The 115,343-nt window shown below is 38.3% G+C and carries 107 protein-coding genes, 2 pseudogenes and 2 CRISPR repeat arrays (1 of these 111 only partly in view); of the genes and pseudogenes, 25 read left to right on the top strand and 84 right to left on the bottom strand.

Annotated elements, in window-relative coordinates; genetic code table 11:
* The 8 genes from nagE to AA980_RS07010 all read right to left on the bottom strand — a co-directional run.
* A protein-coding gene (nagE, locus tag AA980_RS07040) for an N-acetylglucosamine-specific PTS transporter subunit IIBC (RefSeq protein ID WP_024026416.1) crosses the window boundary here: on the bottom strand, positions 1–1,305 show its 5' portion. It extends 141 nt beyond the left edge of the window; 1,305 of the gene's 1,446 nt are visible here — the first part of the coding sequence; its start codon is at positions 1,303–1,305; its stop codon lies off the left edge, out of view.
* A gap of 198 nt (positions 1,306–1,503) precedes the next feature.
* Positions 1,504–1,992, bottom strand: a complete 489-nt coding sequence (locus tag AA980_RS07035; protein WP_024026415.1) for a PTS sugar transporter subunit IIA — start codon at positions 1,990–1,992, stop codon at positions 1,504–1,506.
* A 360-nt stretch (positions 1,993–2,352) separates the two neighbouring features.
* Positions 2,353–2,910, bottom strand: a complete 558-nt coding sequence (locus AA980_RS07030; protein WP_024026414.1) for a hypothetical protein — start codon at positions 2,908–2,910, stop codon at positions 2,353–2,355.
* The gene (locus AA980_RS07025) at positions 2,907–3,545 is read right to left on the bottom strand and encodes an SCO family protein (RefSeq protein ID WP_024026413.1); all 639 of its coding nucleotides are present in this window, start codon (positions 3,543–3,545) and stop codon (positions 2,907–2,909) included. Before AA980_RS07025 ends, AA980_RS07030 begins: the two co-directional genes overlap by 4 nt.
* Before the next feature lie 80 nt (positions 3,546–3,625).
* Positions 3,626–5,302, bottom strand: coding sequence for a cbb3-type cytochrome c oxidase subunit I (locus tag AA980_RS07020; RefSeq protein WP_024026412.1), 1,677 nt, complete (start codon positions 5,300–5,302; stop codon positions 3,626–3,628).
* 14 nt (positions 5,303–5,316) lie between these two features.
* Positions 5,317–5,778, bottom strand: coding sequence for a cytochrome c oxidase subunit II (locus AA980_RS07015; RefSeq protein WP_024026411.1), 462 nt, complete (start codon positions 5,776–5,778; stop codon positions 5,317–5,319).
* A gap of 13 nt (positions 5,779–5,791) precedes the next feature.
* Positions 5,792–5,929 (bottom strand): hypothetical protein, encoded by a 138-nt coding sequence (locus AA980_RS27160; protein ID WP_156351148.1) that lies wholly within the window; start codon positions 5,927–5,929, stop codon positions 5,792–5,794.
* A 275-nt stretch (positions 5,930–6,204) separates the two neighbouring features.
* Positions 6,205–7,509: an MFS transporter gene (locus AA980_RS07010; protein ID WP_024026410.1), complete on the bottom strand. Its 1,305-nt coding sequence runs from the start codon at positions 7,507–7,509 to the stop codon at positions 6,205–6,207.
* Between the two features lie 121 nt (positions 7,510–7,630).
* Between AA980_RS07010 and AA980_RS07005 the strand changes: the two genes are divergently transcribed.
* Positions 7,631–8,851 (top strand): helix-turn-helix domain-containing protein, encoded by a 1,221-nt coding sequence (locus tag AA980_RS07005; protein ID WP_024026409.1) that lies wholly within the window; start codon positions 7,631–7,633, stop codon positions 8,849–8,851.
* Positions 8,852–9,248: 397 nt separating this feature from the next.
* Positions 9,249–10,602: a CRISPR direct-repeat array (repeat unit 32 nt; unit sequence ATTTCAATCCACGCACCCATGTAGGGTGCGAC).
* 168 nt (positions 10,603–10,770) lie between these two features.
* On the opposite strand, the gene cas2 is transcribed toward AA980_RS07005, so the two are convergent.
* From cas2 to AA980_RS06970, 7 genes are read right to left on the bottom strand one after another with little or no spacing between them, the layout of a single operon-like run.
* The gene (gene cas2, locus AA980_RS07000; protein WP_034723049.1) at positions 10,771–11,061 is read right to left on the bottom strand and encodes a CRISPR-associated endonuclease Cas2; all 291 of its coding nucleotides are present in this window, start codon (positions 11,059–11,061) and stop codon (positions 10,771–10,773) included.
* A gap of 9 nt (positions 11,062–11,070) precedes the next feature.
* Positions 11,071–12,102 (bottom strand): type I-C CRISPR-associated endonuclease Cas1c, encoded by a 1,032-nt coding sequence (cas1c, locus tag AA980_RS06995; RefSeq protein WP_024026404.1) that lies wholly within the window; start codon positions 12,100–12,102, stop codon positions 11,071–11,073.
* Positions 12,099–12,758: a CRISPR-associated protein Cas4 gene (gene cas4 / locus AA980_RS06990; RefSeq protein ID WP_034723051.1), complete on the bottom strand. Its 660-nt coding sequence runs from the start codon at positions 12,756–12,758 to the stop codon at positions 12,099–12,101. The genes cas1c and cas4 overlap by 4 nt, the downstream gene beginning before the upstream one ends.
* Positions 12,748–13,611, bottom strand: a complete 864-nt coding sequence (gene cas7c, locus AA980_RS06985; RefSeq protein WP_024026402.1) for a type I-C CRISPR-associated protein Cas7/Csd2 — start codon at positions 13,609–13,611, stop codon at positions 12,748–12,750. The genes cas4 and cas7c overlap by 11 nt, the downstream gene beginning before the upstream one ends.
* Positions 13,612–13,626: 15 nt before the next feature.
* The gene (gene cas8c, locus AA980_RS06980) at positions 13,627–15,516 is read right to left on the bottom strand and encodes a type I-C CRISPR-associated protein Cas8c/Csd1 (protein WP_024026401.1); all 1,890 of its coding nucleotides are present in this window, start codon (positions 15,514–15,516) and stop codon (positions 13,627–13,629) included.
* Between the two features lie 11 nt (positions 15,517–15,527).
* A complete protein-coding gene (gene cas5c / locus AA980_RS06975) occupies positions 15,528–16,232 on the bottom strand; it encodes a type I-C CRISPR-associated protein Cas5c (RefSeq protein WP_024026400.1) in 705 nt (234 codons plus the stop codon).
* 33 nt (positions 16,233–16,265) lie between these two features.
* The gene (locus AA980_RS06970; protein WP_024026399.1) at positions 16,266–18,695 is read right to left on the bottom strand and encodes a CRISPR-associated helicase/endonuclease Cas3; all 2,430 of its coding nucleotides are present in this window, start codon (positions 18,693–18,695) and stop codon (positions 16,266–16,268) included.
* Positions 18,696–19,452: 757 nt separating this feature from the next.
* Positions 19,453–21,334: direct repeats of the CRISPR family, unit length 32 nt; unit sequence ATTTCAATCCACGCACTCACGAGGAGTGCGAC.
* A gap of 767 nt (positions 21,335–22,101) precedes the next feature.
* Here AA980_RS06970 and AA980_RS06965 point away from each other — a divergent pair.
* Positions 22,102–23,010 (top strand): EamA family transporter, encoded by a 909-nt coding sequence (locus tag AA980_RS06965; protein WP_024026342.1) that lies wholly within the window; start codon positions 22,102–22,104, stop codon positions 23,008–23,010.
* Positions 23,011–23,182: 172 nt separating this feature from the next.
* On the opposite strand, the gene AA980_RS06960 is transcribed toward AA980_RS06965, so the two are convergent.
* A complete protein-coding gene (locus AA980_RS06960; RefSeq protein WP_024026341.1) occupies positions 23,183–24,883 on the bottom strand; it encodes a metallophosphoesterase family protein in 1,701 nt (566 codons plus the stop codon).
* 396 nt (positions 24,884–25,279) lie between these two features.
* Here AA980_RS06960 and AA980_RS06955 point away from each other — a divergent pair, with 396 nt between their 5' ends.
* Complete coding sequence (locus AA980_RS06955) at positions 25,280–26,428, top strand: acyl-CoA dehydrogenase family protein (protein WP_024026340.1); 1,149 nt, start codon at positions 25,280–25,282, stop codon at positions 26,426–26,428.
* 267 nt (positions 26,429–26,695) lie between these two features.
* Here AA980_RS06955 and AA980_RS06950 read toward each other — a convergent pair whose 3' ends face one another.
* From AA980_RS06950 to AA980_RS06935, 5 genes are all read right to left on the bottom strand, one after another.
* Positions 26,696–27,424 carry an amino acid ABC transporter ATP-binding protein gene (locus AA980_RS06950; protein WP_024030473.1) on the bottom strand — a complete coding sequence of 243 codons (729 nt, stop codon included), beginning with the start codon at positions 27,422–27,424 and terminating at the stop codon, positions 26,696–26,698.
* Between the two features lie 27 nt (positions 27,425–27,451).
* On the bottom strand, positions 27,452–28,117 hold the full coding sequence (locus tag AA980_RS06945) for an amino acid ABC transporter permease (protein WP_024030474.1): 666 nt from the start codon (positions 28,115–28,117) through the stop codon (positions 27,452–27,454).
* 35 nt (positions 28,118–28,152) lie between these two features.
* The gene (locus tag AA980_RS06940) at positions 28,153–28,932 is read right to left on the bottom strand and encodes a transporter substrate-binding domain-containing protein (protein ID WP_024030475.1); all 780 of its coding nucleotides are present in this window, start codon (positions 28,930–28,932) and stop codon (positions 28,153–28,155) included.
* A 295-nt stretch (positions 28,933–29,227) separates the two neighbouring features.
* Positions 29,228–29,383, bottom strand: a complete 156-nt coding sequence (locus AA980_RS26195; protein WP_024030476.1) for a DUF1540 domain-containing protein — start codon at positions 29,381–29,383, stop codon at positions 29,228–29,230.
* Positions 29,384–29,565: 182 nt separating this feature from the next.
* Positions 29,566–30,321: a class I SAM-dependent methyltransferase gene (locus tag AA980_RS06935; protein WP_024030477.1), complete on the bottom strand. Its 756-nt coding sequence runs from the start codon at positions 30,319–30,321 to the stop codon at positions 29,566–29,568.
* A gap of 218 nt (positions 30,322–30,539) precedes the next feature.
* Between AA980_RS06935 and AA980_RS06930 the strand changes: the two genes are divergently transcribed.
* Positions 30,540–31,100, top strand: a complete 561-nt coding sequence (locus tag AA980_RS06930; protein WP_024030478.1) for a sugar O-acetyltransferase — start codon at positions 30,540–30,542, stop codon at positions 31,098–31,100.
* A gap of 39 nt (positions 31,101–31,139) precedes the next feature.
* Positions 31,140–31,520: a VOC family protein gene (locus AA980_RS06925; protein ID WP_024030479.1), complete on the top strand. Its 381-nt coding sequence runs from the start codon at positions 31,140–31,142 to the stop codon at positions 31,518–31,520.
* A gap of 276 nt (positions 31,521–31,796) precedes the next feature.
* Here the strand turns inward: AA980_RS06925 and AA980_RS06920 are convergent, their stop codons facing one another.
* Positions 31,797–32,906 carry an FtsZ/tubulin family protein gene (locus tag AA980_RS06920; protein ID WP_024030480.1) on the bottom strand — a complete coding sequence of 370 codons (1,110 nt, stop codon included), beginning with the start codon at positions 32,904–32,906 and terminating at the stop codon, positions 31,797–31,799.
* 99 nt (positions 32,907–33,005) lie between these two features.
* Here AA980_RS06920 and AA980_RS06915 point away from each other — a divergent pair, with 99 nt between their 5' ends.
* Positions 33,006–33,449: a hypothetical protein gene (locus AA980_RS06915; RefSeq protein ID WP_024030481.1), complete on the top strand. Its 444-nt coding sequence runs from the start codon at positions 33,006–33,008 to the stop codon at positions 33,447–33,449.
* Between the two features lie 281 nt (positions 33,450–33,730).
* Here the strand turns inward: AA980_RS06915 and AA980_RS06905 are convergent, their stop codons facing one another.
* The 8 genes and pseudogenes from AA980_RS06905 to AA980_RS06875 form a co-directional block, all read right to left on the bottom strand.
* Positions 33,731–34,699 (bottom strand): NAD(P)-dependent alcohol dehydrogenase, encoded by a 969-nt coding sequence (locus AA980_RS06905; protein WP_024030483.1) that lies wholly within the window; start codon positions 34,697–34,699, stop codon positions 33,731–33,733.
* A 334-nt stretch (positions 34,700–35,033) separates the two neighbouring features.
* Positions 35,034–35,405 (bottom strand): MmcQ/YjbR family DNA-binding protein, encoded by a 372-nt coding sequence (locus AA980_RS06900; protein WP_024030484.1) that lies wholly within the window; start codon positions 35,403–35,405, stop codon positions 35,034–35,036.
* Positions 35,406–35,429: 24 nt separating this feature from the next.
* Entirely contained in the window at positions 35,430–35,825 is a 396-nt protein-coding gene (locus tag AA980_RS06895; protein ID WP_024030485.1) for a VOC family protein, read from the bottom strand.
* Between the two features lie 132 nt (positions 35,826–35,957).
* Positions 35,958–36,041: pseudogene (locus AA980_RS26190) on the bottom strand (23S rRNA (pseudouridine(1915)-N(3))-methyltransferase RlmH); the annotation flags it as partial.
* Between the two features lie 10 nt (positions 36,042–36,051).
* Complete coding sequence (locus tag AA980_RS06890; RefSeq protein ID WP_024030486.1) at positions 36,052–36,447, bottom strand: hypothetical protein; 396 nt, start codon at positions 36,445–36,447, stop codon at positions 36,052–36,054.
* A gap of 452 nt (positions 36,448–36,899) precedes the next feature.
* Complete coding sequence (locus tag AA980_RS06885) at positions 36,900–37,271, bottom strand: iron chaperone (RefSeq protein ID WP_024030487.1); 372 nt, start codon at positions 37,269–37,271, stop codon at positions 36,900–36,902.
* 71 nt (positions 37,272–37,342) lie between these two features.
* Complete coding sequence (locus tag AA980_RS06880; RefSeq protein WP_024030488.1) at positions 37,343–37,771, bottom strand: hypothetical protein; 429 nt, start codon at positions 37,769–37,771, stop codon at positions 37,343–37,345.
* Positions 37,768–37,977 (bottom strand): helix-turn-helix transcriptional regulator, encoded by a 210-nt coding sequence (locus tag AA980_RS06875; protein WP_024030489.1) that lies wholly within the window; start codon positions 37,975–37,977, stop codon positions 37,768–37,770. Before AA980_RS06875 ends, AA980_RS06880 begins: the two co-directional genes overlap by 4 nt.
* 204 nt (positions 37,978–38,181) lie before the next feature.
* Between AA980_RS06875 and AA980_RS06870 the strand changes: the two genes are divergently transcribed.
* From AA980_RS06870 to AA980_RS06855, 4 genes are all read left to right on the top strand, one after another.
* Positions 38,182–38,502: a PadR family transcriptional regulator gene (locus tag AA980_RS06870; RefSeq protein ID WP_024030490.1), complete on the top strand. Its 321-nt coding sequence runs from the start codon at positions 38,182–38,184 to the stop codon at positions 38,500–38,502.
* 30 nt (positions 38,503–38,532) lie between these two features.
* On the top strand, positions 38,533–39,294 hold the full coding sequence (locus AA980_RS06865; protein WP_024030491.1) for an HAAS domain-containing protein: 762 nt from the start codon (positions 38,533–38,535) through the stop codon (positions 39,292–39,294).
* Between the two features lie 171 nt (positions 39,295–39,465).
* Positions 39,466–39,801 (top strand): L,D-transpeptidase, encoded by a 336-nt coding sequence (locus tag AA980_RS06860; protein WP_024030492.1) that lies wholly within the window; start codon positions 39,466–39,468, stop codon positions 39,799–39,801.
* Between the two features lie 596 nt (positions 39,802–40,397).
* Positions 40,398–41,228, top strand: a complete 831-nt coding sequence (locus AA980_RS06855; RefSeq protein WP_024028409.1) for a DegV family protein — start codon at positions 40,398–40,400, stop codon at positions 41,226–41,228.
* Positions 41,229–41,396: 168 nt separating this feature from the next.
* Here AA980_RS06855 and mnhG read toward each other — a convergent pair whose 3' ends face one another.
* The 7 genes from mnhG to AA980_RS06820 are packed head-to-tail and all read right to left on the bottom strand — an operon-like array spanning position 41,397 to position 47,192.
* Positions 41,397–41,762: a monovalent cation/H(+) antiporter subunit G gene (gene mnhG, locus AA980_RS06850; protein WP_024028408.1), complete on the bottom strand. Its 366-nt coding sequence runs from the start codon at positions 41,760–41,762 to the stop codon at positions 41,397–41,399.
* Entirely contained in the window at positions 41,740–42,024 is a 285-nt protein-coding gene (locus AA980_RS06845) for a Na(+)/H(+) antiporter subunit F1 (protein ID WP_024028407.1), read from the bottom strand. Before AA980_RS06845 ends, mnhG begins: the two co-directional genes overlap by 23 nt.
* Positions 42,024–42,500, bottom strand: coding sequence for a Na+/H+ antiporter subunit E (locus tag AA980_RS06840; RefSeq protein WP_024028406.1), 477 nt, complete (start codon positions 42,498–42,500; stop codon positions 42,024–42,026). The genes AA980_RS06845 and AA980_RS06840 overlap by 1 nt, the downstream gene beginning before the upstream one ends.
* Before the next feature lie 41 nt (positions 42,501–42,541).
* Positions 42,542–44,032 (bottom strand): Na+/H+ antiporter subunit D, encoded by a 1,491-nt coding sequence (locus AA980_RS06835; RefSeq protein WP_024028405.1) that lies wholly within the window; start codon positions 44,030–44,032, stop codon positions 42,542–42,544.
* The gene (locus AA980_RS06830; protein WP_024028404.1) at positions 44,025–44,363 is read right to left on the bottom strand and encodes a Na(+)/H(+) antiporter subunit C; all 339 of its coding nucleotides are present in this window, start codon (positions 44,361–44,363) and stop codon (positions 44,025–44,027) included. The genes AA980_RS06835 and AA980_RS06830 overlap by 8 nt, the downstream gene beginning before the upstream one ends.
* Complete coding sequence (locus AA980_RS06825) at positions 44,363–44,788, bottom strand: Na(+)/H(+) antiporter subunit B (RefSeq protein WP_024028403.1); 426 nt, start codon at positions 44,786–44,788, stop codon at positions 44,363–44,365. Before AA980_RS06825 ends, AA980_RS06830 begins: the two co-directional genes overlap by 1 nt.
* Positions 44,772–47,192: a Na+/H+ antiporter subunit A gene (locus AA980_RS06820; RefSeq protein ID WP_047771405.1), complete on the bottom strand. Its 2,421-nt coding sequence runs from the start codon at positions 47,190–47,192 to the stop codon at positions 44,772–44,774. Before AA980_RS06820 ends, AA980_RS06825 begins: the two co-directional genes overlap by 17 nt.
* Positions 47,193–47,333: 141 nt before the next feature.
* Between AA980_RS06820 and AA980_RS06815 the strand changes: the two genes are divergently transcribed.
* On the top strand, positions 47,334–48,026 hold the full coding sequence (locus tag AA980_RS06815; RefSeq protein ID WP_024028401.1) for a universal stress protein: 693 nt from the start codon (positions 47,334–47,336) through the stop codon (positions 48,024–48,026).
* Between the two features lie 361 nt (positions 48,027–48,387).
* On the opposite strand, the gene AA980_RS06810 is transcribed toward AA980_RS06815, so the two are convergent.
* The 3 genes from AA980_RS06810 to AA980_RS06800 form a co-directional block, all read right to left on the bottom strand.
* Positions 48,388–51,558: an ATP-binding cassette domain-containing protein gene (locus AA980_RS06810; RefSeq protein WP_024028400.1), complete on the bottom strand. Its 3,171-nt coding sequence runs from the start codon at positions 51,556–51,558 to the stop codon at positions 48,388–48,390.
* Positions 51,559–51,952: 394 nt separating this feature from the next.
* A complete protein-coding gene (locus AA980_RS28230; RefSeq protein ID WP_024028399.1) occupies positions 51,953–52,141 on the bottom strand; it encodes an SRPBCC domain-containing protein in 189 nt (62 codons plus the stop codon).
* 153 nt (positions 52,142–52,294) lie between these two features.
* Entirely contained in the window at positions 52,295–53,386 is a 1,092-nt protein-coding gene (locus tag AA980_RS06800; RefSeq protein ID WP_024028398.1) for an HD-GYP domain-containing protein, read from the bottom strand.
* A 470-nt stretch (positions 53,387–53,856) separates the two neighbouring features.
* On the opposite strand from AA980_RS06800, the gene AA980_RS06795 reads away from it, so the two are divergent.
* Entirely contained in the window at positions 53,857–54,387 is a 531-nt protein-coding gene (locus tag AA980_RS06795; RefSeq protein ID WP_024028397.1) for an HD domain-containing protein, read from the top strand.
* Between the two features lie 133 nt (positions 54,388–54,520).
* On the opposite strand, the gene AA980_RS06790 is transcribed toward AA980_RS06795, so the two are convergent.
* On the bottom strand, positions 54,521–55,483 hold the full coding sequence (locus AA980_RS06790; protein ID WP_024028396.1) for a tRNA dihydrouridine synthase: 963 nt from the start codon (positions 55,481–55,483) through the stop codon (positions 54,521–54,523).
* A 302-nt stretch (positions 55,484–55,785) separates the two neighbouring features.
* On the opposite strand from AA980_RS06790, the gene AA980_RS06785 reads away from it, so the two are divergent.
* On the top strand, positions 55,786–56,526 hold the full coding sequence (locus AA980_RS06785) for a type II toxin-antitoxin system Phd/YefM family antitoxin (RefSeq protein WP_024028395.1): 741 nt from the start codon (positions 55,786–55,788) through the stop codon (positions 56,524–56,526).
* A 120-nt stretch (positions 56,527–56,646) separates the two neighbouring features.
* Here the strand turns inward: AA980_RS06785 and AA980_RS06780 are convergent, their stop codons facing one another.
* Both AA980_RS06780 and AA980_RS06775 read right to left on the bottom strand, forming a co-directional pair.
* Complete coding sequence (locus AA980_RS06780) at positions 56,647–57,126, bottom strand: CBS domain-containing protein (protein ID WP_024028394.1); 480 nt, start codon at positions 57,124–57,126, stop codon at positions 56,647–56,649.
* A gap of 48 nt (positions 57,127–57,174) precedes the next feature.
* Positions 57,175–58,386 (bottom strand): MFS transporter, encoded by a 1,212-nt coding sequence (locus tag AA980_RS06775; RefSeq protein ID WP_024028393.1) that lies wholly within the window; start codon positions 58,384–58,386, stop codon positions 57,175–57,177.
* A gap of 167 nt (positions 58,387–58,553) precedes the next feature.
* Here AA980_RS06775 and AA980_RS06770 point away from each other — a divergent pair, with 167 nt between their 5' ends.
* Positions 58,554–59,426, top strand: coding sequence for a LysR family transcriptional regulator (locus tag AA980_RS06770; protein ID WP_024028392.1), 873 nt, complete (start codon positions 58,554–58,556; stop codon positions 59,424–59,426).
* Positions 59,427–59,623: 197 nt separating this feature from the next.
* Here AA980_RS06770 and AA980_RS06765 read toward each other — a convergent pair whose 3' ends face one another.
* From AA980_RS06765 to AA980_RS06735, 7 genes are all read right to left on the bottom strand, one after another.
* On the bottom strand, positions 59,624–61,912 hold the full coding sequence (locus AA980_RS06765; RefSeq protein ID WP_024028391.1) for an ATP-binding cassette domain-containing protein: 2,289 nt from the start codon (positions 61,910–61,912) through the stop codon (positions 59,624–59,626).
* Positions 61,913–62,541: 629 nt separating this feature from the next.
* On the bottom strand, positions 62,542–63,270 hold the full coding sequence (locus AA980_RS06760) for an amino acid ABC transporter ATP-binding protein (RefSeq protein ID WP_024028390.1): 729 nt from the start codon (positions 63,268–63,270) through the stop codon (positions 62,542–62,544).
* A complete protein-coding gene (locus AA980_RS06755; protein WP_024028389.1) occupies positions 63,267–63,911 on the bottom strand; it encodes an amino acid ABC transporter permease in 645 nt (214 codons plus the stop codon). The genes AA980_RS06760 and AA980_RS06755 overlap by 4 nt, the downstream gene beginning before the upstream one ends.
* Before the next feature lie 57 nt (positions 63,912–63,968).
* A complete protein-coding gene (locus tag AA980_RS06750; RefSeq protein WP_024028388.1) occupies positions 63,969–64,739 on the bottom strand; it encodes a transporter substrate-binding domain-containing protein in 771 nt (256 codons plus the stop codon).
* 429 nt (positions 64,740–65,168) lie between these two features.
* Positions 65,169–66,947 carry a beta-N-acetylhexosaminidase gene (gene nagZ, locus AA980_RS06745; protein WP_024028387.1) on the bottom strand — a complete coding sequence of 593 codons (1,779 nt, stop codon included), beginning with the start codon at positions 66,945–66,947 and terminating at the stop codon, positions 65,169–65,171.
* 75 nt (positions 66,948–67,022) lie between these two features.
* Complete coding sequence (locus tag AA980_RS25705; protein WP_024028386.1) at positions 67,023–68,768, bottom strand: M56 family metallopeptidase; 1,746 nt, start codon at positions 68,766–68,768, stop codon at positions 67,023–67,025.
* Between the two features lie 17 nt (positions 68,769–68,785).
* Entirely contained in the window at positions 68,786–69,166 is a 381-nt protein-coding gene (locus tag AA980_RS06735) for a BlaI/MecI/CopY family transcriptional regulator (protein ID WP_024028385.1), read from the bottom strand.
* A 339-nt stretch (positions 69,167–69,505) separates the two neighbouring features.
* Here AA980_RS06735 and AA980_RS06730 point away from each other — a divergent pair, with 339 nt between their 5' ends.
* Entirely contained in the window at positions 69,506–71,059 is a 1,554-nt protein-coding gene (locus tag AA980_RS06730) for an ABC-F family ATP-binding cassette domain-containing protein (RefSeq protein ID WP_024028384.1), read from the top strand.
* 283 nt (positions 71,060–71,342) lie between these two features.
* On the opposite strand, the gene AA980_RS06725 is transcribed toward AA980_RS06730, so the two are convergent.
* The 4 genes from AA980_RS06725 to AA980_RS06715 form a co-directional block, all read right to left on the bottom strand.
* Positions 71,343–72,092 carry a hypothetical protein gene (locus AA980_RS06725; protein ID WP_024028383.1) on the bottom strand — a complete coding sequence of 250 codons (750 nt, stop codon included), beginning with the start codon at positions 72,090–72,092 and terminating at the stop codon, positions 71,343–71,345.
* A 169-nt stretch (positions 72,093–72,261) separates the two neighbouring features.
* Positions 72,262–72,393 carry a hypothetical protein gene (locus AA980_RS28005; RefSeq protein ID WP_268926640.1) on the bottom strand — a complete coding sequence of 44 codons (132 nt, stop codon included), beginning with the start codon at positions 72,391–72,393 and terminating at the stop codon, positions 72,262–72,264.
* 291 nt (positions 72,394–72,684) lie between these two features.
* Positions 72,685–72,894, bottom strand: a complete 210-nt coding sequence (locus AA980_RS06720) for a hypothetical protein (RefSeq protein WP_024028382.1) — start codon at positions 72,892–72,894, stop codon at positions 72,685–72,687.
* A gap of 305 nt (positions 72,895–73,199) precedes the next feature.
* On the bottom strand, positions 73,200–73,628 hold the full coding sequence (locus AA980_RS06715; RefSeq protein WP_024028381.1) for a hypothetical protein: 429 nt from the start codon (positions 73,626–73,628) through the stop codon (positions 73,200–73,202).
* 614 nt (positions 73,629–74,242) lie between these two features.
* On the opposite strand from AA980_RS06715, the gene AA980_RS06710 reads away from it, so the two are divergent.
* A complete protein-coding gene (locus tag AA980_RS06710; protein ID WP_024028380.1) occupies positions 74,243–74,875 on the top strand; it encodes a LysE family translocator in 633 nt (210 codons plus the stop codon).
* A 320-nt stretch (positions 74,876–75,195) separates the two neighbouring features.
* Here AA980_RS06710 and AA980_RS06705 read toward each other — a convergent pair whose 3' ends face one another.
* The 4 genes from AA980_RS06705 to rpsN form a co-directional block, all read right to left on the bottom strand.
* Positions 75,196–76,389, bottom strand: a complete 1,194-nt coding sequence (locus AA980_RS06705) for a GTP-binding protein (protein WP_024028379.1) — start codon at positions 76,387–76,389, stop codon at positions 75,196–75,198.
* A 32-nt stretch (positions 76,390–76,421) separates the two neighbouring features.
* Positions 76,422–77,597, bottom strand: a complete 1,176-nt coding sequence (locus AA980_RS06700) for an NAD(P)-binding domain-containing protein (RefSeq protein WP_024028378.1) — start codon at positions 77,595–77,597, stop codon at positions 76,422–76,424.
* A 66-nt stretch (positions 77,598–77,663) separates the two neighbouring features.
* A complete protein-coding gene (locus tag AA980_RS06695) occupies positions 77,664–78,035 on the bottom strand; it encodes a hypothetical protein (RefSeq protein ID WP_152681105.1) in 372 nt (123 codons plus the stop codon).
* Between the two features lie 52 nt (positions 78,036–78,087).
* Positions 78,088–78,357, bottom strand: a complete 270-nt coding sequence (rpsN, locus tag AA980_RS06690) for a 30S ribosomal protein S14 (RefSeq protein WP_024028376.1) — start codon at positions 78,355–78,357, stop codon at positions 78,088–78,090.
* Between the two features lie 510 nt (positions 78,358–78,867).
* On the opposite strand from rpsN, the gene AA980_RS06685 reads away from it, so the two are divergent.
* Positions 78,868–79,191, top strand: a complete 324-nt coding sequence (locus AA980_RS06685) for a hypothetical protein (RefSeq protein WP_235815148.1) — start codon at positions 78,868–78,870, stop codon at positions 79,189–79,191.
* Between the two features lie 355 nt (positions 79,192–79,546).
* Complete coding sequence (locus tag AA980_RS06680; protein ID WP_024028374.1) at positions 79,547–80,179, top strand: LysE family translocator; 633 nt, start codon at positions 79,547–79,549, stop codon at positions 80,177–80,179.
* 584 nt (positions 80,180–80,763) lie between these two features.
* On the opposite strand, the gene AA980_RS06675 is transcribed toward AA980_RS06680, so the two are convergent.
* From AA980_RS06675 to AA980_RS06645, 8 genes and pseudogenes are all read right to left on the bottom strand, one after another.
* On the bottom strand, positions 80,764–81,180 hold the full coding sequence (locus AA980_RS06675; protein WP_024028373.1) for a GNAT family N-acetyltransferase: 417 nt from the start codon (positions 81,178–81,180) through the stop codon (positions 80,764–80,766).
* Positions 81,181–81,408: 228 nt separating this feature from the next.
* Positions 81,409–82,251, bottom strand: a complete 843-nt coding sequence (gene xerA / locus AA980_RS06670) for a site-specific tyrosine recombinase/integron integrase (protein ID WP_024028372.1) — start codon at positions 82,249–82,251, stop codon at positions 81,409–81,411.
* A gap of 271 nt (positions 82,252–82,522) precedes the next feature.
* The gene (locus AA980_RS06665) at positions 82,523–83,428 is read right to left on the bottom strand and encodes an NAD(P)/FAD-dependent oxidoreductase (RefSeq protein WP_024028371.1); all 906 of its coding nucleotides are present in this window, start codon (positions 83,426–83,428) and stop codon (positions 82,523–82,525) included.
* 89 nt (positions 83,429–83,517) lie between these two features.
* Positions 83,518–83,919, bottom strand: a complete 402-nt coding sequence (locus AA980_RS06660; RefSeq protein ID WP_024028370.1) for an Rrf2 family transcriptional regulator — start codon at positions 83,917–83,919, stop codon at positions 83,518–83,520.
* Between the two features lie 202 nt (positions 83,920–84,121).
* Positions 84,122–84,787: a VOC family protein gene (locus AA980_RS06655; protein WP_024028369.1), complete on the bottom strand. Its 666-nt coding sequence runs from the start codon at positions 84,785–84,787 to the stop codon at positions 84,122–84,124.
* Between the two features lie 36 nt (positions 84,788–84,823).
* Positions 84,824–84,946: pseudogene (locus AA980_RS26185) on the bottom strand (VOC family protein); the annotation flags it as partial.
* 296 nt (positions 84,947–85,242) lie between these two features.
* A complete protein-coding gene (locus AA980_RS06650; protein ID WP_024028367.1) occupies positions 85,243–85,569 on the bottom strand; it encodes an antibiotic biosynthesis monooxygenase family protein in 327 nt (108 codons plus the stop codon).
* Between the two features lie 181 nt (positions 85,570–85,750).
* Complete coding sequence (locus tag AA980_RS06645; RefSeq protein ID WP_024028366.1) at positions 85,751–86,650, bottom strand: DMT family transporter; 900 nt, start codon at positions 86,648–86,650, stop codon at positions 85,751–85,753.
* 146 nt (positions 86,651–86,796) lie between these two features.
* On the opposite strand from AA980_RS06645, the gene AA980_RS06640 reads away from it, so the two are divergent.
* Positions 86,797–87,489, top strand: a complete 693-nt coding sequence (locus AA980_RS06640; protein ID WP_024028365.1) for an ArsR/SmtB family transcription factor — start codon at positions 86,797–86,799, stop codon at positions 87,487–87,489.
* 318 nt (positions 87,490–87,807) lie between these two features.
* Here AA980_RS06640 and AA980_RS06635 read toward each other — a convergent pair whose 3' ends face one another.
* Positions 87,808–88,197 (bottom strand): VOC family protein, encoded by a 390-nt coding sequence (locus AA980_RS06635; protein ID WP_024028364.1) that lies wholly within the window; start codon positions 88,195–88,197, stop codon positions 87,808–87,810.
* Positions 88,198–88,914: 717 nt separating this feature from the next.
* Positions 88,915–90,285: a 23S rRNA (uracil(1939)-C(5))-methyltransferase RlmD gene (gene rlmD, locus AA980_RS06630; RefSeq protein WP_024028363.1), complete on the bottom strand. Its 1,371-nt coding sequence runs from the start codon at positions 90,283–90,285 to the stop codon at positions 88,915–88,917.
* 166 nt (positions 90,286–90,451) lie between these two features.
* On the opposite strand from rlmD, the gene AA980_RS06625 reads away from it, so the two are divergent.
* On the top strand, positions 90,452–90,799 hold the full coding sequence (locus AA980_RS06625; RefSeq protein ID WP_024028362.1) for a CC/Se motif family (seleno)protein: 348 nt from the start codon (positions 90,452–90,454) through the stop codon (positions 90,797–90,799).
* 205 nt (positions 90,800–91,004) lie between these two features.
* Here AA980_RS06625 and AA980_RS06620 read toward each other — a convergent pair whose 3' ends face one another.
* The 4 genes from AA980_RS06620 to AA980_RS06605 form a co-directional block, all read right to left on the bottom strand.
* Positions 91,005–92,810 (bottom strand): carbon starvation CstA family protein, encoded by a 1,806-nt coding sequence (locus tag AA980_RS06620; RefSeq protein WP_024028361.1) that lies wholly within the window; start codon positions 92,808–92,810, stop codon positions 91,005–91,007.
* Between the two features lie 135 nt (positions 92,811–92,945).
* A complete protein-coding gene (locus AA980_RS06615; protein WP_024028360.1) occupies positions 92,946–93,683 on the bottom strand; it encodes a LytR/AlgR family response regulator transcription factor in 738 nt (245 codons plus the stop codon).
* Positions 93,658–95,442: a sensor histidine kinase gene (locus AA980_RS06610; protein WP_024028359.1), complete on the bottom strand. Its 1,785-nt coding sequence runs from the start codon at positions 95,440–95,442 to the stop codon at positions 93,658–93,660. The genes AA980_RS06615 and AA980_RS06610 overlap by 26 nt, the downstream gene beginning before the upstream one ends.
* A 406-nt stretch (positions 95,443–95,848) precedes the next feature.
* Positions 95,849–96,676 carry a GNAT family N-acetyltransferase gene (locus tag AA980_RS06605; protein ID WP_024028358.1) on the bottom strand — a complete coding sequence of 276 codons (828 nt, stop codon included), beginning with the start codon at positions 96,674–96,676 and terminating at the stop codon, positions 95,849–95,851.
* Between the two features lie 355 nt (positions 96,677–97,031).
* Between AA980_RS06605 and AA980_RS06600 the strand changes: the two genes are divergently transcribed.
* Positions 97,032–98,282, top strand: a complete 1,251-nt coding sequence (locus AA980_RS06600) for an MDR family MFS transporter (RefSeq protein ID WP_024028357.1) — start codon at positions 97,032–97,034, stop codon at positions 98,280–98,282.
* A 61-nt stretch (positions 98,283–98,343) separates the two neighbouring features.
* Here the strand turns inward: AA980_RS06600 and AA980_RS06595 are convergent, their stop codons facing one another.
* Positions 98,344–100,290: a DUF4910 domain-containing protein gene (locus tag AA980_RS06595; RefSeq protein ID WP_024028356.1), complete on the bottom strand. Its 1,947-nt coding sequence runs from the start codon at positions 100,288–100,290 to the stop codon at positions 98,344–98,346.
* Between the two features lie 243 nt (positions 100,291–100,533).
* Here AA980_RS06595 and AA980_RS06590 point away from each other — a divergent pair, with 243 nt between their 5' ends.
* Positions 100,534–100,860: a hypothetical protein gene (locus tag AA980_RS06590; protein WP_024028355.1), complete on the top strand. Its 327-nt coding sequence runs from the start codon at positions 100,534–100,536 to the stop codon at positions 100,858–100,860.
* Between the two features lie 197 nt (positions 100,861–101,057).
* Here AA980_RS06590 and AA980_RS06585 read toward each other — a convergent pair whose 3' ends face one another.
* The 8 genes from AA980_RS06585 to AA980_RS06550 all read right to left on the bottom strand — a co-directional run bounded on the left by AA980_RS06585 (position 101,058) and on the right by AA980_RS06550 (position 109,210).
* Positions 101,058–102,521, bottom strand: a complete 1,464-nt coding sequence (locus AA980_RS06585; protein ID WP_024028353.1) for a nicotinate phosphoribosyltransferase — start codon at positions 102,519–102,521, stop codon at positions 101,058–101,060.
* Between the two features lie 63 nt (positions 102,522–102,584).
* Entirely contained in the window at positions 102,585–103,136 is a 552-nt protein-coding gene (locus AA980_RS06580; RefSeq protein WP_024028352.1) for a cysteine hydrolase family protein, read from the bottom strand.
* A gap of 316 nt (positions 103,137–103,452) precedes the next feature.
* Positions 103,453–104,394: a diacylglycerol kinase gene (locus AA980_RS06575; RefSeq protein WP_024029694.1), complete on the bottom strand. Its 942-nt coding sequence runs from the start codon at positions 104,392–104,394 to the stop codon at positions 103,453–103,455.
* A gap of 217 nt (positions 104,395–104,611) precedes the next feature.
* A complete protein-coding gene (locus AA980_RS06570; RefSeq protein WP_024029693.1) occupies positions 104,612–105,535 on the bottom strand; it encodes a hypothetical protein in 924 nt (307 codons plus the stop codon).
* Between the two features lie 84 nt (positions 105,536–105,619).
* A complete protein-coding gene (locus AA980_RS06565; protein ID WP_024029692.1) occupies positions 105,620–106,705 on the bottom strand; it encodes a hypothetical protein in 1,086 nt (361 codons plus the stop codon).
* Positions 106,702–107,283, bottom strand: coding sequence for an anti-sigma factor (locus AA980_RS06560; protein ID WP_024029691.1), 582 nt, complete (start codon positions 107,281–107,283; stop codon positions 106,702–106,704). Before AA980_RS06560 ends, AA980_RS06565 begins: the two co-directional genes overlap by 4 nt.
* Positions 107,280–107,798 carry an RNA polymerase sigma factor gene (locus AA980_RS06555; protein WP_024029690.1) on the bottom strand — a complete coding sequence of 173 codons (519 nt, stop codon included), beginning with the start codon at positions 107,796–107,798 and terminating at the stop codon, positions 107,280–107,282. The genes AA980_RS06560 and AA980_RS06555 overlap by 4 nt, the downstream gene beginning before the upstream one ends.
* 632 nt (positions 107,799–108,430) lie before the next feature.
* Entirely contained in the window at positions 108,431–109,210 is a 780-nt protein-coding gene (locus AA980_RS06550) for a class I SAM-dependent methyltransferase (RefSeq protein WP_024029689.1), read from the bottom strand.
* Positions 109,211–109,321: 111 nt separating this feature from the next.
* Here AA980_RS06550 and plsY point away from each other — a divergent pair, with 111 nt between their 5' ends.
* Positions 109,322–109,942: a glycerol-3-phosphate 1-O-acyltransferase PlsY gene (gene plsY, locus AA980_RS06545; protein ID WP_024029688.1), complete on the top strand. Its 621-nt coding sequence runs from the start codon at positions 109,322–109,324 to the stop codon at positions 109,940–109,942.
* A gap of 36 nt (positions 109,943–109,978) precedes the next feature.
* On the opposite strand, the gene lplT is transcribed toward plsY, so the two are convergent.
* Both lplT and AA980_RS06535 read right to left on the bottom strand, forming a co-directional pair.
* Positions 109,979–111,205 carry a lysophospholipid transporter LplT gene (gene lplT, locus AA980_RS06540; protein WP_024029687.1) on the bottom strand — a complete coding sequence of 409 codons (1,227 nt, stop codon included), beginning with the start codon at positions 111,203–111,205 and terminating at the stop codon, positions 109,979–109,981.
* A 204-nt stretch (positions 111,206–111,409) separates the two neighbouring features.
* Positions 111,410–111,961 (bottom strand): thioredoxin family protein, encoded by a 552-nt coding sequence (locus tag AA980_RS06535; protein ID WP_024029686.1) that lies wholly within the window; start codon positions 111,959–111,961, stop codon positions 111,410–111,412.
* Between the two features lie 223 nt (positions 111,962–112,184).
* On the opposite strand from AA980_RS06535, the gene putP reads away from it, so the two are divergent.
* Together putP and AA980_RS06525 are read left to right on the top strand one after the other, a co-directional pair.
* On the top strand, positions 112,185–113,678 hold the full coding sequence (gene putP, locus AA980_RS06530) for a sodium/proline symporter PutP (protein WP_024029685.1): 1,494 nt from the start codon (positions 112,185–112,187) through the stop codon (positions 113,676–113,678).
* Positions 113,679–113,849: 171 nt separating this feature from the next.
* Positions 113,850–114,281 carry a VOC family protein gene (locus AA980_RS06525; protein WP_024029684.1) on the top strand — a complete coding sequence of 144 codons (432 nt, stop codon included), beginning with the start codon at positions 113,850–113,852 and terminating at the stop codon, positions 114,279–114,281.
* Between the two features lie 452 nt (positions 114,282–114,733).
* Here AA980_RS06525 and AA980_RS06520 read toward each other — a convergent pair whose 3' ends face one another.
* Positions 114,734–115,279, bottom strand: a complete 546-nt coding sequence (locus AA980_RS06520; RefSeq protein ID WP_024029683.1) for a GNAT family N-acetyltransferase — start codon at positions 115,277–115,279, stop codon at positions 114,734–114,736.
* Positions 115,280–115,343: the final 64 nt, after the last annotated feature.

Raw genomic sequence — 115,343 nt, 5'->3', positions numbered from 1 at the left:
CATGTCTTTTACTTCCATTCTTAGACGTGTGACACAATTGTCAACTGCAGTCACGTTCGCATCGCCGCCTAAGCCTTCGTAAATTTGCGCTGCCATTACAGCAAATTTACTATCGCCTTTAGCAAGAGACACTTCATCATCTTCATCATCTTCCTCACGACCCGGAGTCATTAGGTTGAATTTTGTAATGATGAAGCGGAATAAGAAGTAGTAAATTACGGCAAAGACCAAACCTTGAACAATTAACATATATGGCTGGTTTGCAATTGGAATTTTCAAACTTAAAAACCAGTCGATAAATCCAGCACTAAAACCAAAACCTGCTGTCCAGTGGAACATGGCAGCAATTGCTAAAGAAAGACCTGTTAACACAGCATGAACAAGATAAAGCATTGGAGCAACAAACATAAATGCAAATTCAATTGGTTCTGTTACCCCAGTAAAGAAGGAAGCGAATCCAGCAGCTAGCATTAACGAAGCCACTTGTTTTTTCTTCCTCGTTTTTGCCGTATGAATCATTGCTAATGCAGCCGCTGGCAAGCCAAACATCATAACAGGGAAGAAGCCAGCTTGATACATTCCGGTAACACCTTTTTCCCCTTTACTTGCCCAGAAGTTCTTAATATCATCAATTCCGGCAACATCAAACCAGAACACAGAGTTCAAGGCGTGATGCAGTCCGGTCGGGATTAATAGTCGGTTGAAGAAGCCATAAAGGCCGGCACCGAAAGCCCCTAACTTACTCATTCCTGTACCGAAAGAAACTAAACCGGTAAAAATGGCAGGCCATACAAAGAACAATACGACAGAAGCAACAATCATCGAAACCGCTGTCATTATTGGCACTAAGCGTTTGCCGCTAAAGAAGGCCAAGAAATCTGGTAACTTTACCTGACTAAAGCGGTTGTACATCATTGATGCAACAATACCTGAGAGAATACCAACAAAGGCATTTCCAATTTTGCCAAAAGCAGGGTCAACCTTTGCTACATCAATTCCTTGCAGCATCGCAACTGAATCCTTTGAAAGCAAAGTGGTTACAACTAAGAAGGCAACCAATCCACTAAGTGCGGCGGAGCCGTCCCGTTCTTTTGCCATTCCAAGTGCAACACCGACAGCAAAGAGAATCGGAATATTGTCAATGATGGAACCGCCGGCTTTAATTAAGAATGATGCTACTGGACTATCAGCTCCCCAGCCTGAAGGGTCAATCCAATAACCAATACCCATCAAAATGGCGGCAGCCGGTAATACGGCTACGGGCAGCATCAACGAGCGCCCAAGTCTTTGAAAATACTTCTTCATCTTATTACCTCCAATTAATTTTAATTAAACTACTAAACATCTAAAAATACGACCAATGAAAATAAATGATTTCAGCAAAAATATGACGTATAGCAGCCTTGTGTCAATCTTACTATTTTTTTCAATCACCTCCTTAAGGCAAATTTTTTTAAAAGTGAAGTGCTGCCAGTCGAAAGCAGCCCTTCACTTTTTAGCAGATTATTTTGCCGAAGCAGTGAATAAAACCGTCTTGCCGGCAGTACCTTCCTTTTCCTCGGTGAAAGCATAGTGCTTTTTGCCTTCTTCACTGTTGGTAATCACAACCGGCGTGACCGTGCTTTTGGCGTTTGTACTAATATATTCCCAGTCAACCTCTATTAGTAGCTGTCCGGCTGAAACTTTGTCCCCGTCTTTTACAGCAACATTGAAGCCCTTACCATCCAAAGCAACGGTTTCCAAGCCAACATGAATCAGAATTTCTGTACCGTCGTCGGCACGGAGACCAACTGCATGCTTAGTAGCCGCCACAAGAATAACGGTCCCCTTTACTGGAGAAACAATATCTCCGGCTGATGGAACTACAGCCAGCCCATCTCCCATCATCTTTTGACTGAAAACAGGATCGGGAACCTCCTCGAGCGTAATGATTTTGCCGCTGACTGGTGTGTAAAAATCCACTGGTTCTTTTTTGAAAAAATTAAAGCGCATAACAATTACTCCTTTGTTTTTTGATTATGTTTCCCAAAGATGCTAAAATACAACAAAAAAGGCATGGAGGTACAAATAAACGGATTTAGCATCCATTCATTTTACCACCATGCCTGATCGTATCAGTAACATGTGATCAATATTAAACTGCACAACTTAATCATACCACTAATTCCAAATAAAACAATATGTAAGCGGTGACATTTTTTCAACTATACACCAACGGACGAAAAAAAGAGCGCCGGCTCACCCGCACTCATCAATTATGGAGTTATATTTTTATAAAAACTGACCATATTCATCTGTAAAGGTAACCATAAAGTAGGTAAGCCCAGTCGATTGATTGGGAGTTCTTTTAGTTTATTGATATTTAGTTGGATCCGTAAAGGTGACGTACAACAAATAGATAACCAGGCAGATTGCTGTCGTTAAAAATCCCCAGCCGAGCGTTAATTGATCCATAATGAGGTAATTGTTGCATAATTGCACAGGTGCTTTAATATATAACAATCCCATCCCAAAATACTTAATTGTAAAAATAATGATAACAGCGTTTTTCCCAAACGAACTAAGTTTTTTCCAGCTGTCACGAAGCGGTATTCCTGCTAAAATCGACAAACTGAAAAATTTAAATATCTCCATACTTTGGAAGTTTAAGGCTTCATCCATTGATCGTGGAATCGTCCAAAAAACGATGATGATGAGAAATAATAGAATTCCCGGGATACCATTACCATTCCATTTTTCAAAAAAACGTGGAAAGCGCAGTTGAAAAAGACGAGCCATTAAGAACCCCGCAATAACCAGCAGCGGCATTTGCATATGCATGTGGACAATCATAATCGATTCCAATAAATGGGCAACGGGAGGGAGTGCTAAGAAAATAACCAGCAGGAAGCCGGAAAAGAATTGGTTCATTGTTTACTCCCCCCATCCTTTTTAAGAATGCTGACAAGTTTCTGACCTGCTTCATCAATCTTTTTATAGTCCATGACATCGATGAGCGTGCCTTGTTTGTCCACTAAGTAAAAGGCTGAGTTATGTGCAAAGTTCCCATTTTCATCAGGAATAACAATCACTCCAAATGCATTTAACAATGAATCCAACTCAGCTTGGTTCGAAATCCTTGCCATCCGCCAGGTTTCGCCATCACTATTGAAATAGCCGCGATATTTTTCCAATGTAGCCGGGTCGTCTCTTTTTGCATCAAAGCTTATGCTTAAAAAAACAATATCTTTGCCGATATACTTGTTTGGCAGCAAATCATACACTTTGGACATGTTCATTTCTAATTTAGGGCAAACCGTTGTACAGGATGTATAAAGAAAGGTAATGAATACGTATTTATCCTTAAACTCTGAAATTGAGTATGTTCGTCCTTTGCTATCCTCAAAAGTGACATCGGAGAATTTAGGCTTAATGTCGATTAGTTGATTGACCCTCGCAGTTTCCGCTGTAAAAGCAGTGAATCCATCTGTCCCAAGATAGAACAATATACATCCAAAGATGATAACAAGAAAACTAGCGAATGCCGTATGCCGGTTTTTGATCACGGAGATCACTTCCCAAATCTATTTTTACTTTAAGTAGAAATAGATAGCTCTAAGCAACGAGCTATCTATTTTTCAAAAAATCACCAAGTTTTAAACGGCGGTGATCCTGGTGGTGCGTTAACGATAAATTCTGTAAGCGGGATAACATAAGCCATTCCGACAAAAATCAGCATTATTACAATCCATAGGCCCCAGCGCTCTGTCCAATATGGAGTTTTCGAAGCGCCCTCTTCCTCTTCAGCAATCGGGAATTCTGTCTCTCCTTTTGGTGCAAAGAACATCATATTGATAACAGCGTACACTTGAAGAAGGACACCAATAATTAACAAGGTACCGCCAACAGCTAACAGGAGTAAATATGGGTTCCAGCCTAACGCTGTCGCGTTATCACCATAGGTTGTATAAGAGGTTCTTCTCGGAGAACCAAGTAATCCGACCGTATGCATGGCTCCTGACATAATGACCATACCAACTGTCCAAATAATCGTTTGGATAACACCCAATTTATTGATTGCTGGTGTTAAGACGCGTTTGGATACATACGGAACTAACCAATAACTTATTCCAAAGAATGTCATGACCACTGACATACCTAATGTTAAGTGGAAATGTCCAGCAATCCACATCGTGTTATGAACGACTTGGTTTAATTGGTTCGTGGATTGTACAATACCGCCTGCTCCTGCAGGGATAAAGGCAAGCATTGCAATAAATGGTGCTAGGAAACGAACATCGCCCCAAGGCATTTTTTTGTACCAGCCGACTATTCCTTTTCCGCCATTCTTCCTTGCCGTCCGTTCAAATACTGCAAACATTGCCCATGCTGTCATTAATGATGGGAAACCAATCGCTAAACTCATAAACACGTGCATAAATTTAACGGATTCTGAAATACCTGGGTCAATGATTTGATGGTGGAATCCACCGGTAATGTTCATAATTACTAAGGCAATAATAACAATCCGAGTTAATAGATCGCTCCAGCGTTTTCCGCCGATAATCTTCGGAACAATAACATACCATGCTGAAACGGCTGTTAAATACCAAATGTTAACTAATGTATGGCCAAAGGCCCAAAATAGTGTCCGGGCAACCATTACGTTTATCGTCTTTACCCAACCGAATGACCAAGGAATAATCATTACAATTACTTCGATTGCCACAGGCAGAGAACCGAAGAATAATAGGATAAATACTCCAGTTGCAAAGAATGATAGGATTGGAACATGTTTTCCTTTATTATTTTTTCGCCAATTTGCAACTTGAATAAAGGCTCCGAATGCACACATCCAAACACCCACAACAATTAAGGCTAAACCAATATAGAACCATGGTGAAGCGGCCATTGGCGGATAAAAGGTATACATAACTGATGCGTTACCCATTAAGATAGGGATTACTGCAAAGACAAATCCGACAATTTTCAGCCCAAAACCAATCCAGGCCATCTTTCTTACTTTTGGAAGCAGCCCTCCTAAGGTATGGGAGAGCCCTGCATAAAAATAACCAATCGTAAAGAAAGCCGTTAACACAACAACCAGTAATAAACCATGTGCGGTCAGAACTTGATAATAATTAAGCCATGATGGTAATTCCAGCAGGCCTGCCCGGTTTAATCCTTGCAGTAAGCCTAACAACCCACCAATGAGTAAGGCCATAAAGGCGACAAATAAATAGGTTTTCGTAATTCTGGCATCCTCCGTGCTGATGCCCATCTCTTTATTTGCTTTTTCTTTTAACGTTTTTGGTATTGCCATTTTGTATCCCACCTTTATTTAACCGTAATTGTTGTACTCATCATTTGGTGGCCGGCACCGCAATATTCATTACATAGAACTAAATACGTTCCAGCTTTATCGAATTTCTGGGTAATTTTTTGAATATGCCCTGGTGGTACCATCGCATTTAGGTTTGTTCCGGCAACTTCAAATCCGTGGACAACATCTTTAGAAGTCAGTGTAAAATGGACCGTTGATCCGGCTGGAACTTCAATATTACCTGGATTAAAACTAAACACTTGTAAGGTCATGACCACTTCATATTCTTTGTCACCAATTTTTGTGATACCAGGTTTGTCAAATGATGCTTGTTGATCCACTTTTTGCGGATCAATGATTTCCTTATTACTCGGCGGTGCCATACCTTGGGCAAATGCTTGATAACCAGTGATAAACATAAAGATCATAATCATACCAAAGCTTAACGTCAGCCATATTTTTTCTTCACGATGCATCTTCTTTTCCCCCTTAAACTCTTGCCATATAAAGACCGTATAGCACGAAATACGTTACAAGAATAACTGCCCCAACCACTGTTACGGAAAAAATTGTCCCTTTATAAGATTCTTTATCGGCCTTTTTTCTGCTAACCTTTGAACCTCCCATCGAAACCCCTCCTAAAGTTATTGTTACTCATATGATAATTGGGAATCGTTATCAGTGTAGTGAACTGTATCACTAGTAATTGAGTTTTTATGAAAAGAACTCATTATTTGACGCAAATAAAAAGGAGGTAGAACGCAGGAATAAAACAACAATTGCACTGTTGTTAAGTGGTTTATGTATTATATTGGGATAAGGATAGGAATGAAAAAGGGGGGTCTTTCGGAAGGCAATTGTGACGAATTATTGAACATAAAAAACAAAGAAAGCAACACCGATTAGGCGCTGCCTTTTTTATAAGAATAGTTGAATGACCGGGTTCTCTCTAACTCCGGATGTGCTGCCCTAATAACGGAAGGCCGTGCCAGGACAAGAATAACGACTAAAAATACCCCAGCTGTTATTAGTAGAACCCATTGCGGCGCAAAAACATCGTACAAAAAACCGTAAAGTACCATACCAAGCGGCATCAGTGCCGTTGCCATCGTTTCAAGAATCGAAAAAACACGGCCTTTGTAATCATCGTCGATTTGTTTCTGCATCATTACTTGGATTGGCGTATTCACAATAATCACCAACGCACCAAGAGTAAACATCATGATTACGTAAAAACTAAAAATCCAACCATACGTCATTTTGACCATTAGCGGAACCGCAATTGACCCCATAATGAACCCCATCCCAATAATGCCCCGCTTGGAAACAAGAAACGGAAATTTCACTTCTTTTCTTACGGAGAAAAAGATGGATAAGAGTAGCATTCCCACTGCAAATGCCCCTTGGGTAAAACCAAAATGCTGGGAAACCATTTTTAATTTTTCAATAAGAATGAAGGAATAACCGACCTCAAACGCACCAAAGAGGAAATTTATTAACAGGGAAATCCAGATAATCGCCATTAGCAGCGGTTGCAATTTCAAATAACTAATTCCCGCCTTTATGCTTTGCCACATAGATTCTTTTGGTTCACCTGTGGCGTGTTTTTTTCTGTTTGCAAACAGTTTAAAATTCATCGTTGATTCAAGAATGACAGCAGTAATGGAAGCTGACATATACATGATGAGGAATACAGGCATTGAGACAGCACCGTACAATAGACCCCCTACTGCCGGGCTGGCTATCGCTGCAAAGGAAATAGACATTTGGTTTAATGACATTGCTCGCTGGACTCTTTCTTTATCCACTAGCCCTGTAATCGAGGATGTAAACGTAACCCCGGAAAACATCGACGTAAGGGACAATATACAGGAAGTGGTATAAATCGCCGCGAGTGACAATCCTGATGTGAAACTTACGACCAGTAATACCCCTATAGCCATCGTTGTAGCAATTTGTGCTATAACGACAATCATTTTTCTTGAATACTTATCCGCCATGTACCCGGCGAATGGTGCCGCGAGTGTTCGCGGCAAAATATTGCAAATTAAGTTCACGGCAAAACTGGCCGCTGACCCGGTTGCCTGTAAAATATAAAAACTAATGGCAAAAGCATAGACTTGTGCCCCAAAGGAAGAAATCAGTTTACTAATCGTGAATGTCCAAAGATGATACGTGGCTTTGCGAAGCTTTTGTTGATCATCCAAAAATATCCCCACCCTAAATGTTTAATTTTATTAAACAAATCATACCATTGAACCTCTTCCATTTCAAGGAAAAGTTTAATATAATTAAACTAATTAATTGATTTAGGGATGTGCTTATTAAATGTTAGGTGAACGAATACGTGAAATAAGGAAAAAGAAAAAGATGACACTTGAAGAGCTCGCGGGTGAAGAACTGACAAAAGGAATGCTCAGCCTGATTGAAAATAATAAGGCCAATCCTTCAATGGAAAGCCTAACATACATCGCTAAGCGACTTGATGTCGAGGTAACCGATCTTTTGGAAGAGATTAGTATGCATGAATTGCGGGAGACTCTCGATAAAGCTGAGGAGCTTTTTAATGTTGATGTTGAAAAAATGACTGATAAATATAAGCAGCTTATTCTTTTGATTGAACCCTTCGTCCCAAATCTTACTCAAGGGTATGAATCGGCACGACTATTGGATATTTATAGCCGCAGTCTTTTTCGTGAAAAAATTACAGGCTGGGAGGTACTTTCTAACAAAGCCGCAAAAATGTACGATCAAATGAATTTGACAGCAAAGCGGGCAAGTATTGGCATCTTTTGGGCAATGGTGAAATTTATCGAGCATGACTACTCACAGTCACTTCAGATACTGGTAAGTGAACGGCAAAAGATCGAATCGAACCACGCTTACATCGATCCGATGACACGAGTGGACTTTGACTATCATGAGGCGATTTTGCATTTTGCAGTTGGTGATTCGGAGGCAGCTGCACGTGTGATGGAGGAGGGAATTCATTTTTCCAAAGAGCACCGAATTTTTTATCGCATTGATGATTTGTATAGGCTCGCTGCTGTACACGCGGAAATGACTCACAACAAACATGAGAAAAGCCATTATTTATTAAAATTAAAACAATATGGAGAATTTGCAGATGATCTGCAGTCCATCCTTGCGCATGATCTCTTTCATGTTCTGTCGCTCATTTCAGAGAAGCGGGAATACGTTAATGCAATAGAAATCAGTGACAAGTACTTAGCTAGCCCAACAACACTTGAGATATACTGCCATTTATTCCGTCTTGAAAAGGGAAAAGCTTTGTATTGTCTTAGTCGTTTTCAAGAAGCGATTGATTGTTTAGAAAATGTTTCAATCCCACCTTATATTCATCATCCCATTGATTTATCCTTACTTTATGTTAAGGACTCGTATATCGCACTTAGCCACTTCGAGTTGGGAAACGTGGACACGGCCCTTCAAATCGCTTCAATCGCGGTGGAAAGTTTTAATCCGCTTCCTCCTACGCCGTACAAAGATTTTGCTAAGGAAGCGCAGAAAAAAATCAATGCAAAATAGGAAACTGGTGCCTGGCATCACGAACGGAGCCGCCCGGTTTTCAGCCTAAGTCGGCTTTGCTTTGAGGTACAAACGATTAAACACATACCATATTTCAAGACAATACACTTGGTTTTAGTAATTAGATTCACATTAATTTCGATCCACCCACCCATGTAGGGTGCGACGTTTAAATTCAATTTTTCGAATAAATCTCGAAATATTTCAATCCATGCACCCATTTAGGGTGCGACAAAATTCCGAACTTTTAATGCTGGCTCTTTTGGCATTTCAATCCACGCACCCATGTAGGGTGCGACGGGCATTGGTTTTGGGTTCGTATTGTTGTGCTGATTTCAATCCACGCACCCATTGTAGGGTGCGACGATATTTTCGCTATCGAAATTGAAAAAATAACGATTTCAATCCACGCACCCATGTAGGGTGCGACAAGCTGAACGGAAAAACAGAATTAGCCTTACGATATTTCAATCCACGCACCCATGTAGGGTGCGACAAGGCCCTTTCGAGACTGGATCACTCGCCGCAGAATTTCAATCCACGCACCCATGTAGGGTGCGACGACCATTCTATTAGTAGGGTAGGGTGCAGAATAGTATTTCAATCCACGCACCCATGTAGGGTGCGACCGGGATAATATCCGATATTGTCTTAACTGTGTTTATTTCAATCCACGCACCCATGTAGGGTGCGACCTATTAGGGTAATAACTAGTGGTATACATTGGCATTTCAATCCACGCACCCATGTAGGGTGCGACGGCACTGGGCATTGATGCGACGGTTAGGATTTTAATTTCAATCCACGCACCCATGTAGGGTGCGACTGCGCCATCCGGAATTTCTGTTAATGTTTCTTCGATTTCAATCCACGCACCCATGTAGGGTGCGACACCAATTAGGGGGACATCCGAAAATGACAATCAACATTTCAATCCACGCACCCATGTAGGGTGCGACCGCAGCCGATCATGTATCACTGGGACGAAGCGCTATTTCAATCCACGCACCCATGTAGGGTGCGACCGTACCTGGTCGGAAGGTATTCACTGTGGACACGATTTCAATCCACGCACCCATGTAGGGTGCGACTACATCTATTTGACCGCCGCTTCGCCAACACCTTATTTCAATCCACGCACCCATGTAGGGTGCGACGTCCAATTTCTCGACAATCAAAGCCGAGTCATTATATTTCAATCCACGCACCCATGTAGGGTGCGACGAGTGGATAATGAAAGATGGTGATTTTTGTGATTATTTCAATCCACGCACCCATGTAGGGTGCGACTCTATCAAGCAAAAACAATATGCCTGCGCTGGCTATTTCAATCCACGCACCCATGTAGGGTGCGACATAAAGATATTATTGTTTAGTTGCCCATTATAGAATTTCAATCCACGCACCCATGTAGGGTGCGACGAGCCTTATCAATGATTTCTTGATTATATTTTAAATTTCAATCCACGCACCCATGTAGGGTGCGACCAATAACGAGGACCATTAAAATTAAACCTAATAATTTCAATCCACGCACCCATGTAGGGTGCGACAAACCCTCACCCCGAAGGGCAAGGGCAACTTTCCAATTTCAATCCACGCACCCATGTAGGGTGCGACCCGCCTCCTGGCTGTTCTTCCTTTTTCACACAAATTTCAATCCACGCACCCATGTAGGGTGCGACAGAAAATGTCGTGTTTTTGTCATTCAACATTGGGATTTCAATCCACGCACCCATGTAGGGTGCGACAGCGGATTTTGACCAAAACAACCTAAAAATAGGTAACTTTTGCCCTAAAACACACTATTTTCTTTAAATAAATAAAGAGCACAATATAATTATGCTAAATATTAGTGATTAATCACAGAAAATCAGGTGCGAATCTCCCAGGAAAAACATGTGCACTATACACTCGCACTAAAAAATTAGAGGGCTATCTAAATCGATTGATTCTTTAACCCCAATATGATCTACCTTGGTTTTATAATTATTACCTAGCTGATAAAACCTAAGACTATCTTCATTTTCATCAATAATATCAGCAAGCTTCAATTTTAAAGCTGTAAATTGAGTGGCATCTACATTACATTCAAATACTGAATTTTGGACACGAATGCCATAATTTTGACAGGTCTTTGAAACCTTCCGAAGTCTTGTTTTTCCACCACTACTAACTGTACTTACGTCATACGTAACTAACACTAACAAATATTACACCTACTTCCACAAAAATGGCGGATACTCATCTAGATCATTACGTAAAAACCGTGCCAATAGTAAAGCCTGTGCATGCGGTACTAACCCCCATGGGATTTTTTCGCCTAGATAGGGATGCGTTATCTTTTCTTGCTTTTTTGTTTGCCATGACGCTAAAAATTTCTTTCTTGCGTCATCTGTCATGATTACGGCTCCATTTTCCTTTTTAAGAAAGTCATCTTTATTTACTACTTTTTTATTGATTAAGGACAAGACAAATCTATCTGCATAAGTACCCCGCAACTCCTCCATTACATCTAAAGCCAAAGAAACTCTTCCCGGTCGATCTCGATGTAAAAAACCAACATAGGCATCCAAACCAACACCCTCTAACGCAGATGCCATATCATTTGCTAATAACGTATAAGCAAATGAAAGCATAGCATTAACGTTATCTAACGGGGGTCTCCTTGAACGCACCTTAAAATAGAAATCCTCTTTTTGCTGTAGTATCATTTGATTAAATAATTTATTGTAACTGATGGCAGCTTGTCCTTCTAACCCTCTTAATCTCTCTAAATCCTCACATTTCCTTACCTCAAGAATAATAGAAGATAGGTGTTGCGATACTTCTTTAAATTGAGCCACATCTACACGGAGGGGATAATCTCTTGTCATTCTTTCAATAATCCATTTGTTATTGTAAATTTTCCCCACAATGAAATTACGAGCAACTTTAGCTGACATGAATTCATCATCTGATACGCGATATTGTTTCTTTCTTAGTACTACGTTCCCCCTACTTTGGCCAATCACTCTTGCAAGAAATCGTCCATTCATTGTAAAAAATACTAATGAAATGTTCTTTTCCGCGCAATAACCCATCAGCGCAGGGCTTGCACCAGTATATCCAAAAGAAACCACTGATTCTAAGTTATGAAGTGGTAGCCTGCCCAGCGTTTCCTGATCCTTAAGAAGAACAATATTATCGCCATCTAAGGATAAATAAACATCCGTTTGATTAATAAATAACGTATTCAAAAGTTTCTTCATTCAGCAATCTTCCCATCAATATAACTTTTCACAGTCCGTTTAGTCATCAATTCCGGTAAACAAATATGCTGAAGAGAACAGCTTTTGCAATAGGAGCCAGTTTTTACTTTAGGTGTATACCTACGGTTGTAATAATCATTCATTTCTTCGACGATTGACCTAACTCTCATTTTTATATCTTTAGTTAGTTGTACCTCGACCCTGTGTTTAATTTCGTTATAAAACATATAACCCTTGTTGATTTCACACAGCAGCATTTCTTCTAAACACATCGCTTGTGCTGTTAATTGTAAAATATCCGAATCGTCCTTCTTGGGTTTTCCCCGTTTATATTCAATAGGATAGGCTGCGTATTTCCCTTGAGAACCATTTATTTCCACACCACTATTATCTTGAACAAACTCTACTACATCACATATCCCTGTAATCCTAAGCTCGTTTGACTTTACGGGCATCGCACGAACAATGAGTTTATCTCCTCTTTTTTCTCTAATAAAGGGCTGGTCCGCTTTTTGATGGAGATGTTGTCCTTCAACCGTCCGAACATCTTCTTGCCATTGCTGCTCAATATGAATGAGTGCCCATTGGCGTTTACAAAATTGAAAATGCTGGATGCCCGACAACATCAAATAACTGTCATCTTCGTTATAGTCCATCAATGACATCAACATTTAAACCTTCTAATTCGTTTAAGGTGATAGAATAATCGTCAAATGTTTTTGGTTCATCAACATTATGTTTAATATTAACTAACCGGTGAACTTTAGCAGAAGAATATTGACCTAACTTGGAATTATGTTCCCACCAGTAAACCTTATGCACTTCCAAGCTTCCATCAGGTCTGGCAGCTGAAGTATCGTTTTCAAATAAGGTAACAAGTGCTTGTTTAATCTTTTCTGCATCCTCATTGGTGAATCTAGTCTTTTCTGCAAGCTGTGTGTTAATGCTGCCATAAAAAACATAAACACCAAAATCCACACGGTGTTTCATCCCCATTGTATCTGAACCTTTTTCCTTTCCAGGTTCAGAATTGACACTCTTCGTAATTTGCATACTAGTAATATCAATGGGATGCACGCTTGTTGCTGTATGAATAGATACAGGACCTCTTACCCCAACGGATACACCTGCCCCATTACCTGAACCTTTGAAGGCAAATACCTGGCCAAAACTGCGTACATCAATCCATTGCTCACAGGCAATTCCTGCAAATTCATCGCTGGAGCTATTTTTAGATTTTAATATTTTCTGAAGTGCTAAATTACTCTCAGCTCGTTCTCTTAAACTCTTTAAATCATCTATATTTCTATCATTTGATTGCACAAAAATAGAGTCACCCATATCTTGCAGACGATTTCTAATTTTTCTCTTTATAGCTACATCTGAAATTTCGCCATGTCCATCGTAGTTTTGTCTTGGGCGATTTCCATTCAATGGGTCGCCGTTTGGATTGGCTTTCGTTACGGATAAAATAACAGCAAAATCGATTTTGTGATCCAAAATTGTCATGTTCATTTCCCCCTTTTAATTTGATGCTTCCTCAGTTGCATTATTTTTTTCCTTTTTCTGATATAAATCATGCCGTTGACTATAAAACCCTAACAAATATTTTCCTGATAAAGGTTTATTATTAAAATCATCAACATCAATTCTAGAAGCCACTTCATCAATTAAGCTCGATAAATATCGTGCTTTTGTGCCGAGTCGTGCTTGATAAGGCTGCAAGCTCTCCTGAATCGTTTTCCATGTTCTTGCAGGACTTTTAGAAAAAGAATTCATATATCGTATCGCATTACTGGAACGCGTTTCCTCGGAACCTAAGGCACGTCTTTCCAATACATCGGCAACTGCTAATAAACGGCCGAATAAATAATCTCGGTCATTATTTTCTATATCTAATGCCACATTGTATCCCTCCCGTTTATTGATTAAGGCACAGGTAACGCTGAGTGTTTTTTCCCATTCCCACTTCTCCATTGACACTGGATTTGAGGCACGATGAAAGGCACTTTTAACAATATCTAATGGTATTTTTTTATCATCAACAATACAAGGAAGCATCCGCTCCATTAGCCCTTTAACTACTTTGTCATTCGCTTTTGTTCCATATGCTGCAAAGGCGATATCCTTCGTTGCTGGTACTCCAAAAAATTGGACATGTTCACCTTGATCATTTTTACGATAGCGATGAACCCATACACAGGTTGAATGCCATTTTGCTAGCCTGTCCAGATAAAGTTCCTTGTCCATATTTCGATAATAAAGCACTGCCATACGGCCTGTGGTTGCTGAATCAAGTATCATAATATTGACATTTGATTTAGATGATAAATTATTCTTATAACCTTCTAATGCCTTCGCCACTTCATTGGCAAATTCCTGATTGGTATAAGTTTTTCTTTCCCTTATATCAATTGGTATTGGATTAATTGCAAATGTATCTTCTATTGGATCAGGGATGGAAAGGTAATCATTTCCCCATACCAGGAACACGCGCTGATCAATGGTTTTACCTTGACGATTAATCAGCCATTTGAGTGCATTATGTGCTTTTTGTGACACCTCATAGCTAATACTTGCGACTTCGTTACTTTTATTAAAACGCCCTCTAAAGGTAAAACCACTGGTGTCATTTGCCGAGATTAATTTTGCCTTATCAGCAGCATTCCGTATCTTATTTGCATGCTTGTCAGTACTTGGCTTTTTCTCACCTGTTACAAAGCAAAGATCCTCATCTCCTAGCAAACCTTGGTAATAACGAATGAAAGAATCATATATTTCTTTATCCTTCCATACCTTTTTCAGGATTTTATTTGGCGAATAAACATTAAATCGAATGAATGCGCTTTCTTGGCCACCAGCCACGGCACCAAATATAGCTGGCTTATCACCATAGAGTCCCTCATATTTTTTGTCCCATGTATCGATTAAGTGATTATCTGCATCTACATACAAAATTCCCGCTTCTACTAAATCTTTAATTAATTGTTTCTTATTCACATATTTATAAATACTTATTACTTTGTTGGTGGCAAATGGAGATTTCGCCCATTTTTCTAACTGTTCAAGATAATATGTAAAGGGTGCCTCTCCTTTTATTTTTCCGCCAAATGCAACAAAATCCCCTGCTACATAACTTAATTTATCATGAAGGGGATATGGTGCTATTTTTGCTCCAGCTCTACTAGCCGATCCCTCTGTACATGGGATTAATGTACTAAAATCCAGCTTATCAATGACTCTCGCAGAATGGAATTCACCATCTTCGGTTATTTCCACTTCGATATGAGCATTTTGTGTAGTATGAGAAATAGGCAGCAGGGTAAATTCCTGATCGTTATGTTTTTTTTCAATTTCACCTACACGGTCTAAATTAGATTCATAGGTCTCATATAAATTTAATAACCAGCTCATTTATTCACCTCCTATTCCAATTGCTTAAGCAAATTATCTGCGGATTCCACATTTGTATTATTAAACTGCTTCATTTCCATGTCGGTAATCTTGCGAATTTGCGTACACTGATCAGGTCTAATAAATTTAATAACGCCATCCTTCATCACAGGATTCCATATCCGTACTTCCATTTCGTTTCTTCCTGTTTCGTCCGGATAATTAATTCCGTGAATTATCGTTCCCATATGAATATCGCCATAATTGTCATAAAATCCTTTCCCTCCACCAAAAACACATGGTTCGACATAGGCTTGACATTCTCTAGTGCCAAGAAAAATGTCCCTTCGTCCACCTGCGTTAAGAGAACGTTTCAGGATGTTATGGTGCTTATTCTCGTTTCGATCAAAGGCCATTTCCGGCCGATAGGGGTTAAACATAAAATGAGCTCGCACCTGATAGCGAACATCTTTTAGATAAGTATAGTTGGCAAGCGTATTCCCACCACCGTATTCAATTGGGCGAATCCCCTTTGACTCCATCCGTATTGCGTTCATAACACGGACTTCATCCACTACCATTAACAGTGTTGGCTTCCAGTAGATACTTTCAACTATCCCCTTCAAGGCTTGGTAAGTTGGAATCTGGTAGGATAACTTTTCCCCGCCCATCTTTGTTAAGGGATCGGTGAATAAGGCATAATTTCCATAGACTTCAAATTCAATAGCATTCCTCACAAATATCACCTCCTCTCATTGCTTAATTGGTTTTTAAATCATAAGAGAATCAAATGGACTATCATTTTCAAGATTAAGTCCAAACCTCTTATTATATGCCCCCTCTTTAAGAGCTAATATTTTCCCATCCATAAGGCTTACCAGTCCCTCATTTTCAGCTAAGCGCTCTTTTTCAAATTTAAAAAGATTAATCGTATACTGCTGGGCTTTCTTTAATAATTTTGAAAGGTCTTCAATCGATCCATTACCATTCAAATCAGCAATAATTTCCCTCCCAGCCTCATACGGAACAATCACTGATGTGGTTAAATTATCAATCACATGAAAATGTTCCGCTGCTGTTCTATAACTATTGGCTAAGAATAATGGAAGACTCTTTTTCTCATTATTAATATAATAGGAATCATGATAACTATATTTTGTCTTTGTTGCTGTCAATAATTCGGTCATTTCCTTTTTTAACTTTGGTATAAAATAATTCAAATTCGATTCAAATTCGGTATAGAACTCTTTAAAAAACCTGTCCATTGCTTGGGTTGATAAAATATGCCCCCCGTGATTGGTATTGTCTTTTCTTATATCAACAAGAATTCTTCTTGATATCTGTTTTCCTACTTTAATCTCTTTTAAGTGATTTAGGTTTTCTTCTCCATGATCAATCACATAGACATTTTGAATACTCTTTTCACCGTGTCGATTACATCTGCCTGCAGCTTGAGCAATAGAGTCCAACCCTGCTAGGGAACGAATCACACAATCAAAACTTACATCTACTCCTGCTTCAATCAGTTGCGTGCTAATACAAATGATCTTATTGCCCTCATTAAGCTGAGCCCTTACCTCATCTAGAATCTTATTCCGATGTGCAGCACACATCGATGTGCTTAGATGGTATATTGGAAAGCCATTCTCTTTCTCTAGTAATTGTTCATATAGTTTTTTAACCACAGATTTCGTATTTAAAATGACTAAAACACTTTGAACTTCCTCCATTTTTGCTTCAACAAATTCAGCAAGCTTTTCATTATTAAACACTTCATTAGTTGCTTGATCAATAATTTCCACCCGTTTAAAAGCTTCAATAACATGATCCAGATCTTCAATCATTTCTGCATCCGTATTTATTTCTAGTTTATGTTCGACAAAATCCAGTGCAGGCTGGGTGGCAGTGCAAAGAACAATACTGGAATGAGCATATATTTTTAAAAAGTTTAATGCCTGATTAAATAAGGATACACATGAAATAGGGACCTTTTGGACTTCATCAAAAATAATCACCGACTCACTTAAGTTATGCAGCCTTCTAATATTTCTGCTTCCTTTCGCATAAAACACATTCAAAAATTGCACCATCGTTGTAAATATAATCGGAGAATCCCAATTATCCTTAGCTAGTTTTAGCTTCTGCTGGAGACTCATCTTACCAGATTGACTTTCATCATTATCGTTCACATCTTCTATAACGTTGGAATGATGCTCTAAAATATTTGCTTCATCCATTAATATTTTTCTAACTTCTTCCGCATTTTGCTCAATAATCGTTGTATAGGGGACCACATAAATAATCCGTTTTTTGTTAAATAGTTTGGCGTGTTTTAGTGCATATCGTAAACTTGCTAAAGTTTTCCCACCGCCAGTAGGAATGGATAATGTGTATATTCCTGATGGCTTCTCCGCAAAAAGATCACATTGATCTGACATCTTTGTTCTTAGAAGATTAATAGGAGTATGGGCATTCGGATGTTGATTAAATGAATTAATTTTCGCCGTTAGTCTTTCATAATAGGTATTAAACAAGGCTTCAAAATCTTCTACAGATTCATTGCTCCTATTTTCTTCAAATAATCTTGTATTTGTTCGGTCGGCATCAATTAATGTACTAAAGATAAACTTTGTTAAGAACATCAATTGCTTTTCATTATTCACCGAGGATTCATTAGCTAAAAAGGTCTCCAGTTCTTCAGCAGCCTTACCAACATAATCATAAAAATCCTTTTCGCTCATGACATGTTCAAAAAAGGCTTGCTTTGACCTAGAGAATTCAGCCAATTCCTTATCACGAACTCTACTTAAATAGTTTGATTCTAAGTCTGGATTCAAAAAGTCTTGAAGATACGAATGGTGGGAAATAATAGCATTTCCTACTACTTCGGCTACCAACCCTGTGTTACGAGTAATTTTCGTTGTATGAAAAATTTCATACAATAGTTTCCCACCTGCAGTTGAATGGTCGACGCTTCCCCTTTTGGGTGGTGCATCGGGATTATTTACGGCTTCTATTATGTAATCCCTAAACTCATTGGAATACTTACCTAGATCATGCAGCATCCCGGCAAGACCTGCTAAATGTTTTACACCAAGCTTTTCTCCATAGGATTCCGCTAATTCTTTTACATCTAATAAATGCTCTTCAACAGTTTGGATCTGATTATCACTTTCACGGATGTGAGCAATATAACTCATTTAATCCCTCCTCGTAAAAAAATAGATAGAACAACAGCTAGATTAGATACGGGGAAATTTCAATTTACGCAAAAAGAGCAGAAGCTACCCCTAAAGGTGTTACCTTCTGCTCTACTCGTTGTTTTTCAATTGTGATGTAATCCCTAAAAATCCAATCGACTATATACAATTACACAATAAACAAGACTATAGTACTATTTTGTATTTTATATCTAAAAATGTCAACCACTATCACATTTTTACATATTCTCAACACACTTATACTATTTACGTTTTAAAAAGTAATATAGTATACGCTAAAAATAAATCACCTGTAAGTTCCCCCAACAACTAGAAAACTTACTGCTAATAAAGCCATTGATCCTAAATACTCCCGACCATAAACATCGTTTCAGCAACAGCGTCATACCCGCTGCCATAGAAATAAACTAATTTATACGCTCCGCCTTCTTTGTATCTTGCCGGATTGAGGTTATTTTTTGGATCAAAGGTAAATTAACATGTTCCGTCGGTGACATTCGTATACATCCATCAAATAGAAGCCGTATTCCCTGGATTCTCACCCACTTCATAAAGCCCTATTCAGTCGCCATTTAGGAACTCTAACATTTCAACAACTACATCTACTTTATCATTGATTCCATTTAACATATTTTTTGATAGGGTTATTGCCGGCCCTTGTGATGTTTTCCCCATTACCTTCAAAAAGTTTTCACTTTCTTTATAACTTGGACCTTCATCTCATAAATCGCATTCGATTTCAATCCATGCACTCACGAAGAGTGCGACACGTTTTCATGGATGAAGATATCCCTATCCCAAAAATCTAAATCCACGCACTCACGAGGAGTGCGACCGGCGGCACGGCAAGCGGCTTCGAGCCAATAATGATTTCAATCCACGCACTCACGAGGAGTGCGACTGATGTGACCGAGATCCTTTGAAAGCCAATAATAATTTCAATCCACGCACTCACGAGGAGTGCGACTGAGCACGGTTGGCTGCTTCGAAAAGATCTTGCATTTCAATCCACGCACTCACGAGGAGTGCGACAGACCTTGCGGCTGCCGTTGGTATTAGTCTTAATATTTCAATCCACGCACTCACGAGGAGTGCGACGAATTCAGCTACTCGAATGGACACCATGTTCCGTATTTCAATCCACGCACTCACGAGGAGTGCGACGATGGGCTGTCCAGCAGCGATAAAGCCAAGTACCGATTTCAATCCACGCACTCACGAGGAGTGCGACAAGACCTTGCGGCTGCCGTTGGTATTAGTCTTAATATTTCAATCCACGCACTCACGAGGAGTGCGACGTAGCCGTGCGGTCCTGGGGTTAAAACGAATGATTTCAATCCACGCACTCACGAGGAGTGCGACACTAATCCACTTTTCGCAGTCTTTACCTCACGTATTTCAATCCACGCACTCACGAGGAGTGCGACATTAATGAGAACGGACAAGTTTACTTTACTTTTATTTCAATCCACGCACTCACGAGGAGTGCGACGCCACATAGCGGTGTAGATATTGCGATGCCGGAGGATTTCAATCCACGCACTCACGAGGAGTGCGACATCGATTATACCGGTAATAAAGTTGGTGTAATAATTTCAATCCACGCACTCACGAGGAGTGCGACTCCTACTATCAAAATCAAGTATTTAACGATCGTATTTCAATCCACGCACTCACGAGGAGTGCGACCGTCGCTGTTTAAGGTGTGACCTAAGAGCGCCACCTATTTCAATCCACGCACTCACGAGGAGTGCGACGGCGATGAGTTTTTATTTATCGGCACAGCGAAAATTTCAATCCACGCACTCACGAGGAGTGCGACAGTTTTTCATCCACATCATCAACGGTGAATGGAAATTTCAATCCACGCACTCACGAGGAGTGCGACGGCGGTTTTAGATGGGTATTGAATATCGTGGTGAGATTTCAATCCACGCACTCACGAGGAGTGCGACCGTTTAGCACGATGAGCCGATTCACGCATCATTGCATTTCAATCCACGCACTCACGAGGAGTGCGACTAATTCGCTAACTGCTATTTTGAAGTAAGTTCCATATTTCAATCCACGCACTCACGAGGAGTGCGACCTGACGAAACATTTCTTACAGTTCCACCTTCTATTATTTCAATCCACGCACTCACGAGGAGTGCGACGACCTTCTGCAGCCTGAGATGCCATAAACATTGTTATTTCAATCCACGCACTCACGAGGAGTGCGACGTCCTTTATCGTATGGATACTTGGGCTAGCTTAGATTTCAATCCACGCACTCACGAGGAGTGCGACGTAATTCCTAGCACACGGGCCAATACAGCTGCTTATTTCAATCCACGCACTCACGAGGAGTGCGACTGGACGGACTGGCAGTGGAATCGCAGATGGCGCAGATTTCAATCCACGCACTCACGAGGAGTGCGACTTCCTCAGAGGCAGCCAATTGCGCTTCTTTCGGGATTTCAATCCACGCACTCACGAGGAGTGCGACTTTCCGCCTACCGCCTCCACGATTACCTTCTAAATTTCAATCCACGCACTCACGAGGAGTGCGACTTAATAGAATCCCACACATTACCAACAGCAGAAATTTCAATCCACGCACTCACGAGGAGTGCGACAGCGATTTTTAACCAAAATTACTTAAAAGTAGGTAATTTTTGATCAAAAACACACTATTTTCTTTATTAAAAAAGAACTATATACAAATTATAACAAATTCCATTAATAAAACATTGAAATTCAGGTGCGAAACTCCCAGAAAAAATATGTACACTACACACTCGCACCAAAAAATAAAAGGCTATCTATATGGATAGATTCTTGCATACTAATAAGTTCTACCTAGTTCTTACAAATACTATATTGTTGATAAAATCTAAGACTATCTTCATTTTCATCAAAAAAATCTTTCCCCGAACTTGGGATATCAATTTCCTTAGCTTTTTTAAACATAAAAATAAGCAGAAGTCACCCTTTTTTGGTTATTCTTCCGCTTTTCTTGTTGTATTTGAGTAGGGATCTTTTTCTTAATCTTCAAAAGTAATTCAACTGTTGAATTGTCAAAACATTCAAAATAACATTATAGTACTATAATCGGATTATCTCACAAAAATGTCAATAACGATTGTGTTTTTATCCAGATTCCCCATATTTTTTTCTATTGTAAAAAAGTAGAAGAATCAATTTTTAGTGGTTGTCTAAGGTTCCATTATTAGGAAACGAAAATTTACCTGCTTTTATTCGATCTTCCCCTTTAGATCGTTATCTATCCTGAATATTAGATAGATTTGCCTCAGGCATTGGGTTATAATGATAAAGTTTTGGAATCTAGCATTTCTATTGGCCTCATTACCATTACATAAACTATAAACAAGGAGATATTACGATGTGGTTTGTTTTTTCACTTTTAACAACCCTTGCTTGGGGCGGGGCTGACCTATTTTATAAAAAAGGAACCGATAGCAATGATAAATTCAGCCATCTTAAAATTGTCATCATGGTCGGCTTGGTTATGGGTCTGCACGCAACGGCATATTTGTTCATTAAAGGGCTGGCATTTAACCCTATCGATCTACTAAAATACTTGCCTGTATCGGCCTTTTACATTTTATCGATGACGGTCGGTTATATTGGGTTACGTTATATTGAGCTTTCGATTGCCTCACCCGTGCAAAACTCTTCTGGAGCCATAACGGCTATCCTATTATTTATCTTTTTCCCGCATGAGCTTGGCATTGTTCATATAGCTGGTGTAGCCATAATTACAACAGGTGTGCTTGGCCTGGCCATTTTAGAAAAGAAAGCTGAATCAGCAGCTCTCAAACTCACAAACGTCCAGATTGATAAAAAATATCAAATTGGCTTCCTGGCGATTACCTTTCCGATTATCTACTGTATTCTTGATGGACTTGGAACCTTTGCGGATGGAATATACCTGGATGAGTTGCAACTCATCAGCGAGGATGCTGCCCTAGTTGCATACGAATTTACCTTTTTTATTTGTGCCGTGCTGTCATTCATTTTCCTTAAAGTCATCAAAAAAGAGAAGTTTCAGATTTTCAAAGAACGCGACAAAGGATATGCCGCTATTTTGGAAACAACAGGCCAGTTCTTCTATGTGTTTGCTATGGCAAAGAACGCGATCATCGCTGCACCGCTAATCGCGTCTTATAGCATCTTTTCGATTATCTTATCGAGAATTTTCCTAAAAGAAAAACTGAGCAAACAGCACTATACCGTGATTGTAATAGTCATCTTAGGAATCGCCTTGCTCGGTTTTGCAGATGAACTATAGACCTTAGTGTCCACCCCACGCGGACAAATGTCCACGAGTGGTGCCTGACACCATTAATTGACACCATTAATTCAAAATAAGAAAGGGTAAACTTGCGGTGTTAAAGTTTATCCCTTTTTATTAGCCGAAAAAAGCCCATCTCTAAGAATGAACTTTTTCGTGTTTATTTCGGTTATATTTTGCTCTCCACGGTAAATGTCGTTTCCGCGACAACATCATAGCCGCTGCCATAGAAATATACGAGTTTATACGTTCCGCCTTCTTTGTATCGTGCAGGATAAGAATTATTTTTTGGATCATACGTGACTTTGAATGTACCATCAGTCACTTTTGTGTACATCCACCAAATCGAGGCTACACTTCCTGGATTTTCACTGACTTCATAAAGACCAACCCAGTCCCCATTCGGAACTCTTACATTTTCGACAATCACATCTACTTTATCATCAGTTCCAGTTAATATATGTTTCGAAAGCGTTATTGCTGGACCTTGAGATGTTTTGCCAAGCACTTTCAGTGAGTTGTGACTTTCATTTGCAAAGGCATCGAGAGCAAATACTTCAATTTCATAAAGAGTATTCGATTTTAAACCATTAATCGTTAGTGTTAATGGGTTAGGGATAGGATCCTTATAAAACTCAGAAAAGGCGAGAAATTCCTTCTCAACTTCTCCTGTTTCCATGTTCTTAGCCTTTAGCTTATAATCATGGACAAGCAAATTATCCTTTGCCTGGGTAAGCATGATTGCGAGACCTGCAGCTGCCGTTTTGTCATGAGCGATGGAAATCATCGCATCAGCTGTAAAGTAAGGGGCTTTTTTATCGCGATCGTCCGTGTATTTAAATTTATTTTGCTTAGCAGGGAAGCTGATTTCAAACGGCTCTCCCGTCCAATCATTGTTATGAATATCACGGCGCTTAATCAATACCTTGTTATGGTGTACCTCGACAATCAGCGCCTGATTCAAGATATCTGCTCCCTCCGGTACTTCCCCCTGAATCCTTCCCGTTTCCAGCCATAAATAAGCACCCGTTGAGGTTCCAATCGAGGTGAAATCCTTTTGATGGATGATTCTTGGATCATCTAACGGATAATGGGTATGACCGGAAAAAGAAATGACCTGTGGATAGGGTTTCAAAGTATCATAGAACAGATCTCTATTTTTTTTAAAGCCCCATTCACTTCCATAAATTGTTCCGATGATAGGCTGATGATGGAAAACAAAAATAGGTTTATGCGAGTCTTCAGCTGCCGCCTCTCTGAGATGTTCGGCCAGCCAGCCAATTTGCCGCTCTGAAAACGTACCCTCTGTTACTCCATCCTCCGTCCCAAGGATAATAAAATGATAGCCTTTAATCACTTTATGGTAGTAGATCGATTCCATCCCCGATTTCTCGAGGAATAGGTTTTGAGCATTGGCAACCGATAAGCCATTCCAGTAATCATGATTCCCGATAGCAAACATCGAAACAGCTTGTGTTTGTTTTTTAGAATTATAGACATTGAAAAATTTATCATACTCTACCGTATAGCCGTTATCCGTTAAATCGCCGACTACGACAAAAGCATCTTGTTTAGGAGCAGCCAGATTTAATTGCTCTAATGTCGTGACAAACTTGTCCAACGTTTGATTGTCGCTTGACTTAATATGTACATCACTAATAACCGGAAAAACTAAATCCGGGTTGTTTCCATTGGAATTCAACACCGACGAGCTAGATATGGCACTGACAGGCAAACCCGTTAATGAGTTTACTAGTGTTGCACCCACAGCAGCGCCGACAACCATCGTTGTCTTTTGCAAAAAAGCGCGGCGATTCATTTCCTTAGGATGGTTCGGTTTTACTTCTTCGCCAATAATTTTATCTTTCATTAATCTTGCTCCTTTCTATTCTATGCTGAAAGATATCAAGTCCCTTCAGCAGTTTTAACTAATAGAGCATAACGATGAATTTTATTTCATTTTTTGAACATTTTTATTATAAAACAATTCATATTTTGAATCCATTAAATTATTTATCTTTAATTAATACGATACATATGATTCATTGAGGTATTGTTAAGCTCGGGTAGTAATTATGTAAAAAATTTTAGCGACTATAAGAATCTTCGTGATAAAACATTAATACTACATTTATAGGTAATTGGAATTTTCATAAAAATCTTTTAATTTCTTGACAGTTTGATTGCGCTTCGTTATTATTTCTTCCTATAAAACCTATCGGGATTATAAAATATGATAAACTAACAGGTAACAAGGAGGGAAATCGTGCTTAATTTATTCGTCAAAACAGAAATTCAACAGACATGGTTGCAAAAATTGCGTCAGAAAGAAGACATATTTAAAAGTAAATCGGCGGAAATTGATGAATTGGCATCTTTTCCAAAAGAAAATATTCAGGATTTAGTGGAGATGGGCTATACAAGTATTACCCTACCAGCTGCGTACGGCGGAGACGGTTTAAAAGTCTATGATATGGTCCTCCTTCAAGAAACACTAGCAAGCTTTGATGGAACTACCGCCCTTTCGATTGGCTGGAATCTTGGGGTCGTTGGGGAGGTTTTTGAAAGAAAACTTTGGGAACCTGAGAAATTGAATTTCTTTGCAAAAGAGATTCTTAATGGGGCACTAGTAAACCGCGCCGTAAGTGAAGCACAAACAGGAAGTCCAACTAGAGGCGGACGTCCTGGGACAACGGCTGTCAAGAAAGATGGAGCATGGGTCATAACAGGGCGGAAAACTTTTACAACCATGTCGCCGGTCTTAACGTATTTTCTTACCTCGGCTTGGATTGAAGAAAAGCAAAAGGTGGGCTTCTTTCTCCTCCATAAGGATTTAGAAGGACTAACGATTGATGAGACATGGGATGTGATTTCCATGCGAGGTACAGGAAGCCATGATCTTGTCCTGCAAAATGTCACGGTTGATGAGACACAGCTTGTTGAACTTCCAGAACTGCCGCGCGGTGGTCAGCTAAATGGCTGGATCCTTCATATTCCAGCATGTTATCTTGGTATTGCCCAGGCGGCACGCGATTATGCTGTCCAATTTGCCAATCACCATGCCCCAAATAGTCTAAATGGGCCAATTAGCCAATTACCTAATGTCCAACAGCTGTTAGGGGAAATTGATCTAGAATTAATTCGAGCGAGACATCTTATCTATAGCGTTGCAGCAGCTTATGATGACGAAGGGCGCCGAGATTACCTTGAAAATGAGCTCGGGGTTGTCAAGCACACGGTTACGAATTCGGCGATAACGATAGTTGATAAAGCGATGAGGATTGTCGGGGCAAAAAGTCTTCAACGCACAAATCCCCTACAGCGGTACTACCGCGACGTAAGGGCGGGGCTTCACAATCCACCTATGGATGATATGACGATAAAAAAATTAGCATTGTCTGCAATTAAACAATAAAGCTGTGTTAAAGTACATTGTTGATTTTGAGTACAATGTTGATTGGAGTGGAAGGTGCGAGACTCCTGCGGGAGCAGCGGGACAGGTGAGACCCCGCAGGCGCTTTAGCGCCGAGGAGGCTCACCGCCCGCCCCGCGGAAAGCGAAGCGCCTGGAACGGAAATCAACATTTACTTTTAACACAGCCAACAATATAGAAAAAAATAAAGGGATCAGATGTCCGGCACGGTAATGCTTTAGTGCGCCGGGCATCTGATCCCTTTAATGTCTATTTAAGCATAGTCGCTTTAAGGAATTCTATTGTACGTTCTTCCTTCGGATGATCAAAGAATTCTGATGGTCTATCTTTTTCAACTATTTTGCCATCATCCATGTAAACAATCCAATCGGCAACCTCACGGGCGAAGCCCATTTCATGAGTCACAACCACCATAGTCATTCCTTCATCAGCAAGCTCCTTCATGGTCGCTAACACCTCTCCTACTAGCTCAGGATCAAGGGCTGATGTCGGCTCATCAAAAAGCAGAATATCCGGCTTCATAGCAAGTGATCTTGCAATCGCTACACGCTGTTTTTGCCCACCGGACAATTTGCTCGGATACACATCCGCCTTATCCTCGAGGCCCACCTTTCGAAGGAGCTCCATAGCTTCTTCAGTCGCCTGAGACTTAGAAAGTTTCTTTACTACGGTCGGTGCTTCAATGATATTTTCAAGAACTGTTTTGTGTGGAAAGAGGTTAAAATGTTGAAAGACCATACCCACCGATTGACGGACATGGTTAAGGTTATGGGTATCTGGTGATACCTTTTCCCCACGGATAAAAATCCCCCCATTGTCCTTTTTCTCCAGAAAGTTAAGACATCTTAATAATGTACTTTTACCAGAACCAGAGGCACCGACAAGGCACACAACCTCACTTTCATAGACAGACATATCAATATCCTTTAACACGTGCAATTTCCCAAAAGATTTATTTAAATTTTCTGTTCGAATCATTTCTTGTCCATTCACTTCTTAATCCTCCTATCGATCACTGATTGCTAATTTCTTTTCAAACATGCTCACTGCCATCGTTAACAATGCAACTAATACAAGATAATAAATGGCAACAATCAGCAAGTATGTCATTTCATCAAAATTATTCGATCCTAGCGTCGTAGAAACATTGAACAATTCATTCATAGAAATAAAGGCTGCAAGCGATGAATCCTTTAGACCAATAATAAATTGGTTACCAAGGGGAGGCAGTGCCCTCCTGAAGGCCTGCGGGAGAATAATGCGACGTATCGTGGTGCCTCTAGTCATTCCAAGGGAACGGCCCGCCTCCATTTGCCCTTTATCAACCGATTGAATTGTACCGCGGAAAATTTCTGCAATATAGGCACCGTTATGAAAGGCAAGCGCAAGTGCTGCTGCCCAAAAGTCGGGGATTAGAAATAGCCCGCTAAAGCCAAAATACAGAATGAAAATCTGGACAATAAGCGGCGTTCCACGCACAAGGAATACATAAGCATTTGAAATATATTCAAGTATTTTTACCCTCGAAATTTTTAATAGTGCAAAGAACAATCCAAATATAATCCCAATCAAAATAGAAACTAATGTAAGCTTTAATGTTAGAAACATTGCATCAATGAAAAGTCCCTTACTACTGTTCAATGTATGAAAAAAATGCGAAAAACTAGGCACACTCACGACTTCCTTTCTGTCTGTTAATCAATCTATTATTCTGGTTTTTTCGTTATATCCTCATCGAAATACTTTTTGCTGATTCGGGTAAGTGTGCCATTGTCACGAAGTCTTTGAAGTGCATCATTTATTCGCTTAAGAAGCTCAGGATTGTCCTTTGGAACAACGATCGCCTGCTCACTTCGCTCAATTAGCTCTTGCCCTTCAATTTTAAAACCTTCCTTCTTTGCACTTTTCCCAGTAACAAAATCGGTAATAACAGCATCATGCCGCCCAATGCTAAGCGCTTTTAATGCCGTAATATCACTGTCGTACATTTTAAGATTGCTCGTATATTTTTTGGCAGTATCTGCATAGGTGGACCCTTTCGCTACGGCCACTTCTTTCCCTTTTAAGTCTTCTACTGTTTTAATGTTGCTGTCAGGTCTTGTAAAGATTTGTGGTCCTGAGTAGTAGTACGGGGTGGAAAAAGACACTTGTTTGGCACGAGCGGTGTTGATGGTGTGGCTGGCAACGGCTGCATCTGCCCTGCCTGTTTTGATACCCTCTATCAGCCCTTTGAATTTCATTCTCTTCTGGATTGGTTCAAGCCCCAGTTCCTTTCCGACAGCGTTTCCTACCTCAACATCGAAACCTGTCATCGATAGGTCATCATTCAGATAGCTAAAGGGTTTAAATTCACCAGAAGCTGCAAAAATAAATTTCTCCTTGTCTATCAGCTTGGTTCCATCTGAAAGCTGGTTTTTTTGGACACAGGCAGTCAGCATAATAATCGTAAACAAGCTTAATAGTAAAAATATGTATGATCTTCTCATGCTTGCTCTTTTCTCCTCTCTTTTTAATGCGATACAGTTATATACCCATAACTTATGAGTTTTAATCACATGGGGGAAAAAGCCGTAAACCCAGTATTTTAATGGTTCCTTTTGAAGCTAGACAATTCTCTATATCGAATTTATGTATTCTTGTATAGTGAAAAAAAGCCCTTTTAGGGCTAGTTAATGAATAAAGAGTTACAGGTGTTCTGTAAGTCTTCTATTTTCATATAAATTCAAAACCAACTAAAAATGAAAAATGGGCCCTCAAGTCATTAAACATAATATCCTGGCTTTATTCGCGTTTTTTAAAGGTTTTACAAGCAGTTTCCTCAACATTATCAGCTTCTCTGCTTTTAGAGGCAATCACGTAAATAGAATCAGCAACACATTGGTCACCTTTAGCCCAGTATTCGCAATTTTCTACATTGCACTTCACTTCCAATTTCATGAAATTCCACCTCCCTTAAATGGTTATTTTCAACAATACCCTTTTCAGAGATGGGATAAACATAACCACCCTTCTCCCCTTCATGCACTTCAAAGTGATAAAAAAAAGACCATAAGAAGAGAGTGTCTTCTTACAGTCTTAAATACTCCATAGTGTGCCGGGGGCTGAGCCATTTAAATGTGTTACACTTCTCCCAAATAACTGCGTATGACATTTGGAATGATAATTTTTCCGTTATGGCTGTATTTTTCGAATAAAACAGTAAAGGCAGAAATGAAGGGCTCATACTCCTTTTCGGTCTTTTTCGGAGCATAAGAAGCAGATAAGTACCTGCCCAAAAACCCTGCAAAGTCAAATTCTAGCTCATTGTGAAAACGTCGAAAGTCATAGTTTCCTTTTTTATAAAACTGTTTAAATACGTCCTCGCTTTCTCCAATTCCGCCGCTAAAACCTTTAAAATTAGGGCAATATCTTTGACATATCTCCGCACTTTCCATATTTAAAGCACTTGATCCATCCCGACTATTCCATACGAGGGCAACTTTTGCATTTGGCTTTAATATCCGTTGACATTCCTGTTTAAACTTTTCTTTATCAAACCAGTGAAATGCCTGTGCTGCGGTTACTAAATCCACACTATTATCATCTAAAGTGGTGTGTTCTGCAGCCGCATTCACCGAAATAAAGCGACTATTCCGTTTCAACGCTTTTTCCGCTATAGTTCTCATATCGCCATTGGGTTCCACACCGATGACAGTTAAGCCGCTTTCAAGTAATTGCCGACTTAATATACCAGTACCTGATCCGATATCTGCCACGACATTTCCTGCATTCAAGCTAGTTGCGGTGAGTAAATATTCGATATATTCGTGTGTATAGCCAGGACGATGCTTTGCATACACTTCTGCCTTGTCCGTAAATTTTTCCGTCGATTTCATACGATCACCCTTTCTTTACTAATAATAGAGGGAAATTTTGGCTTTTACTTATCATTATTTTATCAGATATTTTTAACTATTGTTCAGAGAGAAGGAAATAAGTAAAGGGTCACACCCTATATATAAAATGAATGTAATTGAGCTTGAATGAACTTGTATATACAGGTATATTAATAATATGTATCCGTTCTCAAAAACACTCGAAAGTAGGTCATAACATGAAAACTGAAAAAGAAAAAATGCTGGCTGGAGAAATGTATAATCCTGCTGACCCCCTACTATTAAAGGAACGTGAGGAAGCAAGACGTAAAGTTAGGATATATAATCAAACTTTAGAAACTGAAGGAGAAAAGCGGGCAAAATTATTAAAGGAATTACTCGGTTCAACTGGAGAAAACTTTTATATGGAGCCAAATATACGTTTTGATTATGGCTATAACACACACGTAGGAGAAAACTTTTTTGCAAACTTTGACTGTACTATTTTAGATGTTTGTGAAGTGCGATTTGGGGATAATTGTATGCTTGCACCCGGAGTACAAATCTATACGGCAACACATCCACTTAATCCAACAGAACGTAATTCAGGTAAAGAATATGCAAAACCGATTACTATTGGAAACAATGTCTGGATTGGAGGAAGTGCAATAATAAATCCAGGAGTAACGGTAGGAAACAATGCTGTTATCGCATCAGGTGCAGTAGTTACTAAAGACGTACCAGATAATGTAGTGGTTGGTGGAAACCCAGCAAGAATTATTAAACAAATTGAATTATAAAGGAGCGAAAATTTTAGTTCCTACTGGAGTGAATAAGGCATGAATATTGAACATGTAGCCCTTTGGGTCAATGATTTGGAAGTCATGAGAGAGTTTTACGAAACGTATTTTAATGGTAAGTCGAACAATAAGTATCATAATCCAGAAAAGAACTTTGAATCATATTTTCTCACTTTTGATTCTGGAACACGATTAGAGATTATGCGTAAATCAGGAATTGATAAGGAAAAACAGGGTGATATGATAGGCTGGGCACATATTGCAATTTCTTTAGGAAGCAGGGAGTCTGTTAATCAAATGACAGCCAGATTAAAAAATGATGGTTATCGCCTTATAAGCGGTCCTCGTGTTACTGGAGATGGTTATTATGAGAGTGTTATTGAGGACCCAGAAGGAAATCTTATCGAGTTGACTGTATAATACGATGGGTACAGTCGATTTCACTGACAACAATACTTTGATTGAAGTTCTCAACTATAAAAATTTGTGAAACCTTCTATTCAAACTAACAGTTAGTTCTATAAAATAAATATAAGAAATGGCTCACTATGGACTGAGCCATTTCTTATATTTTTTACCAATAGCAGAAGCTACATTTTCGGGTTTTACGATAGGAAACAGCACCCATTATAGAAGATAGTCTCTTCTTACAGTCTTAAATACTTAGTAGTGTGACGGGTCTGACCCTTTAAATGTTTACCTCTGATACTTCGATAACTTCGATGAAATACTTCCTGTCTTTCTTTCCTGCGGTCTAGCCTTCAGGCTGGGCGCCCACGATATTCGCGATTCATATTTTTGGGTATATTCTTTATTTACTAAGTTCTGTAACCGGTCCTTGTTCTTTTCGAGCGATTCCTCAAGTGCCAGCATTCGCCGGGCAGGAAACGGAAGCCCCGCCAAGATCGTGGTTATCGAAGGATCAGATTCCGAGATATAGGTTCCTTCGAACAATTCCAGCGGTTCTCCCACCTTTTCAAAAACCGCAGGGACATTAATGAGCTTAGCCATTTTCTCTGACCCTTGATAGATTAAACCTGCGCGAATGACACCTGTTGATTCCACCGGACAAAAGATCGAGTTCGCCCAGGATTGTTGTATTTTACTAGCAACCTCTGACGTCGTCTTGGCGTCTGTTAATGTGGCTGATGATATAATCGTTACTCCTCTTGTACAGAGGATATTCATCAGGTCTGTTTCATCGAAGTTTCCGTAAACAGAGCTCTTTTTTGTTACTTGGAGCACATCATTAATTGCTTCCATAACTTGATGATTAGAAGAAAGGTAGATTTGATGTTTACTGGATTGCGGGTTCAACTTTCGCATCTGATCATTGTCGACAAGGAACACCGATGAGAGCGAGTCTATTTTCGAAAGCTCCTCGATGCACTCAGCAGCATTGATTCGGTTACCTGCTAACACGTTGCGGTCAGGCACAATTGCAATCGCACCAATGTTGACTCCAGGCAGTTGGTCTAAAAACAGGTCAATTAATAACGGACTCATACCTGATCCGGTACCTCCGTCGGTAGAAAAGGCCACTAGCAAAAGTTTTATATTCTTAAAGGAACGATGGACAAAGTCAATGATCTCGCGATAATTTTCATTTACCGCCCTTAACCCAATTGATCGATCTTGCCCAGCACCATTATACCCTGGGACAAAATGCTTTCTTTCCACCTTTGTGTTCACTAAGCCATCGCGCTGATTCGTGTTGATAAGCGCTGTTTGAAAACCCATGGTTGATGCAATCTCAGCAATATTCCCGCCTGCTTGGCCTACGCCTAAAATCCCAATAGATTTCATCAAATCGCCTCCTTCTCTTTCTAAAATAATACTCATGATTTATAAAATTAGACTTTTTCCTTTATAAATGGCTAAAATTAGTTGGAGAATTGTGGGCTCATGATATTATTACAATTCGATAATGAGGGATTTATTTTGGGAAAGAAAAAGAAAACAAAGAGTAAAAAGAAGCAATTTTGGGGATTGCCTAAAGAGATTCGCATTGAGAATGCTAAGGCTTGGATTGAAACCTATGATGGTGAGAATATCGTAAAAACGTATGCCAAAATGTATGGCCTAAATCTAAAAAATGCAATGAAGGAATTAGGACTTATCGGAGTCCATATTAACAGTGAAGAGAGGGAACAAATCAAAAGGTTAATAAAAGAAAGAAACCTGCAAAAAGAACGTAAGAAGGAAAAGAGGAAAAGAAAGGCTCTGGAAATCGATGCATTTAATGATTTCGATGATACATTTGCCTTCATTGCAGGGTATACAGAAGGCGGTGCTCCTTTCGGGATAACCTATGAAGAAATGGACGAAATCAATAAAAACGAGAACTAACGGCCAGCTAAAGATAATTGTGATCGTAAAACAAGAAAAAGAACCGCGACGAGCACAATAAATGATAATTGTGACCGCCAGACAAGAAAAACACCCGACACGGGCACAATAAATGATAATTGTGACCGCCAGACAAGAAAAACACCCGCGACGGGCATATATTCAGGCAAATCCCCTTGTCCCAGCCCCGTCCGTGAAGGGGCGACTTGCATGGATAAACATTCCTATTCGACTTCTCGTTTTACAAAGGGATTTAGAATTTCGCTCTATTTAGTCACCCTTCACATGGTGATGACAACTTTTCCTTGTGCGTGCCCTTCTTCAAAATACCTAAAAGCTTCGGGAACCTCACTCAACTTATAACGTCTATCAATAACAGGTTTTACTTTTCCAGTTTCAAGGAGTTCTTTCACATATAACAGATCTTTTTGGTTTGCTCTTTGTAAAAGGCTGCCCATTTTCTTACTCCCAGTCATTGAAATCCAAGGTCCAAGGGTCATGGTTTGGAATAATTGAGCGCCAGAACCCCCGACGTGAACAAAAACCCCATTGGGACTTAATGCACCCTTATAGGCTGAAATCGGGTGAGATCCATTTGCACCTAGAATCAGATCATAACGCTGCGTTTTTTTAGTAAAATCCTCTTTTGTATAATCAATGGCATGGTCAGCACCAATTGATCGCACAATTTCTAAATTTCTCGTGCTGCACACACCTGTTACCTCTGCCCCGAATGATTTGGCAATTTGTACCGCGAAAGTCCCCACACCTCCAGAAGCGCCATTTATCAAAACCTTTTGCCCCGACTGAATCTTGCCTTTATCCCGAAGACCCTGTAGCGCTGTTACCGCCGCCATCGGTACCGCTGCAGCTTCCTCAAATGACATATTGGCTGGTTTATGTGCTAATGCATTTTCAGGAACAGCTACATATTCGGCAAACCCTCCCCAACCAGACCTGGATAGATCTCCGAACACCTCATCGTCTAGTTGGAACTGTTTAACGTTTTTGCCGACCGCCACAACCCTTCCTGCTATGTCCCCTCCTGGTATGGAGTATTTTGGTTTTAAAAGCCCAAATGCAAAGCGGGCTAAGAACGGTTTTCCTCTTAAAAGAACTAAGTTGCCAAAATTTACGGATGCTGCGTGAACTTTTACCAGTACTTGATTGTCCTCAAGAATAGGTTTTTCGACCTCTTTCAATTCAAGAACATCAGGTGAACCATATTTGTTAGAAACTACAGCTTTCAAAACTCCCCCTCCTCATTTCCTTCGGTTTGTTCAATTTAACCATCACAAATAAAAATAGCGCAAAAGACCTACTACTCAAATAGATATTCACGTAAAAAAACATTCTTGCACCATCATGACACAATATTTCACCAATATTATTTGTGACAAATTCCCCTTAATCAAGTTTTAAAAAAATGGAAAACACATAAAAAACCGCGCCTGTCCTTTGAACAATGCAACGGTTTCTGTTTTTCTTAATAAAGGTATTGGTTTAAGGGGTGATTGTGCCTACTTCCACGATGATTTAATTGCTTTTGAATAAAATTTTAGCGACCATTTCAACATGTTTTCTTCACTTTTTATGCAACTCATTCCATTGCTTAACCAAACGCTTTGGTGCCGCACGTAAATAGGCTTCTTGAATTAAATCGATCAATTCATCCCAGTCTTCCCCGTGCGGATTTTGAATCGAAACCCAGCCGTGCTGTCCTATGTAAGGTGTTTTGAAGAAATACTGCTTCTGCAGCAGCAATTCTTGGGTTTCCCGATCTGACTTGAACGATAATCTGAATCCTTTGTCGCTATCACCTGATATCACGAATGATTTTCCATTGATTTTAAAAGTATTGTGACCGAAACCATCGATATGTTCAACAGCTTCTGGCATTGCGAGACAGATATTGCGTAAGTTTTCAAGCATGCATTCCGTTTCTTGTGATTTCATGTTTTTATGCACCTATCATGGAGTCTATTTTGCATTCACATCGGGTTGGTGAATTCCGAAAATATTCCCTTCGGTATCGATATAATATCCTTGCCATGCCATTCCAGGTAAAGCATATTTGGTCATTGCGACCTTGCCGCCATGCTCAATGATTTTCGCTTCCGTTAAATCGTAATCTTCCACTCCCATTGTACATGCAAATCCATTTAAAGCTTGGTTCGGTTCCGGCGGAGCACTTTGCCGCTGCATCAAAGCACCATTGATTCCAAGTTCATTTTCATCTCCAGTCACTGCTCCAAAGTAAGGCATTCCTGCATACTCACTCCAATCTTGAAATGACCATCCAAATACCTCTCCATAAAATTTCTTCGCCCGCTCCATGTCACTCACATGAATTTCGAAATGAACTAATCTTCCCATGATTACCTCCTATTTTTTCAAAAAATAACTACTTACTTAAATCATTATTAACCTCGCGTAATAATTATAGTACATGAAAACTATTCGACTTTTTTAATGAAAATCCTCTCTCAATTATTTTGAAGTACAGGATTACCCCATCTTATGATACCGTTCTCCGTGATTAATCCGAAACGCAAGATAAACCTGTTCCCCCAAAATCAGCCTCATTAATTGAGTCTGGCACTTAACTTAGAATTTCTTTTGCTTTTTCCTTCATTTCATTGTATCGTTCATTTAAAAGCTCGAGGAACGTGCCGTCAGCGGTAAAATACATAACGATAGCTTGTATTTCACGTTTACTGAATCTGCCGCGATCATGTATTTTATATCCTCTGCCATTAAGTTTTAACCTTATCATAAAACTGTCAGCTTTCCTGCCTTCTTCCGGGTACGCCTGAACAAAATTTAGAACCGCCTCCTTGCATGTACAATCCGGGTTCATACAATATGAGTCAGCAATTAAAAATAACTTTCCAAGAAAATTTAACTGGAAATAATCGTTGTTTTGATCGGGATCGGGGAAAACCTCTGAATAACAAACTGTGATGCCTTTAACCATCTTTGTCAGCACTGCATTCATACTATCGCTCCTTTTTTATAACCTCGATTGACCAGCAATGCTCCCATTTATTCTATTAGTTTTATGAATTTATTCGCATCAGCATTTTAACAAGAAGTTATTATAAGACGGCATGATAGTGGGTTTAAAATGATGAAAAATTAAAGGGGAAGATTGCAGATTTAATAGAAGGGAATCCAAATTTTTATAAATAATATTTATTGTTCTTTCGACATTTTTCCACCTCCATTCCTGAAAAATTATATCACACTGAATTAAAATATAATTTCGTCTCTTCTATCAGTTTTCTACAATTATGTGAACACACCGTTTCCAATATTGACCGGTGCTGAGGAAGTTTTTTGACAGGTGGTTCAATTACGGCTGCTACCTTAGCTGTTGGCACCTTAATTGAGTTGCAAAAACGCATGACCTTTTTTTGTATCATGCGTTTTTTGATAAGGCGTGATGTATTATTTCCGCCAAAAATTCGTATATTCTGCTTTATCCTGAATATTAAATTCAATCATTTTCTCAAGCAATTCGTAATTTACCGGATCATTCCACGGAATTCGAAACAAGCCTTTGGTAGCGCTGTAGCCAGCTTGTGCAATTTCATCCGCAAAGTGCGCAATGCCTACTTCTTCGGGTGAAACGCTCAAATGATGCTTCGCTGTGGAAAAGCCAATGATAAATGTGCCGTGACCGGAAAACATTGGCGTATTCCACTTGATTTGCGGTTCCAAATTTGGGAATTTATTAGCAACCCACGCCAAGATTTCCTCTGTTCGGTCGCGGTGGTCGGGGTTATCGATCCCCGCTAAATATTCTGCAAAAACTTCCATATTTTCCTCCTTCAATAATGGCATTTCAGTTATTTTACTAATGCACCGTTAGTGCAAAATCTTCCTCTTATTCATCGAAATTTTTCATCTTGTCGTTTTGTTCGTAAATAATAAATATAAATTACTGGCACAAGACCACAAATAAATAATATTCCTCCCATAATTACCCCATCAATTATAGTAAATCCCGCAGTAAATGATACAAAAATCCCGACAATAGTAGAAATAATTACTAATACAAAAAGCGAAATACTAAGACTCTTTTTCGGGGATTTTTTATTATTTTCATGATCTGCACTAATACTCATTGATAAATATGCAGAAATAACAGTTGTTATCATAAATACAAGCCATAATGGATTTTCTCTCATGCCATCTAACCCTTTTGTAACTAAGTCATATCCTAATATTCCAAGAATACCAACTGTTTGAATAATGTATGCGATTCGAATGTTTTGCAAATTTTTCAAAATTAGACGTTCATCTCTAATCTTTTTCATTTTTCATCATTCTCCTTTTCTACCCAAAATATTTCATCTAATGTTTTATTAACGGTATAACAAATATCAAGACACAACTTTAAGGTTGGATTATATTTTCCTTTTTCAATTAAACTAATGGTTTGGCGTGTGACACCTATCTTTTCTGCCAGTTGTTGCTGTGTTAAATTCACTTGAATGCGAGCAATACGAACTTTATTTTCCAATTGGTGGTATCCCTCCTTAAAAATATTGTAACATATATATTACATTATTCAATATATACATTACATTTATTGTGATTTTACATGCCACTCTTTTGAATTTACCGATCTGCTCAATTTTTCAACATATCTTGCATTACAAGATACCGAATGATATGATGTTATCAGTACCTTGCAATGCAAGAGTAATAAAGAGGTGAACACTGTTTGTCTACCACACAAATGTTAAAGGGGATCATTGATGGATGCTTATTAGCCATCATCTATGAAAAAGAAGTTTATGGTTATGAACTTGCGGAAAAGCTTGAGCAATATGGCTTTGATTCCTTTAGTGAAGGGACGATTTATCCCCTTCTGATACGGATGCAAAAGGAAGAGTCGGTTTCATCTACCTTAAAAAAATCAACAGCAGGTCCAAAACGGAAGTATTATACACTCACGCCAAAAGGCGAAGAGGAATTACAGCAATTTATTGCTAGATGGGAGAAGCTCCAAAGTAACGTAAACCTTTGTTTACGGAAACAATGAACCTAATCAAATGAAGGGGATGGAATAAGAATGAATCAAGGTTTATCTAAAAAAAGCCAAACATTTTTGGAAAACTTACGCCTATATCTATTTTCTAATGGTAAAGATGAAAAGGAAATTAATGCAATTGTTGAAGAATTAGAAGACCATTTAATGGAGGCTGAAGCGAGAGGAAAAACAGTCGATCATATTGTCGGTGAATCACCTAAACAATATATGATGCAGTTATCAAATGAAATGACGACAGACACAAAAACATGGGTTAAATATATAATCATGATCCTATTTGGTGCTCTCTCCTATTCCGTTTTAACGAATGCTGTTAAAGGACAGCTTTCCTACTCCCTGCTTGAAATTCTCGGTTCAATTATGATTAGCTTGATTTTTATCATTGCGATAAGAAGTCTTTTTAAATACGTTGCTGCAAATAGCCTATCAAAAAGGAAAGAATTTGCGCTTTTTTATGTGATAGGGCTTTTACCGATAGCGTTATTTGTCGGATTATTTTATTCCAATCGTCTTATTGAAACGCCAATATTCCACTTTGGCAGTATTGGAACGCTCTTAGCTGTGCTATTGACACTTGTTTTTTTAATTGGCATGTCACTATGGACAAAGTCATGGGTGATGCTGATTATTTTGGCTTTACTCGTATTCCCAGATTTTCTTTTCCGATACATCGATGTTGGTCCAGAATCGCAATTAATTCTATCCACCATTATCACATTTGGCGGCATTGCCCTCTATTTATTTGCGAATCAAAAAATTAGCAAGCAGTCAACTAACGAATAGGGCCCGTTTGGATTTCATACAACTAAATACTTTTAACCGTTATGAAAGGTAATTAAAGGCTTAGGCGAAAAACTTTTTCCTTAAGCCTTTTTACTCCCTTTTCCATTACCTGTGTATCACAAATACCTACTTTATTTCATACACTATTCAAAAAAGTGGGAGTTGTTTTTCATGGCAAAATGGATTAACATATCGACGTCGACGCATCAATTAAAACTGTTTGATGGAAATAAGCTTATAAAAACTTATCCTATTGCAGTTGGAAAAATATTGACCCCCTCACCTTCCGGGACTTACACGATCATCAATAAACAGCGTAACCCAGGCGGGCCTTTTGGAGTGCTATGGATGGGCTTGTCTAAACCGCATTACGGAATCCACGGAACCAATAACCCAGCATCCATCGGTAAGAATGTCTCACATGGATGTATTAGAATGTATAACCATGATGTTCTAGATTTATCATCTAGAGTTTCAATTGGCACCTCTGTTGTTATTCATAAATGACTCTGATAATCCCCCTTGCTTTATTACATAGTTGGAGGAAATTGCGTCCTTAACTTCTTAAAAATTGAGTGAATGGTCACTATCGGTTGGTTATTGTGACCGAACCTTCGGAAAAATCGTTTGGACGGGCAGAATCAACGGGGGATTTTGACCGCTCCTTCGGAATATTCGGGTGGACTAATCNATTTTGACCGCTCCTTCGGAATATTCGGGTGGACGGGTATAATCGACGGGGGATTTTGACCGCTCCTTCGAGAAAATCGGGTGGACGGGCACAATCTGAGGGGGATTTTGACCGCTCCTTCGGGAAATCCGGGTGGATGGGCACAATCGACGGGGGATTTTGACCGCTCCTTCGCGAAATTCGAGTGGACGGGCACAATCGACGGGGGATTTTGACCGCTCCTTCGGGAAATTCGGGTGGATGAGCACAATCGACGGGGGATTTTGACGGAGAGCGGTTCTACTTCAATTCTTTGTCTCTAACTCTAACTCCATGAAATCACCTACGTAGACGGCTTCTACATTTATGCGATGAAAATCCAGAAATGTTATACTTAATTATACTGAAATAAAAACTAGAGGTGGAAATGGCAATGATAAAGATCATTACAGACAGTTCGGCTGATCTGCCTAAGGAATTAATAGAGCAATATGACATCACGTTGGTCCCCTTAACAGTTACGATTGGGGAACACGATTATTTAGAAAAAGTCGATCTTACACCAAAAGAATTTTTTACAAAGATGTTTTCTTCGGATGTCCTCCCGAAGACATCCCAGCCCTCCCCTGCCTCATTTGCAGACGCGTTTACCAAATATGATAATCCAGACACTGATATTCTTTGCCTAACCATCTCCTCTGGGCTTAGTGGTACCTATCAATCAGCATGCATTGGAAAAGAATTATCCAATGCAAATGTTACAGTATTTGATACTTTAGCAGGCTCATTAGGGCATGGTCTCCAGATTATCCGCGCGGCTGAACTTGCCGGTCAGGGACATACAATAGAAGAAATCGTCGCAGAGTTAATCGTGTATCGGGATAAAATGAATATCCTTGTCCTTCTAGACACGTTAGAAAATATCGTCAAAGGCGGACGATTAAGTAAATTTCAAGGGTCACTTGCCAAAATTCTCAATATCAAGGTGATTTTAGAAAGAGTCTCCGGAGGGAAAGTAGAAATTCTTGAGAAAATACGAGGGAAAAAGAAGTTCCAAAAGAGAGTTCTAGAAATCATACAGGAGAGAGGAACTGATTTCTCTAACCTAACATTCGGAATCACGCACACAGGAAATGTAGAAGACGCCGAGGCCATCAAACAAGAACTTATTGAGCAGTTTCACCCAAAAGCAGTAATTATTAGTTATATGGGAGCTACGATGGGAACATATGCCGGTAAAGATGGAATGATTATTTCTTTCTGATTTAACAAAGACTGTTAGAAACGACGGCTGCAAAAATTTCAGATGGAAATGATACAAATGGAGGCACCACGCAAGTATTGTTCAGAGGAATTCGATAAAATACAAACAGTGACAGGATTCAATCAATCTGGTAATATTTCATCAAAGTTAGAAGGGCAGCATGCCTTTCTAACTTTTATCCCTTCCATTATTCCTAATAGCTTCCTGCAAATCATCCTGTACACTTTCCTTTGCGAGAGCGACATTTGAGCGATAGGCAGCTCGAACAATGACATGTGCGGCCACAGGGGCAGTGAGAAATACAAAGAATATCCCCAAAAATAATCGAATACTAAAAAATCCTTCTAACGCGAAAAAAAGAAAGGTTCCTACAAGCGTGAACAGAACGCCTATCGTTGACCCTTTTGAAAGTGCATGAGAACGGGTATAAATATCAGGAAAACGAATTAATCCAATTGCGCTCAAAAAGCTAAAGATTGTTCCAATCAATATAAACAAAACAGCAACGTGTTCACTCTGATTTATTACGCTCAATGACCACACCTCTTTCAATATATCTCGCAAAGGCAATTGTTCCAATAAAGGAAAGAATTCCAATTAATAAAATCACTTCAAAAAAACTAGTACTTCTTAAAAAAACAGAGAAAATTGCAACACCCGAAATTAAATTAATCCCTAAGGCATCCAGCGCTTGAATTCTATCTGGAGCAGTTGGCCCCTTTACTAAACGATAGATGGAAGCAAAAATAGCAAAACTAAGAAAAATTAATGAACAAATTAAAATTTCCTGTATCATCAGCGAGTCACCTTCTTAATAGCTTTTTCAAACTTAGCCTTTGATTGGAGTACTGCATTACTGGATTCCGGGATATCCAACGCATGTATATAAAACTTCTTGCTGTTTGAAGATACTTCTACTACTACAGATCCAGGGGTTAAGGTTAGCAGTAATGCGAGTAATGTAACCTCCATATCTCCCTCTAACTCAGTTTCCAAAGTGAAAATCCCTGGGGTAATATTAATTTTTGGACGAATAATCTGACGAATCACTAATATACTTGATGTAAACAATTCATAAATAAACACGAAAAAAAGTTGAACGATAGCAAGTAATGTGACCAAATAGAATTGAGTAGGGAGATATCTACGCAATATATATAGCACCAATAAACCAAATAGATAACCACTAAAGAATGTTAATACACTCCAATCATCCTGAAGAAACATCCAGATTACACCAATTAATAAATTCACTAATACTTGCATGGGCATTGGTATCACCCCTTTCCATGTATCAAGATAACAATTTTGATCTATTGTGCAGGATTGCTGCCCAAGACTGCTTCAATATACTGGCTTGGATTCATTAAGCCCTCTACTGCAATATCAACGTAACCATGAATTCCTTCCGTACCTAATCCAAGCGCAATCGTTAATATGGTAAGGATTCCTATCGGTAACAATAATCCCTTCGTTGTCCCTTTTTCTTTCTCCTCTGTTAAGTCGGTATGCCCCCAAAATCCATTAATAAATATTTTCATTATCGAATATAGGACCATAAGGCTGGTAATCAGTCCAATTCCACCCAACCAAAAGTAGCCTGTTTTAAAAGTGCCCTCTGATATGAAAATTTTCCCTAGAAAGCCGCTTAACGGCGGAATGCCAGACAAGGATAATGCTGCTATAAAAAACATCCAGCCTAGTCCCGGGTGTAATCGGATAAGTCCGCTGATTTCTTTTAGCTTACTCGTTCCAGTAAGGTGTACGATTGTTCCGCCTAAAAGGAAAATCAGTGCTTTTATAATCATATCGTGAATCAAATAGTAAAGAGATCCCGTCATCCCTTCAGTTGTAAAGGAGGCAACTCCCGCTAAAATAAATCCAACACCTACAATAACGTTATAAGTCAAAATTCTTTTTATATCCCAAAATGCGACGGCCCCAATTGCTCCTAATAGCATTGTTACCGCAGCCAAAATCCCTATAAATAAATGGGTAACCTCTGGCCGATGATAAAAGACGAGTGTGAAAACTCTCATAATCGCATAGATTCCCACCTTTGTTAACAGAGCAGCAAAAATTGCCGAAATCGCTGTTGGCGGGGCACTGTAGGATCCAGGCAGCCAAAAGAATAGAAAAAGGCCCGCCTTTAAACTAAAAACAATTAAAAACAGAAGGGCAACCGTAGTCATAAGGCCTTCTTGTCCAACCTCAGCTACTCGAAGCGAAAGGTGCGCAAAATTCAAGGTGCCAGTCATTGCATAAAGGAATGCGATAGCAACAAGAAAAAGAAAGGAAGAGATGATGTTAATCAATATATATTTAATTGATTCCCTGAGCTGAGTTCTTGTGCTGCCTAATGAAATCAATACATAGGAGGCAACTAACATCACCTCGAAGAATACAAATAAATTAAAAATATCTCCCGTGAGAAAGGAGCCATTAACACCTGTGATCAGAAACAAAAATAACGGGTAAAAGTAGTACGATTCTCTCTCTCTTCCAATAGAGTTAAAAGCAAATAATAAACAGCAGAGTGAAACGATGCTTGTTACCAGAATCAATATAGCTGAAAACATATCAGCCACCATACTAACCCCAAAGGGAGCTTCCCAGCCGCCTAAATAAAGGGTTTGAATTCCTTTTGAAGAAATTTGAATGATCAATAATAGTGTCGCAACGCTAATAGCTATTGTAGAAAAGACACTTAGAAATCTCTGTAATATTAAATTTTCCCTAAAGATCACCATTATCATTCCCGCGATAATTGGGATAATGATGGGCAAAATGACCAAATTATTCATTCTCAGTACCTCTCAGTTGCTCTGTATCATCCGTGCCCAACACTTTATAAGCACGATAACTCAGCACTAAAAAAAGAGCTGTTGTTGCAAAATTTATCACAATTGCTGTTAATAAAAGGGCTTGTGGTAATGAATCAGCATAAGTTAGATTCTTTATTCCAAGAAGCGGCGGGCCACCTTTTTTTAATCCTCCCATCGTGATAATCAGTAAATTGACGCCATGACCAAGGATGGATGTTCCCAAAATGATTCTTAGCAGGGTTTTTGTCAAAATCAAATAAGTTCCAATTGCAAATAATATACCAACTAGGATAGACATTAACGTTTCCATTATCGATCATCACCTATACTCATAATGATCGTAATCGAGGTTCCAATAACGGCCAACCCTACCCCGATATCAAAAATCACCGCCGTTGCAAGTTCCGTTTTTCTGAAAATAGGAAGATTAAAATAACCGAACGTCTGTGTTAAAAATGGGGCATCAAAAAGAATCGCACCGACTCCCGTTAGAACAGCAATCAACACACCTACAGCAGCCAACACTTTAAAATCTACTGGTATATTTTTACGAACCGTTTCGATATCAAATGTTAGAAACAAGAGGATTATCGCTGATGCAAATGCCAGACCGCCGATAAATCCACCACCGGGATAATGATGGCCAGAAAAAAAGAGGTTAATGGCAAACGTAAAGATGATAACGACTGCAACTTTTGTAACGCTTCGTATGATGACATCATTCGGCTCCTTCATTTCTATCCCTCCTTGGTCTAAGCTTAATTAATGTATAAACCCCTAGACCGGCAACGGTCAGCACAAGAATCTCCAGCATTGTATCAAACCCTCTAAAATCAACAAGGATTGCATTGACAATATTTTTTGCACCCGCCAGTTCATACGAGTTTTCATAAAAACTTGAAATCGATTCAAATAGGCGATTTCCGTTTGCAGCTAATGCTACGATTGTAACCAACACACCAACACCGATAGAGATAAAAGCATTTACCGCTTTAAATCGTACACGACTTATCTCCTTCTTCATTTGCGGCAAATGATAAAAGCATAATAGGAACAGGGCCGTTGTAACCGTCTCAACTACCAGTTGCGTTAATGCCAAATCGGGAGCACGAAATAGAACAAAGAAAAAAGAAACGAGAAATCCAAGTGCTCCAACTGCAACAATGGCTGTCAGCCTCGTTTTTGAAAACAGGACGGTTATTGCGGTAATAATCATCGCAAACATTAACCCCAATTCAAAAAAATTGGCAGGTGCATCACTAGAGGGGTCAAAGGAAAAGCCATCAAACAACCACATCGCCCCGCCAACAACAAGGATGATAAACGAAAATATGTAGACTAAATAATCGCGGAGGAACCCCGTCATATACCGTTCCGTTATGAACTTAGATGAACTTTCCATTTTCTCCAATCCAAGATTATACATATTATTTAACGTGAAATTGTCTGGGTATAAATGATAAATTCGATACCACTTTTTCAAATATATGTACAACAATGCGCCCAGCCCGATGACTCCCAACGTCATAAATAACTCCGTATTCCACCCATGCCAAGCACTTATTTTTACATTTAATTCACCTGCATCAGCGAGCGTTGGCAACACTGCATGCAGAGCGGGATTTAATAAATAATCGGAAAGAACATTTGGAAAGAAGAAAATAACCATGACAAGAGATCCAAGGACAAGTGGAGAAATTAACATCCCTATCGGAGCCTCATGCACGTCCCTACCTAATTTTTCAGGTTTATTCTTCCCTCTAAAGGTTTTAAAAACAAGAATCATGCTATAAACAAAAGTAAACACACTGGCAATCCATGCGATGACCGGTATAGCCAGGCCAATAGCGTCTGCATTAAACACAGACATATTTGATACATTTAATACGGCAGTAAAAAACATCTCTTTACTTAAAAATCCATTAAATGGCGGAAGGCCAGCCATTGCAAAGCTTCCAATCACTGTCAGGGTAAAGGAAATTGGCATAAGGTGCATCAAACCGCCTAACCTCCGAATATCTCGTGTTCCCGTCTCATGGTCAATAATACCAACGACCATAAACAAACAGCCTTTAAATGTGGAATGATTAACTAAATGGAAGATCGCTGCAAATATTGCCACAGCATATACAGAGGAATCATTACCAACGCCGTAGTACAAGGATGCAGAACCTAAACCAAGAAGGCTCATGATTAAGCCTAATTGACTAATGGTTGAGTATGCTAATAAAGCCTTAAGATCTGTTTGTCTTACAGCATTGACAGACCCATATAATAAGGTGATAATTCCTACTCCTGACACAAGCCAAAACCATTCAGCAGCCCCTCCGAAAATCGGAGTCAGACGGGCAACTAAATAAATACCTGCTTTTACCATTGTTGCCGAATGCAAATAAGCACTTATTGGCGTAGGTGCCTCCATAGCATCTGGCAGCCAGATACTAAATGGAAATTGAGCTGACTTTGTAAATGCTCCAATTAATATTAATATCATTGCGGGAACAAACAATGAATGCGATGGAATATCAGCTGCATTGCTTACCATTTCTCGAATACTATACGTATCCGTAATCATAGAAAGCATGATGAAGCCTGCCAACATCGCCAGCCCGCCAAAAATCGTAATCAACATCGATTTTTGTGCGCCATATCGTGATTTTTCACGTTCATACCAGTAGGCAATTAATAAGAAAGAAGATACACTTGTTGTTTCCCAAAAAACATATAGAACAACAATATTATCAGAAAATACTAGACCAAGCATAGCTCCCATAAACAACAGCAAATACACATAGAAATTATGCAGGGCTTCACGATGTTTAGACATATAGAAAATGGAATAAAGGATCACTAGTGCACCAATTCCCGAAATCAAAAGTCCGAATATCAAGCTTAGCCCATCAATATGCGTCGTGAAGTTAATATTGTAGGCCGGAATCCACGGTACAGTAGCTGTGATAGTATTCTCTTTAGAAATTTGGGGAATAAAGGCAAATAAATAGACAAATATCAGCACGGGAATAAAAAGGACAAACCATCCTGTATGAATACGCGGTGTCAATTGCTTATATATGTATGGTACTGCTATTGCAAATAGAAATGGAATCAAAATCATTATGTGAAACCAAGAAGACATCATACCCCTCCTTTGTTATACATTACAAAAAAGTACATTATTGTTAATTAGATTGACTGTTTGTATACCATGGGTTATAGTCATACATAGTTTATTAAAGAGAGAATTAAATTGGGTTCTCAGCCATTCCGAGGTGAACAAATGATGAAAAAAATCAAAGAGCGCATGGACGAAAGTATCCTCGTCTGTATATATTATGGACCTAACGGTGAACGTCTCATTCAGCGAGGCTGTAAAATTGCAAATATGCTGGATTGTCCGCTATACATCCTCACGGTAGACCCTAAACCATTTGATGATTTGGACCCAGAAAAATCAAACTATATTGCAAGATGGAAACAATTAGCTGCCCAACATAATGCTGACGCATTTATTATTAAGGATAATGAACAAAGACCGATTTCAAAAGTGATTGCAGAGGTTGCCAGAGAAAAAAACATTACACAGATCATACTCGGCCAAACTGCTCAAAGTCGTTGGGAACAAATAGCTAAAGGGTCGATTATTAACTCGTTATTACGTGAAATTCCATTTGTTGATCTTCACATCATTTCCGTTTCCCGTTATCTAAGAAATCCTGATAGACATTTCGAAAAAGGTGTCCGTGCTTATCTTGTTAAAGAGAACAATAACTACCGTATAATCTTTAAGTATACAAAGGATATAGAATTCGAAGGGATTTTCTTTAAGGAATTTGGAACTGACTTTAATAACGGTATTTTCAAATTTATGAAAGATAAAGAAACATTACAAGTCAAAGTATATGATGACATTGTTAAAGACTTAACAAACGTTGAGATGGATACGAACTTATCTTCTGATGAAGATTACTTATAATATATCTTCAGATCCCCATCATCAAAAAGGTGGGGATTTTTTGTTGCTTACATTTGATTAAGCTTTTACACAATCTGAATTAAGTTGAAAAAATAGCACACTACTTCAGATTCTCCTAGATTAATGTGAAAAAGAGTATCTGGAATATTGTGCTCGTTTACAACATTAACGATGTTACATAACTAAACCATAACATACAATTATGTTACATTACAAACTTTAGAATTGGCACTAGATTGTTAATCCTCCCCAGACAGTACCGTTTTAGTACATGGGGACCTCCAAGTCAAGGTCCCCCCTGGGGTGATTAGTTGTCTCTCCAAAAATAAGTTAAAACATAACTTATTTTTATCATGCTAATTTAGTTATTTTGCTCAAGGCATTGATAAACCGCCATCATATCTCGTTTATTTAACTCACGAATACGATTGAAAATGGGAATATCTGCGACAGCTTCTGTATATAAGCTTTCATCAACAACATCATTTACTGTTCCAGTTACCCATGTTTTTACTGGAATGCCTTCAACAAGTTCCTTAAGGCCCTCATTATTGATGCCGCTCACAAGACAACTTACACATGGAATGGTTAATTTAAATACGCCATCATGCAGATTATCTTCTGATATCACTTTCTTTCCTTTACAGAATGGACATGGATGGCTTTTTTTAATTTTATTAATTTCGGTAACTAATTTTTTGTAACCAAATGCTTCATAAACATAGGTTAGTTTTTTGTATTTTCCATTTGTGAAATACTTATCGATGATCGTTTCTCTTGTTTCATTGATAGCTGGAAAATCACAGATGGTCACTTGATTATTGCTGCTAATGGATTCGATATTGTCTTTAATTATGTCCCAGAATGGTAAGACATTTTGTAATACCATTTCATATCCTGTAAAGCTTGCTTGTTCTAATTCAAACATTTTCAAAGCGACTTGTGTTTTTCTAGGCAGTAAAGAGACATCTTCTGTCAAAATCATATCGCCGCCTACAATCGATTTCAGTTTGACGAGTGCAGGTATATCACCTACTATTTTCAATACTTGGTCAATCGGCTGATTGTTTATTTCACGAATATCTGTGTCTCCAAATTTAAGCGGTTTATGGTGATTTAAAACAGTACCCTCACAAATTGGACAGGTAATCTTTTCTTTAGAAGCTTTCATTTGCTCTTTAATAATTGATTTTGACACAACCATATACATACCAAGGATGGTATTAAAACCTACCCATGTTCTGCGCGCTTTGCCTTTCTTATCATAAAATGACTTTTCAAAATAGCCGTACCAAAATGTATGCTTTTCTTCTTCTAACATCTCACTATAGCTTTTCGTCAGGTCATGCCCAAGCTCATTCTTTAGTTCTTCAAATATAAATTCCAATTTTGGGTATTGATAAAATTTTAATACTTCCATTACTTCTGGATGGAATAGGCCATCCCAGAATGGTAGATTTTTGTCTTGAATCACAAGCTCTTTATCGAATATTCCAATCTTAAGACGTCCTGAGCATGATGGACAATGATTGTCCGCAGAATAAAAATCAAAGCTTCTCGTGTCTTTGTTGGTCGGATGCGACGCTATAATATGGTTAATCACGCCACCCATTTCATAAAGGAAACTATATTGACTATACAAATGTCTTTCAAGATCAATGGCAATGACAGGGGCTATGGAATCAGAATTGTATTCACCATAAATCAAACGGGCCATTGATGATAAGCTTTTTAAAATACCGCCCTTATAGATATTTTCTGCATGTTTAAAATAGTCGATATGATTCTCTTTTAAATACGTAATGCCATGTTGTGATTTAAGAGTAGACGAAATAGATGTTTGAGCAGCGACATCTTCCCTATTTTTAGTCTCAAAATATTCATGATGGCTAACAACATCAAGATGCGTTACAGGTTCATTCTTTCTTCTACCAAAATCAACGACGAAATCAGAGTTTTCCATCATATAGGCATTATGTTCAATCATCATGATTGAAACGGATTCATCATGTAGAATACCTCGGATACTATCAATAAATTGATTTAAAATATTTTGTGATAAACCTTTGGAAGGTTCATCAAAAATGAAAAGTGTATGAGGATTTCTCGAATTGGCAAACAGTTCCGAGACTAAATGCACACATTGAAATTCACCAGTCGATAAGGTTTGCGTTTTTCTATTTAAAGTCAAATAACCAAGTCCAAGTTTGATCAATAAGCTCAAACGTTTATGCGCGATATCTTCATTGGGAAGTTCAGCAATGATATCTTCAATGGAGCGGTCGAAAATATCCTCAATATCTTCACTATATTTTGTGATTTTCTTTTTAATATCAAGAAAGGTCGCAACGGTTGACCGACTTGTAATCGATTGGTTTCGATCTTGTCCAACCATAACGAGTTTATCTTTTTTGTACCGCTTCTGAAAATCCTCGGCAATACATTCGTTGACAAGCGTTGATTTACCACATCCAGACTCTCCGGTTATGGTTACAAGTCTATTTTTTGGTATTTTAATTTCCGCCATTTGAATATTGCGGCAATATAAATCATGAAATTGATAGTAATCGGTTGGCTCTTCCTCATTTTGTTCTGAGTTTACTGGTTTTGGGCGCGGTGATTCATCGACGATTTTCCCGCCATATTTACCACTGCCAGGTCCAAAGAATACGCAGGTCTCGGTTGTATCGAGCACTGTGTCAGAATGGTCAATAAGCCAAATTTGATTCTTATAGCCTAATTGTTTAATTTGTTCTAAAATTTTTAATAATGTTTCGTGATCAATACCGACTGATATTTCATCAATGATAATGACGGTATTTTCACTTACAGCCATGAATTCTGCGAGGTAAAGTCGTGTTAATTCTCCGCCAGACAATGTACCCATAATTCTGTTTAATGTTAAGTAACCCATATTCATACTGATAATGTTTTTAAGTATATGTTGTTTTTCTTCACTAATATGTAAGTCTTCGGAAAGCGAAAGAATCGTTTCCATATTTAAGTTGTTCATATCTGCTATACTATGCGGTTTACCAAATAAATCGATTGTATATTGCAGAGTTTCCTCGTTATAACGCTTTCCATGACACTTAGAACATTCAACATTGCTGTTAGTGCCGCGGCCTTTACACTTAGGACACCAGCCTAATTCATTATTAAATGAAAACACTTCTGGAGAAAGATTATATTCTTTAGCGAGTCTTACACGAATCTCTGTAAACACGCCAGTATGCGTGCCAATTGTTGAACGTGGATTAGAAGAAATCGATGATCTTCCAAGAAACAGTACTAAAGGCATTTCTTCCATATTAATGGCACTGAAATTTGTTTCCATAATTTCAGGAAATAAATACTGATAATCAGCCTTTGGCAATAAAGAAACGAGACGCTTTTTCGATTCTTCTCCAATGGTTTGACAAAAAGTTGTTTTTCCAGATCCAGATAAACCAGCAATGCCTAATGATTGATCTTCCGGCAAGACGGCATCTAAACGGTTTATATTATTTGCAATTAATTGATTTATTTTCATACTTGATATCCTCTCCATTCTCTAAATCTAGTATTGCCAGGTTAGCATAACTTCAAATGAATTTGTTGTGCTTTTTTTCGAATCGACAACTCATTTAATTGTAGTTTTGTATCAATATTTGTACTACGAAAAGCGCAAGCGCCCTGTTCAGCGGCCAGCGTATAGCCTGGAGCGCTCCAACTGAGATAAAGGAAACACGGTGAGCGCAAGCGAACCGATGTTGACTTATCGTAGGGCGGAGAGCGAAGGACATTAGCTACTAGGGCTCTGGAGCTGGACAATTCTCAAAGTTCAATGATATAAATTCTGATATGATAAAAAAGCAAACGGCTCAGTCCTCTACTGAGTCATTTGCATTTTTCAATACGTTAGCTTAATCCTAAAAAAACTCGCTTCAGCGGTTTGGTCTTACCTTTCCTCTAGCACTTTTTTCAAGATCGCTGGCCATTTTCACCCAACCATATTTCGCACCATTGAACGCTTGATCTTCTTTCTCGAATCCTGTTTGATCAAGATGTAAGTAGGTTGTCCCATCCTCGTGCTTCAATGTCCATGTGACTGTAGTGTTAATCGGACCACCCACCTATGTGTAAGATAGCTTATAAGGCTCGTCCACTATTAATACTTCACAATCGACAATTAAATTCCACTGCGGATTTCGGAATTGACATTTATGTCCTCCGACTGGCTTAAAGTCATTTTCCATGATCCATTTGGCAAGAGCGCCTTAACCGAACTACATGATTGCGTCACAATCAATAATTTCTACTGCTAAAGCTGTTTTTAAATCCACATCATAGACTTTTTCGTCTTCTAATCTTTGTCCTTCTATTTCTACCACTCGGATAATAGGTCTTTCCGGTAACCCCGCATTGTTCTTTACAACAATCCCTACATACCCATTATTTAATTTCACAGTTACCCCGATCGGATACATGATGACAGCCCTTCTGAAATTTTCAACTAGCTTAAATTCAAAATGATTCCCTGCCCCGACATACAATATTTCTAACCCCTTATGCGGTAACATGGCTTTGCGGTAAGAACGATTTGACGTTACCGCATCAAAAACATCCGCTACCGCCATGATTTTTGCAAGAGGATGAATATCTTTTCCTGTTATCCCCCTGGGATAACCCGAACCATCTATCTTCTCATGGTGTTGGAACGCACAGTGGGCTACAACTAAAGGAATACCAAACTGTTTGCGTAAAAACTCATACCCCTCTGTGGTGTGGGTTTTAATTAACTCAAACTCTTCTAGTGTCAATTTTCCTGGTTTGTTTAATACTTCAACAGGTAAGGCTAATTTACCGATATCATGGAGTAAAGCTCCTAAACCTAAAACTTCTAAGGTCTTTCTATCTAAGCCCATATAAAGTCCCAGCTGTAAAGAGTAGACCATTACATTAAAAGAATGACTGTATAAATGATTGTCAAATATTTGGACAGATGTCAATAAGTTCAACGCTTTTTTATTACTCTGCAATTCATCTAATATATTATTGCAAATACTTTGAAACGATTTTATCGTGTCGGGATTTAATCTTCCGGATAATATTCCTTTATCTGTGAAGGAATCCATTGATGTTTTGATTTCGTTTAACGCTTTTTGTTTCAATTGGAAAGGAATATCGTTATCGTCAATTAATCCTTCTGTGTATTGATCCTTTACAAATACGGTATAGACACCATACTGTTTCAATCTTTCTATTACAGTATCTGTTAATTTATATCCTTTTGCTAATAAAACGTGTCCTTTTGAATCATATATTGTTTTTGCTAGTTCTAAACCCGCTTTACATCTTTCTAAAGCTAATAATCTCATGTCGCACCAACTCTGCCAAAATTAAATTTCGTTTAGTTTATGTATCTTACTGTGATCATTTTTATCTCCGTTTTAATCTGAAAAACATATTACATAGTGAAAACGATAATTCCCACTGGATTTAATTTACTTATTTCTTCTAAAAAAAATATTTTTTCATTCCTGGGTTGGGAGTGCAAGTTCATGATTGTTTTGTTTGTTTTAATAAAGAGGCATCTGTAAGTACACCTTTATATTTTAATGCATACATTCGAAAATCAATAGATAATTTTTCTATTTCTCTTATTAGCTTATTTACCGCTTTAAAATGGTGTTTTTTAACTATGATCATATTTGAAATTCATTGATACACTAATTACAGATTGCTGATGATTACAGCCATGAAATACATTTAAATCGTTTAACTTATTACAAAAACAACACCAAATGTTTTATAATACAAACTAATAATTTTAATAGGGGTGATTAACATGAGACACGTAACCTTGATTCAAATTTTCAATCATCATATAGCGAAAAAATATCTTAGTCGTTCTGGAATTGCTCATGCAATCGCTTGTGCCTACCACGCGTTTAAATTAGCAAAAGAATACAACGTATCTGTTGACTTGGCAACCAAAGCAGCCCTGCTGCACGATATGGGTCATTATACTTGGTATAGTAATGGAAAATGGGATTATGATTTATATAAGAAGAATGATATTCATGCGATAAAAGGGGCGGAACGAGCCCATAAATTATTGATCAGATTAGGTGAAAATCCAATTATCGCTAAAGAAATTGCGTTAGCAATTTTATTTCATACGGATTCTTATATGCCAGAAGGTTTTATCAAAAGGACACCATTACAGGAAATTGTAAAATTAGCAGATGAGTCAGACGAGGAACAAGGCGGAATGCATCATTATCGAAAAATAGACAAAGAAAAGGCTATAAAAATGATTGTCCGATTGGATCAAATGGTTGAAGAAGAATTGAGAATAACTTCTGATAAATCGTAAAAATGGCAAATCAGCAGCCCGCCAATCTATTACTTGGCAGGCTGCTAAAAATGAGTGGTAAAAGGAAAGTTTTTAATTCCAATCTACTTTCTCTAACTTTTTAAGAGTTACATCATTTCATTGTTCCGTCCCATCAACAATCTTTTCCAAAGTTATCAAGCAATGCACGCACTTCATCTGTTGATTTCGTGTTCATCAATTGATTTCTTAATTCAGCAGCTCCAGGGAATCCTTTTACATAAATTTTGAAAAAGCGATGAAGCCCTGTGATTGAACGTGGCAATACTTCCGCATATTGATCTTGAAGATCAAGCTGTAGTCTTAAAAGATCAAGGTGTTCTTTACTGCTATGCTCTTTTGGCTCTCTTTCAAAAGCAAAAGGATTTTTAAAAATACCTCGCCCGATCATAACGCCATCAATACCATATTGTTCAGCAAGCTGCAGCCCGGTTTGTCGATCAGGAATGTCTCCATTGATTGTTAACAGCGTATTGGGTGCGATACGATCACGTAATTTTTTGATTTCCGGAATTAGCTCCCAATGCGCATCTACTTGGCTCATTTCCTTTCTTGTACGTAAATGAATAGAAAGGTTCGCAATATCCTGTTTTAAAATATGCGTCAGCCACTCCTCCCACTCCTGAACCTCCTCATAGCCAAGTCGTGTTTTCACACTGACAGGCAGTCCGCCCGCTTTTGCTGCTTGAATAAGTTCTGCCGCAACGTCTGGACGCAAAATAAGGCCACTACCCTTCCCTCTCGATGCCACATTCGGTACTGGGCAGCCCATATTTATATCGATGCCTTTAAATCCTAACTCTGCCATGCCAATACTCATCTGACGGAAATATTCGGGATTATCTCCCCAAATATGTGCCACCATTGGCTGTTCATCTTCTGTAAAAGTCAACCGGCCACGCACACTTTTCATGCCCTCTGGATGACAATAGCTATCCGAGTTTGTAAACTCTGTGAAAAATACATCCGGTCGGCCGGCTGCACTTACTACGTGACGAAAAACAAGATCTGTCACATCTTCCATCGGTGCAAGTACAAAAAATGGTCGTGGTAAATCACGCCAAAAATTATCTATCATTTCAAACTCAAATCCTCTCTATGGATAAAACTTCAAACTCTCAATCAAAAAATATTAAGTCATATGTTCCACTTCTTTTACACTTATATCATGCTTAATAACTTATTATCAAACACAAGTGCTTTTGGCTATTTATAATTTGTGAAAATCGGCAATGTTTATTTTAACGAAAATCGGTCCTGAATGGTATTTTTACCCGACTTTCCCTCGACATCTATCCTCCTCTTGAAAAAATAATGGTAAAAACTTAAAATAAAAATAGCTATATTAGCTATATTAACTAATATTCTGGAGGGATTAATATGATCATTAACTCAACAGAACTACAGAATAATTTTGGAAAGTACTTAATGCTTGCCGCTCATGAGGATATTATTATTACACGAAACGGTACAGAAATTGCCAAACTAACAGCCATTATAGAACCATTGGCAGAGAAGATAAACTTAACAGATATGGTATATGAAAAATCTTCAGAATATAGCTATGACGGGAGAAGAGCAACTTTTGAAGAGTTTCTTCAACTACAGCGTGAATCCGAAGAAAGATATGAATATATTGATGGAGAAATCTATTGGCTAGCCTCTCCAAAAACGGCCCATCAATATGCATTAACCGAATTGTTTGGCATTTTCTATAACTTTTTTCAAGGAAAACACTGTACACCGATGGTCGCACCATATGATATCGAACTAAAGAGAACACCTGAAAACATTAATATGGTCCAACCTGATATTATGATTATTTGTGACCTCGAAGAGAAATTAAATGAGGATGACTATTATAAAGGTGTCCCTTCACTAGTGGTGGAGATTCTTTCGAAAAGCACGCGAAGAAAAGACCTGATTAAGAAACTAGATCTTTACATGTCTTGCGGGGTGGGCGAATACTGGATTGTGAATCCAGACAACAAGGAAGTGACTGTCTATTTCTTTGAGAATCAGAATTTCAGCAAAAATGCCACATACAAAAATAACGAGGCAGCTCAATCCTATCTATTTGAAGGGCTTAGTGCGGAGATCGGCAGGATATTTAGAGTGTAGAATAATGCAAACACTAAAGCTTTAGCCAGCGGGGTTCAGACCCAGCTGGCCAACTTTTCTTACGCACTCAACATGCGTGGAATGCATGTGGCACACATGGGGTGCTGGTGGGTATTTAGTCTATTGTTCCTGGATTGGTTCTTCATTAAGTATTGATTTTGATAAATTATGGATAATATCTCCACGGCTTATAATCCCTATAACACGACCTGCTTCATTCACTACAGGAATCTTTTTAAAATGGTGCTTGGATATTAAGCGAATGGCACTTTCAAAGTCATCATCGGGTGCTAATGTCTTAATATTTTTCTTTACCATGATTTCCTCAATTGGGGTATTCATTTTTTCTCTTAATACATCTTCTATTTTTTGAGCTTCTTCTAAAAAGGTAACATAGTAAGATAAATATAATTTCTCTTTATGCGGGGAAAGAAAGCGTACGATATCCCCGTCTGAAACGATGCCCACTAAATTTCCTTTATCGTCAACCACTGGGACACCGCCAATTCGATTCGTTTCTAAAATAGAAATTAATTCTTTGACAGTTGTTGAATGCTTAGCAGTAATTACTTTTCGAATCATAAAATCGCGTACTTGCATGTAGACCTTCCTCCTTTCTTGTATCATTATCCTTTTAACATTTTCCTATTATTTGATAGCTTGCTGTTCAGTTTGTCCACTCTTTTGCATAAACGTGACTTTTTTTCCGTGTGCGAAAAAATAGTAAACGATACAAAGTAAAACCACAACAGCCATGCTTACATACATTCCTCTAAACCCCAAGGATGGGAGGATAGATCCTAATACGAATGGTCCAATACCCATACCTAAATCAAAGGAAACGAAGAAAGTTGAATTCGCTAATCCAACACGGTGAGGCGGTGCTTTCTTAACCATAATCGTTTGAACGCAAGACATCGTTGTTCCATATCCAATCCCAATTAAAGCGCCGGCTATTAAAAGAATGAAGCCGTGTGAAGCTTGACTTAGGATAACCAATCCAGCTAAAAATAAGATCATACATGGATAAACAACTGAATTTTCACCTTTTAGATCAAATCTTTTTCCGGTAATAGGTCTAGATGCCAATAGACAAACAGCATACACAAGGAAAAAGAAACTTGCGGCTTGTGTCAAATTCACTTCATTGGCATAGGAAGAAATGAATGTCATTACACTTGAATAGGCAAATCCAAGGATGACCATTAGTACGGCCATGGAAAGCCCGCTAAATTCAAAGAAATCATTAAGTTTAAATCCTTTTAAGCTCTCCGCTTGCTCTTTCGAAATTTTTACATTTTCTACTCTCAGAGCTAAGGCAAGCACCATTCCAATAACTGCAAAAATAACACACATTAAAAAGGCCATGTTATATCCAGCTTGTTGAACAATGAGCAAAGCGATGAATGGACCAACAGCTGTCGCAATGGTTACACTCATTGAAAAATAACCAATTCCTTCTCCGCTTCTTTCGCGGGGAATTGAACTTGTCATAACGGTTGCTATGACTGTAGCGGCAATACCTAATGCTGCACCATGAATAAAACGGTCAATTAATAGTAGTGCTAAATTATTGATGACCAAGTAAAGAATAGTCGTTACAATAAACACAATAATCGATGAGTATAACAATTTTTTTCTGCCGATGACATCAAGATATTTCCCAGCTAACGGTCGGGAACAGAGAGTTCCGAGAATAAAGATACTTGAGGCAAGTCCTGCCAGACTTTGAGGAGCATCAAACTTTTTTACAGCATATTCAGAAAAAATAACCATGAGTAAATAAAAGTTCATACTCAGAAATAAGTTCGTTAAACAAACCATAATAAAGTCTTTTGTCCATAACTTTGGTTGAGTCACTTTTCCACCCACTCCTTTTTTATTTTTGCTCCATCCTCATGAGGACGGCCGCAAATCCTATTAAATGATGGCAATCAATTTTTTACGGTTCACACAATATTTATGGTACAATACCTTCACTAATAAATAAAATGCATGTTATTTATAAAGGAGATAAGTAATTAGTTATGCCGACCATTACTCAATTTGAAATCTTCGTAAGGGTTATTGATGAAGGAAGCTTTACAAAAGCTGCTCAAACACTACATATGTCGCAGCCAGCGGTCAGCCATGCGATTTCTGCTTTAGAATCAGAGTTAGGCGTTACTTTATTAGTGCGAGAGCGTGGGAAAGATTTAATTGTTACGGATATAGGGAAACGGGTTCTATTCCAAATAAGAAATATTCTTAATAGCCTTGAAAAAATTGACCAAGAAGTTTCGTTAGAAAAGGGATTAATCACTGGAACGATCCGTATTGCTACTTTTCCTAGTGTCACGGCTCACTTTTTACCAAAGATTATTAGCACTTTTCAACAAAAACGACGAAATGTTTCGCTAACGTTTAAGGAGGGTTCTCAAGAGGAAATCAAAGAATGGTTAATCTCACGGGAAATTGATATTGGATTTGTCGTTCTTCCGTGCCGCGAATTAGAAACGATCCCTCTTGTAAAGGATCGATATATTGTGATGCTGCCTGATGGCCATCCTTTGCTGCAGAATAAACAGGTGCGTCTGATAGATTTGGAAAACGAGCCCTTTATCATATCTAATGGCGGATATGAAGCACCTATTATTAATCTAATGAGAAAACAAAAAATTTCTATAATAGAGAAATATAATACAGCTAACCTAAATACATCATTAGGTATGATTAAAGAAGGATTAGGGGTACTTATTCTGCCTGAGCTCTCATTGAAAAATCTTTCTTTTCCCAAGGCGAACATCAGGCCATTAGAAACAAACCATTACAGACATATCGCCTTGGGCTTACCTTCATTAAAGGGAGCATCTCGTGCTGTCCAATTATTTATTGAAATAACAAAAGAACTATTTGATTAGGAATGTGATAACTAATAAATTCATTTCTTGGCGGCAGTATTTTTTATTAATATAAGAAAGCCAAAAAAACGCAAGTAGTGCAAAATAACTTGCATATTTTTGGCTCCTTATTTTTAATTCTTAATGTGTTAAAGCCACACTTTAACGATACCTTACTGTTATTCGAATAACCCTCTGAAGATTTAGATATTGGCCAACTATACGGTCCGTCCTGAATGTCTTCTAACTCCATCCTTTAACCATCGCGCTGTCAATGTTTCTGCATTTACCATCTCTTCCGGTGTTCCTTCGAATATAATTTGTCCGCCTTGTTTTCCTCCTTCTGGACCCAATTCTATTACCCAGTCGCTCGCCGCTATAAAGTCTAGTTTGTGTTCAATTATGATAACGGAATTACCTCTGTTTACAAGATTTTGAAATACATCTAAGAGTTTTTCATTATCTTCTGTGTGCAGTCCTGAGGATGGCTCGTCTAACAGATAGATTTGGCCGTCTTTTTGTAAGTGGCTTGCCAGTTTTAGACGTTGAATTTCTCCTCCGCTTAGGGAACTTGTCGTCTGCCCTAAGGTCAAATAACCTAATCCCACATCTTTTAGCGTATGGACTCTTTTTATGATTTTTGGCGCTTTAAAATAATTTATGGCCTCGTCTATTGTTAAATCTAAAATCTCTACTATATTTTTATCTTGATAGCGATAGCTAAGCGCTTCGTCTGAGTATCTCGTACCGCCACATGCCTCACAAGGGATCGTCACTGGATCTGCAAATGCTACTTCTGGCGTTAGGACTCCTTTTCCTTTGCAGACAGGACATGCTCCTAAGGAGTTAAAGCTAAACAATCCTGCCGGTTGCCCTGTTGCTTTTGAAAATATTGCGCGAATATCATCCATTATTCCCATATATGTAGCCATCGTTGAACGGTTGGAGATTCCTATACCGCCATGTCCTACCGTTATGGAATCTGGATACTTTTTCGTGAAGGCTTCCAATATTAAGGAGCTTTTACCTGAACCAGATACTCCACATACAGAGACTAAGACATTTTTAGGAATATTGACGCTTATATTTTTTAAGTTATTGTTACTTGCTCTTTTTATTGTAAAATAACTTTGTATTCCCCTTTGGTTTTTATTTATTTTTAGCTGGTGCTTTAAGGCTGTTGCGGTGGGAGAGTTTTTTAGTCCTTCTAATTTACCTTGATAGACAACTTTCCCTCCATTTACACCTGCTCCTGGTCCCATCTCAATTATTTCATCCGCAGCTTTTATTACTGATAGATCGTGTTCGATTACGATTACGGTATTATGTTGGTCTTTTATTCTTTTTAGCATCTTTATTAACATATCCACTTCTTCTGGATGGAGTCCCGCACTTGGTTCGTCGAAAATATAGGTGATATTGTTTAGACTGCTTCCTAAATGACGAGCGATTTTTACCCTTTGAGCTTCACCCCCGGACAGGGTGCCCATTTTTCTTGACAGACTCAAATATCCCAGTCCCATGTCGACTAGTTGTTTTACATACGGGATTGCTTGTTGTGCTATCGATTTCCCCATAGGATCTTTTATATTCTTTAGTTCTTCTAGCATTTCTGGGAGCTCTAATTGGTCGTATTCTGCGATATTTAGGCTATTTATTTTGCACTCTAATACCTTGGGGTTTAAGCCTGAACCTAGACATGTTGGGCATAATGAATGTGTTGACACTGCTAAGACGTCATCTTGGGATATTTGTTTTAGTTTTGAGATGTCTCTATTTATATAAACACGCGTAAATCTAGGTAATAACCCATCCCACTCTGCATTATGCGGTCCATTTTTTGTGTGAAACGGCGCATAAGCTCTTTCACCTTCTCGGGGACCATATAAAAATAGGTGGAGTTTTTCTTCTGAGTAGTCTTTTAGCGGTTTATCTGGATCGAATAATCCGCAGGTCATCATCCATTGACCTTGCCAGCCTGAAGGCGATAATGGTTTAAATTTCACTGCATATTCTCGAAGTGACTTATCGTAATCGATCAGCTTATCAAGGTCTGGTGCAATGACTTCCCCATATCCGCCGCATTCAGGACATCTGCCAAAAGAACTTTGACTTGAAAAATCAGTGGCAGAACCGATCGGTGGATTTCCTACTCTCGAGAACAAAAGTCTAATTAATGGATCAATATCCATATAGGTGCCCACTGTTGAACGGGAATTGCCTCCTATAGGTCTTTGTTCTACTACCACAACCGGGCTTAAGTTTTGCATAAGATCAGCGTGGGGTCGTTCGTACCTTGGCATTTGATTTCTGACATAGAGAGGATAGTTCAACGTCATTTGTCTTCTACTCTCTGTTGCTAATGTATCAAAAACCACTGAGCTCTTTCCTGAGCCTGAAAGGCCAGTAAATACGATGATTTTTTCTTTTGGTATGTTTAAATCTACATTTTTTAAATTATTTTCTTTAAGCCCTCTTAAAATGATTTCATCTTTTATTCCCGACATTTTACTATCCTTTCTATGCATTAATACATTTCACTGAATCGTTCAACGATACCGTCAGAACTAAACCCATTACTTGATAATAAAAACCTTCATTTCATAGTTTACCCATTTTCGCTTCACCATTACTATAGTCTTAACATGTATGGATTATAATTGACAACGTAAAAAAGGGTCAGACAATCATGACACATGTCCAGAGTGTATGTGGAAACACTTGGGTGCTGGTGAGATGAATTTACTTCAGCGGGTGGAAATCTTAACCGCCTGTTTTCATAAACTTTATTTTTAAAAAAAGAGAGAACCTCAAAAAATTTTCTATTTGAGGTTCTCCGTTAATATTACCCTATTATATTTTTTATAACTGAATGTTGATTTCACTTTGTTTGAAAAATAAACGGAAAAATTCCGTTTAAATTGGGAAATGCCCATATTTCCTTAATAATAAAGGGAGTTTTTCCGTTTATCTGATCCAAATCGCGGGATTTCGCCTAATTTAGAGCAGTTAATCGGAAGTTCTCCGCTTATATCTGCCTCTTAAGCTTCCTCTATAGACATTAGCCGGAAATTCTCCGCTTATGAATGCTCATACCTACACGAAAATCAACCATGAATAGTAACAGAGTCTTTTTTTATAGCACCTTACTTAAGAAAGCCTTAGTTCTCTCATTCTGTGGGTTACCGAATAACTGATTCGGTTCATTTTCTTCTACAATATATCCTCCATCCAAGAAAATAACACGATCTCCAACTTCCCGGGCGAATCCCATTTCATGTGTAACAACAACCATAGTCATCCCTTCTTTAGCAAGCTGTTTCATAACCTCTAAAACATCTCCGACCATTTCCGGATCAAGTGCGGAGGTCGGTTCGTCAAAGAGCATGATTTTTGGATTCATTGCCAGTGCCCTTGCTATCGCAACTCGCTGTTTTTGTCCCCCAGATAGTTCTCCCGGGTAGCTGTTTGCTTTTTCTTTAAGTCCAACCTTAACAAGTAACTCAAGGGCAGTTTTTTCAGCCTCCGCTTTATCAATAGTAAAAATTTTAATAGGACCTAAAGTGATATTTTCTAAGACAGTTTTATGTGGGAACAGATTGAATTGTTGAAATACCATTCCTACCTCTTGTCTAACTTTATTTATATTGATTTTGGGGTCTGTTATATTATGTCCGTTAATCACTACCTCACCGCCAGAGATTTCTTCCAGTCGGTTTAAGCACCGAAGGAATGTACTCTTTCCTGACCCAGAGGGGCCTATTACACATATAACCTCTTTTTCTTGCACCTCCGCATTAATTTCCTTTAATACCTCTATGTTTCCAAATGATTTTCTTAAATTTTTAACAGATATAATGCTCATCGCAGCTCAATCCTCTTTTCTACGAAATTAGCAAGTAGGGTTAATAAATAAATGATGATAAAGTAAATAATACCTACAGCCAGCCAAACCTTAAATGCTTCAAAGGTTGCTGAAGCCTGAATTTGGCCCTGCTGTGTTAAATCCGCAATTCCAATAACGGATAAAAGAGAAGTGTCTTTTAAACTAATAATGGATTGGTTCGTAATCGTAGGGAGCATTCTTCTAAAAGCCTGAGGCAGGACCACATACCGCATGGTTTGAGCTCCTGTAAAACCAATCGACCTAGCTGCTTCTGTTTGTCCCTTATCAATTGATTGAATGCCTGCTCTGATAATTTCGGCAAAATAGGCTCCTGCATTGATGGCAACAGTGATAATACCCGCTGTTGTATTGTTCAAGGAAACTATATGAAGTGAGTTTATCCCAAAATAAATAAAAAACAACTGTACTATAAATGGAGTTCCGCGAATTGCATCAACATACATTTTCGCTATCCAATTCAAGATTTTAATAGGCGCAAGCCGTAACATGGCCACCAGTAAACCAATTACAAAACCTAGAATAATGGCAATAACAAATATGTAAAGTGTGACTTGAAGTCCTTTTAATAATATTGGTAAGGCTGCAATAATAGTATCCACTTTTTTCATCCCCTTTCGAATAGAAAGCACGCTTTATGCGCGCTCTATAATCATTATCTATTCACCAAGATAAGAGTTTACGATTTTATCATATGTTCCATCTTTTTTGAGTTCAGCAAGACCTTTATTAATTTTTCCTAATAAATCCTTGTTTTGTCCTTTCAAAACAGCAATTCCATATTGGTCGCCATTTAATCGATCACCCACAATTTTCAAACCAGGGTCCTTTTGGGCAATCGCATAGGATATAACAGGATAATCTTCAATAAGTGCATCTGCATTTCCATTAGAAACTTCCTGGAACATTGCTGGACTATCGTTAAATTGAACCACATTAATTCCTAGTTTCGAGGCAGTTTCTTGTGCAAATTTAGCACCTGTTGTTCCTTTTTTAACGGCAACATTTTTTCCTTTAAGGTCATCAACTGATTTAATATTTGAATTATCTTTTTTTACAACAACTGTTAAACCTGCTTCAAAATACGGAGTTGAGAAATCTACTACCTTTTTTCTATCATCTGTAATGCTCATTCCAGCAATAGCTACATCAAGCTGATTGGCTTGCATAGCTGGAATTATTCCACCAAAATCCATTGCATTAAGTTCAATTTTAAAGTCCTGATTTTCAGCAATGGCATTGATCAAATCAATATCGATACCCTTATACTCATTTCCATCTTTATATTCAAATGGAGGGTAAGTGGTATCCACGCCAACTTTATATACCTTTTTACTACTCGCATTATCTCCTGTTGTTTCCTTGGCTCCGCATGCTGCGATGAAGAGAGTAAGAATTAAAAGCACACTAAGCAAACTAAATTTCTTCATTTTTCAAAGCACCTCATTTTTTAGATTATTCTTTTTGATATAGCAAGATATTAAACGCTATAAAAGTATTAATTTCTTGTATATACCCTAATTAGTGGACATTAAACTGGATTTTTTTGCTGAGGGTCCTACTGATGGCAAGTTCTTTTGAATAGGATCTAATATAACGGGGACAATTGTTAATTTTGTATTTGGCATAAGAATGGCACCTCCTTTGATTGATATGTCTATCACCGGAGGTGCCTGGTCGTTTATATGCGTTATTTGATTACGGGCTTACTATATCTTCGAAATGTTGCTTATTCAACTAAAGCACATTTATCTTTTTTTGTCTCAAGGCTCCTAAAGTATTCTTTCAACATCTCTTTCTCCAGAAGTGCACCCCAATACGGAATAAGTAATCCTTTAACTCACAAATCTATTTAATAATTACTGTAAATAATTATTCAGAAGACTTTTGATGGAGTTATTTATTTCATTGATGTTAGGAGTGCCTACTTTCGTATCGTTAATGCTATAGTTCCTTTTTAGTTGAATAATTCTTTCTACACTTTCATCTAATCTTTGTTTTGATATTTCCCCATTTTGAACTGCAGTTTTTATAGAGTCGATAATCTTTACAACATTATTATAGTCATGCCCTACTAAAATAATATCGCTTCCTGCCTTAACTGATTCTACCGCTGCTTTGCCAATATCAAAATGTTCTGTAATGGCACCCATTGTCATATCGTCCGTTATGATTACTCCCGTGAAACCAAGTTGTTTTCTAAGTAGATCCGTCATGACAGCTTTTGACATGGTCCCTGGATTTGTTTTATCTAATTGAGGCAATAAGATATGGGCGACCATCACAACATCTGCTCCTTGTTCAATCGCACGTTCAAAAGGAATTAACTCTAATTCTTTAAGTTCCTTAAGGCTTTTATTTACTATTGGAAGATCCAGATGGGAATCAACCGATGTATCTCCGTGACCGGGAAAATGCTTAATTGTCGTGATGACGTTTTGGGACTGAATCCCTCTCATCGTTTGAATCCCCAGTTTACTTACTATTTCTGCGTTGTTTCCAAATGATCGATCCCCGATTACTGGGTTATTTGGATTGCTGTTAATATCGAGAACAGGGGCAAAATCGAGATTTAAACCAAATTCCTTTAATTCTTGCCCTAAACGTGTTCCGACTTTATAAGAAAAATCGGGATTATTTACCTGTCCAATTTGTTTATTTGGAGGAAAGTTAACAAGTCCACCCGGCAATCTTGTCACACGTCCCCCTTCTTGGTCAACGCCTAGTATAAGCGGTAGACTCGAACTATTTCCAGCTTTCAGTTGATTCACAAGTTGAACCGCTTGCCCAGGGGTTTCAAAATTATATTTGTAAAAAATAACTCCTCCGACATGGAATTGGCTTATTAACTTATTGGCGTTTGCATCCATTGAAGTCCCGGAAACCCCAGCAAGAATCATTTGGCCAATTTTATCATCTAAGCTCATGTTAAAAATCATTTTTGAAATGGTTTGATTTGCTTGTTGACTCGGTTTTTCACCTTGTGCTTGTTGATTTGGTGTCTTTTCAATCTGTGTAAAGAGTGAGATATGGTCAACTTTAGGATTTGGTTCTTGTTCTGTTTTTACTGGTAAAACCCATAACAAATCAGTAGAAGCCGTTGCATGATAGACAAGTATCATTTGGTCAAGCGTTGAATCTTTATAGTATCGAATGGCATCGGGTTCTCCACCAGTTTTCTTAATTTCATTTAAAGAAATGTTTTGGAGTTCGGAATCATAAGATCGTATATCATTTACAGTTTGGTCGGCATAGCCGATTGTAGCATGATGACTTTCGTATTCCTCATATCTGCCTTTAGTAGTTTCCGAAATATGGTCTGATTTCCCCCACTCTTGATTTACTTCCTTCCATTCTGTTTTGCCGGAAACAAAGGAAATGTTCGGAACCTTACCTACCTTAGATAAAGAAAATGTTTTCTCTACTAATTTTTCAAGATTTGAATTCTGATTATTCTTCGAATCCTTTGTATTTTTACCGGAAGGTTGAGTTATTATTGGATTTTCTTTACCTTGCGTCGTCTGTTCGCTCCCTTTTTCTTTGATTGCATAATAATAAACACCAATGATTAGGGCTAAAATTAAAAGTGGAATCGTATAAATAAGTAGTTTATTTCGAGATTTTCTTTGTCTTTTCATACTCCAATTTCCCTTTCTAACTTTTCGTTTTTTAGCTTTCTGACGCTTTTTTCGTTAGTTTTTTTTGATATTTTATCACCATTGTCTTCCAGGGTCGTTTGACATATTATTAACGGTACCCTTAGGATAAAGCACGGAGTAGTGGTCCATTACCGGGTCCGGATTGCTTTTTGAAGGCTCAGGAAATACTAACAAAATGTTGAATTCCGAATTTGCAACATACCCTATAATCTCCTCGCCGTTACTTTTTACATCATATGCCGGAGTTCCAAATACTTCCTTTACCATAGAAAGTGATAATTCATTTAATTTCTTATCAAAGGATCTTGCCTCAAAAATCTGTGAGCCTTTGTTGAATCCAAATACCACATTGTCTTTTGAAAATACAGCATAATTCCCTTTAGCATTAGGTACCCAATCAACTTTATCCGGAGTTCCTAGCTTTTTCTCTACATCATCTATAATAGTAGTTTTAACGGGAAAGTCTGAATTTATGATTTTACCCTGCTTTGCCAATTGCATGACACTTGAAAGCAGCTTTCTCTGAGTATCGCCATTAGAGGATATAGCAGCTGTATTGTTCTTCGATACTGACGCTTTGTTTGTTTTGTCTTGTGTTGTATTGCTTTGTGATTCTTGGCTTATATTTCCTTGTGTTGTATTGCTTTGTGATTCTTGGCTTATATTTCCTTGCGTTGTATTGCTTTGTGTTGCTTCATCTTGAGATGTTTCTTCCACTGACGGAGTTGAACTAGTTGTATCGCTGTTTCCATTTGGACTAACATCTGAACTGCCAGGTTTAATGGTGCTTGAACAGCCTACCATAATAGTAAGAGATAGAGCTAAAACTGCACATATTGCCGAACTTTTTTTAAATTGTGTAATCATAATAATTCTCCGTTTATTGTCTTTACTTGCATATCCTAATGTCCCAGTAGTACTCTTTTTTTCTGAGAATAATCTAAGCATATTGATTATTGTCTGACCGTATTTTTTGACTTCTTCTGTCTTTAAAGTGTTGATGACAGACGCATCACAAGCCACTTCACAGTCTTGTTTTACCTGATTAAGTGAATACCATATTAAGGGATTGAACCAATAGATTGCTTTAACAATCATAAGCAAGGTGTTTACCACTAAATCCTTGTTCTTAATATGATTTAATTCATGGCTTAACACAAACCTAAACTCTTCCGGGGTTAATTTGTCTATAAGCTCCTCCGGAATTAAAATTTTTGGACGAATCATCCCGTAAACTGCAGGTGATTTCGAGGAATTACTATAAATAATTTTTATCTTTGAATTAATTTTTAACTTTGATTTTCCAACTTCTAAAATTCCAATTAAGTCTTCTTTTTCACAGACTGAACACTTTTTCAATTTAACCATCATCATGATATTTACACATAGAATATACAGTAAAATTGAGGAAACACCTATTATCCACAGCATTGCTGCAATATCATAAGTAAAAATAGCACTTATAATACCTGTATCAGCTAATGCGTTATTATCTTCTATCGACGGTTCATTTCCGGTTGTGATAGTACTGTTTGGTATTATGTTAGGAACATATTGTTCTGCTATAAAATGAGGATCAAGTTCCTTCTGTTCTATTGGAATAAAATTCAGAAAGCTTATATGACTTTGAATGTCTATTGGCAGTATTAACCTAAGTACAAGCAAAATCCAAATATAGTAATGAAACTTTGCACTAAGTCTTTGTCTAAAAATAGCCTTAATGACAAGTATCCCTAATGCTAAAATACTGCCCATAAGCGAAAGTAATAAGACTTCTTTAAATATTGCAGATAAAACCATGCACCATTACCTGCCTTTTACTTGTTATTTTTTTTATTAAGCAATCTTTCCAGTTCTTCTATTTCCTTCTCAGAAATCTTCTCTTCCTTTATAAAATTGGCGAGCATAAGGTGGATAGAACCATCGTAAACCTTATGAATAAACGACCTTGTTTCATCCAATATACAGTCTCTTTTATCTACCAAAGGATAATACTCATAAAGAGGCGTCTCCTTATTCACACCTAAGGCACCTTTCTTTACCAGTCTGCTGATTAATGAATGAATTGTTTTCGGACTCCAATTCTTATTAGAACCTACTGCCTCTACAATCTTCGCAGAAGTTAATGGAGCTTCTTCCCATAGCACTTTCATTACGATCCACTCTGCATCAGATATTTTGCAATCTGCTTTCTTCATCTTTTCCCACCGTCCTACAAGTGTAATCCAATTTATAGACTACACTTGTAGGATGGTGTTGTCAACAGTCTTTTTACCCAACTTAGATGATTTGGACGTTCGGTTAATAAAAGAAGGAAAAATGAATTATGAGGCACATTTTAAAAACAAAGGGACATACTCCGGTGTGATTTGCGGTGACAGTCACGACCCGAATAATCTCACTTTATTAAGATGGGCAGACTTTAATTTAGCCCTAAAGTCGAATTACATTTTTCACAAGAAATAACTTCAAGTAGAAAAAGCAGCTAAAATCTAGTAAGATATCCACATGTGACATCAATATAAGGGGTTAAAAAAATGAGCGTATTAAATGTAAAAAATTTAAGTCACGGTTTCGGTGATCGTGCGATTTTTAATGATGTGTCTTTTCGACTGTTAAAAGGTGAACACGTTGGACTAGTTGGGGCAAATGGTGAGGGTAAGTCTACTTTCATGAATATTGTTACTGGGAAGTTGCAACCCGACGAGGGGAAGATTGAGTGGTCACGAAAAGTTCGTGTAGGTTATTTAGATCAGCATGCTGTACTTCAAAAAGGTACTACGATGCGTGACGCTTTGAGTACTGCTTTTCAATATCTTTTTGATGCTGAAGCAGAGATCAATGAACTTTATGCAAAAATGGGTGATGAAGGTGCTGATATCGATGCATTACTTGCAGAAGTTGGAGAGCTACAAGAAACTTTAGATAGTAATGATTTCTATCAAATTAATTCAAAAGTTGAGGAAGTTGCTCGTGGTCTAGGATTAGACGATGTTGGACTCGATCGAGATGTAGATGATCTTAGCGGTGGGCAACGTACGAAAGTTTTGCTAGCTAAGCTTTTGTTAGAAAAACCTGAAATCCTCTTACTAGACGAGCCGACGAACTATTTGGATGAACAGCATATTGAATGGTTGAAGCGCTATTTACAGGAATATGAGAATGCATTTATCTTGATTTCACATGATATTCCATTCTTGAACAATGTTGTTAACTTGATCTATCACATGGAAAACCAAGAGTTGAACCGCTATGTTGGTGACTATGATAACTTCTTAAACATATATGAAATGAGGAAGCAACAGCTAGAGTCAGCTTACAAGCGTCAACAACAAGAAATTGCTGATTTGAAAGATTTCGTTGCTCGTAACAAGGCAAGTGTTGCGACTCGGAATATGGCGATGTCTCGTCAGAAGAAGCTCGACAAAATGGAAGTTATTGAATTGGGGAGAGAGAAGCCGAAACCAGAGTTTAACTTCAAAGAGGCCCGTGCTGCTAGTCGCTATATTTTCACGGCTGAGGATCTTGTTATTGGTTACAATGAACCACTTTCTCGCCCTCTGAATCTGAAAATGGAACGCGGACAAAAAATTGCATTCGTTGGGGCAAACGGTATTGGTAAATCTACTCTTTTAAAAAGTATTCTTGGGTTGATTGATCCGATATCGGGTAAAGTGGAACGTGGTGAATATCAATACATCGGTTACTTCGAGCAGGAAGTTAAACAGGCCAACTACAACACATGTATTGAAGAGATTTGGAGCGAGTTCCCAAGTATGAATCAGGCTGAAGTCCGTGCTGCTCTTGCAAAATGTGGATTAACAACGAAACATATTGAAAGTAAAGTCGAAGTCCTTTCTGGTGGCGAGAAAGCCAAAGTTCGATTGTGTAAAATATTAAACACAGAGACGAATTTATTAATTCTAGACGAACCTACCAATCACTTGGATGTGGACGCAAAAGAAGAATTGAAGCGTGCTTTAAAGGCATATCGCGGAAGTATTTTGATGGTATCCCACGAACCTGATTTCTATCGTGAAATTGCGACCGATATTTGGAATTGTGAGGATTGGACTACGAAAGTGTTTTAAATAAGGATTAAGGGGTACCCAATGAATAAATATTCACTTGAGTACCCCTTTTTATTAGCCATCCATAATTTTTAATCTAAATATACTTTTAGATTTCTTAAAAAAGCTCATCCAAACTAAAGTTAGAAAGAGCTTCCGACTATTTCAATATTAATTTTGCAACAGCTTCCACATGGCTTGAGTGGTGATCGCAGACATATTGATGTAGTAGTGTTTACCTTTTTATTTTTCTATAAAACCATAAGAACTTTTTATTTATTGTATTTATATTTCGATAAGCATATTAGCAAGTAGAGTTATATATTAGAATATTAAATGGATTCGAACCTCTTTTAAGATTAAATAAATATAGTGCAATATGATAACCGTATATCATTCTAGGATTCTCGCTGCCTGTTTTACTTAATACTTGTACAAAATCACTTAGCTTTATATAGTTTGGTGGGATGTTTAATTTTTCATATACATTACTACAAAACCCTTTTAATTCTTTAGATATTTCGTTCCTACGTTTAGTTGAATTTAACTCTTTTAAATCTTCATTCTTTTCGGCCATTCTAATGATTTCTTTGTCTCTTTCTAGTTTTACTTTTTGCTTTTCCTGTAGACTTCCTTGGATAATTTCATATTTCCCCTCATTCTTATATGTACTAATTATCGATATATTTTCTTTTATTCTATCTACCTTATTCCTATAAGATTTATATTGTAAAGAAAGTTCTTTCTTTTGTTTAGTTTTTTCATGTAATTCATTATCCAAATTTTCTATGTCTTTCCTTAGCACTTTAACCATTTCATTTCCGGCTTGGATATCTTTTACTATTTCGATTCTTTCTTCAATTCGATTATTGTGAAAGCTACCACAAAAATGGCATTTTATATTTTCATCTTGTTGCAATGCAAATTCATGGTCTTCTTCTAAACTTTTAATATTCCGTTTAATAAGTTCCAATTCTAGTGTTTTTTCATATCTTTCATTCTTTAATATAGATAATACTTCTTCTGCATTTAAACTTTCTTTTTCTATTTTCAAGCAGATTTTATTGTGATACTAGCGGGTGCCACCAATACTTTACGAAATCAGACTCAGGGGCGGGGAGAACGACATGTTACAGGGTATAACTCGAGTCTTCCGTTAAAAGCATAAACCGATGGCTAGTTTCTTCATGTTGCGGGCAGTCGGCAAAATTCCTCTTGTTTCTTCAATCGCATGCCGCTATCCGATCCACAATTTTGCTTGATTCTTCAATGATTTCAGCCTCTGACAGCGATTTACTTTTTATTTGCTTAATCCCCATCTGAATCAATGGTTCAAAGCTTAAATAATTGGCCATTTTGACCTCCTTTCTACGTACATTATTCCACGGCCAAAACAAATTATTCCTTTTTCTCATTTTGGCCGTGAATTTTTTCTGATATTATAGTTCCTTGGATAGGAACCGGTAGTGTATGTAGGAATTGGCAGCCAAGTGGAATCTAATGATTATTCACAGAAATTTCAGTTGACTAGTTTGTTTTTCAACAACATGAAGGTACCATCCAATTATCTGGATGGTACCTATTCACCTATTCTTATTTTATGCAAAAAAGAAATTGGCCTGAACTTTCTTTGGTGTATACCTCGTTTACTCAACCTCAACCACATCATCATCACTAATTTCAATTTCATCCTCCAAGGAAACCTCTTTAGCCCCATTAACAGCAAAACTCCACAGGGTTGTTGTAAATTTGTAGCTCTGAGCAAGAAGGGCTGGGTTATGAATAGGCAACACTTTGTAGAAACCATTCCCATGCTTTTCTATTATATAAAGCCAGCAATCATTTTCATCGTTCATAAACGTCTCTATTAATAATGAAACTACACGTATCTAAACTATGCGTAGTTGGTTAATTACTTGCTGCACAGTATAAAGTTTAATACGAAAAAAGACCACCCTAAAAAGAGTGATCGCCTCACATGATTATTTAATTACAAGTATCCTTGTACTGTGAAATAAAAATATCTATTGTTTTTTCTAACTACTTCTTCAATAATAGCGCCCGATTGTGGAAAAGTGGGAATGAGATAGAGCTGCAAAAATGGTCACCTAATTTTTTTCTAATGCACCCGATCGTAATAGTTTCGCCAAATATATAGTTTTCATTTAAGAAAATTCTCCCAAACTAAATGCTTTATATCTTCTACTTTATTAACTTCTTTTCTGAACCACTCCATATTTCCAGCAAATCTATCGGAACAAGGGAATTCAATCCTTGCTACACGTTTTCCTTGAATACATCTAATTACTCCTCTGTAAAAGGGCTGGCTCTTTGGTTTTTCTTGGTACGTAGAAACATAGGGGGCAATCTCATATAGATAGTCTATTGCAAGTGAATCAAAATGCTTTTTAGATACAATTTCCTTTATTTGTTTGTAAGTAAACTCATCTAAATCCCATCGAATTATGCAATCTCCATCTGGAAACCGAACGTCCAATTTAATGTATCTTCCAACTTTATCCTTAGATACTTCGACGATTCGAAAGTTATTTAGATCTATTGACATAGCGATTCCAATCAACCTCCACATATTTTCTCTCTACCTAATTCATAATATTTTTTCGTTGTTCCTTCTTAGATTATCCTGCTTCGTTAGTTCAAGAACTCCACAAAAATAAGCGTTCATCCTATTTGAATCAACGCATCAGTTCGATTAATAAGATTTCCCTTTAATCTTCTAATATCTTACTAATCTTTGAAAAACAATTATAACGGCTCCAAGAAGAAGAATGAGCATTGGTCTTTCACTTCGACTAAAAAAGCTAAAAATTAAAAATGAACCTATTAGCCAAGTAAAAAAAGAAATTATAGCTACAATAATCCTTGTCCGTTTCAAGAATATCTCATCCCCCATTAGCATCCTGGAATTTACATATATTTAAGTAACTAATAAGCTATCATAACCAATACCTATTTAATTCTACAATGATAAACCATATCCTTCTTAAACTACCTTGACCGTTTAAATGAAAAACTCACAATCTTTACTCCACAGTTAATTAACGATTTGGAATTACTACTTGTTCGTTTAACAAGGAAAACAATGAAAAAAAGATTTATGTTCATTAAATAACACGCTTTATATAAAAAATTTTGTAAGAATCACATATTCAAACCTTATCAAAGCAGAAAGGAGATACTAAAATGGAAAACTTTTATATGTTTGTCCTTATGTGTATATTTTTTATCATTTTACCTGGTCCCAATACTGCAATAGTTACAAAAAATACTGTTACCGCTGGGAAAATCGGGGGTTTTAAAACAGTTTCAGGTATTTGTTGTGCCCTTCTTATCCATACTTCTGCTGCTGTATTAGGTCTTTCAGCCATCATTGTGAAATCAGCGTTATTATTTTCTGTCTTTAAATATGTGGGGGCTGTCTACTTAATTTATCTGGGTGTTAAGACATTATGGTTTTTAAAGAAAAAGGAAGTAGCAGCAAGCGTTGAGATGAATACGAAAAGCAAGATGGTAAGCACATCTTGTTTTAAACAAGGGTTCCTTACAAATCTCCTGAATCCCAAAGTTGCTATTTTATTCTTAACCTTTTTCCCTCAATTCGTTGACCCTGGAAGCAATACTTTTTTACCGTTTGTTATAATGGGTACAACTTATACTGTAATGACTGCCCTATGGTCTTTTCTTTATGTCTATTTAATTAATCATATTAGTGCTTTTATGAAAAAACCTAAAACACAAAATATGATTGAAGGAATCACGGGGACAATACTGATTGGTTTTGGAATAAGACTATTTCTTGAAAAGGCTCATAATTAGATTATTATTATGTATTTTGGTAAAACCCTTGATTTTCCTAAATCGAAGGGTCTTTTTTTCCGAAATATTTTATGCTTTTTTTTAACTAAACTGACCCATTACTTCAATAAGAAAAGGGATCGCCGCTGCCATCCCGTCTTTTACTCTAGCACCCTTTACTTTAAGTACGATTCTACACAATCTTTTTTACACCTCAATAAACTCAATCCCTTAAATGTGTTGTCCATGCAAAAAGACGCCTTCTAATTAAAGAAAAGGGCGCCCTTTAATGGAATAACTAAAATATTGCCCGACAAAACCTGGGTGGTGACAGCACTTTGTTATGAAGACAACTGCCAGTGGAAAGGATCTATCAATTTACTCCATTCATCATTAAATTCATCCGTAGTTAGCAAGCATGCATCCAATTCCTTCGTAATGAGGTCAACATCTAAATCAATGCCGATAAATACTAGTTTAGTATGGCGGTCACCAAATTCAACATCCCATTCATCTAAAAGCATGGGATTCTGTCTTAATATTTCTTTTTGCCTTTTTTCCGGAAGTGACGCTACCCAATAGGAAATGGGTTCGATCGTTACGGATGGACCAGCCTGAGATAAAAGCAAAGCTAGACTATTTCTCGTTGCACACCAAGCAATTCCTTTTGCCCGAACAATTTGTTTAGGCATCGCATCACACCAATTATTAAAACGCTCTGAATGAAATGGCAGTTTTCTAGAATAGACAAATGAGGAGATTCCATATTCCTCTGTTTCTGGGGTGTGATTAGCCGGTCCAATGTTCAACTCTTTAATCCAACCAGCTGATTCATTTGCTTTATCAAAATCAAATAAGTTTGTATTTAATATTTCTTTCGGATTTACTACGCCGTTAACAGCTCGTATGATCTTTGCGACAGGCTGAAGTGTCCGAATGACATTTTCCAGTTTCTCTAAATTAGCCTCTGCTATTAAATCACATTTGTTTAAAATTAATACATTACAAAATTCAATTTGGTCGATTAATAAATCTGCAATATTGCGGGTGTCATTTTCACCGACTGCTTCCTTACGATCAAGTAATGAATCTCCTGATTCAAAATCATGCCAAAAACGGTTTGCATCCACAACCGTTACCATTGTGTCCAATTTGCAAAATCTTGTTAAGTCAATCCCCAGTTCTTCATCTATATAAGAGAATGTTTGAGCAACAGGCACAGGCTCACTAATGCCGGAGGACTCGATTAAGATGTAATCTATATCTCCCTGCTTTGCTAATCTTTCTACTTCTATTAGTAGATCCTCTCTTAAAGTGCAGCAAATGCAGCCGTTCGACATTTCAACCAGTCTCTCCTCTGTTCGGGAAAAACCACCTTGTTTTTGAACTAATTCACTATCTATATTGACTTCACTCATGTCATTGACAATAACAGCAACCTTAAGACCTTCTCGATTATTTAATATGTAATTTAGCAAGGTTGTTTTACCAGCTCCTAAATAACCACTCAAAACAGTTACTGGAATGTTTTTCATTTAAATCATCCTTCCTTATTAAGCAGGTTCCATTATATATGCTTTACAATCAGATCAGCAGCTTGCCTAGCTCCAGATATATTGCGTGCTATCGGTCCTACTTCAAGCTCCGCTAAAGCACCTGTTACATATAAGTTTGGACCCCATTGTAAGGTTTTGGATACAATGGGGTATCCGCATTCTGCGCATGGTAATTCTAAAGTTTCAATCATTGATTTAATCCATTGGCTGCCGGGAAGACTTGGCAAATATCCAGTTGCCAATAACAAAGTACCTGTTTGGGCTATGGGCTTATTATCCTTATCAAAAAGATGAATACTACCTTCTATCACATCACCTCGGACAACCTCACCATCTTCAATAGCTAAGACTCCATTTTTCACTCGATTTAACAGCTTTATGTATAAATCATGTGGAACAGAGCCCTTATTTCTGGCCTTGATAATTTCCTTTCTTCTTTTCTCATAGCTCTCCAAACTCCGAAATGCTTTTTGATATTTCGGGCCTAACCAACCTGGATCACTATCAAAATTGGAAATTCTAAATGGGTGTCGCTTCAATAAAGTAACTTGATTTGAATACAGATCGCTCAATTTTAGTGCCAAATGAATAGACGTAATTCCCCCACCTATGATTGTAATAGGACGTTTCATCTCAACAAATTCAGGCAGCGATTCATCAAAAATATGATAAACACATCTAGGATATCTGCTCGAAAGTTCGACTGCCCATTCTGGCCAATTTAGTTGCTCCCCAATCCCGATCGCTAAAGCAAGTTTATGACAATCCATTTCACAGCCGTTTTTTAAATGTATTTTCCACCCTGTATCTGTTTTTACTACCCCTTTCACATCTCCTTGAATCCAAGCCTCTTTTATTGATACCTCATTGACAAGATGCTCACAATGATCATTAAAAATATCTAGGGATGGACGCTTATATTGACCAAAAAAGGCTGTGCTTTGAGAATTGATGCCCTCATTGACAAATGATCGGAGACTAAATGGGTCAACATCCAAATGATGAACAAATGGAGAACGTAAATATGGCATAGAAATCACTTTCGTATTCCGCTTCCAATTTGCTAAAGGTTCATCATAACGGTCAATGATTGCAAGATCCTCAACCCTTGTTTTTCCAGCTTTCAGCAAAAAAGCAGCCAGTGCGACTCCTTGAATCCCTCCGCCAATAATTGCCCACTTATACATTCAAAACACCACCTACAATAATCGTTCTTCAATCACTGGATATTTTCCTAGCTATTAGAGAGAGAGTTACGAAACAAATATGAAACACCATTGGTTATTTTTATTTCCTTGCTTGCTTCTTATCGTATCCGTGTAATCAATCCACTTTATGCGATCACACCGGTCCTTTATAACCCTATCTATTTTAGCTTGTGCATCATCCATAATATCCTTAATGGATGAAATATTGATTGAAAAATGGTCTGCTGCCGCTTTATACGGGGATCTTTCATTCATGAGGTGAATAAATTGAGTCTCATTAAAAGATATCTCCTCCAATTGATTTTCCTTACTTTCGATAAACTGATAAACTTCCCGAATTTGATTAGGCAGCTTCGCAACCGCACTACGATGTAAAAACTCCATTAAAATCGGATTAATTGAATTAATGCTACTCACGTCCATAGCTCCCTTCATAGAATTGAACCTTGGCACCTAATATTAATCATTTCTACCAACTTGACTTCTTGACTCCTGGAATTTGCCCTTTATGAGCATACTCTCTAAAGGCAATTCGCGACATTTTGAACTTTCTTAAGTAACCTCTTGGTCTTCCTGTTACATTACATCTATTCTTTAATCGCGTAGGTGATGAGTCTATTGGCAGTTTCCTAAGCGCTTCATAGTCCCCTTTTTCTTTTAGCTCCATCCGAACAGCAGCATATTTCTCAACCATAGCCTGCCTTTTTTTCTCTTTTGCAACTTTTGATTTTTTTGCCATTATTAATTCTCCTTCATTTATATTGTTATTAAAACGTAATTATTACGATTTACAGATTAAACTTTCTTCTTAAATCAATCTTACTGCAGAAACATAACAACAGGTTTTCTCACTCCATTATAAAACGTAATTATTACGATTTGCAAGTTTCTTCTTAACCATAAAAAAGGTGCCCGCCCCCCATTGCGTTAATCCTTTAACAAAGCGCGATTTAGGCATTGAAGTCCAAATATACCATTAAATTACCCTCACCATAAAGAAAGAGCACAATTCTTGGAATTGTACCCTATTGTTTAAGATCGTTATAAGTCAATAATCACTTAAAGTTCCGAAGAAGGGAACTTCGATAAAGCCATCTGTTTGTTATGTCCAATTCAACTTCGAAAATAAATAATTTTCACCATTATTACAGCCAAATAAAACGTTTAATGAAGGTGTATTAGGGTTAGCATACTAATGTTAGGACAAGTACCTTTAAATAGGAGGAGAATAATGGGAAAAGAGCACGAAATGCATGTACAACACCCACATAGGCATAGTGTTGCTTGTGGTCATACGAAAATTAAGCATGATGATCACATTGATTTTGTTCATAATGGCCATCTCCATCATGAACATAATGGACATTGGGATGAATGTAAAATTCCTGTATCAGAGACAAATCCAGATATATGCGCTCCTATGAATTGTGGATGTCATCATAATGGCGACTGTGGTCATGAATTGGTTCCTCATGGTGACCATATGGACTACCTAGTAAACGGCCGTCTTCACCATGCTCATGGAGACCATTGTGATGATCATGGACCTATAGAGTTAGTGACTGTTATGTAATACAGTAAATAAAATACCCAAAACACACCAGTGATTACACATACTGGTGTGTTTTAGGTTGTTTTAAATTAAAATTTAATCAAAACAAGTTCATTTCATAAAAAAAGTTTGATCATTTTCTATTTGTGTTGCTCAACAATCTGGCCCTATTCCTGAAAAAGGCACAATTCTTCTTCAAGAATTGCGCCCTTAACATAAAGAAAGAGCGTAATTCTTGCTGCAAAATTGCGCCCGATAGTTTAAGTGCATTTTTTCACAATTTTGGGATAGCTACATAAAAAAACTTTTATTTTCATAGATGATGCTGTATTATCAATAAGGGCACCCTAAAAAAAGAAAGAGGTGCTTAATTAATTTGTACGGAATAATTCATTATGAAGTATTTTTACTAACAGGAATTTTGTTGAATTTAATTCCAGGTGCAGATACGATGTATATCGTTGGGAGAAGTATGTCACAAGGCAGAAAAGCTGGTGTATATTCTGTTTTGGGTATTATTACTGGTTCTTTGACTCACACGTTGTTCGTTGCGTTTGGTTTATCAATGATACTTGTTAAATCTGTTTTCTTATTTAATACCATTAAGATTATAGGTGTTATGTATTTAGTGTATTTAGGGATTCGCATGTTACTTGATAAGTCCAATTTAGCGTTTCAGGCAGCTGCATCCGACAAACTAAATATACAGAAACTATATGTGCAAGGACTTTTGACGAGTCTTACAAATCCAAAAGTATCTTTGTTTTTTATTGCGTTTCTTCCACAATTCATAGAAACAAAGGCTTCAGGACCCATTCCATTTCTCATCTTGGGACTGACCTTTACAACCACTGGGTTGTTATGGTGTTTATTTGTGGCTTATTTTTCTTCTTATGTTACAAAAAAACTTAGAGGAAACCAAAAAATAGGAATGATTTTAAACAAAATTACAGGAATAATTTTTATCGGCATGGGGATTAAACTACTGCAAACAAAAGCCCCTAACTAAACTTAATCTAAGAATGCCCCCCTACGAATATTCAAGTTTAAGTCGATTCATATATAGAAAGAAGCCCTTCAGAGGTACCTCAGAAGGGCTTCTTTTCTTTACCATAATAGGGATTCGCTAACCATCTTATTCGACAAACCTGCCCGTTACCCACCCATTCAGCAGAGCTGCACCACAAAGAATGAAAATGGGCTAAGAACTATCAATACTGATACTGACCTTAATCCAGTCACGCCTACCTCTTTTTTTGGACGATTGAGCAGGGTCTTCTTAAGTATTGCCTATTTTAATGTCTAAAGGGATACTTATTTTCATGATAGCTCAATAAAAAACAGGATCGCAGCAGCAACCCCGCTGTTCAACTAAAGGAATCTATATATAAACCTAAATATCCATTTTGTAATTAGAAGTCTTATTCCATTAAATGGCCCTTTTCATGAAGAAAGACGCTTTCCTTATTTCAGAAAAGCGCCCTTTTCTGGAATAATCAACAAATCTTCTATTAGCGATATTGAGGAATAAGAAAAGCGCAATAATTTGTATGTCTATTTCACATAATCTCCCTTATCGAAAGTGAAAATTTGCTATTTGACGGTTTTCCTCATGAAGTTAATATCACCAATTTCTTTAGTGAATCCCCATTTTTCATAAAAAGATATTTTGTCAGATTTACAATACAATTCAAAGTGTTGCACAGATTGAAGTTTAGGGTGTGTCGTTACTTGATCTAACAATATCCGTCCCAAACCTTTTCCTTGATACTCTTCATGGATAATAACATCGAATATTAAAGCTTTATAGACAAAATCTGAAAGAACACGTAAAAAACCAATAAGTCTATTAGTTTTATTTTCACATATTCCGATGAGGATGTCTGTGTTTTCAAGCATTAACAACACGTCTTCAAACTTTCGGTTATCCGTCCACCATTCTTGTTGGTATAATTCGTAGAGTTCTTTGATTTGTTGTTCATCTAGTGTTGAAATGATATTGTAATTCATGTATGCTTCATTCCCTTCAAAATATATATATATATATTTATTTATATAATTCACTTTTCAGGTGTACAAGTCCTTTTTTGCGATGTTTTACTAAATCAACTATTACGCTCTCTCAATTGTGCTTGATGCTGATAAAAAAGTGGGGTTAATGCAACCTCTTCCTCCATTAAATGGCCCGAACAAAAAAGCATGCCTTTTCATATGCATGCCTCGATTTCGGTTAAAGATTTAAAAATATTTACTATAAAAGTCGTGCCTCAACTTTCCACTTAGCTGGGCATATATTTTTGTGGTCTCACTCTTCTCATGACCAAGCAAGCTCTGGATTACTTCAAGTGGCGCACCGTTATTAATCATATGTGTAGCATAGCTGTGTCGTAATTGATGAGGATGGATACTCTTTTTTATCCCAGCACGATTGGATATGCGTTTGATAATATATCTCAGATTATCAATACTCATACGCCTGTTTGGCCTTCTTTCCGTAACAAAAAAACAGGGTTCCTCATCAACTCGCTCATCTAGATACCTTTTAATCCAAATGGAGCAACGAGTATTAAAGTACACTTCCCTTTCTTTATCACCTTTCCCTTGTACAATGACTGAATTCGTAGAGAAATTAATATCATCACGATTTAATTTTACAACTTCCCCAATACGGCATCCGGTCGAATACATAAACTCAAACAGCGCATTCTCCATCGTTGTGTGACAAGCCTCTCTTAGATGTTCTATCTCTAGTTCTGAAAGGAACTTTGGAATTCTTTTACCTAATTTCGGCTCTTTCAATTTAGCAGCAGGATTTTTAGGGATATAGCCTTCTTCATGTGTCCATTTGAATAGTGATTTAATGCAACGAACCCTATGCCCTAAACTAGATGGCTTTAAGTGATCTCCTACCTTAATTAGATATTCTTTTAGTTTCTCAGTAGTAATTTCACTCATGTCAATATCACCAAAAAATCGTAACAAGAGATTATATTGAAAACAATATGTTTTTAATGTAAGTGGTGAATATCCCTCAATTTTTTTATCTTGTTGATACTTTTTCCACGCTTCTGATAATAACATGACCCTTTCACTCTCCTACTATTTAAATCCATTAATCTAGATTCAATTATGTTCAAAGAGAGGAACTTTCATACGCAAGTTATTCAACAATCGCATACAATAACTAATTACCAAACTATGAGAAACCTTGAAACACAAAGAAAAGGACGCTTTTCTTTACTCAGGAAATGCGCCCGATTGTTGAAGATCAAAGGCTGTAGAAGCTAGCTCGTACTTTTTTTAACTCTCAAACTCGTTGTCCGAATAAGAACAGGCAATATTATTACAATAATCAAAAACGTTCCATAGTTAAATCAGTATTTACGGAAACTGCAGCTTTATTACCATCGGCAGCAGAGATAATTAATGAGGAAGGTCCGGATTTTTCAGTTTCTCCAGCAATATATATATTTTTTTGTGTTGTTCTACCAACACCATCTGTTACAACTGTTCCATTTTCTTGTACTTCACACCCAAGCTTTTCAGCAAATTGATTGGGGCGATAAAAAGATGGAACAACAAACCCACCTGATCTTATGATCGTTTCTCCTGATATAAATTCAATTTTTTGTAGATAACCGTCATCACCTATTAAGTTTTTTATCGGCTCCGATTTTATTTTGATATTACGTTTGTGTAACTCTTGAACTCCTTCTTTAGATAGTTCAACTCCATTTGTTATGACAACTATATCCTTCGACCAGTTATAAATTAATTTTGTCATATGCAGTACATGCTCTTCTTTTTCTGCCATAACAATTAATGGCTTATCCCTTAGCTCCCAACCATCACAATAAGGGCAGCTAAAAAGGCTTTTTCCGTAAAAATTTCTTACATCTTCGATAGAAAAAACCTCTTGAATACCCGTGGCTAATATAATCCTTTCTGTAACAAATTCCCGACCATCCGTGGTTTTGGCGATAAATAGTTCATTAGCAAAATCTTTGATTATTTCAGTAACCGTTGTATTAAAGTAGGATACAGATGGATATTTTTTCATCTCATTTAATCCGATTTCTTTAAACTCTTGTGGTTTAATACCATCTCGAGTAATAAATCCATGTGACTCATGTGTAACTCTATTCCTATTTGTTCCATTGTCAAATACAGCAATTTTCCTTCTAGCTCTTCCTAAAGTTAAACTTGAGCTTAATCCAGCTGGTCCTGCTCCAACAATAATACAATCATAAATATTCATATCTCTTCACCCTTTACTTTTTAATTATTATCGGCTAATTAACGACTTTATAACTCTTTAATATCTATAATTGGAGTAAAAAGCGTGACTTATGGAGCCACTGCCATTTGTTTTGCTAAATCAACTATTTTTTGGTGTTTTAATTCATTCAACATCTTTTCTTCTGCAGAGATCATGACCTGTTGTATCAAACACTCAGGATTATGACCTAAACAATAGTCAAATAATGATGTTGGACCTTCAATTGCCTGAATAATATCTAAAAAAGATATACTCTCCCAATTAGGTCTTAACTTATACCCACCATTAGCACCAGAAATTGATTCTACCATTCCAGCCTTAACAAGCTTAGTCAATATTTTGGACAAATACGTAGTAGAAACCTCTTGACGTTCAGCAAGTTGATGCACACCTACATGTCTCTCAGGAGTAGCAACTGCTAGAAATAACATCGTATGAAGTGCATAATTCGTCGCTTTTGAATATTTCATCTTTATAGTTCACCCCAATAAGAGATATTACGAATCCACTATATCTACTTAATTATTTTAAGTCAAGCTAATTGCATTTTCTAATTACCATATATAAAGCTCTATTCGGGACCTATAATCGTTCCTAAACAATCTGTCCCTTAAATGAAAAATGAGCGCTTATACATCTTCAAGGATAGCGCCCGATTGTTGAAGAAGACAGTTATTTTTTTATTAATACTTCACCTTTTTTGTTATGGAACGAAACCTTCCCAATCCCCTCAATGGATACTTCAAAAGGGTAGAACTTTGCGTCTTTATTAGAGAAAAACCAACGGCGCCCATTCTTTACTGTTATAAAAAGACCATTTTCATCTCCAACTGGGGTTAACCCTTCACTATCATCTCTCCAATTAGGAATACCAATTTCATTTAACTTCCTTACAAATGGAATCACTTCATCAACTACTAATCCAACCTCACTAATATTGACCAAATCATCGGATGAGAAATTATGCTCGACTCCATTTCTTAAATTGTGACGAGCAATAAATTCTATTATATTTTCAGATGGATCTTCAAAATAGATAGCATGGGCGTTCCAACTTTTGAAAAACACTTCATCTGAATCTTCCTCTGTATTCAAAGCGACTTTTGATTTAATCCAGGACTTGGCATCTTCCATTTTGTTTTCTGGTATATTTATAGCAAAATGATAAAATGGATTTGAATCTGACTGCGTTTCCCGGAAAGTAACAGCAGTAGAACCTAATTGCACCGTAAAGATATTAGAATCATCTCTTAGAATTTGAAGTTCAAGGATATTTTTATAGAAATCCCTCATTTCATTTATTTTGTTTGTTAGTAAGATTAATTCAGTAATATTCAAAAGTTTCTCCTCCTTTACGAATGATAAATATTAAGAAATCCAAAAGAATGCGGTGTCTTCATCACGCCAAGCGAACTTCAAACCTAGTTTTCGGTAAAATTCAATTGAAATTTCTAAACTTTTTACTGGTAAATGGGCTTCATATAATCCTTTAATCATTTTTTTATCCTCTTTTCTTTATTTTCTTACCATTAATATATCAGTAACAGATCATTATTCCGTCCTAAATAGGTATGAAGTTTTATACAACTTTAGTCGTGGAGTATGGCCGAGAATATTCTAGAATCATGCCCTTTATCTTAACAACTATTTTAAATTTGGGGATTTTCCCAATCCCTTTTTCAAGAAAATGGCCCTATTACTGAAAAAGGCACAATTCCTCTTCAAGAATTGCGCCCTTTAATGGAATAACTAAAATCTTACCTCACGCATAATATCACTTAATTCTTATAAAATTACCTTTCAAAAGAATACTCTCTTTCCATCTTACAAATTCGTACTTTATAGTTCTTATACCATTCTTTTTTCCCTTTTATTTGAGCCGCCTTATGAGCTGTATTCACTTTCCATCTCTTTATATCTTCTAGAGACTCCCAGTATGAAATAGTAATTCCTAACTCATTATCTCTTACACTTTCAATTCCTAAGAATCCTTGTTGTCTTGAAGCTAGATCTTCCATTACTTGAGCCATCTTCCCATATCCATTTTCACCTTCTGATCTTTGTGAAGAAAATATTACTACAAAGTAAGATTCTTTAAATTCTTTTGTATTAACAGACATTCAATGTATCCTCCATTTATTCTTAATTAAGATTGATTGGCTAGTTTAACTTATTGGATAAAACTAAGAAGCTCCAATAAAAATACTTATTTATAAAGCAACAATGCCTTAATTATTTCATGAAAGTAATCCTTCCAGGTTTTATTTTTCACCTTTAGTTGCTCCTCAATATAATTTTTTATTACTTTGTTTTATTTAGAAGGTAACCAGTATTGTTTACCTCTTCTTTTTTAAAATTGTTATTTACAAGATAGATGCCGATTAAAATAAATGTTCCCCCAGCTATAAGCGAATAGGAAATAGGTTCATTTAGCAATACACTCCCAGTCAAAACACCAAAAAAGGGAGCTAGAAATAAATAAGAACTTGTTTTACCTGGATCTCCCTTTTGTAAAAGGAAATACCAAACCGCAAATTGAACAATAGAAGACATTATGCTTAACCATAGGAGAATAAATATAGAATGCTTATTAATATGAAAGAAAGGTTCTTCCAGTAATATACTTAAAAATATAAGAATGCCTCCGCCAAATAGCATTTGATAGGCAGATAGTACCCATGTATCGAAATTCCGACCCCACCTATTAACTAATAAAGTGGAAATAGCCCACAAAACAGAGGAAGAAGCTCCAAACACTAAACCTATTCTAAAATCATTAATGCCGCCTAATGTAATCCCTACACCTACGAAGCCTAAGACAACTCCACTCCATTGATACCATTTATAACGGTTACCCATTAAAACAGTGCCAAAAATAATGACTAATAACGGATTCATAAAAGTTAAAATAGAAGATTCACTGGCTGTAATAGTTCTTAGACTTATAAATATACATCCCATTACCCCCGCTGTTTGTAGAGATCCTATAATTATCACTCTTCCCCAATTTTTCATACCACTAGGGTGTGGTCTTTTTTGTATCATCACGATAACAGTCATGATAAATCCAGCCAGGAAAAAACGTAACCCAGCCAATAACAAAGGAGAAGAGTAGCCTAATCCTATTTTTCCTATGGCAAAAGATGAACCCATTAAAACAGTAGTCAAGATAATTAATGTAAAAAAGTTGTAGTTTTTCATGTATACCGTCCCCTCCCAGACAAATTTTTTATTTTCCTCTAAAATTAAAAATCTCCACCTACCTTGTGAATAGGTCTCTTTAGTATTATTATAAAACCTATATAATACGATATTTATCGAAGTATGGATTACAGAGGTGTTCAAAAATGAGTATACATCCGAATATTACGGCACTAACTGCTCTGCTTGCAGAAAAGTCAAGAGCAACCATACTGGCAGCTTTAATGGATGGGAAATTCCATACAGCAAGTGAACTAGCATATATGGCCACCATTAAACCCCAGACAGCCAGTTTTCACCTTGCAAAGCTAGAAGAAAATAACCTTGTAATCAGTGAGAAAAATGGACGATTTCGATATTTTCGAATAGCAAATGATGAGGTAGCAAATACCCTTGAGATATTTATGTCCATATCTCCTCCACCTGAAGTTCGATCTTTAAAACAATCTAGTCAATTAAAAAGATTAGAAAACGCAAGAACTTGTTACGACCATTTAGCTGGACGTGTAAGTGTTAATTTAACAAATATAATGCAAGAGGAAGGATATTTAGAGAGATGCAATAAAAAGTTTATAGTATCAGCAAAGGGAGAACTCTTTTTTAGAGACTTGGGAGTAGATTTAGTTGGTTTATCTAAAAAGCGCCGTTCCTTTTCTCATTCATGTCTTGACTGGAGTGAACGTACACATCATTTGGGAGGTGCTTTAGGAAATGGTTTATTTGAAAGGTATATTGAATTGGGTTGGATAGAAACTAAAGCAAATTCTCGAGAAATCGTTATTACTACCCGGGGAAAATCCGGCTTTAAAGACTTTTTTGGACTAGAAATTCAGATGTAAAGTTCCCTGTTTCATACTAATGTTTTACAGACTATGATAAAAGACACTTTCTATACTGAAAGTGTTTTTGTTGTCCTTTCTTTATAACATTCTAGCCATCCTTATTACGCTACCCTGCTCCGATAGTTTAAGAACAATCTTTCACAAACACCAAACTATCATAATAAATATTATTCTTGAGATTTCTTCCTCCATAAAATGTCCCTTAACATAAGGAAAGAGCACAATTCTTACTACAGAATTGATTGCGCCCGATTGTGGAGGATCGTTATTAAAGTAAAGCACTTTCGTTAACTTAAGTACAATCGTTCACAATCTTTAAGATGCTTCTTTACAAATCATTAAAAAATTTCCATCTAGATCTTTGAACACAAAATAAAAATTGTCCTGAATCTCTGTAACAAGTTCAACATTATTTTCTTTCATAAATTGATATGCAGCTTGAATATCATCCGTTAAAAACTGAATTGATGGAACTTGGTAAGTGGAAATATCACCATCTTCTTTTCTCCACTTCGGCATGGCATCTAAAAGTAATCCAGTTGTACCTTCCATGGGTGCCACGAATATATGCCCAAAATATTCTTCTCCTCCTTCCAAACCAAGTATTTTTCTGTACCATTCTTTTGCTTTCTCTAGGTTACGAACCGGAACAAACACACCACCGATTCGGTTTTTAATTGGTGTTCTGTAGTAAGGTGTAGTCACAAAAACATCCTCCTTTAACAAATCATTTAATACACTTTAGAATTCTATATTTTCTAATATTTACCTCTCTTATTTCTAAAAGATAATTCGACAATTAACCCCAATTCTTGTTCAACTAGTCTGCCCCGTTAGCCATCCATGAAGCGCAAAAACCTCACTTCACCACAAAGAATGAAAATGTATTGATCTGTCCATAATGATTAGTAATTCAGTCATTCTAATCCAGTCCATAGATTACTGAATTGTGGTTTTCTCAATTTTTTTTAACGATTGAGATGAGTCTTCTTTAGTATTGTCTTTTTTCGAGTTAGAGAAGTTTAATTTTCATGGTAGTTTGATTACAATCTTTCACAAGCACCATAATGTCATTACATAAGTATTCAATTTTTCTTGATATTCTTCCTCCATTAAATGGCCCGATTGTTGAACACTCCCCGATAAATAAAACCTTTTTAATAAACTACTTTATTACATAAACTCAATTTTTTGTTGCGCAGTATGTGTCTACTACGTATTAAGAAATGACAAGCACAGATATTCACCATTATTGAATGTAATACTTTTTTATCTTTTGCTTTCATTAAAGAGTGATTTTGGAATACCTTAGTTTGGTTTCTAATTTAGCTGCACAGTGCCTCCCAGAGAAATCCTGTTTCATAAAATGTTTCCCCAAAAAAGAAAAAGCACAATCTCCTTAAAGATTGAGCTTTTAAAACATTACACTAATTTAATTTTAACAACAGCCTCACAATGCGTCGTCTGCGGAAACATATCCACCGGTTGCACTTCAACAGTCTTGTATCCCCCGTCTTCCAAAATCCTTAAATCCCGTGCTAATGTTGCCGGGTTACAGGATACATAAACCACTTTTTTAGGCTTCATTTCAATGATGGTTTGCAGCAATGCTTCATCACAGCCCTTTCTCGGTGGGTCGACGACCAACACATCGGCAGCATTGCCTTCTTTGTACCATTTTGGAATCACAACTTCTGCTTCCCCGGCAGCAAATTCTGCATTCTCGATTCCGTTCAAAGCTGCATTCCGTTTCGCATCTTCAATGGCCTCTGGAACCACTTCAACACCGAAAACCTTTTGTGCTTTTTGGGCTAAAAATAAAGAAATTGTCCCAATTCCACAATAGGCATCAATCACCTTTTCTTCGCCGCTAAGGTCGGCATATTCTAGCGCCTTCTCATATAGCACCTTGGTTTGGACAGGATTGACTTGATAAAAGGACAGAGCCGAAATGGCAAATTTCACATCGCCAATGTAATCGTAAATGACCTCATTTCCCCATAAGACCTTCGTTTTTTCACCAAGGATAACATTCGTCCGCTTCGAATTGACGTTATGAACAATCGATTTCACCATAGGGAGGCGCGCCACTATTTCCTCCACCAACTTATCTTTTTGAGGAAGATCTGCTGTTCGAGTGATGATGACCACCATTAGCTCGCCCGTTTGCTGCCCATACCTGGCCATAATATGTCGGAGCACCCCTTTATGGGACTCCTCATGATAGGCTGAAATGCCAAGCTCGCTGGCTATTTCTTTGACTATTTGGACGGCATCATTTATTTCCGGCAGCTGAATCAAGCTCTCATTCGTATCAACAATTTCATGACTTCTAGGCTTGAAAAAACCAGCAATCAGTTTGCCGTCCTTTTCCCCTACAGGCACCTGAGCCTTGTTCCGATAATGCCATGGATTCTTCATCCCTAAAATCGGATGAACGACAACATCCTCAAGCTTGCCAATGCGCGTGAGCACCTGACGAACTTGATTTTCCTTGTATTGCAATTGCCCCTCATAGCTAATATGCTCTAACTGACAACCGCCATATTTGTGCCGCTCGCTGCTAGCAATATCCACACGGTACGGGCTTTTTTCATAAAGCTCAATCAACCGCCCAAAACCATAGCCTTTTCCCGTCTTAATTACTTTGATTTTTGCCTTTTCACCTGGCAGCCCGTTTGGGACAAATAATGGATATCCCTCGACCTTCGCCACGCCGGCCCCGTCATGGGTTAAATCTTCAAAAACTACATCTATATAATCATTTTTAGTTACTGGTATTGGTCTATTCATCGATTTCTTCCTTTGCTCCGAATTAACTAGAAAAATTGTACCACATTCTAGTAGAGATTACGAAACATGCCTTTTTTATGTTTTAAGCTTTTTGACCCCATTCAAATGAGGAGTATAGTAAAATCAAGTTAAGATGGAATATTGGAAAATAGAGGAGTGGTGATGGTTGAATATCGAAATAGATGCTGGATCAAAAGAATGGATAGAATCTAAAGGGAATCAGTTAACGGTAAAAACGTTGGAAGTAAAAGCCTGCTGTGCTCCTGGGGTGCAGGAACTGGTGGCTGTGCCTGGAAAACCAAAGACTTTAAACAATTATCATGAGATTTTAATCGATAATCTCTCCATCTATGTACAAAAAAATATTAGAAGTAAGGAAAAACTCATATTAAAATTATCCGGGTTTAGCATTTTAAAATCCATTTCCGCAAAACTCAATAAAAACGAAAGGCTGTTTGTAAAGAATGTTTTATTACCCCTCATTATGCTTCCGAAAACCCTTAAAGCAGTGTAAAATTACACCTAATTAATAAGTGGAACAGATATATTAGCGGATTTTGGATGTATATTAGCGAATCTACAATTTTATTAGCGAATTCGACCAATTTATTAGCGAATTTTCAATTTTATTAGCGAATCAATAAAAAAACAATCTTTTAGATAAGAGCCAAATGAAAAAACAGCACCCATTCAATCTTCCATGAATGGGTGCTGTCATTTTATGCGACTTCCTGTTCAGAATTTTTTACTAAGACATCTTGTGGTATTTTCCATAGCTTAATCCATTTAGCAATCGAAGTAACCATGATGACGATGCCTAGAATCAGCATGACAATCGATAGGATACCATTTAGTACATTATATCCAGGGTTTGCTGAATTCAAGTAGACATTCTTCACCATCCAATATCCGGCTACCATGACTGTAACAAACAGGTAAGCTAGCGGGATTAGACATGTCAGCATGTACCAGCGCTTTTCTGCAATCTTGAGTACAACTGTTGCTCCAACAATGAGGCCGATTGATGCCATCAATTGGTTGGATACCCCGAACAGTGCCCAGACGGAACTAATGTCACCTGAGAAAAGAAGGTATCCCCAGACGAAACAGGCTAATGCACTGGCAACGATATTTGCTCCGATTGAATCTGTCCGTTTTAACGGTTTAATGAAGTCTCCTAAGAAATCTTGAATAAGGTAACGAGCAACCCGTGTTCCTGAGTCAATTGCGGTTAAGATAAAGACAGCTTCAAATAGAATAACAAATTGATAGAAATAGGAAGCTAATTTTGCAAAAATCGGAACAGCAGCGAAGATGTAGGTCATCCCGACCGCAAGTGTAACGGCACCACCTGTTCTGCCTTCAAGGTCCATGCCAACTTCTTTACCAAGTTCATCTAAATGAACCGTTTCCATTCCTAGTGTGGCAAATTTCTCTGGTGAGGAGTTAATCGCAAAGTAATCGCCGGGTTGCAGTGATACAGCGGCAATTAATGCCATAATCGCTACTAAACATTCGACAAGCATCGCACCAAAGGCAACACCTTTTATATCGCTCCATCGATTAACCATTTTCGGTGTTGTACCAGAGCCAACGAATGCGTGGAAACCTGAAATCGCTCCACATGCAATCGTGATGGAGATAAATGGCCAAACCGGACCCGCGATAACAGGACCCCCGCCATTCAGAAATTCTGTAAATGCTGGGAATTGTACATCTGGATTGACAATGAATACCCCAATTATTAATGCTGCAAATACGCCAATTTTCATAAAGGTACTTAAATAATCGCGTGGTGCCAGCAATAACCAAACCGGTAATGCTGCTGCAAAAAAAGCATAGATTGGAAGAATAAGTGCTAATGTACTTTTCTCAAGGGTTAATAGATCGCCCAACCATGTTCCTTGAATGTTTGGTCCTAAAATAATCGCGACCATGATTAATGCAAAGCCGACTATCGTAGCAATTTTTAAGTTTCCGGTCTTTTTATGATATAAACCAACCCCCATTGCTATCGGAATCGTGATCCCTACCGCAAATGTTCCCCATGGGTTTCTTTCAAGCGCACCGAGAACAACCATTGATAATCCAGCCATCGTAATCGTAATAATAAATAACATGGCTAGTCCTGTACAGAACCCTGCGACAGGTCCAAGTTCTTCTTTCGCTACTTCTGATAAAGATTTTCCATCTCTACGCATAGAGGCAAATAGCACGACCATATCGTGAACAGCGCCACCAATTACAGCACCGACTAGGAGCCAAATCAAGCCTGGCAAATAACCAAATTGGGCTGCCAAAATAGGACCAACTAACGGACCAGCTGCAGCAATCGCCGCAAAATGGTGGCCAAAAACGACCCATTTGTTTGTTGGGACATAGTCGCGTCCATCTTCCAACTTCTGAGCAGGTGTTGGTTTTGAATCATTAAGCCTTAAAACCTTTGCTGCCATGAAAGTACCATATAAACGGTACACAATTAAAAGGATACATATTGAAGCAATAACAATTGTAATCGCATTCATTCTTCTCCAAACCCCCTTACTTTTGTTTCTACATCTTCCATTTTACAAAATGAAAGCGCATTTAATTTATTTTCAAGATAAAATGCAGAAATAGAAGGGTGAGTTACAAAAATTAATCAATGAAATGCAAATTTTCTAAAAACCTAATTGCTGCTTTAATAACTTTACATATGTTCGACTTACGGGAACCTGCGAGCCATCCCTCATATGTAAATTATAAGTAGAATTAAACCATGGTTCGATTTCGACAATATGATCCAAGTTCACGATAAAACTTCGATGAACACGTAAAAATTTAGCGTTATTCACCTTTTTTTCCAAGACAACGAGTGCTTCAGCCACTTTATAGGCTTGCTCGCTTGTGACAATGTTACACTTACCTTCACTAGATTCTAAATAAAGAATATCTGCTACGGTTAGTAAAACAATCCGTTCATCAACAAGGACCGCTATTTTTCCATTATTGTTCTGTTTCACGGACGATTGGATCAGGTTATTCTTATCCCCGAGATTTTGCATCTTCTTAATTTTCTCCAAGGTTTTTTGAATCCGTTCTTCATCAAATGGCTTTAAAATATAATCGACTGCATCTAATTCAAATGCCTCTAAAGCATACTCATCATAAGCTGTTGCAAAAACAATCGCTGGAGTTTGCTCAAGTAGTTCTAATTGCCTCGCTAAACTCAACCCATTCTCTTCAGCTAATTCAATATCCAGAAAAACAAGATCTGGTTTTAGCTCTGTGATACCAGCGACTGCATCCTCGACACAATCAGCTTCTCCTAAAATTTCCACTTGTTCACTTCGAATCAGCAGGTATTTTAATTCATCTCTAGCTAATGGTTCATCATCCAATATATAGGCCTTCAACATCTTGATCAAACACTCCTTTACTGTCGAGCGGAATAGAAATGGTAATGGCAGCTCCACGATTGACTTTGCTTTTTAACATTAAACTGGCTTGACCATTGTATATTCCTTTTAGCCGTTCACTTATATTAAAAATCGCTGTGCCATTTCCTTTTTTAGAATCGACAACCTGGTTACCGAGAACTTCTATTTGACCTTCAGGTATTCCCTTTCCATTATCAGCTACAATAATTTGCAACAGATTCTTTTTTGAAAAAATCGTTACGGTAATTTGCCCTTGCGATTTACTTTGTGGAAAACCATAATGGATGGCATTTTCAACTAAAGGCTGCAAGATAAAAGGAGGAATCAGCACCTTTTCGAGCTCCGGTTCTATTTGAAAATCAATAGTATATTTGTTAGGAAAACGCGTTTGTTCTAATGATAAATAGGCCTTAACATTTGCTAATTCTTTTTCCAAAGGAATCAGCATCTGCCTGGCACCTTGAAGGTTTCCACGAAAAAAAGAGCTTAATTCCAATAGTAATTTACGTGCTTTATCTGCATCTGTCCGGCAGAGTGCTGAAATGGTATTAAGACTATTAAATAAAAAGTGTGGATGAATCTGTGCCTGTAAGGCTTTAATCTCTGCATCCTTTAATAACTTTGTCTGTCTTTCTGCCTCCGCAAGCTCAAGCTGCGTTGAAAAAAGATTTGCTAGACCTTCTGCCAATTCCTGCTGCACCTTGTCCAGTTTTTCAGGTTCTGTATAGTACATTTTGAATGTACCATAAATATTATTTTTAACTTTTAATGGCAGGACAATAGCAGCTTCTAACGGGCATTGACTATGAATACAGGAGATTTCCTGCTTCGTTCTTGCAAGTGAAATCTTCCCGCTATCGAGTACCCTTCTCGTCAAGCCCGTCTCAGGCTTGGTCTTAGGGACATGGTGATCGGAGGCAGCGCCAACATGTGCTAAAACTTGTTGATCATCGGTTATCGATACTGCGTCGGCATTCGTAAGTTCTAGGATAATCTCGGAGATTTCCTTACATGAGTGGATGGTTAGGCCTTGACGGAAGTATGGCAAGGTTTGATCCGCAATCAGAAAGGCTTGGTTTGTTTGATTTGCGCGCGCACGTTCTTCGTCCCGTTTCATGATTTGAATAATAAGCATAAACAGCAATGTCCCTAAACCATTGCCGAAAATCATCGGAAAACCAATGAGCTGAACGAGTTCCCAGGCATGGCTAAAGGGTTTTGCGGTAATTAGAATAATTAGCATTTGAACCGCTTCTAAGACCATTCCCATTATGACTGCAAACGCCGGGGTAATTTGTTTTCCCTTTTGTTTTCGCTTTTTTCCAAAGTATCCAGCCACAATACCAGCTAGAATGGTAGAAAGGGCACAAGAAAGGGCAGTGAAGCCGCCAAGTGTATAGCGATGGATGCCGGCAATGAGCCCAGCACCAATGCCAACGGCAGGTCCCCCTAGCAGCCCGCCAATCACAATCCCCATTACTCTAGTATTAGCAAGTGCACTCTCCTGGTTCATTTCAGAAAGCCACTCAGCCCTGCCGATGGTATGATGATGGACTTCAATTCCCGTATAATTACTAATGATTCCAAAGGTACCAAAAAGTAAAATAAGCATAACTTTTTCATTTGTACTGTGCTTATTTTGAATAACCTGGCGAAACGAGCGCATCTGCGCTAGCAAAAAAGCAACAATGACAATAATTCCAACCTTCTCGAGCATCAATGGAGCTAAATTGAGCATTTTTCTCCTCCTTTACTGACCAAATTCAAATGTTTCCATTAGTATCTAGTCAAAACATTCGTGCCCTGTACTCATTATAAGAAATGACAGGATTTTGCGAAAGAGGATTATCGAGTTAAAGAATTCCAGATTAAAAAGATGGTGCCAGGTATGCCCCGAAGTTTGTTGGAGAGGAGAGGCTCTTTTCTAAAAGTTTGTCGATATTTTTGATTCGCTAATAAAACCCTTCAATCCGCTAATAAATGCCCTGAAATCGCTAATAAAACTATAGATTCGCTAATAAATCTATAAAATTCGCTAATAAGGTGTAATATTACACTGCATTTTAGCTTTTGAGGGTATAAAAATAGCCAGAGAAAAAAAGGAACCGTTCATACCATATGACATGAACGGTTCCTCACTTGGTTTATTTAAGATATTGGTAATAATCTTGGGAATGATAGCTTCTAAATCCGCATGATTCATAGAGTCCCAGTGCATGGGCATTTTTGGCCTCTACCTCGAGAAAAATAGGCAATCCTTTTTGATCCGCGTTTATTACCACTTTTGTTAAAGCCTTTCTCCCGATCCCTTTCCCGCGGAGTTCGGGGAAAATAGCAAAACCATAAATCCATGCTTCACCATTCTTTTCAGAAACGCGCATTTTCCCGGCTGTTTTTCCATTTGCTTCAATAATGAGCCGTTGATCACCACTGTTGTCCCTGATCGTCTGATGATGCATACGCGCCTCTTCTTCACTAAACCCGAAGCCTGAGACTTCCAGTTGAATTTCCGCTTCCCGATCATCAGTTGATACTGACGGTCTAAGCGTAACTGCCGCATCCTCAGTCAATTCTGTTTTCTGCCATTTCATTTGATATTCTGCAACTGTAAAGGTACACGGAATCGTGTTTAAAAATTCCTTTGCCGTTTTTGAGTCAGTTGGGGCGTTTAACAAAATCGTTTCGATGTTTTGATTCTGCGCCTCCTCGAGTCCCATTTCCAGCAGTCTAGAAAATATTCCTCTTCTTCGGTATTCCGGGTGGACCATTCCACAAAGCTCGACCTTATTGCCAAATCCATAGCTTCCGAGAAAACCAACAAGCTGGCCATCTTCATAATGGAAGAAATCTTCTGTTTTATTTTCCACCCGGTTTGCAAGCATCTCAAAATTCAGCTTCAGCTCAAATCCGCCCTCGTTCTCACAAACCTCCTGCAGTTCCTTGATTTCATTTAATTGTTCCCTTGTTAACATTCTTATCACTCCTATCAAATCCACCTATTCTTATTCTTCTTACTGCCTGGTTATTCCTTCTTTCCGCAAGATTTTTGTTATTTTTTAACTAAATAAATATGTCTTTTAATGGGGCTTATTGGCAATCACGAGCCTTTATAAGCACAAAAAAAGACACTTCCGATGAAAGCGTCTTTAATAATTTAGAACAAATGTTCGTTTTTTGGAACAATTGAATTAAATAGGGCTATATTCGATTTTCATATTATTAGTATAAATTATTCCTAATTATAAGTCTATAATTTCACAAAAAATTGTTTTATAGTTTTTATACCCGGCCGGGGTGGATAGAGGCTGTGAAATGAGGGGGAATCTTGTGCACATACGTTTATGGGATAACAATTTGAAGGTGCGTTTAATCGGAGAAGGCCTGTTTAACATGCTTTTTTGGATGTACTTTCCTTTTATTACGGTTTATTTTAGTCAGGAATTAGGCAATGGGATTGCCGGCATATTGATGATGGTTCCACCGATCTTCAGCATGATTGGAAGTTTAATTGGAGGAGCGTTAACGGATCAGTTAGGGCGGCGTCCCGTAATGCTGCTGGGTGCTTTACTACAGACGTTGATGTTTGTTTTGTTTGCGGTGTCGCCGTCCCCGTGGATGGATTACATCGCCTTTATTGGCATTGGGCTGGGGGGAGCCGTCTATAGACCTGCAAGCTCCGCGATGGTGGCGGATCTTGTTCCGTCAGAAAACCTTCGCCAGGTATTCGCCACATTTACAACAGCCAATAATATTGGTGCCGTGCTTGGGCCTGCACTAGGAGCTATTTTCTTCTTCCATTATCGGCAAGAGTTGTTATGGACCTGCGCATTGGTCTTGCTAGTCTATTTTATCGCCATTTATTTTATGGTTCATGAAACAGTACCGCATTCGGCGAAAAACAAGAAAGGTTCCGTAGTGATTACCCGTGTAGTCAAGGAACAGTGGAAAGGATATGGCATTATTTTTCGTGATAAAGTGTTCCTAGTGTATATTTTAGCGGGAATCTGTTCCCTAATTCCGATTATGCAACTGGACCTCTATTTGCCAGTTTTCGTCATCAATCATGTTCCTGCCCAGGCTCTGTTCACATGGAATAGTGCTTCCCTTATGCTATCCAGTAAGGAGATATTTGGATGGCTCGTGGGGTTTAATGGTCTTTTGTTTGTCCTGTTTATTTTGCCCGTAACGAAATGGTTTGGTAAATGGAAAGAGCGGAATGTCTTCATTCTCTCATCACTGCTAGCCGGATTTGGGACATTCTTTGTCGGGCTAAACACGAATATATGGTACTTATTTTTCGTTACAATCATTTTCACATTTGGCGAAATGGTCCGCTCGCCAGTGACACAAAGCTTCATAAGCCGCTATGCTCCGGCGCATGCAAGAGGGCAGTACATGGGAGCCGATAGTTTGCAGTACACAATTGGAAAATTTTTAGCACCAATGATGGTTTTCCTGTCCAATTGGGTGCCACCTATGGGAATATTCAGTATCATCCTCCTTTTTGCATTCATCAGTATCGTGTTATACATCCAGTTATTTAGAATCTACGTGGAGCAACCGCTGGCACAGGATTGACGGGACACAGGGACAGGCATGTACCGTGTCCCCGTTCCCTCCTTAAGAGTGATGCTTGTCTCTATCTCCCTGCAATTATATTTAAAGTCAAACAAAGTTGTAGTAGTTCTTTTGCATACTCTGGAAAAAAATCACCTGTTTCATATTTCGTCAGGTAAAGTAGTTCTTTCACTGTCCGCAGCCCATCCATCCAATAAAAAAGGAAGTCAGCATATCCAAGTGGTACGGTCGGCTCCATTTCTTTTAACCAATGATACCTCTCTTGCAAAGATAACTGTTTAATTTCATCCGCCAAACGAATCGGGGCTTTATAATTTCTCCTGTAAATGGCATTCACCCAATCTTGTGATACATCCTGATTTGCAAGTAATGGCTGAAACTCTTTATTGGCGATTTCCGAGACGATCTCAGCCTGCTTAAGAATCAGCCCCTTCATTTGTCCGATCGCCTCTTCTAAACTCTTAAAATTTCGAAGGTTAGCGTATGAATCTAATTGTGATAAGGACTCCTCTTCATATTTTATATAGAGGGAATAGGCTTCTCTAAATTGCTCCTCAGGTAGATTTCTTTTTAATAGCCATTCTTTTGCATCACAAAGATGAGTACCGACTTTTCCCAAATGGTGCATTGTATAGGAAAGCCAATCAGACTCTTCTCCATTTGCCAAACCATAACCATATAAAGCAGTTATTGTTCCCACAAGCTTCATCATGTTCTCATCGAGATTTTTAGTAGAGTCATCTGTTGTATGGTAATGTTTATCTGGCCATTGAATGACCATTGGACATGGAATCCCAATCGCAGGATCAGAAATAATATAATGATCGCTTCCCCCGGAAAACCGCGTCTTCACATAGTGCACCGTGCTATATTCAGTTGTGCCAGTAAAATTCGATGTATTGTTAGCAATCTCTTCAACTAATTTATACGCAAAACTGTCAACAAATGTCGGCAGCGCCATTGGCGGTTGTTCAATACATAAAGGACCACCGCCTTTCGTTTGGTCAGCCCCTACCATATCTAAATTCAAAGCTGCCACTGTAAGTGGAATTCGCTCAGGATGCTGGTGAAAATAAGCACACGTTCCCGTCATTTCAGGCATCATTAAAAATCTGATACCAAGCTCTGGTTTCGGTAGGGTCCCTTCCTTTATTAATCGTGTTAACGTTCGCATCACTTCCATTAATGTACCCGGACCGGATGCGTTGTCCTGCCCACCAGGATAGGGGTGACATAGATGACTGACAAGTAGGATTTCCTTCTCACTTTTACCTGGAATAAGATATTCAATATTTTCAAATTGCCCATCTTCCAATTCAGCTTTTACAAAGGCATTTAATTGGACAGGTTGTTTTTTCGCAAGACTTCTAAGCTCTTCCCCGATCCTTGGAGAAACTACAAAACCAAAGGATTTCACTTCCTCTTCAAGGTTCCACCAAAATGATGTATATTGTCTTGTATCCGGTAAATCCATCCGGGTGCGGATTGGTTTGTATTCTGTAAGATTATCAAAAATAAGACCGGCACATTTATATTTCTCGACTGCTAACGCATGAATGATCGAAACATTTCCTCTGACTAGGGCCATTTTCCCCTCAAGATTTAGCCCCTCATAACTGCTTTCTTCTTCCGCATTTTCGATGACAACCAATTCAGCCTCAATTCCGTCTTTCGGTGTTGAAATACTTCTTTGAACGACAGAGATTTCTTCCTCATTAAAGCGGGCAATTCTTTTTCGGAACGGGGCTTCAATCCAAAGTTCTGCTTCTTCACATTTCCATTCCTGAAAAGAGAAATGTGATAAGATTCGCTCTCCGAATTGCGCGGGATACGATACAATTTCCGCATCCACTCCATCTCGTTTCAATAGCTGAATGACCTCATAGGCTGCTTGTCGATATCCCGGTGATGCTTGAATTCGATGGTATTGCGCAATTCGATCTGCATATCGAAAGGCTTGTCTGCCTGACAATTCTTCCTCAATCACTTTTTTCCAATTATTAAACATGTGATTCGCCTCCATCCCTTATCCTTCTTTAATTCTACTTTTCCAAATGAAAAACCTTTTTTCGGAACAGGGAGTCCCAGTTACTTATTTAAGAAAGAAAATGGGACACGGATCCTGTAAACTGTGTCCCACCAGCCCTTTTTTCAACAAAAGATGAAAAAATTGTCAGATTTTTTATGTTTTCAAATATAATAAAAGTGTATATGATTATAACTATCTCATTGGAAGGAGTGGATACCAATTATGAAATTAAAAACACTTTCCATTCCATTACTCCTTGCCTTCCTTGCTTTTAACTTCTTGCATTTTTCTAACACTGTTCAACGCTCACATCCTAGAATTAAAGCAATCATCAACCTTGATGATTCGGTAGCCAAGTCGCAATCGGACGATGAGAAAAAGCAGCTAATGGACCTGCAGATCCTGTTCGGGCTTACTTTGGTCCTACTAACAGCAGTGATTCCACTGATTAATTTGTCTTCAAAATTTGACAGAAAGCAGATTTTTCTTATCCCCATTTTTCATCAATCAAATTACGTGATCCTCCCTCTCGAATATTTAGATAACTAAATATAAGGGAGGAAGTTAATATGTGGATCCGCTTTGTGATCATTGGTTTCTTTTCGTTATCAGCAGCAGGCATGCTAACGTACCAGGGCATCGAAATATTCCATGCCTTTGTCGATTTCTTTAAGCAAAAATAACAAGTAAAAAGCAGACGCCAAAAGGTTGTTTAACAACCATTTAGCGTCTGCTTCTTTTTTGGCTTATTCCTTCATTGCCGCAACTTTCTCTTTCACTTCTTCAATGTTTTTCATCTTGTTATCCCAGCATTTTTGGCTCAGGTCAAGAGGGTAATCTTCCGGATTCATGATCCGCTTGTACTCATCCCATAATGCATCGAGATTTTGCTTCAGATACTCGCGGGACTCTTCTAAGCAAGGAATTTCATAAACGAGCTCTCCGCCCGTAAAAATATCTTCATGAAGCTCTTTTGCCGTAAAGTTTGTAACCACCTTATTAATGTAAGTATGGGTTGGGTGGAACATTCTTAATTTCTTTTCCGGGAGCTTTTCATCCTCCAGCGCAATGTAATCACCTTCCGCGTGGTGGTTGGTATTATTGATAATCCGGTACACCTTTTTCATCCCCGGAGTCGTTACTTTCTCCGGATTAGAGGAAATCTTAATCGTATCCTCCATGTAGCCGTCCTCTTCTTCAATCGTGACAATTTTATAAACAGCACCAAGGGCAGCCTGGTCGAAAGCAGTAATCAGCTTCGTGCCGATACCCCAGCTATCGATCTTTGCTCCCTGCGCTTTTAAGTTGATAATCGTGTGCTCGTCCAAATCGCTTGATGCATAAATTTTTGCATCAGTAAAACCGGCATCATCCAGCAATTTTCGCGCTTCCTTTGAAAGATAAGCAAGGTCACCGCTGTCAAGGCGAATTCCGATAAAATTAATCTTATCTCCCAGTTCCTTCGCCACTTTAATTGCATTTGGTACGCCGAGGCGGAGAGTATCATACGTATCGACTAAAAAGACACAGTCTTTATGTGATTCCGCATATTTATGAAAAGCAGTGTATTCATCTTTATAAGCTTGGACCATCGAATGCGCATGGGTTCCCGCAACAGGAATACCAAACATTTTACCTGCCCTAACATTGCTGGTTGCTTCAAAGCCAGCGAGATAAGCGGCTCTCGTGCCCCAAATAGCAGCATCCATTTCCTGAGCCCGTCTTGTCCCAAATTCCATCGCCACTTCATTGCCAACCACCTGCTTGATACGCGACGCCTTTGTCGCAATTAATGTTTGGTAATTCACAATGTTGAGCAAGGCTGTTTCAATTAACTGCGCTTCTGCCAAAGGTGCGTCAACCCGTATAATCGGCTCATTGCCAAAAACGAGCTCGCCCTCTTTCATCGAACGAATCGAGCCAGTGAAACGCATTTCTTTAAGGTATGCTAAAAAATCTTCCTTGTAGCCCACTTCATTTTTCAAATACTCAAGGTCTTCTTCGCTAAAACGGAAGCCTTGAATAAACTGAATGATCTTTTCTAGGCCGGCAAAAACAGCATAGCCATTGCCAAAAGGAAGCTTGCGGAAAAATAATTCAAAGACCGCGCGTTTATTATGTATCCCATCTCTCCAATATGTCTCTGCCATATTGATCTGATATAGGTCCGTATGCAAAGTTAAACTATCATCATGATAAATGTGTTTCATAATCGCCCTCCGGAATACTATTACAGCTTTTCACTATTACAAATAATCATACCATTAAAAAGACTATATAACCATAGCTCCGAGCGATTGTTCAAAATGTCCGAGGGCCCATTCATGCCCTGCCGGATTAAATGATGCAACAGCATCCTTATAGACAACAATCTTAAAGCCTTTATTATAGGCATCAACGGCTGTATGAAGAACGCAAATATCGGTGCAGACACCAACCAAGTGAACCTCGGTAATGCCCCGCTCACGTAATTTGATTTCCAGGTCTGTTCCTGCAAACGCGGAGTATCTTGTTTTATCCATATAAGCTACATTGTCACGGTTCTTGTTTTCATCATAAACCTGTTGTAGTGCGCCAAACAGATCCCTGCCAGCGGTGCCGCGAAGATTATGCGGCGGGAACAGCTTCGTTTCCGGATGATATTCATCGCCTTGATCATGAACATCGATGGCAAAAACAACATAATCGCCATTCTTAATAAATTCTTTTGTCAATTGGGAGATCTTACCTTCAATCGCCTGCCCTGGCTTACCGCATGTCAACGCCCCGGCATCCGCCACAAAGTCATACGTATAATCGATATTGATTAATGCCTTGTTTACCATTACCCCATCACTCCTTCTTCTGTCTTGACTGATGTCTTTAATCCATTATACATTCTATTCTTGAACGCTGAAAGCGAAATCTCTTTTAAAAAAAAGCTGTGTTAAAAGTGAATGTTGATTTCCGTTCCAGGCGCTTCGCTTTCCGCGGGGCGGGCGGTGAGCCTCCTCGGCGCTAAAGCGCTTCGGGGTCTCACCTGTCCCGCTGCTCCCGCAGGAGTCTCGCGCCTTCCACTCCAATCAACATTGTGATCAAAATCAACAATATTCTTTAAGCCAGCCTTTAAAAAAAGCCCGTCCCTTAGGAACGAACTTCTTCTTAACTATATTTCTTTCCTGATTGCCAATTTGTTGGCCGGTCATTTGGACGTATGTCGGCAAGTGGAACGAATACCTCTAAATGACGGTATAGGTTTTCAAACTCTGCTGGCAATAAACCACCAAATTCACCATCTAGATTCAACTGCACCTTTTCACTGGAATAAACTTTAATGCGATTCGCCTGCGTGTAGATCACATTCTGATCATTGACGTGCTCACCACGAACGGCTAACGTCGCAATTCGGATAAACTCAGCAAGATTTACCTTTTTCAAGATTAACAGCGAAAATAAGCCATCATTTATCGAGGCATCAGGCGCCAGCCTTTCAAAACCGCCAATCGAATTGGTCAGACCGACAAGAAACATCATCGCTTCGCCTTCAAATAACTTCCCATCATACTCGATCCTTAGGTGTGATGCCTTGATGGATGGCAGCATTTCCATGCCTTTTAGATAGTAGGCAAGCTGGCCGAGCATCGTTTTTAATTTGCTTGGCACTTCGTAGGTAAGTTCGGTAATTCTGCCGCCGCCCGCAATATTAATAAAATATTTATCATTAATACGTCCAATATCGACGGGGATCATTTCCCCTTTAGTAATAATATTGACTGCCGTACTAACGTCCCTTGGAATGTGTAAGGCACGGGCAAAGTCATTTGTAGTACCAGTCGGAATAATACCTAGTTTCGGGCGATACTCCTGATCCGCGAGGCCATTCACCACTTCGTGAATCGTTCCATCACCGCCCGCTGCAATAACGATATCATATTTACGTTTGACAGCAATCTGAGCTGCCTTCGTTGCATCGCCAGCACCAGTCGTAGCGTGACAGGATGCTTCATATCCGGCTGCTTCTAACTTTTGAAGAATTTCCGGAAGATGACGCTTAATCATTTCACGCCCTGAGGTAGGGTTGTAAATCAGTCTTGCTCTTTTCATCATTTCATCATCCTATTTTTTGAAATAACAATTGGCTCTGTTAGTTCTATATTCTACCAATTATCATCCTTGCTTACAAATCTTAGATAGCGGTTCCACGCCATCATCAAGCCAAAGTCCACTACCTATAATAACTCTTTTTGTTATTTTTGCAAAAAATAAAAAGCGGAAGCGCGCGTTCCGCCTCCGAAGCTTACTCTTATGTGCTAAGGTCTGTTTATTCGATTGTATTCAGGCTCACTGAATAAGCATCAGCAATATTAATCCGATATTTACCTTCACCGGATTGGTATAGCGCATTTTTTGCCCTCGATTGATCTTGATCCTCGGAACTTGCCTTCTCCGTTACCTTCCAGTCGCCATCCTTCCCTCTAACCTCTTGGACACCAACCGCAGCCACCTTTAAATTACTGCCCGATGCGACATCTACGGCAATCGAGGAGGTACTTTCAATGCTCCAATCATTTTCAAGCATCCGTGGTTTTAAGGTTAGCGAGTTATCATTACCAATGACTTCAAGTTTGACACCTTTTGGAACAAGAATCGTTGCCGCCACAATACCCTGTGAATAAAATGGCCCTATCTCGTTCGGCAGTGCCTTTACATTCAGATAAAGCGTATCACCCTTTTGTTTGGCGGCAATAATATCATCAGCGCTTTTAAGCAGCTTCGTTTTTTTCGCCGTTTGCACCCGGTACGTCCCGAACATCGAAACCTCTTTTTCCTCCGTCGCCTCAATCGTCATATCATAACCGACCGTCCGGATAACGACCCGTTTAATGCTATCATCGGTTTTATAAGCGAAAGCAGGCAGTTCGAACGAGCGCTCTTCCCTGGCCATAACATCTTCCACTTTGCCCATAATCCCTGTTGTACTTACTATTGCAAACACAATTCCAGCAGTCCCAAGCACTCCTACAAAGAAGATACTGAGAAAATCATATTTTAACATCGGCTTCTCCTGCCGAGACAAAAACAAATAAATCAAAATCTCAATCCCAAGAACTACCAATAAAAGTGGCCACCAGGCCGCCATTACCTGAACAAGATCTAATCCGAGAAACTTTGATAAAAAAAGGAAGAGGCCAAGGAATAAGAGCGAGGCCCCCATCGAAAACGTACCAACTCGCCATGTTCTCATATTTTTTCAGCCCCCTTCCTTTTTCGGAGCATAAACCCAATTCCGGCTCCGATTAGGACCAATCCTGTTATTGCTTTTCCCCACTTATTCATGATTCCCTGCCTCCTTCTTTTGCTTGCTTCCAGATAAAAGCTTGATCCCGCCGCCAATCAACAGGAGACAAACAAGTCCGGTTTGGAAGTAACCTTGAACCCAATACATAACGTCGATATTAATTAATCTTCCTATTATTGGTGAAAATGCCGGGAGCAGGACGTTCATTACTAAATAGTAGGCCCCCAGTAAAATTAGCCCAATTCCGACCCATTTTTGATGATTAAGAAAATAGGCGATGATTGGGATATCTTCAACTTTTTCTTCCCCATACCTTGACACCTTTTGCATCGCATCAAAAAAGCTATAAAACCAGATAATCGGGATTAAGAACAAGAAGATCCCAAGTCGTAACACATCTAAGATATAAACTGAAAACAAGAACGCGGCCATCAGTTGGATTCCACGGCGCTGCAAGCCTAGATACAGATGCCCTGCTCCAGGAAAAATCGAGAGGAAGGTGGCAATTGCCTTGCTTTTCTTTCCGTCCTCGCGCCGTAATTCAAAATCCTCATATATGGTTCGGTCAACTAGCTCCTCACCGCGCTGCTTTTTATTTACCTGCTGCACAGCATCAAAAAATCCGTATACCCAGATAATCGGCAAGCCCGCCAAAAAGACGAGAAACTCACTGCGGCTGGATAAGGCGGTAATAAAAATAACCATTACACCTAGCCCCAAAAAAGTGGCCAGTAACGTTAAGCCGCGATTCATTAATCCAAGTTGAAAATGACCTAGGCCGGGAACAAATGACAGAACAATCGTATAAAAACGTTCTGAATCTTGCGCGGTCTTTGAGTTCGGGAAGTCCGGATTCGCCTCCGTAAGTGCCTTCTTTTGTTTCGAAATCTGAACGCCCATATCAATGAAACTAATCAAATAGATGAGGATACCGGTCATGAAGGTTAGGACCGCAAATTCCCCATTATGATTATAGGAGAATAAATTAATTACCGTTACAAACGCCAATCCTATTACCGATAGTAAATACAGCATCCCGCGAAACATATTGCCGAAATAAATATGACCGAGGCCAGGAAATAGCGATAATGTTAATGCCTTCGTCGAACTTTTCATTTCTTATTTGCCTCCTTTTTTTCTAGTGAATCCATCCATGCAAATGTTTTATTAATAACACCTTCCGTCACAGAAGGCTTTTTTTCCTGAACTTGTATCGGGCTTTCGACTGATTTCGCATAAGTTGCAAGCGATTGAAACGCGCCAGAGAATGTCAATAACAGCGTTGCAGCCGCCGCCAGCAGATAGTGGAATGCCGCCTGCTGATAAAAAGGTTTCTTCCTATTGGTAGGTTTTCGTCCCACTTGCTTGGTGTTAGGCACCGAAGGAACCTTTGTCATAGGGTTAATATTGTTAACGGTGTCAGGCACCAAATGAACTATTGGCATAGTGTCAAGATTACCAACGGTGTCAGGCAACGCCTCTTTTTTCTTCGAGACCTCAGCCATCACCAGATCTGTAAAGTTACTCTCATTTGATAAAATCGGAAGTGATGTTTCATTTGCCGCCATTGCTTGTAAATATTGCTCCAGACATTGATCGCACGTATACAAGTGAGTTTCAAGCTGCTCACGTTTTTGGTCATTCATATCGTTTTTTACGTATTGCACCCATTCCTCATAACAGTAATGCTTCATGAAAAATCGTCCTCCTTCCAATTCTTTTTCATCCAATGACGAGCCCGGTACAGCTTGGTTTCAATCGTCTTTACCTGGACATTTTGTTCCTCGGCCATTTGCTGATAGCTTTTTTCCGCTATGTAAAAGCCGTAGATTACTTCACGGTAATTCTCTGGTACTTCATTCAGCTTTTTCCTAACCAGCCTGCGCCGGTCCTGCTCGATAACCTCATTTTCAACACTATCCTTGGGTGTTCCTAAGGCATGTTGCTCGAGTGCGTCGACAACTTCCTCTCTTCTTCTTGCCTGTTTCCGCTTTACATCTATCGCATGATTCACGGCAATCCGCGTCATCCACGTTTTAAAACCTTGATTTTCATATTGGGGGAGAGCAGTATATATTTTCATAAACACTTCTTGGGCAGCATCTTCCGCTTCCTTCTGATCACGAAGAACAGCAAAGGCGGTCCGGAACACATCATTGCGGTATTTCTCAACCAAAAGGCGAAAGGCATGATCATTGCCGCCAAGCACTTTTTCGATTAAAGCTGTGTCACTAATCGTACTCTCCCCCTTTCTTTTTTGTCTATCACTTGAATAGACGAATCGTTTTTTATAAACCCCTACACTTTTTTTAAAAATTTATTTTTATCATACCATGCTTCTTAAAAAAAATAGGACAGGGATTAGTGGAGGTTATTAATTTTTCAATGCTTTTTTGATGGTAACCACGCTTGATAACCGGAGATTTTTTGAGGCGCGCATCAAAAGATGGTAGCTTTTTATGATTCGCTGATAAAATCGGAAATTCGCTGATAAAGTACTTGAATTCGCTGATAAAATTGGTAATTCGCTGATAAGCTTTCGAAATCCGCTGATATATATCGTTCGGTTTAAAATAAAGTGTAATTTTACACCTTCTTTTGAACTTTAATGAGTTTAAACAATGTTAATAACAGAAAATAACATTGCTTCATGGGGGTTTGGCTATTTTTGATAAAGTTTTGTCCATTTTTTATATGGTATTGGCTATTTTTCAAAGGGTTTTGTTTATTTTTTTAATAGTTTTGGCTATTTTTCGAAGCCTTTTGTCTAATTAGACATTTAATGGGAATAACCAAACAAAAAAAACGTGCAAGAACCCGCCTCGCACGAAAAAAATGATATTAAACTAATCGTAAAATACAAACATTGCACTCATGTGGAATGGCGTATGGCTCTTGGTCTGGTAATACCTCAACTAATTTCTGAAGTGCTTGTTTCCTGACCGGCTCATCCAATCCCGCCAGCAACGAGATGGATTCTATCCGTTCAACCCATTCCTTTTTCGAAAAACTTACCGAGTAATTTAACTTATAAAAGTCTCTTAGCTCAAAGCCGCCACTTTGCCATTCTTCGAACCATTCAACCGGGAAGCCATTAATACGCTGCTTGGACGTTGCCTTCGAACCAGCTGGCTTTAATCCCCCATCTACGTATTCTGTCAATACCTCTAAGGTTTTTTCTACAGCAGCCGAATCTGCTAGAAAACCAGAATCAATAACAATTAACGTCCCTTTATCTTTTAAAATCCGTTTCATTTCTTGAATGGCCTTAGAACAGTCGAACCAATGCCAAGCCCGCATAACAGTGACAATATCATACTTGGAATCTTCTAAACCGGTAGCCTCTGCCGTTCCTTGCCAATACAGAATCGTAAAGTTTTTCTTCTGATTCAAAGCCTTCGCCTGATTCAGCAATTCTACTGATGGCTCAATGCCAACAATATCCGCTTTTCTCATCGCGATTTTCCGCGTTAACGCACCGGTTCCGGAGCCGATATCAGCAACCTTTTTTCCATCAAAAAAAATATTGCGCAGCTGCAGGCTGTCCATTAACGTGACCGGAATATCTTCTCTTGAACGGGCATAGCTATTAGCAACCTGGCCAAAATCAATCTGTTTCATGTTGGGCGCTCCCTTTATTACCGAATAGTGATAATTCAACAAAATAATACCATTTAATTGTGATAGAATGCTATTAGAATAAGAAATTTATTTAATGAGGGAATGATGCTTATGTTGTGGCTGTTGCTAATTGCTTCCTATTTAATTGGAAGTGTTCCCACTGCCTTGATTATGGGCAAGCTGCTCTTTGGTGTGGACATCCGCGAGCATGGCAGCAAAAATCCCGGTGCAACCAACACCTTGAGGGTTCTCGGGAAAAAATCTGCCATCTTCGTGCTCCTCATCGATCTTGCAAAAGGCGCCTTAGCAGCATACCTGCCCATCTACTTTAACTTAACTATTGAGCCGCTCTACTTCGGACTAATCGCAGTTGTCGGTCATTGCTTTCCAATCTTTGCAGGCTTTCGTGGCGGAAAAGCGATTGCGACCACAGCAGGGGCACTGTTGGTTGCTAACCTTCCGTTATTCATAGTTTCTTATCTCACCTTCTTTTGGGTCATTTTTTTAACAAAGTATGTATTTTTGGGTTCCATCTCAGTTGGCCTGAGCATGCTCGCCTTTGCTTTTATCTCACCAAAACTAGAATTAGAACTTATCTTTTTATTTTTCTCGTTATTATTAATTTATCTGCACCGCTCAAACATACGTAATTTCATCCTTGGCATCGAGCCGAAAATTAATGATAAAACCTTGATTAACGACCGCATCCCGCCGAAAAACAGCGGAATTTAATATAGTGCCCCGGTAAATGAACTGGGGCTCTATTTTTTACTTTGATACTCCTGAATTTACACCGAGTGAGGACTGACTCCACTTTTTTGATTTATAACTTAAATACAAAATAAACAGTAAATAGATACATGCAAAAAGAACAAGCGAAGTGGTGACGGAAAACCCGTATCGCGAATTTAAAAGATACACAGAGTAAGTTCCAAATAACATCGTCAAATTATCAACAAAATTTTGGACGGCAATGGTTTTACCGACTCCGAGCGTTCCACTCCCTTCCTCTTGCAGCGTTGCATTTAAAGGAATAATGAATAAACCGGCGAATACTCCAAGAGCTAGCAACACTAGACAGACAACTATTTGCGCAAACAGATTATGTCCGTAAAGCAGCGGGAAAATAATCGCAAGTCCCGCAACAATTAAACCATAAAGATTGGCTCGGTAAAACTTTTCAACCGATGTATATTTTTTTGCTAATAACGAGCCAATGACAATCCCAATAGCCGTCATTCCAATAATTAATGATAACGGAAAACCGCTTTTAATCCCCAAGTGCAGGGGAATCCAGAGAAATAATGCATTTTTAATAACAACTGAGATCATCCAAAACGCACCGCTGCCAACAAGAGTGAAATTGAGTCGCGGGTTTTGAAACGAAAACTTTACATCCTGGAAAAATTGTAATGCTTCCTTTTTATAATGTAAGTTCTTGTTTCCTTCATTTACAGGTATTCTTATTGCCAACAAAACGGACAAACAATAAATGCCTAAACAAAGGATTTTTCCAAAGAAAGAATGAGAAGCTAAAATCCCCCCAACAACCGTACCTAAGATAATCGCTAAAATGGTGAACCCTTCTAACTTTCCATTCGCATCAAGCAGTTCTTTATTGCCTGTTGTCAATTCTTTTAAAATACCATATTTGGCCGGACCATAAATCGCTGCCCCGAGACCGATGACCCCATAGCTTAACGCTGGACTAAAACCGATAATTAATAATAAAATTCCAATTACCTTGACCGTATTCCCTGTAAAAAGCACCCTCGACTTCGCATTTCGATCCGCAAACGTGCCAACAAATGGGGCGAATAATACATAGGCAAACAGGAAGAACGTTTCTACTAAAAAAATGTATGGATTATGATCATCATTGGTTCCAAGCGATTCCTTCATCATAAAAGCAATAATAATGATGATGGCACTGTCGGCAAAAGCCGATAAAAACTGAGTAATATTTAAAGCATTTATTGGCTTTTTCACATTCATGTTCCAGCTCCTTTTTCTGAATTAACAGTTGGAATTTTCACTCTTTTTCATCAAAAAAAAATCATCGCTTACACAAATTGTACTATTTTTCATACTATTTAGCGATAGCTGCGGGAAATTATTCTTAAGATAACTCACTTTGCGTCATCGATTCCCCTAGCACATTAAAAGACCCCTGATGACATCCACCAGGGGGCAATTTAATTATAATAATGTCTGCTTAATACTATTAGCAACAGTCTGCCAAATAGCTGCATCCGTTTGGTAAGAAGCTGCCAGGTCTTTATAGAGCGCCATTTGCTTCTCCTGGAAATCCTCCGCATCCTTATCCGGCAAAGCTGCCCGCCGCTCCATCACAAGCGCCTGCACTTCAGGCGCCCTTGGCCCCCAAACTCCCACTTCACTGCCTTCTTCATTTAGAAAAATATAAATGGGAATCGCTCGTGACGTGCCGTTCGTTAAGTATTGGTCCATTAACTCGAGATTTTGGTCGCGGAGGACAACACGAAGTTCCATACCCGCTGCCTCGGCTATCCGCATCAAAATCGGGTTATTCAGCAGCGCATCGCCGCACCAATCCTCAGATAGCACAATGGCACGCAGATTTTGTGTTCTTAAAGTCTCCAGCTGACTTTTATCCTCGGCTGTCAATGCAAAATGCTCATAAATGCTAATCATTTCATCTCGATTACGCGTCATCGCGTTTATGTACTCGTCCATAGTCATTCCTTTTTGAAACCACGCATTTAAATCCATCTTCCTTGCACCCCTTTCATCTTCTTTTATCATAATCGTTTCAACCAAATCATACAAAAGAACCGCTTTTATTTTTTTCTAATCATTATGTCATATGTATTTTTTACTATTTCGCAAAAGTAATAATTTTACACTAGAATTAAGCATTTCCAATTGATAGAATATTCCGTATAACCATAGTATTCCTAAATTATTTTTTATCTATAATAAAGGGGGAGAGTGTATGTCCAATGTTGCACTCCAATTGGTCTCAATTGGAGTCTATCTTGCGATGATGTTGTACATCGGCTGGTATTCCTATCGAAAAACAAGCAATCTTACGGATTACATGCTTGGGGGAAGGTCGTTAGGGCCTGCCGTCACCGCCTTAAGTGCCGGCGCAGCTGACATGAGCGGCTGGCTGTTAATGGGCTTGCCCGGGGGAATCTATGTAACCGGTTTAGCAGACGCGTGGATTGCCATCGGTCTGACAATCGGAGCATATTTAAACTGGCTCTTAGTCGCACCGCGCCTGCGCTCATATACTCAGGTTGCCAATGATTCAATCACGATTCCCAGCTATCTTGAAAACCGCTTTAAAGACAATACAAAACTGCTCCGGATTGTTTCAGGTATTGTTATTCTTCTTTTCTTTACCTTCTATGTTTCTTCAGGGATGGTTTCGGGAGCAGTATTCTTTAAAAGTTCATTCGGAACAAGCTACCAAACAGGCCTTTATATTGTTGGCGGTGTTGTCGTTACCTACACTTTATTTGGCGGGTTCCTCGCGGTTAGCTATACAGATTTTATTCAAGGGTTAATGATGCTGATTGCCCTGCTGCTGGTTCCAGCACTTGGAATTTTTTACACAGGCGGACCTGCCGAAACAATTGATACGATTCGCGCCATCGATGCTACTAAACTTGATCTTTTAAAGGGAACATCCTTTATCGGAATTGTGTCGGCGATGGCATGGGGGCTAGGCTATTTTGGGCAGCCGCATATCATCGTCCGCTTTATGGCCATCAAAACGATCAAAGAGACAAAGAGCGCCCGCCGGATTGGCATGGTCTGGATGATTTTCTCGCTTATAGGAACTGTTTTCACTGCCCTTGTCGGTATTGCTTTTTTTAAACAAAACCCGCAATTTACGTTGGATGATCCTGAAGCAGTATTCATTCAATTGGGGCAAATTTTATTTCATCCAATCTTCGCCGGCTTTGTCTTGGCGGCAATCCTAGCGGCGATTATGAGCACCATCTCTTCGCAGCTAATCGTGACTTCCAGCGCACTTGTCGAAGACTTATACAAAATAGTCGTGAACAAAAATGCGAAGGATCAACAGCTTGTCTTTTTAGGCAGAATGTCTGTCCTAATTGTCGCTGTCGCAGCTGCTGCTCTAGCGTTCAAACAAGATAACACCATTTTAGACCTCGTTGCCTATGCGTGGGCAGGCTTTGGCGCCTCCTTTGGTCCGAGTATTTTATTAAGTTTATTTTGGAAAAAGATTACGAATTGGGGTGCCTTGTCCGGGATGGTTGTCGGTGCCGTTACCGTCATCGTCTGGAAAAATGGCGACCTCGGCAAAGTCTTTTTCGGCGAATCACTCTTTGAAATCGTGCCAGGCTTTGTTCTCAACCTGCTTGTTGCTGTCATTGTTAGCTTAATCACTTATAAGAAAAATGAAGCGATTGAGAAGGAATTTGATGAGAGTGTCCGTTTATTGAAACAGGAATAGTGTTTTGAAGCGCTCGGTTCATTACTGAGCGTTTTTTAAATGCGGCATATCTTTTGCCATTGCTGTTAGTCAGTTTTTACCCAAATTGAGATTTTTCATCTATCAAGGAGGAGAATTTTCATTATTTAAAGAAATGTAAAGAAACAATACTGTGTAATGGAGGAATTGAGAATGGTCCCACAAAGAGTAAGTTTATTAACATTAGGTGCAAGAAATTTACCTTCACTCCGTGCTTTTTATCAATCGCTAGGCTGGGAAGAAACGGAATTTAGCTCGGACCAATACGCCGTCTTTAAAACAGCAGGCACATTGCTATCCTTATTTCCGATAGCGGAGCTTGCCAAAGATGCCGGCATCGAAATTTCACAATCAACCGAAACTTTTCACGCAGTGACTTTTGCGATTAATGTTGAGAATCGTGAACAGGTTGACTCAACCATTGAAGAAATCCGTGAAGCCGGCGGGAAAATATTACGAGAACCAAGTGATGCCTTTTGGGGCGGCCGCACCGCCTATTTTGCCGACCCTGAAAACAATCTCTGGGAATTGGCTTGGAATCCAAGCTCCGTCTTTGATGAACGCGGGGCGATGATCTCGTTTTAATGTTAAAAAGGTATCTATGAAGTATTTTAGATACCTTTTTTTATTTTTTAAGTAAATTTGCAGTTTTATTGATATTCAACTTCTAAAAAGACGGTGATTTCTCAAAATAAGCTTTAAAAATATACATTGTTACCTTCTTTTCGCTTATTAATCAGAGGTATTGGATTCTTATTTGCGAAAATCTACGTTTTATTTGCGAAATTGCACGTTTTATTTGCGAATCTCCCGGTTTTATTTGCGAATTGAATTTCAGAGCTTCAAAGCAGCCATTAGTTTCCTAATTAATAAAAAAACTAATGCCAGATATTTTTTATCAGCGGTTTTCTGGAATTTATCAGCGATTTCCGTCTGTTTATCAGCGAATTAACGCACTTTATCAGCGAATATGAGATTTTATCAGCGAATCGATAAATGTTCAACTAAAGATCCCTACACTGTTAGCTAGAAATCTATTATTCTTTATTCCAATCCTCAGCCAACATCCCGTATACTATATGGTCAACGTAATGGTCATACAACCATTCGGCTTGTCTGATGCAGCCTTCGTTTACAAAACCTAATCTTTCAGGAATACCTCGGCTTTTCTTATTCTCCACTGCTGCCCTAATTTCAACTCGGTTTAACTTTAATTCGCTTATGGCATAATCGGTCAGTGCTCTAGCTGTTTTAGTCATGATCCCATTTCCTTGGTATTCCGCAGCAAGCCAATAACCAATGGAAGCTTTTTTATTCGACCAATCAATCGTGTTAAAGCTCGCAGCTCCGACGATTTCCCCTTTGAATAAAATTACTGTATTCATACTATTATTCTCGGCATACCCCTTTAAACACATTTGAATAAAACCTTTTGTATCCTCAATTTTAGTCGTCATATCAAGCCACGGGAGCCACACCCGCAAATGTTCTCTATTATGGTCCGTCAGTTCAAATATTCTTTCAGCATCATTTAATTCTATTAACTTCAGAGAAACCTCTTCGTCAATCTTATGGATAAACATAATTCTCCCCCTCTTGGTAACTAGTTTATTTTGAATATTAACATATTTGTCAGTGTAAAATCCA

Source organism: Neobacillus vireti, assembly GCF_001026695.1.
GTDB classification, from domain to species: Bacteria; Bacillota; Bacilli; order Bacillales; family Cytobacillaceae; genus Neobacillus; species Neobacillus vireti.
The sequence above is the reverse complement of the archived record's forward strand: the minus strand, read 5'-3'. Positions and strand labels throughout refer to the sequence as shown.

Coding starts and splice junctions, on each gene's coding strand:
- AA980_RS07035 (WP_024026415.1), bottom strand. CDS start 1,992: ATGCGCTTTAATTTTTTCAAAAAAGAACCAGTGGATTTTTACACACCA.
- AA980_RS07030 (WP_024026414.1), bottom strand. CDS start 2,910: ATGAACCAATTCTTTTCCGGCTTCCTGCTGGTTATTTTCTTAGCACTC.
- AA980_RS07020 (WP_024026412.1), bottom strand. CDS start 5,302: ATGGCAATACCAAAAACGTTAAAAGAAAAAGCAAATAAAGAGATGGGC.
- AA980_RS07015 (WP_024026411.1), bottom strand. CDS start 5,778: ATGCATCGTGAAGAAAAAATATGGCTGACGTTAAGCTTTGGTATGATT.
- AA980_RS27160 (WP_156351148.1), bottom strand. CDS start 5,929: ATGGGAGGTTCAAAGGTTAGCAGAAAAAAGGCCGATAAAGAATCTTAT.
- AA980_RS07005 (WP_024026409.1), top strand. CDS start 7,631: ATGTTAGGTGAACGAATACGTGAAATAAGGAAAAAGAAAAAGATGACA.
- cas1c (WP_024026404.1), bottom strand. CDS start 12,102: ATGAAGAAACTTTTGAATACGTTATTTATTAATCAAACGGATGTTTAT.
- cas4 (WP_034723051.1), bottom strand. CDS start 12,758: ATGGACTATAACGAAGATGACAGTTATTTGATGTTGTCGGGCATCCAG.
- cas7c (WP_024026402.1), bottom strand. CDS start 13,611: ATGACAATTTTGGATCACAAAATCGATTTTGCTGTTATTTTATCCGTA.
- cas8c (WP_024026401.1), bottom strand. CDS start 15,516: ATGAGCTGGTTATTAAATTTATATGAGACCTATGAATCTAATTTAGAC.
- AA980_RS06970 (WP_024026399.1), bottom strand. CDS start 18,695: ATGAGTTATATTGCTCACATCCGTGAAAGTGATAATCAGATCCAAACT.
- AA980_RS06965 (WP_024026342.1), top strand. CDS start 22,102: ATGTGGTTTGTTTTTTCACTTTTAACAACCCTTGCTTGGGGCGGGGCT.
- AA980_RS06960 (WP_024026341.1), bottom strand. CDS start 24,883: ATGAAAGATAAAATTATTGGCGAAGAAGTAAAACCGAACCATCCTAAG.
- AA980_RS06950 (WP_024030473.1), bottom strand. CDS start 27,424: ATGATTCGAACAGAAAATTTAAATAAATCTTTTGGGAAATTGCACGTG.
- AA980_RS06940 (WP_024030475.1), bottom strand. CDS start 28,932: ATGAGAAGATCATACATATTTTTACTATTAAGCTTGTTTACGATTATT.
- AA980_RS26195 (WP_024030476.1), bottom strand. CDS start 29,383: ATGAAATTGGAAGTGAAGTGCAATGTAGAAAATTGCGAATACTGGGCT.
- AA980_RS06935 (WP_024030477.1), bottom strand. CDS start 30,321: ATGAAATCGACGGAAAAATTTACGGACAAGGCAGAAGTGTATGCAAAG.
- AA980_RS06930 (WP_024030478.1), top strand. CDS start 30,540: ATGAAAACTGAAAAAGAAAAAATGCTGGCTGGAGAAATGTATAATCCT.
- AA980_RS06925 (WP_024030479.1), top strand. CDS start 31,140: ATGAATATTGAACATGTAGCCCTTTGGGTCAATGATTTGGAAGTCATG.
- AA980_RS06920 (WP_024030480.1), bottom strand. CDS start 32,906: ATGAAATCTATTGGGATTTTAGGCGTAGGCCAAGCAGGCGGGAATATT.
- AA980_RS06915 (WP_024030481.1), top strand. CDS start 33,006: ATGATATTATTACAATTCGATAATGAGGGATTTATTTTGGGAAAGAAA.
- AA980_RS06900 (WP_024030484.1), bottom strand. CDS start 35,405: ATGAAATCACAAGAAACGGAATGCATGCTTGAAAACTTACGCAATATC.
- AA980_RS06895 (WP_024030485.1), bottom strand. CDS start 35,825: ATGGGAAGATTAGTTCATTTCGAAATTCATGTGAGTGACATGGAGCGG.
- AA980_RS06890 (WP_024030486.1), bottom strand. CDS start 36,447: ATGAATGCAGTGCTGACAAAGATGGTTAAAGGCATCACAGTTTGTTAT.
- AA980_RS06885 (WP_024030487.1), bottom strand. CDS start 37,271: ATGGAAGTTTTTGCAGAATATTTAGCGGGGATCGATAACCCCGACCAC.
- AA980_RS06880 (WP_024030488.1), bottom strand. CDS start 37,771: ATGAAAAAGATTAGAGATGAACGTCTAATTTTGAAAAATTTGCAAAAC.
- AA980_RS06865 (WP_024030491.1), top strand. CDS start 38,533: ATGAATCAAGGTTTATCTAAAAAAAGCCAAACATTTTTGGAAAACTTA.
- AA980_RS06860 (WP_024030492.1), top strand. CDS start 39,466: ATGGCAAAATGGATTAACATATCGACGTCGACGCATCAATTAAAACTG.
- AA980_RS06855 (WP_024028409.1), top strand. CDS start 40,398: ATGATAAAGATCATTACAGACAGTTCGGCTGATCTGCCTAAGGAATTA.
- AA980_RS06845 (WP_024028407.1), bottom strand. CDS start 42,024: ATGATACAGGAAATTTTAATTTGTTCATTAATTTTTCTTAGTTTTGCT.
- AA980_RS06840 (WP_024028406.1), bottom strand. CDS start 42,500: ATGCCCATGCAAGTATTAGTGAATTTATTAATTGGTGTAATCTGGATG.
- AA980_RS06835 (WP_024028405.1), bottom strand. CDS start 44,032: ATGAATAATTTGGTCATTTTGCCCATCATTATCCCAATTATCGCGGGA.
- AA980_RS06830 (WP_024028404.1), bottom strand. CDS start 44,363: ATGGAAACGTTAATGTCTATCCTAGTTGGTATATTATTTGCAATTGGA.
- AA980_RS06825 (WP_024028403.1), bottom strand. CDS start 44,788: ATGAAGGAGCCGAATGATGTCATCATACGAAGCGTTACAAAAGTTGCA.
- AA980_RS06820 (WP_047771405.1), bottom strand. CDS start 47,192: ATGATGTCTTCTTGGTTTCACATAATGATTTTGATTCCATTTCTATTT.
- AA980_RS06815 (WP_024028401.1), top strand. CDS start 47,334: ATGAAAAAAATCAAAGAGCGCATGGACGAAAGTATCCTCGTCTGTATA.
- AA980_RS06810 (WP_024028400.1), bottom strand. CDS start 51,558: ATGAAAATAAATCAATTAATTGCAAATAATATAAACCGTTTAGATGCC.
- AA980_RS06800 (WP_024028398.1), bottom strand. CDS start 53,386: ATGAGATTATTAGCTTTAGAAAGATGTAAAGCGGGTTTAGAACTAGCA.
- AA980_RS06795 (WP_024028397.1), top strand. CDS start 53,857: ATGAGACACGTAACCTTGATTCAAATTTTCAATCATCATATAGCGAAA.
- AA980_RS06790 (WP_024028396.1), bottom strand. CDS start 55,483: ATGATAGATAATTTTTGGCGTGATTTACCACGACCATTTTTTGTACTT.
- AA980_RS06785 (WP_024028395.1), top strand. CDS start 55,786: ATGATCATTAACTCAACAGAACTACAGAATAATTTTGGAAAGTACTTA.
- AA980_RS06780 (WP_024028394.1), bottom strand. CDS start 57,126: ATGCAAGTACGCGATTTTATGATTCGAAAAGTAATTACTGCTAAGCAT.
- AA980_RS06770 (WP_024028392.1), top strand. CDS start 58,554: ATGCCGACCATTACTCAATTTGAAATCTTCGTAAGGGTTATTGATGAA.
- AA980_RS06765 (WP_024028391.1), bottom strand. CDS start 61,912: ATGTCGGGAATAAAAGATGAAATCATTTTAAGAGGGCTTAAAGAAAAT.
- AA980_RS06760 (WP_024028390.1), bottom strand. CDS start 63,270: ATGAGCATTATATCTGTTAAAAATTTAAGAAAATCATTTGGAAACATA.
- AA980_RS06750 (WP_024028388.1), bottom strand. CDS start 64,739: ATGAAGAAATTTAGTTTGCTTAGTGTGCTTTTAATTCTTACTCTCTTC.
- nagZ (WP_024028387.1), bottom strand. CDS start 66,947: ATGAAAAGACAAAGAAAATCTCGAAATAAACTACTTATTTATACGATT.
- AA980_RS25705 (WP_024028386.1), bottom strand. CDS start 68,768: ATGGTTTTATCTGCAATATTTAAAGAAGTCTTATTACTTTCGCTTATG.
- AA980_RS06735 (WP_024028385.1), bottom strand. CDS start 69,166: ATGAAGAAAGCAGATTGCAAAATATCTGATGCAGAGTGGATCGTAATG.
- AA980_RS06730 (WP_024028384.1), top strand. CDS start 69,506: ATGAGCGTATTAAATGTAAAAAATTTAAGTCACGGTTTCGGTGATCGT.
- AA980_RS28005 (WP_268926640.1), bottom strand. CDS start 72,393: ATGGCCAATTATTTAAGCTTTGAACCATTGATTCAGATGGGGATTAAG.
- AA980_RS06720 (WP_024028382.1), bottom strand. CDS start 72,894: ATGAACGATGAAAATGATTGCTGGCTTTATATAATAGAAAAGCATGGG.
- AA980_RS06715 (WP_024028381.1), bottom strand. CDS start 73,628: ATGTGGAGGTTGATTGGAATCGCTATGTCAATAGATCTAAATAACTTT.
- AA980_RS06710 (WP_024028380.1), top strand. CDS start 74,243: ATGGAAAACTTTTATATGTTTGTCCTTATGTGTATATTTTTTATCATT.
- AA980_RS06705 (WP_024028379.1), bottom strand. CDS start 76,389: ATGAAAAACATTCCAGTAACTGTTTTGAGTGGTTATTTAGGAGCTGGT.
- AA980_RS06700 (WP_024028378.1), bottom strand. CDS start 77,597: ATGTATAAGTGGGCAATTATTGGCGGAGGGATTCAAGGAGTCGCACTG.
- rpsN (WP_024028376.1), bottom strand. CDS start 78,357: ATGGCAAAAAAATCAAAAGTTGCAAAAGAGAAAAAAAGGCAGGCTATG.
- AA980_RS06685 (WP_235815148.1), top strand. CDS start 78,868: ATGCATGTACAACACCCACATAGGCATAGTGTTGCTTGTGGTCATACG.
- AA980_RS06675 (WP_024028373.1), bottom strand. CDS start 81,180: ATGAATTACAATATCATTTCAACACTAGATGAACAACAAATCAAAGAA.
- xerA (WP_024028372.1), bottom strand. CDS start 82,251: ATGTTATTATCAGAAGCGTGGAAAAAGTATCAACAAGATAAAAAAATT.
- AA980_RS06665 (WP_024028371.1), bottom strand. CDS start 83,428: ATGAATATTTATGATTGTATTATTGTTGGAGCAGGACCAGCTGGATTA.
- AA980_RS06660 (WP_024028370.1), bottom strand. CDS start 83,919: ATGAAATATTCAAAAGCGACGAATTATGCACTTCATACGATGTTATTT.
- AA980_RS06650 (WP_024028367.1), bottom strand. CDS start 85,569: ATGTCTGTTAATACAAAAGAATTTAAAGAATCTTACTTTGTAGTAATA.
- AA980_RS06645 (WP_024028366.1), bottom strand. CDS start 86,650: ATGAAAAACTACAACTTTTTTACATTAATTATCTTGACTACTGTTTTA.
- AA980_RS06640 (WP_024028365.1), top strand. CDS start 86,797: ATGAGTATACATCCGAATATTACGGCACTAACTGCTCTGCTTGCAGAA.
- rlmD (WP_024028363.1), bottom strand. CDS start 90,285: ATGAATAGACCAATACCAGTAACTAAAAATGATTATATAGATGTAGTT.
- AA980_RS06620 (WP_024028361.1), bottom strand. CDS start 92,810: ATGAATGCGATTACAATTGTTATTGCTTCAATATGTATCCTTTTAATT.
- AA980_RS06615 (WP_024028360.1), bottom strand. CDS start 93,683: ATGTTGAAGGCCTATATATTGGATGATGAACCATTAGCTAGAGATGAA.
- AA980_RS06610 (WP_024028359.1), bottom strand. CDS start 95,442: ATGCTCAATTTAGCTCCATTGATGCTCGAGAAGGTTGGAATTATTGTC.
- AA980_RS06605 (WP_024028358.1), bottom strand. CDS start 96,676: ATGTTAACAAGGGAACAATTAAATGAAATCAAGGAACTGCAGGAGGTT.
- AA980_RS06595 (WP_024028356.1), bottom strand. CDS start 100,290: ATGTTTAATAATTGGAAAAAAGTGATTGAGGAAGAATTGTCAGGCAGA.
- AA980_RS06590 (WP_024028355.1), top strand. CDS start 100,534: ATGAAATTAAAAACACTTTCCATTCCATTACTCCTTGCCTTCCTTGCT.
- AA980_RS06585 (WP_024028353.1), bottom strand. CDS start 102,521: ATGAAACACATTTATCATGATGATAGTTTAACTTTGCATACGGACCTA.
- AA980_RS06580 (WP_024028352.1), bottom strand. CDS start 103,136: ATGGTAAACAAGGCATTAATCAATATCGATTATACGTATGACTTTGTG.
- AA980_RS06575 (WP_024029694.1), bottom strand. CDS start 104,394: ATGAAAAGAGCAAGACTGATTTACAACCCTACCTCAGGGCGTGAAATG.
- AA980_RS06570 (WP_024029693.1), bottom strand. CDS start 105,535: ATGAGAACATGGCGAGTTGGTACGTTTTCGATGGGGGCCTCGCTCTTA.
- AA980_RS06565 (WP_024029692.1), bottom strand. CDS start 106,705: ATGAAAAGTTCGACGAAGGCATTAACATTATCGCTATTTCCTGGCCTC.
- AA980_RS06560 (WP_024029691.1), bottom strand. CDS start 107,283: ATGAAGCATTACTGTTATGAGGAATGGGTGCAATACGTAAAAAACGAT.
- AA980_RS06550 (WP_024029689.1), bottom strand. CDS start 109,210: ATGAAACAGATTGATTTTGGCCAGGTTGCTAATAGCTATGCCCGTTCA.
- plsY (WP_024029688.1), top strand. CDS start 109,322: ATGTTGTGGCTGTTGCTAATTGCTTCCTATTTAATTGGAAGTGTTCCC.
- lplT (WP_024029687.1), bottom strand. CDS start 111,205: ATGAATGTGAAAAAGCCAATAAATGCTTTAAATATTACTCAGTTTTTA.
- AA980_RS06535 (WP_024029686.1), bottom strand. CDS start 111,961: ATGGATTTAAATGCGTGGTTTCAAAAAGGAATGACTATGGACGAGTAC.
- putP (WP_024029685.1), top strand. CDS start 112,185: ATGTCCAATGTTGCACTCCAATTGGTCTCAATTGGAGTCTATCTTGCG.
- AA980_RS06525 (WP_024029684.1), top strand. CDS start 113,850: ATGGTCCCACAAAGAGTAAGTTTATTAACATTAGGTGCAAGAAATTTA.
- AA980_RS06520 (WP_024029683.1), bottom strand. CDS start 115,279: ATGTTTATCCATAAGATTGACGAAGAGGTTTCTCTGAAGTTAATAGAA.